We start from the raw sequence: 115,343 nt of genomic DNA on the forward strand, positions 1-115,343 counted from the left end.
TTACCAAGCAAACGTTTTTCAAGCTTTTTTGTATCTTCAGAACCCCAATTAAGAAGCAATTAAACTTTAATACCAAACCTATACATCACCAACAATGAATTTCAAGTTTCACATTATCAAAAACCCTTTGCACCTAGTATTAGCCATTATAATATGTATATTCTTATACCTATTTTTAATCATCCTATTCGGTAATATTCACTACCCTGCTTTACTAACTACCTTATTTATTTTCCTCCTATATTTAGTTCGAAAGCCTCTTTTTTGGAAACTATTGGATATTGAAATAAATACAGAAACCAGCACCATACAAATTAACGAACAGCTATTTAGCTTTAAAGAAATTAAATATTACCAACATTCGATTGGTCAATTCATGAGCAATGGAATAGGAAGACAAGTGATGATTTTATATTTGAATACTGGGAGAAAAATACAAATTACACCATGCAAGTCATCTGAATTTATTGCTGAATACGATAGTTTTTTCGGTGAGATGACTAAATGCCTTAAAGCAGAAAGCATCTCTACTTATACAATAACACTAGCTAAGTTTGGTCGTATGCTTCTGAAAATACTTTTGATAACCACATTAGCTTGCGTGGCAATATGGCTCCTACTCTCCTTAATATAATCGTGCAAAAAGCTATTTAAACAATATCATCTTCTTCATACCATCATATCATATACAGCTTCAATAAGTACATGTATTGCTAAACTGTAAGTGTAGCTATCTAACATTCTTAAATAATCGGCCTCTAAAGCCAACACATCTTCTTCGTAAAACTCAACCAGTATTTCTTTTGCTTTATCGTGCAATTCTTTTTTAAACCGTTGATGTTTTATTTCTTCCTCATAATCTTCCCAATGTATTTCTTCAGCATAAGCTATGTCTGCTTCAAAGTCGCCTTTAATTTCGTTTATTTGAGCTATAAAGGCCTGAAGCTCCTTTTCGCTTTCTGCTCTTGTTTTTACCTTGGGCGCTCTACTACCCTCCTTAAAAGGCGTATTGTCCTTTTGACTAGAAATAACGTTTGAAAGCATATCTAACATGCGAGCAGAGCAATATGCACACTTATCCTTTAACTCAGCCGATACCTTAGTACGATAAACTTCAAATTCTGGATAATACTCAAATACAAACCTAAAGAGCTCCTCCGAAAGCTTTTTCTTAAAAGCCTTTTCTATGGCCATCGCTTCTTTTAATTCGCGATCGGATTTCTTGATGAAATTTAAAAATTCTTCTGGATCCATAAGTTAGTTGTAATGGTTAAATTACTGTATCATTTGATATAGTCGTGCGATAGCTGAGTATTAGCTTTTATTTGCAACTGTAGTTTTTAACTTACCCATTCATTAAATGTCTTTATTAAAATCCATTTTTTATTTTCCTGTCGATAAATACGACATGAACCCACCCCACTAAGAGGTCCTGCTAGCGCATATTCATAAACGAAAGCATATTCAAAATTGTCTGTAAATATTGGAATAGAATATCCTTTCATGCAACCATACTTTTCCGCCAATTCATTCCAGAAAGAAAGGTCTTTGCTTTTCAATTCCTTCTTAAAATTATTGAACTCACTAATTGCTACCTGATTCCTAAAAACTTCAATGTCATTTTCGAACGACTTACTGAGATCACGCTGTACTTTTATTCGTGTCCATACATTATCTCCAAAGTATGGTGCCAAATCTTTTTCTAGTTGTTCTGCAGTCACCATTGGAGTCGAGAATGCACCATATGAGTGTGTCATAAAAGTACACGAACTGTCACTTAATTCGCCAACAACCTGTTTTAAAAATTTCTTAGATTCAAACATGTAGTTCCCATTATTCTTGCAAGAGAATAAACAAGTCAAGGCTATTACTATAATTATTACATTCTTCATTCTATAGTTACTAACGTTTGGCTAGATGAAGCGTTTGGCGATTTAACGAACCAAACATTCCAATCTGCACTGAGCCAAATCTTTTATTTGTTTTTATCTTTTCATTTCTAAAGCCAAATCAAAGATTTGGCGGTGTTCAATTCGAGAACTACACTTCCTAAAAGCTACGAACGCCATATGCTTTATACTAGCGTGTTGGCAACTGCTATTTTCTATTCATTTATTATTAGCTTCCCAGATTTGTTTACCAGCAATGGAAGAGTCTTCTTTAGTTCTCTATATTCTTTAGCGGTCGGACTTATCGAAACTATAATTTTTCCTTCTGTTTGGTCCAGTTCTAAGCATTGTTTTGACAATGTAATTTCATAATCAACGAGTTCACCAGCAAAATTCCCATCGTGAGTTTCATAATAAACATATTCGTTTTCATCTTCATAGTCTGCATATGACCTTTGAATTAACAAATACTTACCTGTTGAATCAATGATTTCTTGAACCGACATATTAGCAGCCTTTTCTCCTAAGCTCCTTTTTTCAGAGAAAGTTACTTGACAGCCTAACTCTTCATTGTTTATTGAGATTTCAATACAGTTTAGTTTCATGCTATGTCATTTTTCAAAATTTATTCTACTGTACTCAGGATTCTTTGATGAGTACTCAACGAAAACACTATCTCCAATATTAATTCTATGCTTTCCTAAAGCTTCATGATTCTGGTATTTAATTCCTTTAATGTTAATTTCATAAACACATGTTTCACCTCGTGAGCTTTGGGAATACACATCAATAACAACTCCTTTCATTGTCTTCAGATTGTTATCAATTTCTTTATTTTCTTTTCTGCTAAGATAAAATCCAGTCCCCATTGCTGAAAATAAACAAATTGCCAAGATTATTGTAAATACCTTCTTGGTTGTGCTAACTTCCTCTTTTTGCATTTTTATATTATCATTTTTTCTTGCGTAATGCATTTATAGTTGTTGCCAACTCCCCAGTAAATACACCTAAGGTGTTGTTATTTCTCTTTTATCGCTCCTAAAAATAATATTTTACACTACTAATCATATAGATTATTTCATATCAATAAATATTCTAAATAAGCCTTTTTTGTTTTTATTTACCCGGGCACAAAACCGGCTAACCTGTCACCTAAACCAGCCAACCCGTCATATTTACCAACTAAAACACCAGTTAAACCGGTTAACCTGTCATGTTTACCATTAAAAACACCTCCAAAACCGCTGTATTACTAGCTTCCAGTTATTTATCCTGCACTTATTATAGATATTAACCCATAATTGATAAAACCCACTAAACAAAACAAGGGTTGAATAGCTTCAACCCTTGTTTTAAATTATATATGTGAGCGACTTTATTATAAGGTCGCTTTTTTGTTCGCAAAAGACGCTATTACTTTTCCGTGGTATGTAGTTTTAAGCTAGCTGCTTTTAGTCCTTTTCCTGAAACTTTAAGCGTTATTTCGCCCGCCTCGTTTAACGATTGCACCAACACCACTAGCTTTCCGCTAAAGGCTTTCATGGTGGGTTGGTGAAACATTTCTAAGGATGATGCATCGCCATTACAAGCTGCTTTATATGTTCCTTGCCCCGATACTTTAAAGTTTAACTGATGGTCTGCATTCGGACATACATTACCGTCTTTATCCACTACCGTAACCGTTACGTAACTTAAATCTTCGCCATCGGCTTGTATGGTTTCTCTATCTGCCGATAACTTTAATTGGTACGGTGCACTGGCTGTATGCACTTCTTTTTCGGCCACTGCTTTTCCTTCTTTATCAAAGGCCACCACTTTAATGCTACCCGGCTCGTATTTTACATCCATCCACATTAAACGATAACGATGCTGATTGCTTTGGTGGCTTTTCTTTTGTACCCCTTGACTTTTTCCATTGACAAAAAGCTCGGCACTATCGTAATTGGTATATACAAAAACTGGTGTTGTTTCCCCTTCGCGGCCTTCCCAATTCCAGTGGGGCAAAATATGTAAAGTTTCATCTTCGGTATTCCAACGACTTCTGTACAGATAGAATCTATCCTTAGGCAAGCCCGCTAAGTCGCAAATACCAAAATACGAGCTACGGCTTGGCCATTGACGATCGTACGGCGTTGGCTCGCCCAGATAATCAAAACCTGTCCAAACAAATTCGCCAATCACCCAATCCTTATCATCTTGCAAAACAAAATCATCGTCTGGCACATTACTCCAATTACAACGGCCAAAATCGTACGAACAACATTGGTTATCCGCATAACGCTTCATATTTGTAAACTCAACAGGGAATTTATATTTACCTCTGGAGGATATGGTTGAAGCCGTTTCGGAACCCAATAAAAACCCTTGCGGAAATTTGTCGTAGGCCTCTTCGTACAGGTGCACTCGGTAATTTAAGCCCGGCACATCGGTGATAGAACCAAATCCGCTTTCCATAACCGCTTTAACCTGATCCATACCCACTGTAACAGGTCGCGTAGGATCTTCTCTATGAAAAATATCCTGCAGCCACTTGGCTCTCTTTACCCCTACACTTCCGTGCTGATCGGGCACTTCATTACCCGAACTCCACATAACAATACTCGGATGATTACGCGTAGCCCTAACCAAACTAACCACATCCTTTTCTGCCCACTCCTCAAAATACAGGTTATAACCATTTTCAACTTTTGGTTTAGCCCATTCATCAAAGCTCTCCGCCAAAAACAAAAAGCCCATTTCATCGGCCAGTTCCAATTGCTCAAACGATGGCATATTATGCGCCGAGCGGATGGCATTACAGCCCATATCTTTCATAATAGTAAGCTGACGACGCAAAGCTGCCACATTAACCGCAGCACCTAATGGACCCAAATCGTGATGCAAACACACACCTTTAAACTTGGTGGTTTTGCCATTTAACTGAAAACCTTTTTCGGCCGAATAAGAGATAGAACGGATTCCAAATCGAATGCTTTGAGCATCCACTAACTTTTTATTCTGATAAAGATTTAATTCAGCCGTATATAACACAGGCGTTTCTGTACTCCACAGCTGCGGGTTTTTAACGGCGATATTTTGCTCTAACGCATCACCAAAACGCTGGCTAGATGAATGCTTTGCCACCACTTTACCCTGCATGTTTTTAATGATGGTTTCTACCTCTACATCCTCACCTGTCACTTCCGTTTTAATATTTACTTGCGCTTGCTCGGCATCTATAAAAGGCGTGGTAATAAAAGTCCCCCACTTGGTAAAGCAAAACTGATTTTTCACCTCCAGTTGCACCTTACGATACAAACCTGCACCAGGATACCAGCGCGATGCTTTAGAAGGATTTTCGAGTCGGACGGCTAAGGTATTTTTCCCCTCAGTATTTAAGTGATCCGTGATATCAAAGTAAAAATAGCTATAACCATATGGGTTGTATCCTACTTTTGTACCATTAACAAACACTTGCGCATTGCTCATGGCGCCATCAAACGACAACAGCACTTTTTTACCTTGCTCATATTCCGAAACCGTAAAATCAGTGCGATACCAGGCCACTCCAACATGCGGTAAAGCTCCTGTTCTACCGTATTTTTCGGTCGCTTTTTTCTCTTGGTTCTGAACTATTCTAACGGTTTGTTTATCTACTTCTTTATCAAAAGGGCCATAAATAGCCCAATCGTGAGGCACAGAAACTGTTGACCATTTTTTATCTTCGAAATCCACTTCCTCTGCTCCTTTTACATCTCCTTTATAAAATTTCCAGTTATCCGATAAAGTGATGACAGAACGCGTTTGTGCACCCACCAAAGTCGTTAATGCAACAAATAACCCTAAGCATACTTTTTTTACCATATCCTTATTTTAAATTAATCCTATAAACAACAGAAGAGTTTCCATCCCGAAAACCCTTTCTGCTTAAAACATATTTATTAGTGCCGCCAAACGGTTTAATACCTCTAGGCTTGCCCTGAGGTGGCTCACTTAGCTATATAGCCCAATTTATTTAATTTTTACTAAAACCACACCATGAGGTGGTACATTGGCAGAAAAGCTATCGGTAAATGTGCCCATATCTTGATGACGCCAGATATCACGTAATTGCTTCTCACCTTCTAATCCCGCTATCTTCCAATCTAAAGTAATCACCTGGTCCTCATCTTTAATATTAAACAAACCAATGGCTTTGCTTCCGTCTGCCAGATCCTTCATAAATATCTCATATAAATCTGAACGTAAGATGGATTTGGCAGGGATTGCTTTTTCGTCTTGTTGAATAGCCAACACCTCGCTATTGGTTAATAATTTAACCGTAAACTCATCCATTAACTCAATGGGAGCTCCTATAAGTAAGGGCGCCGACCATAAACTCCATAAGGAGATATGACTATATTGCTCATCGGCCGTTAAGCGGGATGACTTGGGCTCAATATCTTTACCTACTGGTGCTACGTGGCCCACTACCAACATGTCAGGATCGGGAAAATGACCCGGTCCGCCTCTAAAACCAGACTCCATCCAATTGCGATGCAACACCCATTGCTCACGAATATTTAAATGTGGTCCGTCCTGATTCCAACGATCTTTTAAGTCACCCGCTGTACGAAAACAATTTACATGCTGCCCAAATAACTTGGCATGTGGAAGCGGCGCCGTATTTGAAAGCGAATACACAATATCACGACCGCTTGCCTTAAGTGCATCTGCCATACGTATGGTACTTGCTGGCTCATTGGGGTTCCAGTCGTACTTTAGGTAATCAATACCCCATTCTGCCCATTGCTTGGCATCTTCCGTATCAAAAGTATATTCAGCAATTCGCTGGTTCGCTTGCTTTGTTTTTTTATCAGCTACCATAGCTTTAGTCCAACAGCCATCTTTATAATCGCTCGAACCGCCTATATAACCGCCATAACTCACTACCCAAGGTGTTGAGTAAATACCTACTTTTAATCCCATGGCATGAATCTCATCACACATCTCTTTCATATTCGGAAAGGTTTCTGGATTAGCCTGAATGGCATTATATTCTCCTCCACGCTCTCCTTGCCACACATCATCAATATTCATGTAGGTCCAGCCATAATCTTTTAGGCCTTTATCTACCATGGCTTTCGCCGATGCCAGTACATTTTTTTGACTCACGTTATGCGACCAACAATTCCACGAGTTCCAACCCAATGGAGGTGTTAAACATATTTCATCTCCTACCTTAATTTTAAAGCTTCTCTCTGCTTGCCCTAGGGCATTGCTCACCTTAAAAAGAATGCTATAATCCTTCTTTTCTGCAGCTGTTATCTTTCCCGAAATAACTCCTGTTTTTTCGTTTACCGAGATACCTTCGGGCAAACCTTCCGCCATAAACTTTAAAGGCTTTTCTCCAGTAGCTGGTATGGTATATAAAAACGGAGAATTAGGTCGAACACCAAACACGGAAGCTCCATGAATTTTAGGTTCTTTTTTCTCTTTAGGGGTCAACACATACATCCCTTCTCCTCTGCTTGGGTTGTATATTTTTGTTGTCTTGGTACATCCAGCAAATAGTAGTGTAATAACTATTAGCGATGCGATGGCTCTTAGTTGGTTCATATTATATTTTTTATTATCCTGCAAAATACCATCCAGGCCGTTCCTGTACTTATTCGTCCGTAAATTTTTAATGCCTCTGCGTTATTTCAAACAAAATATTTACTGCTCACAACTTATTAAAGCAAAGCCTAAGCAATTTTCTTATCGCCTTACTTCTTCAGCCGACTTCTTAGCTCCATCACCTCCTGCTCTTTACCAACAATATCTAATCGCAACTGCTTAACTTCCTTTTGAAGTTCCTGCACATCCATCGGCAAATCGCTACGTTCTTTTTGAATAATTACAGAGGTTTCGGCAGATGGCTTCATAGATGTTTCGGCATACCTTTTATCCAACAATACTTTATCCTTACATGCGAATGAACTAAAAATAACTTCTCCAGATTTTAAGCCATTACTATGGGCTGTCACCTTTATTTCACCCGCCTCGCCGGTAGCCCGAATAAGAGCGGTAGCTACACCAAATTCAGTTTTTATTGGATTACCCTGATTGGCATTCCCTCCTATTATTTCTGCCGGCCCCTCCACTTGAAATAATACATACTCCGAGGCCAATACTTTTTTATTTCCTTTTCCATCAACCACCGTTGCTCGTACTGGTATAAAATCAGATCCACCTGCCGTTAAGGACATGCCTTCATCCGAAACGCTCAAAGCTAAACCCACAGATTGCTCAGGATAATCTCTTTCTTCTCTTAAAACAACCTGACCGTCTATTAAACCTTCAACAATCATTTTTACCTCAGGTATTTTATTACGCCATTCCGTTTTAATAACACCAAAATCAAACACATTTTTAAAAATAAATGGAGGATGAGGTAAACTACTATATTTAGAATCGGTACTTGGCTTTTGGGTGCTTAGCACTTCATCTAACCAGGTAATACGTATTTCGTCGCAATTACTAAAAACTACTACATCCGATGGCGAAACTTGTGTTAGTTCGTGGCATACATACATCATAGGCCCCGTTTTAATTCCGGAAACCTTATAATTGATATCGTATTGACTTTTATACAGGTGATACACATACTTTGGAATGCGTAAGCCATTTAAAAAACCACCCCAAAACGGATCGGGATGATAACCACGCTGATGGTCGATACCAGCCCACTTTGCTCCTCCAATACGAAAGGTAGGCGTAGGATAACGGTTATTCAGCACTTCTGCCTGAATCAAAGCTTGCTCAAGCATAGCTTTTTCGCCCCATTCAATTTTAACACGTGTGGTAGCATTTTGCGAGTGCCAGTTATCCACCTCACCTCCATCGCCATATTCCCTATTAAAAGAACACACGGTTGAATCATGACCATGATAGTGCATATCCAAACCACCCTTTACAGCTTCGTGATAATCGGTAACGGTATACATTCCCGGAAAAGGAAACTCTTCGTGTGCGGCTTTGTGCATATTATTCATAGCATGCCCCGGCTGATATGGCGTTTCGTTCAAAGCTGTTTCCCACATTAAAATAGATGCATAATTTCTTCCTGCACGCACAAGGTTGCGCGTATCCTCATATAAACGCTGCTCAAAAATTGGCTGTTCATTATTATAAAAGTGCCAACCAGGATTGGCTGTGGTGGTAAACATACCCAACTCATCGCAAGCATCATAAAAAGCTGGATCCTGCGGATAATGACCTACTCTAATGATTCTACTTCCACCCTCGCGCAAAAGCTTTACATCGCGCCACTGTCCTGAATTGGGCAAAGCATTTCCAACAAAAGTATAATCCTGATGGCGGTTACAGCCAATGATTTTTTCCTTGTAAGGCTCCTTATTGACAAAAAGCCCTTTTGAACCCCTCATCTGAAACAAACGAATACCAACACGAGTACGTAGTTCATCTACCACTTTGCCATTTACGATAATTTCAGTTTTCAGATAATGAAGATAAGGATCATCGGGATGCCATAGGTGAACATTTTTAGCTTCAAACTTTTTCTCTAACTGAAACGAAGCTCCTGCTTTTACTTTTGCTTTTTGAGTGAATGATTGTAATGCTTTTTGCTCAGCGTTTTCTAAGGTGGATTTTACCACGATATTTTGCGTTGTTGAAGCATTGTTTTTTATCTCTGTGCGTGCAATCATCTTTGCGTTTTTACCATCCACATCAAGCGTAGCTACAAAAACACCTCCACCAGCAACCCTTGAACTTAATTCTGGTAGCGTTACACACACATTCGATGTTTGAATTAAAAAAGCATCGCGATAAATACCTCCAAAATAGGTAAAATCCAGACCTCCTTGTATCTTCCCAGGCGGATATAGTTTACTATCGCTATTATCTGCTTTTACCGCCACAAAATTAGCTCCTTCCTTATTTATTAATTCAGTAATATCTGCCGCAAAAGGAAGGTAACCTCCAAAATGCTCTGTTACCTTTTTACCATTTACCCACAGTTCCGCTTTTCCCATTACGCCCTCAAAATACATCAGCGTTCGTTGATCTATATTCGGCACTTCAAACTTTTTTCGATACCAGGCAATCCCCTGATAATTTCTACCCCCACTAGCATTTTCAGGTAATATCTCCAGACCATGAGGTAGGTTTGCAGCCTCCCACTGGCTGTCGTCAAATTCAAACGCCTCAGCCCCTTTTGCGTCTCCTTTATAAAAACGCCATCCCTGATTAAAGTTGTACACTTTTCGAGCACCATCTTTTACTTCGTAAAAACCAGCAGTTGAAAAGTTTTGTGAGTTTAATTTATTTTCCTGTATTGCCCACATTACTAATAGGGCAATAACCATCTTAAATGATAATTGTACGTTGTGTTTCATAGCTTAATTTTTTATTCCAATGGCCATATAGAGCTCTTAAAAAAATCTAATCATCCTAGTTTGTGCAAAAATTGGATGCCGATTTTTCATGCCAGTTTTATCTTATTATTATATCTTTTTTACGGTTTGCTGGAAACTCGTCCATGTCTTCAACTTTTCCTTTTGTTATTTTTCCTTTAACAACTGTACCCTTGGGAGCATGTAGTTTAAAAACACAAGAATATGGACGACTCCTTTTTTACCCTTTTTTTTTATCGATATTTCATTAAAAAATAAATGCACGGGAATGGATATATTCCTCGTGCATCATCAAATAAACCTTATTGTGGTTGACTCCCTCTGGAGCCAAACCAATAATCTTAGTCGTTTATTTAAGCGATGGTATACTTTCTTTAAATGTCATTTTTATAGGATAGGCGTATCCATAGTTTGGTTTCTTAGGCAATTGAAGTTGCAGCCCATTGTCCGTTTTTTTATAACTTACTTTACCCTTTCCTCCTACTAACTTCATCGATTTTAAATCCTTTAGATCGATATCAGATAAGGACTCTATCACTACTTTTCCATCTTGTGGCCATTTTAAAATTGTGGCATATAAAACGGTATTTTCTTTATTTCTGGTAAAACGGACATCTTCACTTGTGGCCGTATACATCTTATGACCTGTTTCATTTTTCTCACCCCACTTATCTCCTACCTGACCAAATATTTCATACGGACGAGTTGCATACACTGCTTCTCCACACACTTTTAACCAAGCACCTAACTCGTACATCATTGTTTTTTGCTCCTCAGGAAAAGTTCCATCTGCCTTAGGCGCAAAAGAGAGCATCAACACCCCTCGTTTACTAATAATATCCATTAGCTGATCCACAATTAAATTAGTTGGTTTAATAGGCGTACCTTCTACAAATCCCCAATTATGATCATCGTAAACACAATCATCGGTTTGCCATACCATCGGAGCAATATCTTTCATTCCGCCACGCTCAAAATCACGCACGGCTGCACCTTCTTTCCATGTAGCCCAACCCTTATAGTTTAAAACCACGTTAGGATTCCCCACCTCTCCTTTTCCTGCTTCGATGGCATTATTATAATAAAACGAACCAAACTCTTGCTTGCGCGACTCCCATATTTTTGGGTTAAAACCCCAATCGAAATAATACAAATCGGGTTTATACATATCGGCCAACTCTTTGGTACGGGCTAACCAACGATCCATATCCCTTTGGGAGGGCTGCACTGCGCCACGTGAGCGAGGAATCCACGTTTTACGTTCTTCTCCCTGATAGATTCTAATGGTATCGGCACTGGGTTGAACGATTGGATTGCCATACAAATCCTGATACTCTGGATTAATCGCATCGTAACGGTTAATATGATTCCACTGAAAAAAGCTGTAATTCCAGGCCGTGTGATTGGAGACTCCAAACTTTAATCCTTTGGTTCGAGCTGCTTTGGCCATTTCTCCAACTAAATCACGCTTGGGCCCCATATTAACCGAATTCCATTTGCTTAATTTGGTATCCCACAAGCAAAAAGCATCGTGATGAGCTCCCATCATGGTAAAAAACTTTGCTCCACCTTTTACGCATAAATCAGCCCACTCGTCGGCATTAAAATTCTCTGCCTTAAACATGGGAATAAAATCTTTATACCCAAATTGATCTGGCGCTCCGTACTTTTTATTGTGGTGCAGATGAGTTGCCAATCCTTGGTTATCTCTGCTACTCTGGCCTTTTTGACAATACATCCAGCGCCCATACCATTCTGCAGCATGACTGCCTTTAAAGGCTGGAACCGAATATACTCCCCAGTGTACCCAAAAGCCAAGCTTGGCATCTTCGTACCATTCTGGTGCTTCGTAATTTTGTAAGGATTCCCAATCGCTTGTGTATTTTTGTTGCGCTTTTAATTGAAGTGTTAGCATTAATATGAATGCTAATAATGTAAATTTTGCCATCATTTATTATAGGTTAAAAATCTATTTATAATTAGGATAATCCTGTCAAAAATTAAATAACCAACACTTTACAACTTCACTATTTTAGTTTTCACCCCTTCGGCAGAAACGATCAACTTACATTCTGATTCAGGCTGATTTATTTTAATAAGTACCGCACATTTTCCTTGATGGGTAATTCTATTTTCATGATTTTTAAAAGGAGTAATACAAGCCATATCTCCATTATGGATACCTATTATTTCGCAAGGCCCTTCTAGCGCAAAACCCAACTCCTTTTCAATATGAATCACACTAGTGCCTTTTTTATCTGAAAGCTGAAGTTCAACTCGCACAATATCATTATTATGGATTACCTTTTCTTTTATTTTTTTAGTTTCTCCAGCTGTTTTTAAACTATGCTCGCAAACTTCTTTACCATCTACAACCCCTTTGGCAGTTAAAGTACCAGCTTTAAAAGCTACTTGCTTCCACTTCATAATCCAATTATTGAACTCAGCTAGTTTTTTATTTCCTAGTAATTTTCCGTTGAGGTAAAGATTAACCGATTCACAATTTGTATAGGTTACCAAATCTAATTGAGTTCCTGCATTATGATTCCAATTGGTGCTCATTGGCGGCCATCCCCATCGTCCAGAAGTTGAAAAGTCATCCGCATCTCCATCATACACCTCCATATGTACCATAGGCTTTTCGCTCCAAAAAGCTTCGTACAAGTACGAACTATTCTTACGAAATCCTCCCATATCAATTAAACCAGCATTGGTTCCTGTTTTAGGAAAAGTGCGTGACTCGCCCAAGTAATCTAAACCAACCCACAAGAACAGTCCCATGTTGCTTTCATTGTCCATTACATCAAGCCAAGGACTGCGCTCAATATTGGCAAAGCGCTTTTCTAGTTCGCTATTAAAATAGGTATAACTCTCGGTACTCACATAAGGCATTCCTGGTTTTTGTTCGCTAATTAATTTACACCATTGCTCGCCATAATTAAGCGCAATTACATCCATGTATTTACACGTTTCTATAATCGCATTTACTTTATCCTGCACTGGCATATCCTTCCCTCTCTCCATACCAGAAATAACTGGACGTGTTGGATCTAAATCACGCACAAAAGATGCATACCTGCGTAATCCATTTTTTTGCTCACCTGTACCTGGAGAAAAGTTCTCGTTACCAACACTCCAGAAAATAACTGATGGATGGTTTCTATCTCTTTTGATAGTAGTTTCGAAATTTCGTTGCCATTCCACATCATAATTTGGATCGGCAAAAGGCTCTTTATAATATGCAAAAGCTTGATCGGTGCTTGATCGATATTGATTCGTCCATTTATCTACAAACTCATTCATCACTAAAAAACCCATCTCATCACATAAGTCTAAAAATTCAGGAGATACTGGATTATGCGCCGTACGAATGGCATTACAGCCCATATCTTTTAACAAGCTCAAACGATTTTCCCAAACTTCAATAGGTACAGCTCCTCCTAAAGGGCCTGCATCATGGTGTAAACAAACACCTTTCATCTTTACACCCTTACCATTTAAGAAAAATCCCTTTTCTGCATCAAACTTTAATGTTCTTATTCCAAATTTTGACTCATACACATCTGTATACTCACCATTACATTTAAGTTTCGTAATAAGTTTATACTGATTAGCTGTTGTTAAATCCCATAACATGGGCGTTTCTATCTCAAATTCTTGAAGCACCTCAACCGAACGATAACGTAGTGCTTTAACCACACTCTTCTCCATGGCTACTATATTATCTGAGGCATCATAAACTGTAGCCTCCACCTCAATCTCTTTGGCCTCATCAAAGTTCTCAATACTGGTAGCTACCTTCACTAAAGCCTTTTCTTTACTTACTTCTGGTGTTGTGATGTACGTACCCCAGTTAGCTACGTGCGTATTTTCGGTAATTGTTAGCCAAACATTTCGGTATATTCCAGAACCAGTATACCATCTACAATTAGGTTGAATGAAATTATCAACTCGAACTGCCAAGGTGTTTTCTCCTACTATTAATAACTCAGAGATATCGTAATAGAAACTGGTAAATCCATCTCTTTGCGTTCCTACATGATGATTATTCAACCAAATGCTTGCATTTTTATATATGCCATCAAACTGGAGTTCAACATGCTTGCTGGAAAGATCTTCTTTTACCTCAAAGGTTTTACGATACCAAGCTATTCCTCCTGGTAAAAAAGCATTTCTACCAGAATGGTCCTTATTGAATTCGGCCTCCACACTCCAGTCGTGAGGCAAAGTAAGCGCTCGCCATTCCTCATCATTAAATGCCTTATCGCAATAATCACGATGATCGTCGAGCTTAAATTTCCATCCTTCGTTAAAATTCTTTTTAATTCTAACTTCTTGTTCTGTATTTTGAGCCTGAAGAGCTAAACTGCTTAAAAGAATTATTACTATAAAACTGACAGATAATTTCATCTTCATCATTTATTTTTTTGTAGATATTTTCCCTATGCAAATAGGGAAATAATTACAATTTATTTTTACCTCTGAGTCATTTAAAGGAACCTGAGCGTACATTAAAAGAATAGGAAAAATTAAAAAGGAGGCGATTTCGCCTCCCTTACAGGTAACTTTGGAAATAGACTATATAAACTATAGTTTGCTATGCATAAAACTTTGATAGAGTTCTCCGGAAAATACTTTCACTAAATAATTCCCTTTCGGAAAGTCTCCCATGTCAACTCGCACTGTATCCACGCTCTTGTATTCTTTGTTTAATACCGTTTGCCCTGACATATTAAAAACGCTTAATTCTATTGCATTCTGAAATTCATAAAACTTAATATTAAACCTTCCGTTAGATGGATTTGGAAATAACGAAGCCATATCAGTCTGAAGACCAGCGGAAGGTCCAAAAATCCCTAAACCTTCTTCATCCTTAATTTCTATAAAATAAACCTCGTTAGGTTTAAGTGTAGGCTGGTTACTCACTTTAACTCCATTGAGTAAATCAAAACAAGCTGTACCAACAAAAGCATCCTTTAATACAATATTTAGTTTAGCATCGGTTTTACCTAGATTAACAATAGACAATACATCATTACCGTCCTGGTTTTTAATACATTTCCATGCGCATCCTTTTTTATAAATGCCATTTGTTTCCGTTACACTTACCGCTGGCATTAATCCTTTAGCCTCTACTAACTCAAAGGCTTTTTTATGCATCTCCTCTAATGTATTGGCATTAATAATTGTTCCTACTCCAGCTGTTAAACTTCCTAAAGATTGACTGTATTCATTCTTTGCCAGACTTGCATTATCAGTTATTACAGTACCTCCTCCATTTAAATACGACTGTAAGGCATCCAGTTCATCCTGGGTAACAAATTGTGTTTTATATACCAAAATAACATCCCAAGTATCATACTGCTGGTTTGTAATAATGTTTTTTGTAGCAAAACCTATAGGCACTCCTTCAAAATTTAAGTGCTCATATAATTCAAACACGTCATCCATGTGCTTAGCCTTATTAATGGCCGATGTTTCTGAATGAAAAATTCTGATAGGTTTTCGCTGACGTTGCATTGCCGTAATCTCTTCGGAATATGAGTTTAAGTCCATATGAACAGAGTGCACCTCATTGATAATACGTGGCTGTTGATTGTTAGATCCAGCATAACCATTTCCAACGTTGTTTTTAATTGAACCATCCTCTAATCTTCCCCAAACCCAAATTTGATTGGCATTTAAGCCATGCGTAGCTGCTGCCCAAAAGGTAGCCCTTGCATATAAAGGGTCTTGAAATAAATCACGTGATCTTCCTGTAGACAAATAATGTGTTTCTGTATTATATGAAATCTTTTCGGGGCTTACCGATTTATAAAAATCAAATCCCATATATAACTCTCTCCAATCAAAGGCATAATGTTCTTGCCACTCATGCGGCTCTCCCCACATAGGTGCATTTTCCGAACCAGAATCATTTCCTATTATCTCGCTCAATTCGGTTAACGCCTCCATATCAATTCCGTGACCTCGTTTATTATCTGTCCAAAGGTTAGGCATTATTTTAAGATGAACTTTAGCATCGGCATCATATTTTTGAATGGTATCTTTTACATCACTATACCATTGTGTTACTCTAACTCTATTAAACTTAACCCAATCGTACCACTTCGGAGATCCTATTAAACCCGTATAAATTGGGATATCAATACTTACGTCATCAAATGAAGCAAAACTGGTTCCCCAATGCGAATTTAATTCGGCTATATCCCCATGCTTATCTTTTAGCCAAATTTTAAACTTATCAATTGTATAATCTGAAACTGGACCGCTTGCCCAATCCCAGTCATCTTCATTATCGGTATCTTTACTTTTAGTGGTGTAAAAATGAGGCTCGTTACATAACATATACCCTAACTCGCTATATTTTTTGCCAGCAGCAACTGGAACTATTTTTCTTAATAGTTTACCTTGAATATCTCTTGCTCCAGGATTATCAATATCATACCCAGTATATGTATTCTCTCTCATTCTAAAACCTGGACCATACTCATCTTCTGCCCATTGCGGTACATTTTTATTTCCGATAAAAATAAAACCAACGGTTCCTGATGGCTTTGCATTTATCGCATTCCAGGTTCCTGCATTAATATCACCATTAACATTACTTACTTTGTTTTGGTCAATATAAAATCCATCCTCATTTCCATGGAATTCGGTTAACTTAGCCGTTGCTGGTTTCCAGGTATAATCAGCCGTAAAACAAGGCCTACCATTAAATGTTAACTGATCACCTTCATGTGAAACCTGCGACCAATCTAAATTCGGAATTACTTTTCTTGTATAAATGCCTTCCTTTAATTTTGTTAGGTAAGCTATTGCATCATCTAACATAACGATGACTTCTCGTCTTTCAAAGTCTGGCAAAAACTCTGCTGCCTTGGCTGCTGTATCTTTATATATTTTAACGAGCTTAAACGCATCAATATTCTCCGTTTGATGAGACTCATCCCAGTCTGCAAAATCTAAAAACACCTCCGCTGTTCTAACGGTCATTTTTTCTTTTAATGCATCAATACCTTGCAACTCACACTCTGTTATTAGGGTTTCAAGAGTATTGATTTTTGCTTGAGCTTTTTCCTTTAGTGTTTGTCCCTGTAATATTAAAGAGCAGGTAACAAAAACTACTAACATTGTTATTCGTAGATTATTCATTCCAGATATATTTAGTTTTAATTATCGAATGGCAATTAATTAAAAAGCCACAATAATGAATTGTATCAGAATAAATAAAAAGTACCGCAGGATAATTTATCCTATTTCAAATGTCCTCAACAGTCTTTTCTTTATTTCAGGAGTCCTATCACATTAATTTCATTACCTAACAATGCTCAAAACAAAAACACACTAACCCTTAACTTACAACACAATAGGAACACCTTAGTAAACGAAAAACAATTATTTTACAAATACCTTTTTAAACCCAGCATGCATGTGTTCGCTATCGTGAAAATGCATTTGCACCGCCTTTATTACAAACCAATAGCTATGCTTTGGATTAAGTGGCTTACCTGCATCATATACCAACTTCTGTTTACCACTTTTCCAATAACGTTTGCGCAAAACTTTATATTTTTCACCGTTTTGTACACATTCTAATTCTACCCACACATCAGCAGTACGAACGGACTCAATTTCCGCTTCAAATTCTATTATCCCTGATGAAGGAATAGTGTCAGGGAAGGTATGCATCACAATGCCATCTTTTGCAGGATGGCCATAATTGTGCGCGTCTGCATTTTTAAATCGGGCTAAACTTTTGTTGGGTGCTCCATTGGAGGTGGAAGCCATTCCAACATAAAATTCATCTCCCAAATCAAGTTCAGTTTCTCCCATAAAATCCCAGTTCATACGATTACTGGTAGACGTATAGCAAGTAATAGTATTGGCTTTTTTATCCAAACGAACCCAATAGGGTGTTTGAAGGTTTGCTGTTTTTAACTTGGAAACCTTTTCTCCAAGATTAGCCCGCTGTTTATAGGTAAACTTTCCATTTTTGGTAAATGATGCCAAAACAAAGGGTGCACCTGCATCTAAACTTTTGCGCATCATCAAACCCGACTGGATATCTCCTCCTGAAATTTCGTCGGAAAGCAAAAACACTTTTGTAGATACATCGCCACTCATCTTTTGGTAAGTAAAATGAAAAGCATCCGTTTTTTCATCCAACCGATTACCTGTGGCTTTAATGCGTATGGTGTTCACTACTTCATCGTATCCAGCATTTCCTTTTGAATGAACCGTTCCGATATCCACCGATTGCCAGGAAGTAGGGGGCGGCGTGGCGTCTGCCGTTTTATGCTCAGTATCTACCAAATTTCGCATATGCCTACCAAAAGCAGCTCCATCAAAAGGCACCACCATTACTTTGCTTCCATTTTCATCGTTTCCTGCATCATCGCCTTTATGCACATCAATAACAGAAAAATTAAAAGCTTTTACTTCATTATTCTCGGTATAAACGGTTGGGCGCTGTACCGTAAACCACTTCTCCTGTGTTCCATCTTTATGACGAAAAACACCATGGTCATTACTATAGGCCAAACCTCTATTTTTCCAATTGTGCATCCCATCTTCCGATGTTAGATGGTAGGTTCTGTCATGTTGGTAATGGTTCACCACAATATGATAAAGGCTGTCGCTATACCATACTGTTGGATCTTCGTTTTTAAATTGTGGCATATCTTTTACACCCAACCAGGCTTTGTCCGACATCATTTTGTATGGCCCTAAAATTCCATCATCGGAAATTATGGCCACACAATGGCGCGCAATCATCATATACCTACCATCAGGACGAAGTATTATCATTACATTAGCTAAATTTCCAACACCGCCACCTCTTAAAGCTCCATCATCCAACTCGTTGTATCGACCCCAACCTGGATAATACCCATTGGGGTCTATTTTAAACTCGCCCAACAATTCGAAGGGGCCATACGGAGAATCGGATACAAAAACCTGACCTGGAACTACCTCACTGGCCACTAAAGCATACCGACCATCGTGCATGCGCAAACCAATTACATTATGACCTTTGCTATTGTTCCATTGCGGCCAAGCTTCGCCTAAATCATTGTATGGTCCATATAGATGATCACTCACGGAATGCATAGCCTTTGAACCTTTGGTCCAGCCTTGCCCATGGTGCCACGATTGCTCCCAACGGCTGGCATACATATGATATTTACCTTCGTCATCTTTAACAATACTTCCATCCCAATAGCACCAGTTTGCAGGGCGGTTTTTTCCCAATTTCTCATCGAAAACAGACTTATCTTCCAATCCATTTGCTGTATCGCGAGGTAACACATCTTCGTGCCCCCAAACTCCAACAGAAACTAAAGGTGCTTGCTGTTCGAAGGGTTGAAAAAAATCTATCAGCGTTTTTGCTTGCTCATCTTGATTGGTTTCTACGTTTATTTGGCATGCCGTAAAAAACATCAATATGGCACAAATGAAAAAAGTCTGTTTCATATTAGTTCTTGTTTTTGAATTGATCCTGATTACTTCTTTGATCTTGCTGCCTTTTCTTGGTCAACAATTTTCTGCATATCTCTATCAAACGCTTCTCCATCAAAAGGAACTACCACAATTTTACTTCCGTGTTTGTCATTACCTTGATCGCCACCTTTACCTACATCAATTACCGAGAAGTTAAAGTGAGTAACATGCCCTGTTTCTGCATCTACATGCGCTGTTGGTCGTTCAACAAACTCCCACATATTTACCGTGCCATCAGTATATTTAAATATTTTAGATTCTCCTTTTTTATAGGCTATACCGCGGTAAGTCCAATCGTTTATGCCATCCTCGGAAGAGAAAAAGTGACAGGTTTTGGAAGGCCAGTGGTTATACATGATATAATATCGTCCACCACTGTACCAAACAGTTGGATCTTCGTTATTGTGTTTATGTAAGTCTGGTCGATTATGGAAAACTGGGCCAGCAACTATTTTATACGGGCCTTGAATGCCATCTTCGCTAATCATTACGGATGTATAGCGAGGAACTAACATAAAAATCAGTAAAGCACACCTTCCGATGCCAGTTTATCTAGAAATGGAGTTTTAATTAATTTTTGACCATAACAACCTAATTCTCCATAGCCCATATCATCGGCCAAAAGAATAATGATGTTTGGTTTTGCCAAATTCTTTTTTGCAGGTTTATTTTCTGATGTGCTTGTGCAAGCATTTAAGCACATGCACAAAACTATTACAACGCTTGTGATTACTTTATTCATGGTTTTTTTCGGTTAATGTGTAAATGCAAAAAAGTCTATCTTTTATTAGATAAGCATATATATGAGTAATATTATTTTGCTTTAGAGTACATTTAGTGATTACTTCTATTCTACATCGGTATTACTTAAGCAGAATGTATAGATTATGAATATTATTGAAGAATGTGGTACCGAATTATTGTTACACCCAAATGGTATTATCAGATACCTTTAAGTAATATATGATTAGAAAACATCAAGGATATAGAAACTTGGTAATCGATATTTATCTAGCGATACAAAAGAAAGCATAAGCAGTAAAATAAAAATATCCCCGAGGTCATAATTAATACGAACTCGGGGATAACAGTTTTGACTTACTTAAGAACAGTCAATTACAAATGTGATTTTTCTGTTTTAATTGTAAGGAGGATACTGTTCTAAATTTGCATTTAAAAGAATTTCTCCTGCCGGAATTGGCATATAATAACGCCCTTTATCTATTGAATTTAGAGGAGGCAAATCAAATAATCTGCGCGCAGGATAAGGTTCATCAGTATTTGTTCCATCATTATTGAAAGTTAAATCAGAACCATCTTCATTATACATAAAATCAGCTTTTCTGGCATTTGCCCATTCTACCTTCTCGGTTCGTTGCAAATCAAACCAACGTTTATTTCCATCACCTCCAATTTCAAAAGATACTTCTTCCAAAACAGCATCTCTAAATGCTTCAGCTGATAATCCGGCCTCTAAGTGAAAACTTATAGGATCTGCACCTGCATCAATTTTAGATTTATTTGCTCTCTCACGTACCGAGTTAATGGCAGCATATGCATCTGCACTAACGTCGTTATCTACCATGGCATCAGCTTCGGCAAACATCAACAATACCTCGGTATAACGGTATACATCAAAATTCCGATAATTATCCCTAAACCACTCAAATGGAATCAACCAGTTATACTGCAACCTCTTAAAAGTTGGATGTCCTGAATTAAATTGTTGCCATGGTACAGTTTCATTTGGATTTGGTTCGTTATCCGTAGGGCGCTGATGACCAAACTCATTAAATGTAAACGCAAAACGATCATCGCGTGGGAAACGTTGAAAATACCCAATCTCAACAACAATATCGTTCCAACCACCAAATCTACTATCTACATATGAAACCCCCATATTGGTCGCATAACCATACCCTTGCACTGTTCTATAAATTCCTATTAGCTGAAAAATAAATTCATTATTATATTCTGCTTCTTTAACGTAGTTCTTTCCTTCATCAAAATGATAGGTATACAAGGTAGCATAATCTGGCTCAAGCGAAGCTCCAGATTTATCTTTTACATCAGTCAGTAAAGTAAGTGCTTTACCATAATATTCCGCACCCATTTTCAAAGGCCATCCTGCCATGGTCATATAAACATCGGCCAATAAGGTTTTTGCAGCCCAAACTGTTGGATATGCTCTATTAGAACCTTGCTGATTAGGTAACCATTTTATAGCCTCTTCCAAGTCATTTGCTACAAGATTAAAAACATCAGCAGCAGGACTTCTTGCTAATTTTGTATCTACAACGGATGAAGTAGGCATAGGAATATCTCCCCAACCTCTTACCAATTCAAAATAATACAAAGCCCTATAAAAACGCGCAATTGAAACCATAGCCTCAACCTCAGTTAAGTTTGATTCTGTTATAGCACTTTCATAATTACCCAACACTGCATTTGCCTGATTGATTACCTCATATGAACCATTCCATGCATCGTTTAACTGACTATTTCCTACCGAAACATTAAATTGGTCTATTTCTCTTTGTTGAGCTTTATTCTCACCATGATTAGTCGTCATGATATCATCGCCATACGCTATGGCAGAAAAACCTCGACTACCCATTGTACCACTACCGCTAAGCGCTCTTTCAACAGTACCATTTACAGCAAGGGTAATATCATTCATATCTTTATAAAAAGATTCGACGGCCAAATTTGCCTTAGGCTCTTCTTCTAAGAAATCTTCACATGAAGAAAACAAGCCCAATAAAACTAATCCAAATAATAAATATATTGCTTTCATATTCAATTCTTTCTTATGATTTAAAAGGATAAATTAACACCAAGACTAAATGTGCGCGGAATTGGGTAGGCTCCCCATGCAACACCTTGCTTTAAATCTTCGGTACCAGTAGATGTTACACTTGGATCAAGACCTGAGAAACCTGTAATAGTAAATAAGTTTTGACCATTAGCATATACTCTACAATTGCTCAATCCAATTTTTTGTATTACACTCTCGGGAAGCGTATAACCTAATGTCAGGTTATTTAATCGAAGGTAATCTCCTTTTTCTAGATAGTCTGTAGACGATGCTGTTACGAAACTGTCATAATGCGACCATATATCAGATTCGTTTTGCGAAGTATATCGGTTATCCATTCTTTTAGATATCATATAATTCTGCGTCATGAATTTATCAATATACAGAATGTCGAAATCCAACGCACCTTGAAATAAAGCTGACAGATCGAAGTTTTTGTAAACCATGTTAACACTAAATCCAACATTATACTTTGGCAATCCATTACCAAGTACCCTCGCATCGTCATTACTATACTTATAATCCACGCTACCATCTTCTCCTGGCACATCTAGATACTTAGGATGCCCAGGTAAAGCATTGTATAATGCTGCTTGAGACGCTTCACTTTGCTTCCAGGTACCTAAATAGTCCAAACCATGAATATCACCTAACGAATGCCCCGGAGTTAGATAAAAAACCTGAATACCATTCATTGAACTACCCGCCTGACTATTAGACAATGCAATTCTTTCTTCATCAGCCAACACGCCACTGAATCCAACAAAAGTATTGTTGTTATACGACATATTTGCACCTAATTCAAGCATAAAATCTTTTGAGCTGAAGATTATTCCTCTTAAATCAACCGTATACCCCTTATTTTCCATTTCTCCAACATTCATCAATTGCTCTGCAGGTTGATTCCAGCTTTTTCGCGGCACTCCGGCAAAACGAGGAAATGGCACTCCATATAATAGGTCTGTTGTGTTTTTATGGTAATAATCAAAATCTAATGTTAATCTACCCTCAAAAAAAGAAGAATTGAACCCAACATTAGTTTGCGTGGTCGTTTCCCACTTTAAATCAGGATTCGCAGGAGCACCTAATTGTGCAGCATTCGAAAGCGTTTTGCTATCCAGAGCTATTGTCTTTGGAATTAAACTTGACATAGTAGCATAACTATCTATAGCCTGACTACCAACCTGACCGTGACTAAACCTCACTTTAAAGGAATTTACTGTCTCTCGCAAGGATTCAAAAAATGGTTCTTTATGCATATGCCAAGCAATTGCACCAGAAGGGTAATAAGCCCATTGGTTGCCTGGAGCAAACTTTGATGAACCATCGGCACGCATTGAAAGACTCAATAAATATTTATTGGCAAATGAGTAATTAGCTCTACCCAAAAAAGAAGCCAATTGACTGTTTACATAACCAGAACCAACACTTGGAGTAGATCCCACTCCAATATTATAATACCCTAATGAATTGGTAAGCAAAGTACTATTTGAAGCATTATCATTCAAGCCTTCACTTTTTGCAGCTTCCTGTACCAGTACTAAATTCAGGTTATGATCTCCTGACTCCACCTGATATGTCAGCTGGTTATTTATCTGCCAAGAATAACTGGTAGTACTATTGTTATTAACAGATGATGAACTAGGAGATTCACCTGCTTTATATCGGCTAAATCCTCTACCATTGCTATTATAAAAAACAGAACCCAAGTAAAAACTATACTTTAGTCCTTTAAGTATTTCGTAATCTAAACCAAAATTTGCCTGAAACTTATTTGAGATAGACACATTATCCTTAATTTCTACTGTCTGCACTGGATTTTCGGCAGTTGAAGAACCATAAGGCCCTGCCAGAGAATAATCTCCAGTTTCTGGATCAATAACCGGAATATTTGGGGAGAAGGTATAAACATCCTGCATCCTGTCTGGATAATAATACCCTTGACTACCTTCTTTTCGCATAAAATTAACATTTAAAGTAGTAGTTACTTTTTCATTAATTTTATGCTCATAATTTGATCGAAATGTGATGCGCTGAAACTCATCATTTAGCATAATTCCGGCCATCTCTGAATAACCAATACTATTAAAGAATTTACTCTTATCATTTCCTCCAGAGAATGAAACCTGATGTTCCTGTTTAAATCCTGTTCTAAAAACAGCATCTTGCCAGTCTGTACCTTGCTTGCTTCCATTGCGGTAAGCATCAATCTCAGCATCAGAGAACCATTTGTTATTAATTCCAGACTCTTCAAAACCAATCTGATTATGTAGCTCCATATAATCAACAGCTCCATAAAGATCCATCTTATTATAAATCTTATCCCATCCTACATTGCCATTATAGGAAACTTTCACTTTTCCGGCTTTACCTTTTTTGGTGGTAACCAGAATAACACCATTAGAACCTCTCGAACCATAAATAGATGTAGCAGAAGCATCACTCAATACCTCCATCGATGCAACATCCTGTGGATTAATCTCGCCGAGGTTGCCACCTAAAAAACCATCAACAACAATTAGTGGTTGGTTGTTTCCTGTTATAGAGTTCGTTCCTCTAATTCGAATTTTCATATCGTCTCGCGCCACATTTCCGCCTGAACGCTGAACTACAACACCGGGAGAACGCCCCTGAAGCGCATGTTCGATACGAGCAGTAGGCTGCTCTTCCAGCACGTCATTCGAAATGGTAGAGACCGCCCCTGTAAGGTCACTTTTCTTAACTGTACCATAACCAATTGCTACAACCTCATCTAACCCAATTGATGAAGTTTCTAAGGCCACATCTACTGTTGTTTTGCCAGTAATATCAACCTCCTTGATTTCAAAACCGATAAAAGAGAATACCAATGTGCTAGCATCAGAAGAAACCGATAAATTAAACTTACCATTAACATCCGTTGCCGTACCTATGCTAGTACCTTTAACAACTGCAGAAACACCTGGTAAGGGCAAACCATCATCTTTGGATATTACCTTTCCGGTAATCTGTTTTTGTTGGCCATATGAAAATACGGACCATGTCATCAGTACAAGAAGTACTAATTTAAATTTGTTTAGTTTTTCCATAAAAAAAAATTTAGATTTTTGATGCTTTCAAAAGTATCCGCACAAGCCCCCTTTATTCATGTCTTAGAGTAAATATTTGCAGTCTATCAGTCTATTTTCCCTAGTGCATTCTAGGCAATACATGGCGGAACAATTTCATATAATAAAGACGCACCAAACAACGCACTAAACACTCACAGAGTGCCACTTACAAAACTCCACCCAACCAATAGTATCAACTCATATTTTGGTCAATGTCAGTCTTATTTCGTTTACCGCTAGCACCCTTTCACCGAGAGTTGGGATTTTATATATAAAAGGGGTATATTTTCGTAGTTTTTGCATCATAAAAACACTTCATGACTCTCTTTTTCTTCATCTAAGCATTATTTTTTCTCCTCACAAACAAGAAAAATACACTGCTACCATGATTTTTATTAATGCAATAATTAATTTAGGAAGTCTTGTGGGATTTATTTATCAAATAGAGTTTCTCATCACTTCTCCTGTTAAGGTAACTCTAATTATATAATAGTAATTGGCAATACTATAAAATGAGTATTTTGACTAAACACATTACTAATCATTCTTCTTTTTCTTAAGTTTTCCTGCAGATGTACACGGACCAGACATTTGGCCTTGCCAAGTTTCATAAATCCGAGTCATTTCTTGTACTTTATTGGGGTATTCATGTGCCAGATTGATAGTTTCTCCAATATCCTCATTAAGATTAAAAAGTTGTTTTCCTCCTGGGTAAGTATAATCCTCGGCTCTTATACACTGTCCATTCTCAATACTAAAACCACTGTGCTGCCAATCTCCATTATTAATGAGTTTCCAGTTACCTTGTCGTACCACCCAAGTATCGTCCTGACCTTTTGCCCAACAAAGGGATGCGTGATGATGAGCCTTTTTTGTACCCAATACATTCAATAGGCTTTTCCCATCAAGATCGACAGGTTTACTTGTTTCGGTTAAATCCAGCAGAGTTGGAAAAATATCCATTGCAGAAACTAAGCAATTATTAGTTTGTCCTTTAGGTAGGCTTTTAGGGTAAGAAACTATCATTGGAATACGAATTCCTCCTTCCCCAAACATATACTTATAGCCTCGTAATGGAGCATTATTTGCAAAAGTATTTATGGTTCCTCCATTATCCGAAAGAAATACAAGAATGGTATTCTCCAGCTTTTTGGCCTTTTTTAAGCTTTTATATAATTCTCCTATATTATCGTCAAGGGCTTTTAGTTGTGCTAAATATGCTTTTCGTCCATAAGGATCTACTTCCCCCATATGCCCCCACTTTTTATGAAATTCAGTGTGCGGCTCGTCGGTCGGTTCCCAGTAAGGATACTCCCATTTCTCTGCATTTCTATCAAAGGGTTTAAATGGAATACCAAATTGATTCGCATATTTTTCAGGAACAACATAGGTAGGCTGATGCACTGCGTTGTATTCTAACTGAATATAAAACGGCGTATCTCCTCTTTCTCTCTGAATGTATTCTATCGCTTCTTGGGTAAATATTTCCGTTGTAAAACCATTTTCATATGATACCTTTTCTTTGTTTGCATTTTTTACCAAAGGTCCTATTACCTGACATCCTAAATCCGTGGCTCCTTTTTTGCGGTAAGCTTCTACATCTTTCTCACTCAAACGAATGTAATCCCAACTATGGTGCAAAAAACCTAAAAATTCATCGAATCCATGGTCGGTAGGATATTCTACAGGTCCGCCATTAAGGTGTGTTTTTCCTATTTTTTTGGTAGCATATCCTGCTGTTTTTAAAACTTGTGGTAAAGTAAATTCATCAGCTGGTAATCCACCTTCGTTATACCAATAATTTCCCCAACGCTGCTGATATTTCCCTGTAATTAAACCTGTACGAGATGGACTGCAAATAGGAGCTGTTGCATAGGCATTGCTAAAGTAAGTTCCACTTTTTGCAATTTTGTCTATCGCAGGTGTTTTTACTTTTTTCACATCAGCAGGAGCCTGAGGTAAAAAGCTTAAATCTGCATAACCAAGGTCATCTACCACAATCACAATAATGTTTGGCCTTTGGGACGCCTCAGCACCTAGCCAACTACACGCAAAAAATGAGACAAAAAATAGGACTTTAGAAATCGGTTTCATATTTTTTCATTTCTGTAACTACAAAACACCTTCACCTCCGAAATAATTCATTAATATAAATGGTTTAATAATTACTTCGGCGATGTAGGTTCTGCATCTATTATTTAAACAATAAGGCTAATTGCTCCAATGGTAGCTCTTGCTTAGGCGCAAAATTCTCACTTCCCATATATGATAGAATTGAATTACGCATTTGAATTGCCTCGGGTCTGTTGCCTAGATTCCTTTCAATATCCATACTGCAAATCATCAAACTTCCTTTCCCAACTTTCACTTCTAGCAAACTTGCCAATTTGTGGTTTCTTCCGTAATTATCAATAACACGAATGATAGGTTCGATATTTGTTTGTAGCGTATCAAGTACAATAGTATTTGAGTTTTTCTTAAGACTCCACCATTGCCAATTACTGTGCTGTTCGGTTGGAAAACTCTTAAATACTGGATGAGCAGGATTACATAAAACACTCATCGTAGTATTGCCTCCTCGCGGTTTTGTAAACCACCAAGTAGGGCTCCAGAATACTGATTTAGGATTACCTTTTAAACTGTTTTTCAGATTTTCTTCAGCGGGCAATAACAATACTTTTTTACCTTGAGCAAGTGCTTTTTTTACACTGTTATCCAATGTTCTTCGCACAACAATATCACTAGGCCACACTTTTGCCTTTTCTGCAGTATAACACCATACATCCCAACTATTTTCACAATCAACTCCTTCCAGGCCAACTGTTATACTAAGTTTTGAAGCAGATTGAACAAAGGATAAGTCCACTTCAATTTCACCCAATGCAACACGTTCTCCTTGAGGAATATCTTTTACGTCAAATTTTCCATTTTTTAATACCTCCCCTGTTTCATTTGTAATCTTCCAAAATGGTTGAGCCTGATTTAGTTTGCCTGGTCCATAATTTAAAATTTCAGCACTTGCCTTAAATGGTTCATTATTAGAATATGTTCTTTTAGGCATGCGTAACAAAGCAACGGTTGGCGCATTAAACTTGCGAAATTCCTCAGGCGTAATGCCGCCTTTGTTATCCCAAAATGCATCGAACAAACCTACATGTGCGGTTCCTTGCCCAGGATAATCGTGCAACGAAAGCAACTGAAAACCCGCATGCCCTTCTGTCCGCATCAAAATCTCAATTTCTTCTTTATACATTATAGCTGCATGCCTTGCTGTAGCATCCAAAAAGGCAGGTGCTAGGTCTAACATTCCTTTCGCTTTTAAATCATTTTTTATAGCCTCAAGATTTACAGGTTTTAAAACTCCAGTATATTTAGAAATCTCATCCATGTTTGGATAAACCCCATGCTGCCCAACTTCATGCGTTAAAGATGCCCATGGACATTTTGTGTAATACTCTCTATGATCACCCGCTGTACCAGGCTTGTAAAAACCTCGTGCTCCACCCACTCGATACTGATCAATATTCGATCTACTTTGTTTATGATCCATCCCTCTTCCTCCTGAAGTGGTAGTGTATAAATGTCGATTATCATCTTTCATTGCTGTAGCAATCATATGTACATTTACAGGATCTTCCTCTTCATCTTCCGACAGCTCATTTCCTCCAGACATAAACATAAAAGAAGGGTTATTACCATAGGCCTTATTGATTAGCAATAATTCATTCTGGATAAATTTGTCGCGTATAGGTTCATTATTCACATTGGCACGAGGTGCTTCTGCCTGAATATACATTCCCACTATATCGGCAGCATCAAAAGCAGCTTTTGGCGGACACCATGAATGAAAGCGAACATGGTTCATACCTATTTCTTTTTGCGTTCTTAGAATCTTCACCCAACTCTTTGTATCCATCGAAGGATATCCCGTTAAGGGAAAAATACAGCATTCCAAATTACCACGCATGTAAGTACGCTTGCCATTTATGGTAAAAATGGTGTTATCTACCCCAACTTCACGCATTCCAAAGTTGGTGGTATATTCATCTATGAAATCATTAGATTTTAAGCTTGCTGTAATGTTATATAAGGTAGGTGTAAATTCGTCCCACAACTCAACATCTTCGCCCATATCAATAAGAGCTCCAACAATTTGCTTTCCTTTTTTTAGAGATACATTAATGGTTTGAGATGCAACTTCTGCAGTCTCTCCTTTTTTACAAACCAACAAATCAATAATAGCATCGCCTGAAACTCCTGACGTATTTTTGATATTAACAACAACTTTTGCTTGCTTCTTGTTAACATCGGGATAAATACGTAAGTCTTCCATCCAAACTTTATCTTTAACCTGCAGCTCTATTCGTCCTACAATACCATTCCAATTACTTTGTGTATGTTCCGATACCGAAGATGCAAATCCTCCTAATGTAAAAGGATATTTATTGTTTACACAAATAGTTAAGGTGTGCTTCCCTGGGTATAGAAAAGAAGACAAATCGTATTCATGAGCAGCACACAGACTATTTTGAGTACCTACATACTGATTGTTCACCCAAACCTTTGTAATCCAATGACAACGTTCAAGCAACAAAATAAAGTTCTTCTCCTCCCAGTTTTGAGGAATTTCTATTTCGCGTTGATACCAGGCTTTTCCCACATAATAATGCGGACGAACAAGTGCATTATATGGGTCTTTAACTATTTCTGGCTGACCAAGCTTAGCCTCATCGGTAGTACCAGGAAGCTGCATAGGGGTTTTAAAAGTTGTATTATACCATTCTTGCTTTTCGCCTTTATTATCTGGATCGAGTTGTACAGACCAAGTGCCAGCTAGGTTTAGCACATTGTTCTGCTGAGTATTTGTACATCCACTGGAAAAGAGAAGTAAACTAAGGCAAGCAAATATTGATACTATATTTTTGCGTTTCATGCGATTTATTTTTTTGAAGATTCTTCCTTATTTACATTGATGACTTTTGTAACTGAAGGGATAGTTAAATATTTGATTTATTATTTTATCAATTTACTATGAACAAGTGCTCCTATGTGGTAATTATCAGCCACCTTTACAACATCAAATGCCTGAATAGCTTTATTCCGGTTCTCTAATCCTAGGTGTCCTAAACCCATTAGGTAATGACAGTAGTTTTCATGTCGTTTCTGCAAGTCCTCTTCAAAAATGAGCAAATCAGGTAAGGATACTGCAAAATAATCCATCTTAAAGGGTATAAACAATTGCTTTTCACCAAACTTTAAGAGCTTATTAAAACGACTACGAGCTTCTTCTTCCCTATTTAACTTTTGCAATGCCAAGCCCTGATAGAATATTTTATCTGGTTGCTGATCATTGTAATACATTGCAGGTGCAGGCTCCGATAAACCTACCGATGCTTTTTGCCAAAAATGAATGGCCTTTTGCTCGTCTTCAATGCCTTTGTATGCACAACCTAACCAATAGTGAATATCATTTTCCTGCGTTCCAAATAATTTACCTTCACCTAAATTATGTGGATATGTTTCACAAGCTTCTAAATGTTGAATTGCCAACTTAAATTCTTTTTTCAAGATGCATTTTTTAGCTATCTCGGTATGACTATACAGAAACTGGCCAATTACTTTTCCTTCGCCACCTTCCCATGGATGAAACTGACGTTGCATTAATAATTCTAAGGCTCGTTCTTCCTCTCCTTGGAGGTTTAAAAGCGTGATTCGTTCTAAATACAAATCATCACGGGCATCTACTTCCCTAGAATGATTATTTAGAAGTGCCAGACGTTCCTGTGCCGAAATATTTAGCTTTTTATAGAGTTGATCCAGTTCCATAAGCACTCTAGCGTCTGATTCATCAAGCGAAAAAGCTTTCTCCAAAGACTGTTTGGCTGCATCAGAATTCTGTTCCTTATTGTAGTACGCAAGTGCTAAATTTCTATGAACCGTTGGTAAGGAATCATCTAATTTACGTGATGTTTCCCAACATTGTACAGCTTCTTTATATTGGCGAGCCCCGTACCAAAAGTTTCCCATGTAATAAAATGCTTTGGCATCTTTAGAGTTAATATTGGTAGCTGTTTGCAAAACCACTAACTCCTCTAAACGGTGAGGAAAGCAATAGTTTGATGACTGTTGCATGGCAATTTCAAAAGATTTTTTTGCTGATTCTGCATCATTATCCATTAGAAGATAATACCCTCTAAAATACCATGCCATTGGATAAGCAGATACTTTTTCTTCAAGATGTAAAGCTAAAAATTCTATAGCCTCCTGATAGAAACCAGCATCGGCATAATCGAGTGAAAAATCGATGTAATTATGTACATTATCTCGCATTAAGTCTTTTAATTGCGTAAGCACAACATCCTCTTTTGCAAGAGCATACTTCTCAAAAAGCACAGCAAAATTAAACTGATCCATTTCAAGACTTTCGTTAATCAGTTGCATGGCTTTTTTATACTGCGCTGTTTTATTGAGCAATACAATTTTTAGATGACGTACCTTTTGATTAAGCCAATTGCGGTGTAATGAACGGTCGCACATTTCTAATGCGCGAACATAATCACCTCGTTTAGCATCTAACTGTGCACACTGAAAAAATCCACTATCCTGCCAAGCTCCATTCCATGTAGACTTAAAGAAATTATCATATGCCTCTTCATCTTTTCCTTGAAATTTTAAACAAAGCCCTAAATTAAACAAAGGCTCTCCATCATAAGGGTTTGGATTGCGTTCTGTTAAGGTTTCAATGGCTTTTGAGAAATAAGTTTCAGCTTTTGAAAATTGTCCACGTTTCATGAGCCATAGCCCCATAGCATTATTGTTACGCACATCGCTAGGTTCACGTTTTAATGCCTCAAAGTAATATTCTGTGGGCTTGTAGGTGGCATGGCGATATTGCTCTAAATGTAAGCCTCGTAAATATAATTGCTCTACTGAGTTAATTTCTTCAGGAGATTTTGCAGCTTTTGCTGGATCAGGGATCGGCTTTATAGTTTCCTTCTCTGATTGCCATTCTACCAATACTTTGGCTGCACTACTTTTTACGCAAATGCTGGTATCTTCAATATCAATACTACCCTCTATAATTTTACTAAAGCTCATTTCTGGCGAAAGATCCGCAGTGCAATCTACCAAGATTTCACCCTTAGAATTAAGGGTAATTTGAGCATTGGTATATTCGGCAGTAGCAAAAACCTTAAGCACCATTTTGCCTTCCTCCTCCTCAATATTTACCATCGCATCTTTCGAAGCATTTTTAACCACGCCTAAATCGCGGTAAGGCATAAAATATTGAGTAAAACTTTTTTCTTCGTATGGCTGTAACCATGTAAAATCAGGTTGATTGTCGGTATACACTCCACACATCAATTCAATATATGGTCCATCCTGATCCGTTAAGTTTCTATCCCAAGCTTGTCCAAAATCACTGTTTCCCCAGGTCCATTGCTTCTTACCTGGACTTTGATGATGATCTGCAACGTGCAATAAACCACCCATACTATCGTTTTCGAATCCCCCAACAAAATTGTATTTAGATTTGATAGCCATATACGATGTAGGAACCGGTATATTTTTATAACGCGAAATATCTACTCCAGAAGAATAATCGACCTTATAATATTCACCCGTTGCAATTGGAAAGCTAGATACATCGCGCTTTCCATGATCGAAAACCGCATTTACATCAGGCGGAAAAACCGACTGGTAATGATCGTTTACAGCCACCGCCGGATTAGCCCACCATAAAAAGCTTTGCGGGTGCGGAGTTCGATTATACAACTTCACTTTAATCTCTAAATAAGCCTTATCGGAGTGAAGGGTGAACCCTGCCATACCTCTAGTACGAAACATGCGTTCAACCTCGCTACACCACACAGTTATACTTCCATCCTCATTCTCTTCTATTAAAGAATCTACAGGATCGTATGTAGATGGACGATGGTGCTGTGGCCAATTGAATTCAATTCCTCCAGAAATCCACGGACCAGTTAAACCCACCAAAGCTGGCTTTATTACTTGGTTGTAATACACAAAATGGCGCTCTTTAATTTTATCATAGGCCATTTGCACCCTACCTCCTAACTCGGGCAACAGCATTATTTTTATGTATTTGTTTTCAATGTAAATTGCATTCCAAGTTTTATCTACTTTTTCGTCGCTGATTTTTTCAATTACAGGAAGCGGGTACACCGAACCACTGCTACCTTGATAAACACGATTTTCTAGGAAAATAGGATTTTTCTCTGGTTCTCCTACCTCATATGTTGGAATTACAACCTGCTCGCGCCAAGCTTTTACCTTATCCATATTTATATGTATTTTTTATTTCTATTTTTTTATTTTTTAGGCATAACTCCCCCATTTCAAATGCTAATACAATTGATTAAGTGGGCATTATGATTTTCTTCTTTTAAATTATCTTACTCTAACGGCAGACCTTGTAGGTTTAATTTTTGAGTTGCTTTTGTTTGATCAAATAAAGCTTCAATAATTTCATCTCCTACACTATGAGTTGGATTAAATTTCGCTGACATTATATATTGATTTAATGACATCCTAAACTGCTTTGCTACTGGGCGTTTATCTAAATTACTTTCAATATCCATGGAACAAACAAGTAGCTTCCCTTTTCTGACTTTAGCTTCTACAACTAAAGCTAATTTGCGGTTTGACTTCCACGAATCAATTGCCTGAATAATTGGGATGTACTCTTTTGGCCAAGGGTGAGATTCTTCAAATTGATCTAAAATCATTGGTTGGCACTGTGTAAGCAAATCCCACCATTGCCAATTGGCGTGAGTCTCAGTAGGAAAGCTTTCGAATAAAGGATGTTTATTATCCATCATTATACCACAAGCCGATGATTGTCCACCTTTTTCCCCAAAGCTAGTCCAGTAAAAAGTTGTAAAACATTGAGGAAGGTTCCCCTTTAAAGATCCAATCTTAGGCAATAAAAGCACGGTTTCGCCATTTTCCAGAGCATCCTTAGCTTTAGAATCCCATTCATGACACACATTTATCTTTGGAGAAAAGGGAGTAAGTTCTTTGTTCGATGGATACAACCAGAAGTCGTAATTATTATGAACTTTACCATTATGAGAACTAATTTTTATATTGTATTTAGCTGGAGCAGAAAACTGCTTGAGTGATATTACTAAATTTCCTATTGCAGTGTTACCATTTACACATGATTTCATGTTAAAGACTTCCTTTTTTAATATCTTCTGCTCGCTATTTGTGATGGTAACGATATACTCTGAAGGACTTAGATTTTTTCTCCCGTGATGAAATACTTCAAAACTCACCTTTAGATTTTCATCGTTTGTAAACACCCGTTTTGGCAAACGAGCCAACAAAACCGTACTATCGCAAAACTGTTTCATATCATTACCCGACACATATGGCTTATCATTATAAAAAGCATCTGTAAAACCAACTGGCGCTGTATTTTGTCCTGTAAAATCATTTAAGGCAAGCCACTGAAATCCTGCATATGAGTTTGTACGCAGCGATGCTTCAATTTCTTCTCGCGTTAGTAACACTTGCCACCTTCCAGAGTTTTCTACAAAATCTTGCAACTGATGCGTCATTCCACGCTCTTCCAATTGATCTGCCGCAATTTCTAGGTAAGTTGGACGAAGGTAACCTGTATATTTTTTCATTTCGTTAAACACATCGGGGTATGCACAAAACTGAGCCGTCTCGTGTGCTAAGAGTGCACGTTGTTTAAACTTTTTGTTGTAAAATTCAATTCCTTCGTTCCAGTCAACAGAAGTTTGTGGCGCTTTAGCGGTGAATTCTGAATGTTTAGGTATTGGAGGCCAAAAAGCTTGATAGCGGGTACGAATACGGTCTCTTTCATCATCCGTTCCCACATTGCTTAGCACCTCAAAATCCATCTCTTCGGGCATACCTGCATTCCACCCTGCACTTGCTTTTATAGTATAAAGTCGTCTATTATCTATACTCTTCCATTGGTTGAGAATATCTGTGCTATATTCAACAGATATACCAGATTCATTACCTAAACCCATTAATACGAACGATGCGTGGTTTCCGAACTCTTCCAATATCTTAGCTGATTCTTTTTTAAGATAAGCCAATTGCTCAGATTTAGCTACAGCGCTCCATTCGTGTACTTCAGGTGCTAAATACATTCCTAGCTCATCAGCCGCTTCAAATGCAGCCTTTGGCGGACACCAACTATGGTATCGCACATGGTTTAATCCGTACTGCTTGTGTATCTTAAATACACGTCGCCAAGCATCTACATCCATTGGTGCATAGCCTGTTTTTGGATATACAGCACAATCTACATTTCCTCTAAAATACCTCTTTACACCGTTTACATAAAAGGAGCCATTCTCTTGTTTGATTTCTCGCAAGCCAAAAGTCGTTTTTGCACTGTGCGAAAATGCACCATTTTTTATTGTAAGCTGCAACTTATAAAGGTTTGGTTCAAACTCATCCCAAAGCTTTGCATCATTTCCCAGCTCATATGTAAATTGTATGGTCTGCAAAGTATCTCCATTGAGCTTTGCATCAAAACTATGAGCGTTTGGAACATGCGTATTGTTATTATTATATCCAGTAGCATTGGCTTCTATTTTTAATATACCAAGATAATTACTCGCATTTGAAAGGTTAACCTTCACTAAAACCGATTTATTGTGTATGTTAGGATATGTAGTGATCTTTTTTATATAAACGTCATCTTTTGCTTCAATAAATATATCACCTACAATGCCATTCCATGATCCAGCCGTTTGATCGGATACACTATGCGGCATATTGCCAAGATTTACAATTTTTCCATTATCAATTCTTATTGACAACAAATGCCTTCCTGGCTTTAACTGGCTTAAATTATATATATGTGCGGCAGCTAAGGACGCATTTTTACCAAGATAAATCCCGTCTACCCATACTTGCGATTCCCAATGGCAACGTTCTAGATTTAAGAACAACTGTTTTCCTTCAAATGATGTTGGTATTTCAATTTCTTTTTGATACCATGCTGCACCGATATAATGATGGCGAGGCATTAAAAACTGAACCAACTTAAAACAAGTATCTGCTTGTGCATATTTTTTAAGTGATGGATGACGCAACTTTAAATCTAACAAACTCCACCATTGCGTTGATGGGCCAGGTTTCTCTCCATAACCATAAGCTTGTAAACATCCAGGTAACTGCAAAGTACTTTCCGCTTTATTTAAAAACCATTTGTTAGCAACTCCAATATTTTCAGCATCAAGACGTACACTCCATTCGCCAGATAAATCAATTTTCGTTGGATGATCTACTGCGCATGAAGCAAGAATAAAGCACACCGACACAATAATGCTCCTCTCCAATAAAGATTTTATTTTTTTATAATTCATTACCTTATTTTGTAAGTTGTTGTTCTAATTCTTCTAATGATTTACCTTTTGTTTCTGGTAGTTTTCGGTACACAAAAAGCCATCCCGCAAAACATATTCCTCCATACATCCAGAAAGTTCCCGAAGTACCAAGCGAACTGTTCAATAACGGGAAAGTATATGTTAGAATAAAACATGCTGTCCATAACGAGAAGGTAGAAATTGCCATAGCTGCACCCCGAATCTTGTTTGGAAATATTTCGGAAATAATTACCCAAGTAACAGGCGCTAAAGACATAGCATATATCGAAATTGCTAATAAAACAAAGAGCATAAGTATCCACCCAGATATTTGAAAATAATAAGCACCTCCAATAAGTATATAAATAAAAGATAGCCCTGCTGATCCAACTAGCATAAGTTTACGTCTTCCGAATTTATCAACAGTGTAAATGGCTATAAAGGTGAACACTAAATTAATTACTCCAGTAATAACAATATTAAAAAGCATATCAGACACAGAAAAACCTGCAGCTGTAAATACCTCTTCGGCATAATTGTAAATTACGTTAATCCCACACCATTGTTGAAAGATGGCCAAAACAACACCAAGCACTAATACTGGGCGAACCTTTCTATTTTTGAGCTGCGAGAAACTGAATTTTTCAGCTTTAGTTTGTAGGTTTTTTTGAATCTGAGCATATTCTTTTTGCGCATACGCTTTCCCTCCAACTTTTTCAAGGGTGAGTAGCACATCTGCCTTACTTCCAGACTGTGCTAACCAACGAGGGCTCTCAGGTACGAAAAACATTAATAAGAAAAATAAACCTGCAGGAATGGTTTCTGCCCAAAACATATAGCGCCACCCCATTTGTCCGTTCCAAGAGTTGAGTATATCTGCGTTGGTAAAACTGTCGGGAATTACTTCCGCTATTTGCCAATTAGCTATTTGAGCTAGTAAAATTCCAACAACAATGGTAAGTTGATTTAACGATACTAAACGCCCTCGTAAATGACTAGGAGCTAACTCGGCAATATACATTGGAGACAAGTTAGATGCTAGGCCGATACCAACCCCACCCAACAAGCGGTAAATTATAAAGGTGGAAAAAACACTAGTTGCACCTGTGCCAACTGCTGACAACGTGAATAGAAATGCCGAAAATATTAAAAGACGTTTTCTCCCATATTTATCACTAAGAAGTCCTGAGAGCATAGCTCCAAACAAACACCCTATTAAGGCACTGCTCATAGCCCAGCCTTGCAGAGCTTCTTGGTTAGCAATTCCGAAGAATTGTTCATAAAAAGGTTTTGCTCCTCCAATCACCACCCAGTCGTAACCAAACAGTAATCCACCAAGCGCACTAACTGCAGAAAGGGCGGTTATATATTTGATGTTAAAATTGTGTTTTTCCATACTAATATTTGTGATATAAAAGTAATGCTACTAAGGTTGAATTCAAATGGAGAATGTTTTTATTAAAATGGATTATTTTCTTATTTTTGAGACATGTCAAAAAGAATAGATTTTGAAGGTCAGAAAATGTTAGTATTTCCTCCAAAAATAAGAGAAATACTACAAACCAACATAATAACTAAAGATTTATATCTTACTGACATTGGATATTACCCTACAGCAAAAAATCACTTTCGCGCACGTAACAAAGGGTGCCAAGAGAATATTCTTATACTTTGCACCAATGGAAGAGGATGGATAGAACTAAATGGTTCTCATTATACACTTAAGGAAAATCAATATTTCATCATTCCCAAAAACACCATACATAAATATGCTTCGGAAAACCAAGAACCATGGACTATCTACTGGATTCACTTTGCAGGCACCGAAGATATTCGATTTAAGGAAATCTATGGGAAGGTACACAACTTAAGTGATTCACAATTTGCAAGACATGAAGATAGAATTCAAATGTTTGATGAACTTCTGATTGTTCTAGAAGAAGACACCTCGGTGGCTAGTGTAGAGTATGCTAGCATATTACTGACTCACCTTCTGGGAACGCTGAAATATGTATCTCAATTCAGAAAAATAAAGGAGGTAAATCAAAAGGATGAGATATATCGCTCTATTGATTTTATGAAAAATAACCTGAATAAAAAAATCGCTTTAAATGAGTTGGCAAAAATAAGCGGTCTTTCAGTATCACACTATTGCCTTCGCTTTAAGAAACAAACTTCGAAAGCCCCAATGGATTATTTGATTATGCTAAAAATTCAGCGAGCATGTCATTTACTCATCTTTAGCACACATAAGATAAAAGGTATAGCTGAAGAATTAGGCTATGATGATCCGTATTATTTCTCCAGACTATTTAGCAATTATATTGGAAAATCACCTCGACAGTACCGTAAGGAAGAAACAGGTGGTTAAGTAATTTTTTAATGGATATGTTCCATAGCTTTGAACTCACATGTGTAAAAGTATCGCCATTGTAGGTAAGCGCATCGTGTTTCGATGGCATACACACCGGCAGCAATCTCCGTTGCCGAGTGGTATTTGTCCGATTTCGTTGATTGATGGAGTATGCCAAATAACATTGTAGATACTAAAATAAGGTTACACCTGTACGGCAATCATTAATATAGCAAAACAGACAACTAATGACAGTTTAACCGATTTCATATTCATTTTATTAATCTTATTAATTAAAATTTATACGTATGTGTAACTCGGCTAATCAATAAAAACCACATATTCGAGTATTAGGCATTCCCTACAATCCTGAAATTATAACATCACTTTCTCGCTCTTTAGGCATTACGTTTAGTTTAGTGATTTCCCCATTTTTTAGCACCACTTCAACAGTTGTATTCTGAGGTGCATGTAACTTAAAATCAACATCCCATTCTTTAGGCCATGCAGGGAATAGCAAAATTTTATCTCCTGCGGTTTGCAAAAGCATCTCCTGAAGCCCAATCATTCCAGAACCGCCCCAATTATGGTCAGGCACCCAATCGTGGCCGGGCCCCCAAAAGGTTGGGAAACGACGTTTGCTACTTTTTAGTTTGGCAGTGTTAAAAGATTTTGCATCTTCGGTCATTCCCATACGGGCATAAAAAATACCATTCTGATGCCAGCTTACCACATTGCCTTTTGAGAAAGTCCCGTGTTTCCAAGTGTTTTTGAAAATTTCAATTGTGTCATTATCGGCTCCAAGTTCAAATAGATTAAAAGGAAACAGCGGATAAAACTGAGGGCATTCGCTGTTGCCATAGTGCGACCATGTTTTTGCGGGGTTAATAATTTTGTCGCCTTTAACTTCATCATAAGTTAATGGAGGAATGCGTGTTTGCAGCTTTTTGAAATACTGTTTTTCAGTTGCACTCACATATTTTTCGGGAAGTTGAAGCAAACTATTTACGCAGCTCATTAAACCAGAGCATGCATCAACGGGGTTGGTTGCACCTTTGTAACTCTCACAAGCGGTTGATGGGTATATGACCAATTTGCCATTTTCATCCAAGGTATTTCCAGAAGTGTTTTTGTAACGCATTTGGTAATGCTCATCATAAAAACGAATGGAGTTTTTGATGAAATCCATGTATTTAGAGATGTCATTTCCAGTAAAACGATGGTATTCTAAAATCATGAAAGAAAACTCTAACTGACTTTCGTAATGAAATTTTATGGAATTATTAACCATTGTACCATGTGGTGTATCTTTTCCCCTTCTTCTCCCTTTTGCGTTGGGTTCTGTCCAACCCCAGCCAGCTGCTATGGGTAAGCCAAAGTTTTCCATTTGCTCGGTAAAACAACATCCACCGTGCCCCCAATATTCTTTTACACGTGTTTTGGCAGATGGCAGGGCACGATGATAAAAATCGAATTGCGGTAGCATTCCTTCAAAATCGCCCGATTTTAACATAGGCCAGTAAACCAAACGTTGATTTTGTGCGGTAAAACTACCACCGCCCCACGAACGCCAATCGGGAGTACCACAAGGAGAAAAGAAATCTCCAGGTTTCCAGTTTTTGAATACGAGAATTGGGTCGAATGTAAAATTTCCGCCGTTAAACTTTGTAGGATAATCGCCGTAGTAATTACACCCTAATTGATATCTGAATAACTGATAATTGCGCGCAATTTCCCAGCCTTTTGGGTCTTTATCTTTATTTGCAGGGTTTATCCTTATCCTACTTTTATCCCAAAACTTTAACCACCATGCTTTGGTTTGTTTTTTAGCTACTTTATTTGAAACCGAATTGTTTACAGATGATAGCAGTTCGTTTTCCCATTGGTCTGCAGTATTTGTTTGGTTTATGTGGGTATATATTTTAATTGTGTGCTTTTTCTTAGGCTTTTTCGATTTAATGTGCCATGCCTTAAAGTCACCATTTGCGTAATTGCCACCAGACATTCCATTTGTAACATAACCGTCGCCGCACATAAATCCACCAAAAGTTCTACCCTTTTGTGTATTTACAATATCCTCTTCCACATTAGTTAAACCCTGCTGTTTTATCATGTAATCAAAAAGCAACTTGTCATCGGGGTTACGGTGGTAAAACATAACTCCATTTTTTTGGAAATCAACAACATCTTTGTGTCTGTAAATTGAATCGGGGTAACACATCCAGCTAAAACAGCCAAATGCAGGACCATAGTTTTGTTCGGTATTTAAGTGCTTGGTTTCCATTCTCCAATTCTCATAAGAAACTTGCGCATCTATTTTCATTGTGCTTTCAATATCGAGATGCACTATTGGGTTGAGTGCATCTACCCAAAGGGTCAGCAATACAGGTTCTTCGTTTACCTTTCCTCTAATTTCTACATGTCCTTCTTTTAGATTGAGTTCTTGCTCAAAAAAATCGGTTTGCTCAAAAGGATTGGGCGTCATTTTTAATCGGAACCTACCGAGTTTAAAATATTCATTATTTTCGCTAAAGCTTCCACTACGTTGTGCATAAAAAAGCACTTCTCCATTTTCAACCCATATATTACAGCCAATGCTATGTCCACCGAACGGCATAGATTCGGAGGAATTTTTGCTCGGCGTTTTCCACAAAATATTATAGTCATCTAACCAATGATTCTCATTAATTTCCAACTGCTTGTTACAAGAAACGAATAGGATTATGCTTATAGTTAGAAGAATTTTACCGGTCATTTTTGTTTGTTTTTATAGTTTAAATGGCATCAAGTATCAATAGTTTACTCTTGTTTAATTATAACTATTAATTGGATGAAGTAGAATAGCTGCAACCCATTATCCTCTTATTAAGTTAATTTTGTATTGGTTTAATCACACATTCTGGCGCCTTATTGCCTGTCCAAAGAATCGCTTCTTCTCCTTTTTTTAGCTTAAGCTCGAATACTCCTATTTCTATCTCCTTTGGTTTTATAGCGCTATTAGAATATACTTTTGTATCACTTTTAAAGCCTGGACGTATTTTGCAGGGAGCACCAGCTAAACTTTTAATTCGTACAAACTCTGTTGTTCCATATTTACGAGTAGCACTTACAAGAAAAGCACCTTCGCCTCTGTAATTATGGAATGTAAAATCTTTCCATTCATCGGGCATGGCAGGAAAAACACGTATTACATCTCCCCAACTTTGTAAGGCCATTTCTTGTACGGTAGTAACTCCACCCAACGATGCCTCAAGACAAATTGTATTCGGATGCCAAAGTCCGCTTGGGTGCAAATCTGGAATTAAATCGTTTATTTCCTTTAAAGCCCAATCTCCTCTTTCAAGAGCAGCTGCCATGGGACCAGCATGCGAAGTAACCATCGCGGGTAGCCTTTCGTCTAGGTTGCGAAAATGGTCAACGGACTTCTCCAGCAACTCACGCTTTTGTTCATCTTCGGTTGTAACTAAGCGTAGGGGATATATCATGAGCAAATGTGATGCATGACGGTGGTTTGAAGGACCAATTACTTTACCATCTTTTTTCCCGTAGGCATATCCATTTTTTTTACTAATTGGGTATTCTTCTAAACGGTTCAGAATATCTTGCCACTTTGGAGCTAAAGGGTCATTTGCTTCAAGTATTTTGTTTATTTCCAACAAGGTATGGCAGCTCCACTTAATTAAAGCCAAATCGAAATTTGAATCTTTATACACCCCTGTTTCTGGCGAATAGCCTTTGGGAAGGTGCAATACGCCCTTTTCATCAACCAGTAATTTGCTATAAAGGTTTAATGACCTACGAAGCAAGGGATATACCGTTTCTCTTAATATACTTTCATCCATTGAGTATCGGTACTGTAGCCAACAATTGCTTAGCACCCAAGGCAGGCATCCGTAAAGTTGAGAATAACGGGCATCCTGGTCCATTTCGCCAATCATATCTAATGCAGTTGTGATATGCAGAAATGCACAATCCTCACGCCATTCGGCCGGTTTTACATTGTTGATAAGTGTTTGTGTATTTTTATGTAAATACTCGACCAGGGGTTTACCTAAATCCAATCGGTTGGCGGTATAAACAGGCCATAATACAGCTTCAGTATTCCAATCGTTAGTTGCATAAGGCCATCCATTATTAAAATACCACAATCCTTGTGTAGAGGTGAAAACACGTCCAGAACGCGAGTTGCATCCCAACGTGTATATCATGTGCCAATAATAGTTTTCGATTGTTCGGTCAGGAATGCTTACAAAGCTTTGTTTGTAATATTTATGCCACCAGTTAGCATGCAACTCGTCTGATTGAGTCTTTTCTCTTTTGGCAAACTGTTGCACATTTTGTATTGCTTTTTCTGTTGCTTCTGCTTCAGGGTATGTATTTTCGATGGATACGATTAACCTTCTGGTATTATTGTATTTAATTTCTTTCCAAGCAGTAGCAAATTGCCCTCCTCCAAAAAGGTTTTGGGTAGCGGTATTAATGCCCTGTGAACGCTTAGTTTTGGGCCTTGGATTTTTAGGGGGAACTTTTACATTGGCAAATACATCCCCATACATTTGTATGAATTTAGCTTTTCGTTCTTCATTAGAGGGAGAGCCACCACGACCACTTTTTGCTTCTGCTGGTGTCCATTTCCATTCACAATTTCCCTCTTCACCTTTTCCTGTTATGTCCGTAACAATAATCATGTCATCGGCATGGACATAATGTCTGATTTCTACAGCACCTTTGTTAGTTGTTATGGTGCCTTTAAGTTCTGCATTCCATAAGTCTTGCGTCCAATCAATAGACTGGATGGTTCCTTTAAGCTCTAAATCAAAATCGCCAATTTCGAAACGGTTCCTGGAGTGCGCCGTCCAACCATACTCGTATGTTGGTAAATGGCCATGCACATCGGCTCTACTCACGTGCAGACGTAAACGTTTACTTTCTTGCGCTTTTGGATTATTAGCACGCTTTTGGGGTTTAACATAGAGCATTGAACCCAACATGGCATTTCCAAAGTACGGGGCATCTTTCCATCCTGATGGGATGTATTTTATTTCTCGCCTGTTCTTTTTCATAAACTCAGGCCAATCAACCTGAACATCTAACTTTGTTGTTTTAGGTAAGTTATTGCATGAGAATAGAAGTACTACAGAAACAATTAAGATGTTTTTAATAGTATGCATTACATGTATTCGTTTAAATAGCATCATTTCTGATTATGTTTTTTATATATTGCTTCATGCAATCCAAAAATAGATTAGCAAAACTGGCATGTTTTTATCGGCTCTTTCAAAATTGATTGTTTCACTACTGTAGTTCAAGTTTTTGTATTGCATACCCTTTATCAGACTTAAACTGCAAAATATATAGCCCTGATTGTAAGTCTGAAACTTGAACTGTATGTTTTTTTGACTTTTGCTCTTTTTGTTTACAAATTCTACCCTGAATATCAAACAGTTTATAAGTGCCAGCCTCTTTTGATTTTATGGTAAATTGATGTTTAGCCGGGTTTGGGAATACCTTTAAAGAATTATCAGCTTCAATTACATTTACATTTGTGTTTGACGCTACACTAATATAAATGCTTGTATCGGCTCTCAATCCGAGAGCGTTTTCAGCAACTGCTTTTAGCGTATAGTTTCCTGTTGGTAAATTTTGCAACAATGGTTCTTTTTCTCCCCATGAGAATGGAGGTAATATTTTTTGCCCAAGCAATGTTTCGTTTACATATAATTTTACGTTTGCAATACCAAAGTTACTAAATGCATCTATTGTTATATTTAAATCAGAACCTTGATAAAATTCTGAATTATGCAATGGTGTTTGGAAAGATACTGTAGGTTTTTGTGCTGCTGCAACAGAGACTTGCAGGCTTGTTTCGTTGGTAATTCCGGCAAAATCTTTAGCTATGGCTTTTAATGTGTAAACTCCTTCTTTCATGTTTTGCATGAGCAAATTGTCTTTTCCCCACTGAAATGGCGCGACTTCTTTTTGCCCTACTAATTCGTTGTTTAAGAATAGTTGTACATGCGCAATCCCTGTTTCGCTTTGTGCGCCAATTTTTACAAACAAATTAGAATCGGCCACTGCATAGCTGTTTTTTATGGGTGACATAAAATAAACCTTGGGTTTTGGCTTGTCCATATTGCTATTAAACAGGCTTATCCCAAAATGATATGTGCGCTTTAAAGTTGTGATGGCAGATTCTCCAGGTGTGGGTTCAGCATTAAGCAATACACTGCCAGAGGTGCTTCCTTCTTTTCCCCCTGTATACCATATTTCATCGGCTTCAGCTTCTTGGTCAAAAGAAATAACAGAACTTGAGCCTCCTCCTGTGCCATCGGCATTTGCATCAAGAAAGCCAATGGCTATGGTATCCCCATCGGCCAAAGCTAATTTTGTTGGAGATGCACTAAATTTGACGGAATTGCTACCAACAACATAGTCCGAGTTTGTGCGAGTAGTACCTATTGCTAGCACAGTAAAATCATTATCTCCATTTACTTTTACCACAAATGGTGTGATTGGATCGCTTTTGCGAAGTGCGTAAAAATTGAAATTATCCAGGGTAAAGTTTTGTTCGGCTCCTGTAGTATTAATGTAAGTATCGGTTTCGTTTATTACCATGTTGGAACTCCAACCATCGACGGTTTCGCCATTCGAAAAATCATTACCAACTTCGAAAGATGTTACCATACACTCTGCTGTTGTAACAGAAACAGATGAAGAAATATCGGATTGGTTTTCATCATTATCAAGTGCAATTACCGAAAAGCTGTAGTTTGTATTACAGGCCAAGTCGCTTATTTGGGCATAAGTACTCGTTACGGTTTGAAGGTAAACGCCGTCTTGTTTCACAATATATCCAGCCACACCATCTTTGTCTTTTGATGCACTCCAACGCAATACACATCCGTTTTTTGAAATATTTGAAACGTTGAGATTTTGTGGAGTTGTAGGGGTTTCTGGCAGCGCTTTGTATGGCGAAATTTTGTAAAACAATACGCCAAATTTTGGAATGGTAACCGTGTCGTTTACTGTGGTTCCATTAAGCATATCAGTAATTACAAAAGGAGCTATGTTTTTAGGTTTAATTACAAGCTCTACTGCCGATTTACCTAAATTTACAATGGATAAAACAGGATTGCCGTTTTCATCTTCAACACATTTCCAGGCACAGGTTTTCTTCCCTATATTACTTTTTTCACTTATTTTAACTGCTGGGCTATGTTCGCTCTGTTCGATTAATGCGAAGGTTTCATTATACATTTGGTCTAGCGAGCTTACTTTAATTAAGTTCCCGTCTCCTTTGGTTAAAGGAGTGATCGGCCTTCCATATTCATCTTTTAATAAACTTACATTATCGATAATAACCGTTCCACCATTATTTAAGTACGACTGAAGTGCATCAAGCTCACTTGGGGTGACAAATTCTGTTTTATGAACAAGTACCACATCCCAGCTGCTGTTGTCTTGCTTTTGTATAATATTTTTGGTCACAAAACCCACAGGAACCCCTTCGAAGTTACAACGTTCGTATACTTCATACACATCTTCCATGTGTTCGGCTTTATTGGTTGCCGATGTCTCGGAGTGAAAAATACGAATGGGTTTACGTTGCCTTTGCATAGCCATGATAACATCGGCATGGGTATTTAAATCCATGTGAACAGATGCAATTTCGTTGACAATACGTGGTTGGTGATTGTTTGAACCTGCGTAACCATTGCCAGGATTCGATTTAACCGAGCCGTCGGCCAAACGTGCCCAAAACCAAATTTGGTTGGCGCTTATACCTTGCGTTGCCGATGCCCAGAAACATGCCCTTGCATATTCTGGTTTTTGATATAAGTCTCTAGACCTTCCGCCTGATAAATAATGTGTTTCGGAATTGAAAGACAATTTTTCAGGACTCACTGATTTTAAGAAATCCATGCTCATAAAAATATCGCGCCATTCGAATCCATAATATTCTTGCCATTCGTGTTCTCCCCACATTGGAGCATCTTGTGCTCCTGCATCATGTCCAATAATGTCGCTCAACTCAGTTAATGCTTCTACATCAATCCCTTGACCACGATAACTACCTGCCCAATGGTTTGGTATAATTTTTAGATGCACTTTTCCATTAGGGTCATATTTCCTTACAATTCCTTTCAGGTTGGTATACCATTGTGTAACCCTAAAGCAATTAAATGTAATCCAATCGTACCATTTTGGAGTTCCAATTAAACTTCTGTCTATAGGAATCTCTATTGTAACATCGTCAAAACTGGCAAAACTGCTTCCCCATAAAGTGTTTAGTGCTTGGATGGAGGCATGTTTATCCTTAAGCCACAATTTAAACTTTTCTTTTGTATGTGAAGTTACTTCGCCACTTGCCCAATCCACTTTATCGCCCGTTTTTGTGGTGTAAAAGTGAGGCTCGTTACATAACATATAGCCTAATTCGCTATTTTTTTTACCAGCAGTAAGGGGCACAGTACTTTTTAGTAATAACTCATTTAGTTCTAAGGCACCGGTATTATCAATATCATAAACCGTATACCGTTCGATAGGAAGCCTAAAATCAGCTCCATATTCTTCCAAAGTCCAATCTAATACACCTTTATTTCCCAAAAAAACATACCCTATCGAATTGCTTTCCCTTTCGTTCAGGTTTTTCATCGTCCAATAGTTAATATCACCATCGGCATTTGTCACTTTACTTTGGTCCAAATACACCCCATCGAAATTACCATAATATTCGCTCAATTCGCTTGTGCTGGGTTTCCAAATATAATCTTCGATAAATACCGGCTTGCCATTATGGGTTAATTGGTCTCCTTCATGCTTTATGTTATTCCAATCCAGTTTTTGAATTGGTTTTCTTAAATAGTCTCCACTTTTTAATTTATGCAAAAAATCAATGGCATCATCGAGCATAATAATTATTTCATCCCTTTCGAATTTTGGCAATATTGTGGCCATCTCTTCTGCATTGTCTTTATAGCGAGAAACCATTTTAAAATGCCCTGTGTTTTCAGCGATATTTTCTTCATCCCATTCTGCATATTTTAAAAAAACTTCTGCTGTTCGGATGGTCATTTTTTCTTTGGTCGCATCTAAGCCCATGCCTTCTACCTCAACAATTAAACTGTTCAGGGTGTCTATCTTTTGTCGTGCTAATGTTTCTTCGGGCGAAACAGAAAAAGCTTGCTGTAAGCCTAGTACTAAACTAATTATAAGTAAATATATTTTTTGATGCATGTTTGTATTGTTTACGGTTCTGTCTACTTAATTATTGAAAATTTCGGATAACCTCCATTTTTCCAATCGCCATCGCACTCTTTCAACAGTATCGATTTTAACGCTTCCATTTTTTCGGGAAATCGCGCATTCAATACTTTCTCTTCCCTGTAATCATCTTTTAGATTATACAATTGAAAAACTTTTTTGCGGGTGTAATATCTTAGCTTCCAACCATCATTGGTAACAATGGCTGGTCCCATTACCGAAGCGAAAACGGTATATTTATGCTCCTCGCTTTTGTTGCCCAATAAGGTTTGGGCATACGATTTACTGTCTTTTCCTTTTACAATTTCACCGCCTGTGAGTTCAGCAATGGTGTTTAGCAAATCATAGTTGGCCACCAGTTGGTCCGACTGAGTTCCAGGTTTTATTTTTCCTTTCCAATACCAAATAAGAGGCACACGCACACCACCTTCCCAGTTGGAACGTTTAAGTCCGGCCATGCCATCGTTTCCATCAAAAACATCTCCGTTTATTTCGCTATAAAACTTCGTATGGATATCATCAAATTTACCTCCATCTAATGTGGCACGCCCATGTTCTGTTTTTCCTGCTTGACGGGTGTACACCTCATGCCCATTATCGCCCGTAAAAATGATAATGGTATTTTCTAAAATGCCCAGTTCTTTGCATTTTGCATAGATTTTACCCACATCTTCATCCAGAATTTTCACCATGGTTCCGTATTCTTTTTCAAATTCTGTAAGTGCTTTATTGTTCTTTAATTCAGGATGCACTTCAGGTACAGATATTGGGCCATGAGGCAACTGTGATGGAAGATGTATGAAAAATGGCTGACCTGTTTTTTGAGGATTGTTGTTTTCCATAAAAGCCAATAGTTTGTCCATAATTATTTTGTCGGAATAAACTGCTTTCCCCGTCATATCCCAGCGCTTTTTATATTCTTCGGGAGATTCGAACGAAGCCGTTTTTCCACAGTCAGCATGGGTGTTCCCTTCAATGGATACAACCTCTCCGTTTTCAAATAAAAAGGGTGGATAAAATCCATGGCAGCGCACATGGTCGTAGAAACCAAAATGGTAATCCCAACCATGACTTTTAACTCTTTCGGCCGTAGTTGCAAACCCCCATTCTAATTTGCCAAATTCGGCCGTTATGTAGCCTTGCCTTTTGGCCACATCGGCTAAAAATACTTCACCTTCGTTTTCGGGTGGAGCCAGTTTATGTATCTTCTCTTCAATTTGGTTATATGTTAAACTTTTTCCCAATTCTTTGTAAATACCAGCATCGGTAAGGCTCCATATTTGTTTGTGGCAATCGTGCATTCCGTTGAGCAAACTAGCACGGGCAGGTGCACAAAACATACATCCATACACATTTGAAAAGCGCATTCCTTCATTGGCCAGTTTATCAATATTTGGTGTTGTTAAATGCTTTTGGCCATAAGAGCTTAACATGCCACGCCCTAAATCATCGGCATAAATGAGGATAATATTGGGGTTTTGTTGTGTTGTTTTGCTTTTGGGATTACATGCGAGCAAAGCTGTAAACATGCAGTAGAGCAGTATTTTTAGTGGTTTCATATTTTTTATTTAGAATCAAAACACAGAAATCAAGGCACAGGGCACCGAAATTAATCATACCCTTGTGCACTAAAATTCCATATTCATTGAAGTTTCAATTTATAATAGTCATAAAATTTAAGGTGTATTTATGGCTTTATAATTTCTACAAAACCTACATCCAATACGCCACCTTTTTCGGGCGTATTGGCAATTATCGAAATGGTATGTTTTCCTGGTTTTAGTTCGCCAAGTCGCTCTTTTACTGGAATGAGACGATAATCTTCAAAACCTTCTTCAAGGGTTAGAATCGCTTTCTCATCTATGGCAATTGAAATTCTTCCGGCATTTTCTTTAGACAATGCGGCTGTTTGTTTTAAGTAGATATGAGGATTAATAATGGAAGAACCTGTAACTTCAAATGTTTTTGTAAGATATACCATTTTACCCGGCCAATTTCCACTCGATGTTTGCGTTTTGGTAGATAATGGCAGCTGTACTTCATCCCAAGTAGAACTTGAACTCCAAACATCTAATGAGGCATTAAAAGTTGCATTTATTTCTTCGCCTGGAATTCCTGAGCCTCGCTTCTTTTTGGTTTCCTCTTGTTCTTCCCTAAACAGCGCATTCCACTTATCGCTGTACTTTACCAGTTCTTTTACCCGTTTGTTAGTATGCATATCTTCTACAAAGGTCCAAGTAGCGCTTTCTTGATACGATTTGCCATCTTGATTTGAACTTACAACAATGTTATTGTTACCTGCTTTTAAGGGAATATTGTTCCACCTAAAAACACCGTTTTCTGCATTTTTAAGTGTTCCATAATCTACCCCGTCTACCGCTAATTTTACCGCATCTAAATTTGAGTATACGGTAACTTCCGCTTCATCATTCAGACGTATATCAAATTGTTTATAGGCTAAATGAAAAACAGGTTCTTTTTTCCAGTTGGCTTTATAAAAGTAATAGGCATCTTTTTTGTCGGTGTGGTTTTCTCCCACCAAAGCTTTGTCATGCAAGTAGGTAGCACTTCCCTGGTCGTAACCTGGAACAAGAAACTCTGTTAAAGTCCATATAAAGGTACCCCACAGCCATGGTCGTTTTTGTATTGCTTTCCAGTGCTCCTCGTGACTATAGTTATAAAAATCGACAGGGTGGAATTGGTCTTGATTATAAGGTGCTGCTTTTCGGTTTTCATCAAAATGATGAACAGTTCCGCCACCGCCATATTCTGTAATGCCGTATTTACGGTTGGGGAATTCTTTGCGCATGTTATCCAACCAGGTAAAGTCACCAGGGCTACCGGGGTATGCATTCCAATACCAACCCTGATAGCGATTCCAACCCGAAAGGTCGGCAACATCATTACGCTCACCGGCTTTCCAGCTTACCCCACAAGTAAGACGTGAAGGATCAATTTCTTTGGCAATGCCATTCAGTTCGTTTACTAAAGGGATACAACTAAAGCCCCTCTTAACGTCACTTGTAATTTCGTTAAACAAGCCCCAAATGGCCACAGAAGGATGATTGATTTGCTGATACACCATTTCATGAATTTGCTGCTTGCAATTATCTGTAAAAGCTTCTGTTTCATTAAACCAACCAATAAATGCTATTTCTGAAAAAGCTATAATACCGTGTTTATCGCATAAATCTAACCTGTATTTACTGTGCGGATAATGAGAGAAACGCATGGCATTCAATCCGATATCAAGCATAAGTTCCAAATCTTCATCAAAGTGCTCGGGGCGCATAGCCGAACCAACTCCCGGGTAATATTGATGCTGGGCAGCTCCATAAAGTGGATAAGCATTCCCATTTAAAAAGAAACCTTTATCCCTGTCTACATGTACATTTTTGAAGCCCGTAGTTTCTGTAATTTCATCGAGCAAATGGTTATTGTTGTACAGCTCTACTTTTACAGTATAAAGGGCCGGATTCTCCAAGCCATTCCATAGTTCAGGGTTTTCAACAGTAATGGGTATGTTTATGTGCCACTGTCCTTGCTCTTTACGTTTAACCTTAAAAGTTTCTTTGGCAACAAGCTTTTTGTTCTCATTATAAATCGCACAAACCACTTTTGATTTTCCACTTAAATTCTGGGAACTATTTAAAACGGTTTCGATTTCTAATTCTGCTTTTTCTTTAGTTATGTTCTTTGGTTTACAGTACACACCTGTTGTCGCATAATGTACAGGGCTGATACAAAATTTTTCTTTAACAATAAGTGAAACGGGGCGCGTGATGCCTCCGAACTTGATATATCCACCACTTAAAGGTGTAATTTCGGGGTTGTATTTATTGGATACACTTACCGAAATAAGATTTTCAGAACCATACTTTACCTTATCGGTAATTTCAAAGGCGAAAGCAGAGTAGCCTCCTTTATGATTCCCAATTCTCTCGCCATTTATATACACATTGGCATCGATGTACACCGCATCAAAATGTAAAAAGAGCCTTTTGCCTTTTAGTTTATTATCCACCATTAGACTTTTTCGGTACCAAGCTTGGCCGGTATAACTCACATCCACTTTTTGCTCGCGATAAACCTCTGCAGACCCAGATGGGTTATAGGTGTGTGGCAATTCAACTTCTTTCCATTCTTTTAAATCGACTGTTTTATCCAAAGCGTTTTCAGCTTCTCCTTTTTTAAAAAACCAATTGCTGTTTATGTTTTGTTGTGCCTTTATAGAAAGCCCCAAAACAAATAGCGCGATAAATATTCGTGTTTTCATGTTGTTTTTATTCCTTTGATTTGTCTGTTACTCGTAATTTTGTTGTTGATATTCGCATCAAACGTTGAAAGAATAACACCGTTCCTACGGAACTTTTTATGAGATTAATAAGAATTTACTACCATAACATCGTGCCTCTAGCACTTTTCAGCACCATGGTGCAGGTAGTTATGGTAATAAAATCATAAATCTTGAATGCTATTCTTTGAGCTATGGTACTTTGCTTTTAAACTCCAGTTTTACAGGATACGCGAACTTATAATCTGGCTCATTGGGCATTGTAATCTCCAGCCCTTTTGGCGTTTGTTTCCATTTTAATTTCTTTTTTGAGCCCATAAGCGAAACTTTTTCAAGTTGGGATAAATCAGCTGTAGCCAAGGTTTTTATGCGCATCGTTTCGCCGGGCCATTCCAAAGCTGTTGCGTATAAAATGGTATTGGCCTTATTGCGTGTAAAACGAATGTCTTCTGCAGTGGTTTCGTATTTTTTATGTCCGTGCTCATCTTTTTCGAGCCAATGTTCGCCTAACTCTCCAAAAACCTCATACGGACGAGTTGCGTACACTGCTTCGCCACACACTTTTAACCAAGCTCCCATTTCGCGGATAAACTGCTTTTGGTCTTCGGGAAATGTACCATCTCCTTTTGGCGCAATGGCAAGCATCAAAACTCCACGTTTGCTTATTATGTCCATAAACTGGTCAATTACCATATTTACGGGTTTTATCTCAATTCCCTCAGCATAGCCCCAATTGTGACCAAAATAAATGCTTTCGTCGGTTTGCCATACCATGTTGTGGATGTGGTCAAATGCACCATGTTCAAAATCGCGCACGGCACTTCCTTCTGCATACATTTTGCTTTTATAATTTATAACCACGTTGGGCTTCCCAAATTCTCCATTATTCCACTTTACAGCTTGGTTGTAATAATGCGCCCCAAATGCCAATCGGTAAGGTTCCCAATGTGTAGTTTTAAAGCCCCAATCAAAATAATGGAGGTCGGGTTGATAGAGGTCGGTGACTTCTTTGGTGCGTTGAAGCCAACGTTCTAAATCTCGTTTACTTGGCTGTATGGTTGTTCCCCAGCGTGTACGCGCTAAAAAATGATTACGCTCTTCTCCTTTAAAAATACGAACCGTATCCATGCTGCGCGGAAAAATTGGATTACCGTATAAATCCTGATTAGCCGTATCTACAGCATCATAACGGTTGACGTGGTTCCACTGAAAAAAACAGTAATTCCATGCCGAGTGATTTGATACACCAAACTTAAGCCCTTGCTTGCGTGCTTCAGTTGCTAGTTCGCCTACTATATCACGCTTTGGCCCCATGTTTACCGAATTCCATTTTGTGGATGGAGAATTCCACATACAAAAGGCATCGTGAAACACGGCAAGTGTTGTAAAATACTTTGCTCCACCATCTTTACATATGGAAATCCATTCTGCAGCATCAAATTTTTTTGCGGTAAATAGGGGTATTAAATCTTTGTATCCGAAATCCTCAGGTGGTCCGTAAGTTTCGTGATGATGAAGGTGTGTTGCCAAACCTTGATTATTTCTTGAACTTTGTCCTTTTTGGCAATACATCCATCGGCCATACCATTCGGCCGCATGGTCACCCTTGAATGCAGGAACTGAGTATACACCCCAAATTGGCCAAAAACCAAGTTTGGCATCTTCATACCATTCGGGGGCTTCATAATTTTGAAGCGATTCCCAATTGGGCGTATAAGTGTTTTGAGCGCTGCAAAAAACAGACAAGAAGAAAAACACTGCAACACTGTATATTATCTTATTCATAAATAGATTTTTTAATATTTTCAATTTAATAAGCCTGTTAAGAGTTTGTACAACTACTTCGTTATTGCTTATTTTCTAATTCCTCAATTTTAATATTCATGATTTTGACCGGAAATAAGTTCGTATAGTCAAATATGCCACATTCCATTTTTAAACACGAAGAAATTGGCTGTTCAACGGTAGGTGAAACGGTTATCACAAACATATTCAACTCATATGCTAACACATACAAAGCTTTTTTGACAAATCGAAACCCTATTAAAATGTGGTGAATTAAACGGTAAATCAACAGTTAAATAGCTTGTTTTTACTTATGAATAATGTTAATTTCGATGAATTAATATTACAGCGTATTCAACGAATTACACATGCTCAATCCTGAAAAGAAAAAAGAACTACTTCAACAAATATTAGACAGCGATATCTTTAAAAAATCACCTTCAAGTTCGGCCTTGTTACGTTATCTGGTTGAAAAGAATATTGAGGGCGCTCATTTAAAAGAAAATGTGATAGAAGTAGAGCTTTATGGAGACAGGCAAGATTCTGACGTCATAAACCCCAGGGTACGCGTAAATATATATCACCTCAGGAAAAAGCTAACAGCTTATTACCAAGGTGAGGGAAAAAATAACGAGTATGAAGCAATAATTAAAAAGGGGCAATATAATTTAAAGTTTAAACAAAGGTTTTCGAAAAAAGAAGAACGAAAGTCGAGGCCAAAATTTGATGCTAAATTCGTACCCTATTTTGTTATTGTTCTCTTGATTGCAATGCTTGTATTCCAAAATTTACCAAAAAAACCTTTGACGTTATGGGGAGGGCTTATTTCAAACAATTACAAAACAACACTTTATGTTTCTGACATTTATGGGTTAATAGGACGGACGGACGAAAATAAGCCATATTTTATAAAATACTTTCACTACAACTCAAAAGAAGAATACCAGGAACATGTACAAAAGCAGGACAGCAGTAAAAACCTTCGACTATCTAATTATTCATACATTACAGGTGATGGGGCACTTGCCTGTAAAAATATTATGCGACTTTTTGGACAGTACAATTCCGACTTTAACATAGAGTTTTCGAGCAGGGCACAATATAGCCGAATAAAGGAAGAGGATTTTATTTACGTAGGTGTCCTTACAAATCCTATGTTTACAGGTTTATTTAATTCATCAAATCCATATTGTAAAATAACAGAAAAGAATAATTTAGAAATAAAATCTCACTCCCTTATAAACGATACAACTATTAATATTTTATCGTCAGGATTAGGCGACTTTGATTATGCGATTGTTTCTCTCGTTCCGGGGCCTCACAATACAACGCAGTTCTACTTTTTTTCACAACATGAGATTGGAAACAGGGCAATGATTGAGCATTTTACCAATTTGAATTCAATTTCTGAGTTTAGTAAACACCACTTAAAAGCGAATAAATACTTTACTGCTGTTTACAAGGTGTATGGCAAAGAACGTATTGACCTTACATTTAAAGAGATTGCAGTACTTCCTTTCTAACAGAGCTTATTAATACTGATTTTAGGAGTGTTTATCCTGAAACTTATATTGGATAAATTTCAATGGCCGTAATTTTTAATTCTCCAGCATCATATTGTAAATAAAGCTTATTGCAATTGTTGCATTTAAACTTAATTTTTGTTGGAGTATTTCCGTTCGATTGCACTGTAGCAATTTCTTTGTTATTGGAAAGAATTCGAATATTACCTTTTGAGGTTCCCTGGGTGCAAAGGCTTAGTTCATATTCTCCCGGAACCAAATTTTGTCCGTGCATGGTACGTAGTTTATAAGTACTTGTATCGCCTAAAAGAAGTGCCTCTTCTTCATTATTCACAAATTTATTGTTCGGAAGCTCGTGTTCCCATTTACATATCCACCATTTTCCGTTATCGTCAATAGTGTAAGTATTATTGCCCTTGCCTTGTGCCAGAGGGTCGTGTTTGGTGTTTGAAAAACGGATACGGACAGGTTCAAGTGCCACGCGTTGTTTTAAATTAAGGTAATCAACCAACCAACGGGTGTTTAAGGATAGCACTAAAGCTTCTTCTCCCGCAGTGAAACCAATGATTTTGGTGGCATCCACAAATTTTTGAATGGTTTCGTATGGATGGGTTCCTTTCATTAATTCAGCAGCTTCTATCATTTTTCCATCTTCGGCCAATTTGTAAGCTTCGGTGAAAGCAGACTGGTTCTTGAAAAATGAAATATAGAACTGCTCCATACCTCTTTGATATTTCCAGTAATCGTTTTGCTGTTGGAGCGGAACAGCATCGAGCATTTTTATTCGGGCTTCGGCCTCAGGAATAAGTTCGGGCCAAGATTTAACTATATACTTCCAATGTAGCTTGCCCAAATCGATAAAATTATCGGATGTTTCACGACCAAAAATGGGGCCTTTGCTTATCCACTCGTAATAGTATTTTGAGAGTTGAGGTGATGATGTTCCAAATCGTGCAAACACATAATTATCCACCGTAGTATGTAAGGGTTCATTGGCCGATGCCTCCCAAAGTTGTTTGGCAATACCCGTAAAATACAAATCGAGCGGATGTGTGGTCCAATGGATGATACCCACACCCTGAATTTTGCGCTCTTGTGCCTTAGTTGTAAAATTCTGATTTGGTGTAAATGGGCGTCCTATATAGGCAAAATCGTCATGATGTGCCCAAATTATAGGATACACCTGTCGTTTTTCATCAACAGAGGTGAAATATTTTATTGATTTTTTCGAATCGAAATCTACATCCAAAGGTCTGAATGGTACTCCCTCAGGCATTAACACATCGGCCATATCGAGCCAGTTGGAACCCCATGAGCCATAGCCCAGTTTTAATTCAGGTTTTACTTCGCCTGCTGCTTTTAATAATGCCTTCACAATTTTCGAAAAGGTAAACATTCCTTGCGAATACAGTTCGTGCTTTAGAGCGTGATTTTCCTTCACAAGCTGGTCGTATTCCTTCTTCCACTGCTCAGGAAATTCCTCATACGGAAACTCCATCCAGATAGACCCTAAAACTGATATTTTTTTGTTTTTTGGAGAGCGCGACCACACCGTTAGTTCATCAATCTGCGGGTATTTTTTCACCAACTCCTGTACCTGATGTTTATAATATTTATATCCTTCCGGATGTTCCGGGTTCGGTGTCAGGTAACCATTTATATTTAATAGGGCTTCCTTTGGTAACTTCTTCACAATGTTTTGGGGATGCGACATCCACGTATCAAAATCTAGCGCAAAAATTACTTTGGTGCCACACGCTTCGGCATATTCAAAAACATCGTGCATCATGCGGGAGGCTACTTCAACCTTTTTACCTTCATCTGCCAACGATGGCTTGGCTCCATAAACCGGAGCATCGAAAATATCGCCTGCTACCATTCGGCGTACATCGTTAATGTGCTGGTTACCCCAGTCGCGACCGTTGATTGAGCTATTAAAAGACCCGGTGGTTTTGGTTTCGCCCAAATACTCATAGCTGAACATTGGGTTATTGCCATAAGCATGCACCATAATGCCATTGTAACGCATTTTATTGGCCTGGTCAATGTATGCCTTCCAATCCTCTAAATCCCATCCGGTACAACCGCTTAAAAAATTGTGCCAGTTAAATAGCGACCTGTCCTGTAAGACAGGGTTATCCTTCATACTCCAATCTGAAAATCCGTCCCAGTCTTTTGGGGCAGGAACTACATCGCCACCAATAAAGAAGCCACAGCCCTGTTTTTCCAAAAGTGCGTAAACGGCGTTTAACAATCCTCTTTCATCGGAGGCAATAATGTATACCTTATCATCTTTACAGGAGATTAAAAAGCTTTCTTTTTTAATAGGTAAGTTTGATATTCCCAAATCTCCTGCCTGAGAAGCTAGCATAAGTTGGATGTCGGCATTTGTTTCCAAAACTTCAAACTCTGTATCTATATAGATTTCATTCAAATATTTATGAAGTTCTTCTGTTGCATGCTGACCCACTTTTGTGTTGGAAAGGTTCGCTATTTGTACGGTTTGTTTCTCGCAAGAAATAAATACAATAGCTATGAAGAGGATATAAATATTTTTCATTTGATTAATTTTTACTTTTCAATAAAGCATTCTTTTTGTGAGAAGAATTTACCATAACATCGTGCCTCTGGCACCTTTAATCACCACGATAACAGGTAGCTATAGTGGTAAAATCATAAATATTGAATACTATTCTTTGGACGATGGCACTTTTCTTTTAAACTCCAATTTTACAGGATACGCGAACTTATAATCTGGCTCATTGGGCATTGTAATCTCCAGCCCTTTAGGGGTTTGTTTCCATTTTAATTTCTTTTTTGAGCCTATAAGCGACACGTTTTCTAGTTGGGACAAATCAGCTGTAGCCAAGGTTTTTATGAGCATAGTTTCGCCGGGCCACTCCAAAGCGGTTGCGTATAAAATGGTATTGGCCTTATTGCGTGTAAAACGAATGTCTTCAGGTGTAGTTTCGTATTTTTTCTGATTGTGGTGATCACGTTCGTTCCAACGATCTCCGAGTTCCCCAAAAACCTCATACGGGCGGGTGGCGTACACGGCTTCGCCGCATATTTTAAGCCAGGCACCCATTTGGCGAATAAACTGTTTTTGGTCTTCAGGAAATGTTCCATCGGCTTTTGGGGCAATGGCCAACATGAGTACACCTCGTTTACTGATAACATCCATAAACTGATCAATAACCATATTGACAGGCTTAATCTCAATGCCTTCTGCATAGCCCCAATTATGGCCAAAATAAATGCTCTCGTCAGTTTGCCACACCATGTTGTGGATGTCGTCAAATGCTCCATGCTCAAAATCGCGAACTGCAGCGCCCTCTTTCCATGTAGACCATCCTTTGTAATTGATTACTACGTTGGGCTTCCCATATTCACCCTTCCCGGCTTCAATGGCATTATTGTAATAAAAGGCACCAAACTGTTGGCGGTAAGGCTCCCAAACTGTTGGATTAAATCCCCAATCAAAATAGTGGAGGTCGGGTTTGTAGAGGTCACTTACTTCTTTGGTACGTTCCAACCAGCGGTCAAAATCGCGTTGGCTAGGCTGTACCAAACCTCGCGAACGTGGAATCCATGTTTTACGCCCCTCTCCTTTGGCTATGCGCACCGTATCAGCACTTTTTGCCACTATCGGGGTGCCGTATAAATCCTGGTTGTCGGCGTTTATAGCATCGTAACGGTTTATATGGTTCCATTGAAAAAAGGCGTAGTTCCATGCCGAGTGGTTAGACACTCCAAACTTTAAACCCTGTTTACGCGTTTCGGATGCCAATTCCGCAACAATATCACGTTTAGGCCCCATTTCTACAGAGTTCCATTTTGAGGTTGGAGAATTCCACATGCAAAACGCATCATGAAAAACGGCAAGCGTCGTAAAATATTTGGCACCACCTTCTTTGCAAAGGGATATCCATTCTTTAGCATTAAATTTTTCGGCTGTAAACATAGGAATAAAATCCTTGTACCCGAATTCTTCTGGTGGGCCGTAGGTTTTGTTATGATACAGATGGGTTGCAAGCGCCTGATTATTGCGAGAGCTTTGGTCTTTCTGGCAATACATCCAACGGCCATACCACTCTGCCGCATGGTCGCCTTTAAATGCGGGAACTGAATATACTCCCCAAATGGGCCAGAAACCAAGTTTGGCATCTTCATACCACTCCGGGGCTTCGTAATTTTGAAGCGATTCCCAACTGTCCGTATAGATGTCTTGTGCATTGCAGCACACAGACATTAGAAAAAACAGTACAATACTGAACATTATCTTACTCATAATTAAAAGTTTAAAAATACTATATTAAATAGGCATAAAACGAAACTCCCCGGATCCTGTTTTAGAATCCACTTTAATTACACATTCCTCTTTATTTTCACCAATTTGAACCAAAAGGGTAGCCACCCCGGCTTCCATTTTTTTATTGTCAACATTTAATATGGAAATATTTTTGGTATCCAGCACATTTATTTCATCCATACAGGATGGAACAATTGTACCGTTTTCATCCGTGGCTGCCACATAAACGAACAATACATCGTTGCACGCATGTTCAGGTTTCTTTCCACTTTCATCCAGCCAAATTTTAAGTTTATGGGCTTTCTTAGGACTTTGAATAATACTTCGAGTTATTTCTTTTCCATCCACAGACCCTATTGCTTCTAGTTTTCCCTCCTCATACCTATCTAATTTAAAGGTAAACGGCGGATGACTGAGCTTAAAGCTATTTTCATCCATATCGGGCTTTTGCTGGCCGAGTGATTTCCCATTTAGTACCATCTCAACTTCCTCACAATTGGAATATACTTTTACATCTAGTGTCGATTCTGGCGTCCAGTAGCTGGCAATATGTAACACAGTATCCTCATCCAAACTCCTTTGACTTTGATAAAACCAGCTGGAGAATTTTCGAAGCCTATTCATATCCATCACACCAGAACAACAATGCTCTGAATGTATGCCACTGTTATAGTCGTACATTACCCAAAAGCCATCACCAAAAGCCAATGTGTTTGCAAGGTTGTCCGTGTATGCTTCCTGAAGATTATAGCACTGCTGTAGCATTCTGCCCTCTCCATATTTTCGCAACTGACGACTACTTTTTTCAATGCGTAAATTTTTAGGTAAATTATGCTGATTCAATCCTGCATTACGTGAATAATACTCCCAATCGCCATACTCCGAAACTATATAGGGTTGGTTTATTGATTCGTTTAGATGTAATAATCGATGCTGGCGGGCTTGCAAATAGATATCGTATGCCCCAGGCTTCCATCCAGCTGAATATGCATTGGGCTGTGGATATTCTTCATGAACAATTTCATGGAGTTTTTGCATAAAAAAACTTGGCATATGGGTTTCGTTTAAAGAAACCTCCCAGGCCAAAACACATGGATGATTACGATCGCGACGAATAAGTTGCCTTGCTGAATTATAACAGTAGTCACGAAAATGTCCATCATTCAAATAATACTGCCATCCTAAAATGGCATCGAGCACTACCAAGCCCAATTCGTCACATGCATCCATAAATGCTTTTGAGTGTGGATAATGCGACAATCTAACGTAATCAAAACCAGATTTTTTAATTTTGTAAGCATCGCGATATTGGGCATTGTCTGACAAAGCATAACCTATGTAAGGATATTCCTGATGTCGATTAGTTCCACGCAGGTATGTTTTTTTGCCATTAATGTAAAGTTGATTATCCACAAACTTAAACTCACGGATTCCCACGTTGGTTGTTGTTACTTCTGTTTCCAAACCATTCACTAAAAGCTTAGTTTCTAGGGTGTACAAATTGGGGTGCTTTGGCGACCAAAGTTGGGTGTTTTGTACGTTTATTTGCTGAATTAACTCTTTATCATTTTTTTTATCTAAATGTATAATTTCAGATGCTATATTTTCAATAACTTGATTCTTGTACTTTAGAGTGTGCACTACTTGTATGTTTGCAGGTTCACTGTGCTCGTTGGAAATATGCGTTTTCACTTCTACAATCGATATTGCTTTCGATACTTTTGGAGTATGCACAAATATGCCACCTCCAGCAATTTTATTAGCAATGACAGGGTGAGAAATATGCACTTTATCCTTCACGATAAGATGTGCATTGCGATATAGTCCCCCGTAAAAACAGAAGTCGAGTTTCTTAAGAGGTTTGGGTCCGGTTAACGGATTGTCGGTATTATTTAGCTTAACGGCAATCGTATTTTCTTTTCCATATGTTACGTAATCAGAGATATCAAAAACAACAGGGAGATATCCACCTTGATGTTTCTTTACTTTTATACCGTTAATCCAAAACTCCGACCTTCCCATAGCTCCTTCAAATTCAAGAATAAGCTTCTTCCCTTTAAATGCCAATGGGATATTAAAGATTTTACGGTACCAACAGGTACCTTGCCACATATCATTGCAAACATATTTTTCGAGCTTGGCAGAATGTGGCAAGCATACGCTTGCCCAGGATTCAGCATTATATGTTACCATTTCATATTGTTGAGATTCATTTTGATTATCCACCAAAAGAAAACTCCAACCATCATTAAAGTTTATTTTCCCATTTCGGATATCTTGCTTGCAGGATATAGAAGTCATGATGAGTACAATGAAAAATATAGTGTTTATTGGATTCTTCATTATTTCCACTCAATTTTAAAAACAGGTATTACTGTACAGGCCGAAAGGTTTGGTAACTTAATGACAAGTGCTTTACTGCTTTGTTTCCATTTTATTTTTTGATTTGAACCTAAGAGCGTGACCGATGATACTTTTCCTGCTTCTTTCGTAACTTCTTTTAGTACTATATCTTCGGTTGGCATGCCCATTGTTGCTGCATATAGAAATGTATTCTCTTTATTTTGGGTATAACGGATATCTTTTGGGGTGTAATCAAAATCTTCTTTCCAATCGGCTGCTCCTTCTCGTTCCTGAGGACCTTCGCCATATACTGTCCAGGGGCGTGATCCGAAAATCGATTCGCCATTTGCATCCATCCATGCTGCAAGCGTTTCTAGCAATTCAACCACTTCTTTATCTACGGTTCCATCGGGGCGTTGCAATACATTTAGTAGCATGTTCCCGTTTTTACTTACTACATCAATTAAGGTGCTTAACACCCAAAATGGAGAGCGGTACATGGTTCCAGTATCATCGTTTTTCCAGTTTACGTTGTAAAACCAATCACCAATAGACGTATCGGTTTGCCATGGTTCAGGGCTAATATCAGCCAAGCCACCACGTTCGCGGTCTTCAACGCAGGTTTCGCCATCAAACACATTCCAGCCTTTATTGTGACGAGCAGGTTTTGCCAGATACACGGCTTCTAACTGACCCTTGTTTTTCTCTATATCCGCATTGTAAAAATTGGCTAACATTTCTTCGCCGTAAGTTCCAAAGGGTAAAGCGCCATCAGAGTACAATAAGTCGGGCTCATAATTCTCGAGCAAATCAGTCATTCGGGCAAACCATAATTGAGCAAACATACCGTTGTTGGTAACCCAGCTTTCGTGTTTTGCGGTAGATTTACTGTAGTATAAGTCCCATAGTTTTGGATCAGCACCATCGTATGGTACTCCTGCTTTAGGGCCATCGATATCGGCTCCTTTATTGGCTTGCCACCAACCGTAACCAGCCGAAAGGTGCTCCGATACACCAAACTTTAAACCATGCTTTTTTGCCGCTTTCGACCATGCTCCTACAATGTCGCGTTTTGGGCCCATATCTACCGCATTCCATCGGTTAAATTTTGAATCCCAAAGGTCAAAATTATCATGATGCACACCCATGCTTACAAAGTATTTGGCCCCAGCCTTTTTGTATAATTTCATCAATTCTTCAGGATTAAACTTTTCGGCTTTCCATAGAGGAATAAGGTCTTTGTATCCAAATTCTGATGGATGTCCATAGGTTTTAACATGATGAGCGTAAGTTGTTTTTCTATTTTTATTCCTTGTGTGCTGCTCGTACATCACACGTGCATACCAATCGCCATGCATGGGTACCGATTGTGGCCCCCAATGCGCCCAAATTCCAAACTTGGCATCGCGAAACCATTCAGGACATTCGTACTGTCTCAATGATTCCATGTTTGCCTCGAATTTCTTATTTGTGGGTGTTTGTGCCCATATGTTTGTTGCAATTAGCAAAGACAAACTGATAGTACTTAATAGAGTATTGTATTTCATCTGTTTAAACTTTCTTTCAATGAATATTTGTATCTCGCAAATAAATCCAATCTCCGAATCAAGTTCAGAGTAGGCTATCCCTTTGTATGATAATTACATGATTTGAAATATATGCGATTTTATGATAGTATTACTTTATTTTAACAAGAACAACCCCATGCGAAGGGACTAAAGCTTTAAACTCATTCTCATATGTCCCTATATCTTTCTGACGCCATACATCACGAATACTTTTAGCCCCAGTTAATCCTGCGATTCTCCAATCCAAAGTAAGAACTGCTTCTTCATCCTTTAAGTTAAAAATACCTACAGCTTTGCTGCCATCAGCCAACTCTTTTACAAAAATCTCGAAATTAGGGGTACACATTGCAGATTGTGCTGGCCTACATAATTCATCTTGCTGTAAGGCCAACACTTCATGATTGGTTAACAGTTTTACGGTAAACTCATCCATCATTTCAATAGGGCAACCTATTAAAAGCGGAGCCGACCATAAACTCCACAACGAAATATGACTGTATTGTTCATCGGCCGTAAGTTTAGATGGTTTTAATTCTACTCCTTTAGTTCCCCAACTTTGATGTCCTACAACTAACATATCGGGATCTGGATAATGCCCTGGTGCTCCATCAAACCCTGCTTCTAGCCATGCTTTGTGCAAAACCCACTCTTCGCGAATATTCAAGTGTGCTCCTCCTTGATCCCAACGATCTTTTAAGTCTCCTCCTGTACGGATTACATTGGCTATTTTCCCGATTTTTTCGGCCAAATGCACAGGACAAGTATTAGAAGTAGAAAATACAATATCACGTCCTGAGTTTATAAGTGCATCTGACATACGTTCTGTACTTTCGTAATCATTAGTATACCAATCGTATTTCAAATAATCAATTCCCCAAGCAGCCCACTGTTTGGCATCATTTTCCTCAAATTTATATCGTCCAACTATCCAATTTTCGTTACCATTATCGGCTAAAGATTTATCCCATTTCCCTTTTTTATTATTACTGGTACTTCCTGCATAACCAGCATAACTGGTTATCCAAGGCGTAGAATAAATCCCAGCTTTAAGCCCCATATTATGAATCTCATCGCACATCCTTTTCATATCAGGAAAGGTTTCTGGATTCGACTGAATACCATTAAATTTACCACCTCTAACACCTTGCCAAACATCATCAATATTGATATAACTCCAACCATAGTCTTTCAGGCCTTTATTTACCATCGCTTTTGCCGAAGCCAGCACGCGCTCCTGCGTTACATTATGCCCCCAACAATTCCAGGAATTCCAGCCAAGTGGTGGAGTTAAACAAATTTCATCACCTACTTTAATTTTTAGTTTCTTTTCATCGCTTCCCAAATTATTTTTAGCAATGAGCATAATAATATATTCTCTTTTCTCTTTAGAAATAATGTTTCCTGAAATAACTCCAGTTTGAGCATTAACAGTAAGTCCTTCTGGCAAATTTTGTGCAACATATTCTAAAGTCCCTTTTCCGGTTGCCGGAATGGTATAAAGGAATGGAGAACCCGGTCTTACACCAAAAACCGATGCTCCATGAATTTGAGGCGTATCGGGAATACTAGGTGTTAGTATGTATTTCCCCTCTCCTCTTTCAGGATTATAAACCTTTACTTTTTCAGATGTAAAACTTAAAACACTTATGCTTAACACCGCTAAAGCAATCAATTTAATTTTTTTAGATATCATGATATTTATTTTTTGAAATCAACTTTAAAAAGCAAAAGCTGCCTGACAAGGATTTTTGCCTTGAACTTGAATACTTATGCCTTCCGTCGTTTGTATCCATTGAATTTTGTTTTTAACGCATATGAATTTTACCGTTGGATCGGCAATATAAATATGTGTGAACAGAGGGTTATTGGCTTTAGCAATAATATTAAAAGCCATTAGAGTCATAAATAGTAAAAAGGTATTCTTCATCAGTTTAAAATTAGCATTAAGATATCAGTACAGAGACAAAAGATTGAACTAAAGCTTTGTAAGGCTTAAATGCGGTTTAAAGGGATGAGTTATAAAAACTAGTTCTAAAGAAGGCTTATGAGGCTCAACTAATTACTTAATTGAGTAATACCTTCTTTGGATGGAGTTACAGTTTGAATGGTTCCATCTTTATTGAAAAACAATTTATCTACACACACCGAACGTTTGTGGTTACTTCCTGAAATATCTTTGGTGTGATAAAAAACATACCATTGCCCTTTGTATTCCACCACCGAACCATGGGTAGTATTAGAACTTACTGTTTCTAACACTTTTCCTTTATAAATAAAAGGGCCAAGTGGGTTATCAGACATGGCATAAACCATAGCCCCATCATTACACCAACCGTTGGCATAAACTAAATAGTATTTGCCCTCTTTTTTAAAAACCCAAGGACCTTCGCCATATGCACCATCCCCTCCGTGATATTTAACTTCATTGGGTTCTCCATCCTTTCTTTCTTTCCATAATTGGCGATTACCAGCATCATCAAATATTTCAATCTCTTTCAACTTCCCTTTGCGCTCAATCATGTTTTTTTTGAGTTTAGTAACTCTGGCATTTCTACAACCAAAATACAAATAGGCCTGACCATCATCGTCAATTAAAATACCTGGATCTATGGGTTCTTTTCCTGCAAATGGCTCTGTGGCATTATCCACTAAGGGTTTGTTTAAAGGATCTTTGAATGGCCCCACTGGCGAATCTGCCACAGCAACGCCAATTTTATTTCTTTCTACAGGATAATAAAAATAATACTTACCATTACGCTCAACACAATCGGGAGCCCAAGCCCATTTACTTGCCCATTTGATATCTTCTAAACTAAATATTTTTCCATGGTCCGTCCAATTAAACATATCAGTTGTTGAAAATAATGCCCAGTCTTCCATATCGTAATACTTAGCATCATTTTTATCGTGCGAAGTATACACATATAAGGTATCATTGAATACTCTGGCAGAAGGATCAGCAGTATACTTGTGTTTGATGATTGGGTTTTGAGCACCTATTGTTGGTGCAATAAGAAAAGTAAGAACTATAAAAGCTAGTTTATTAAGCATGATATTATTTTTCATTAAAAAAAGTAAAGCCGTGAAGCCATTAAAATGCTACACGGCTTTGTATACAATAATTTACTGTCGTTTTAACAATTTAAATACCTGTTGTTGGCTGCCCGAGACTAGCCGAACCACATAGTTACCTTGAGGCAGCTCTGCAATAGAATCCGATATTACCTGAACATTTGAATATGATTTCGTTTTAATTTGCTGACCATTCATGTTATAAATGCTCATAGAAATACTTTCAGTGCTGAAATTCATCTTAATATTAAAATCTCCATTGGTGGGATTAGGATACAAGATTCCCATATCCACTGATTTTAATTTCTTAATACTTGAATCTACATTGGGTGCTTCATCCACAATTTCCACAAAATAAACTTCGAAAGGCTTTAATTTGGTTTTTGCAGATACCTCATTACCCGTTAATAAATCAACACACTTAGTTCCATTTGAGGCGCCCGATAATTCAATAGTAATGGCAGCATCACTATTTCCTAAATTAACGATGGACAAAACATGGTTTCCTTTCTCATTTTTAACACATTTCCAAGTACAAGCCTTTAGTCCAGTACTATTCGTTTCAGACACTAGCACATCCGACTTTAACCCTTTAGAATCCATCAACTTTTGTGCTTCAGCTTGCACTTCTTCAATAGAATTTGCAGAAATAATTGTACCCGCTCCTGCTGTAAGAGCAGCCAAAGCACGTCCATACTCATCTTTCTTTAAACTCTTTGAATCCAGCACTACAGTTCCTCCATTATTAAGATAAGTTTGAATTGCATCCAGTTCAGCTTGTGTTACAAACTCTGTGTTATTGATAATGACAAATTCCCAGTCGACACCTTTTTTAAATATATCTTCCGTCACGAATCCGATGGGCACTCCTTCAAAAAATACGGACTCATAAGTCGCAAAAACCTTATCCATATATACTTCATCATTCAACGAAGATGTTTTTGAATAAAACACTCTCACAGGCTTTTTTAACTCCTGCATTTTCAATAATTCTTCACTATGGGCATTCATATCCATGTAAGTAGAAGTAATATTAAATAATGCTTGTGGCTGATGCGAAATATCCGTCATATTACTTTGCCCAGGAGCTCTTTTCATTGATCCATCGGCATTACGAGTCCATACCCATGTAGAAGCAGAGGTTAAACCATGCATGGTACCCAACCAATATGCCATTCGCACGTAATCCTGATTTAATTCTTGCTCGGTGAAACCGGTATTCATTAAAAAGTGATTCTCCGTATCCGTAATCAAATGCGTAGGCTGAACAGATTTAAAGAAATCAAAGGTCATGATAGCATCGCGCCAGTATAATGAATAGCGCGATTTCCAAGGCGTGGCTTTCCAGCTGTGCAAATACTGCATGCCCGCATCACAGCCACTCATACCACTCAATTCGGTTAAGGCCTCAAAATCTAAACCATGGTCTTTAGCATTTTCTCCAAAACACCATGGCATTAATTTAATATGCACTCTGGCTTCTGGATCATATTTCTGAATTTCGTCGCGCATAAAAGTAAACCAACGCGTAATTCGATAATTATTAAAAGTCATCCAATCATACCAAATAGGTTTACCCTGATTGGCATTGGGCATAGGTAAAGTAATTTTTACATCATCAAAACTGGCAAAGCTGGTTCCCCAAAGTTGATTTAAATCAGAGATTGATTGATGCTTTTTACTTAACCATTCTCTAAAATGTTTTTTAGTAGAATCCGAAACACAGACGCCATCACCATCCGCATTATTCCATGAGTCTGCAGCCGTAAAAAAACTTGGTTCATTCCATAATTGATAACCTAGTTTTGTTACTGGTTTCCCAGCCAATAAGGGCACATAGTTCTCATACAACAAGGCATACATTTTTTGTGAACCAGCATGGTCTACATCAAACTTACCGTAATGACGACCGCCTATTTGAATATCTGGCCATTTTGTTTTAGCCCACTCTGCCACATTATTTTGGTCGGTCCAAATGGTACCAATGCCTTCATTCTGTTTATTAGACCAATCATTGTAAGTCCAGGTTTCATGCGCTCCAAATTCATCCATTGTATAGACAACCCTTAAGCCCTCCGAGTCGGTTGCTCCATAATATTTGCTTAGTTCATCCTCATTTGATTTCCAGGTATAGTCCGCCAAAAACACAGGCTTACCATCCATGGTAATTTTATTGTCTTCAACCACCAATTGTTTCCAATCAATTTCAGGCGCAGATTGACGAACAATTTCACCATCAATGACCAATCGAATGGTGATTATACAAGTTTTTAATAAGTTGATGATTTCTTGTCGTTCAAAATCGGGTAATTCCTCTGCCTTTTGCTGGGCATTGGTTTTAAACTCACTTTTTGCATGCGCTTCAAAATGCAACTTATTGGTGGCTACATTGGCCTCATCCCAATCTGCATAACGCATAAATAAAACTGCTGTATGCAAGCCCATTTCTTCTCTTTCAACATCCAGTCCTTTTCCTCTGGCCTCGGCAATTAACGCTTCTAACAAAGCTATCTTTTCGTTAGCCTGTTCCTTTAATGTTTGCGCTAACACCTGCCCTGATATGGCAAGAAAAATCAACATGAATACTTGTATCTTTTTAAACATAAGCTATAAATTTTACATTGGATAATTAGAGATATAAACAACTACAATCCATCCACTTGCCATCATTCCTTTACCCTCGATTCTTTAACGCTCTTTAAATTAAAACCCAGACAACACAATACATAAATTACACAACTGCCCTTTGTGCTCCTTATTTTCAGATACTCTATTGCCGGGTTTTAATAAAAAAAATATTCACAAAATGATGTTTTTTTAATGTATAACGATTCACAACAATCGTCTTGATTAGACAGCATTAGAAAAAGCAATACTATTCAAAAACCTTATTCAATATTCATTATTATTTAATTGGAAACTATTACTGTTAATAAATTTATTTTATAACACAGTTAATGTATGGATGGATACGAACTACGAACGGACAGGCAAAACACTTTTATCAGTTAAAACACTCAGTATGTTTAATTAAACCTTATATACGATCACTATTTCATATATCTTTTTAGATAGCAATTGACTCACCTATTTGATCGAGTATCGGGATAATTCAGAAATATGAAATGATATATATAAACTAATTATTTCAAAATTATGGATAGTAATTATACTGACCAGCGTATTGTATTCTCTTTTCAGCATTGAAACGCTTTAACTAGAAGATGAATCTACCTACATTAAACTAAGCACTAAATTCAATGTAAAATTAGCGCTTAGTTCTTCTAAAATCTACATGCATTGAATATCCAATTATTGTTGTGCGGTATATTTACTTGGAGAACATCCATATTTCTCTTTAAAAGCTCTACTAAAATGAGAAGTACTCTTAAACCCAATCCTTGCCGTAACTTCTGCCAGTGGCAACTGTTTATGTCTTAGGAATTCTGCAGCTTTTCTTAATCTGTACGACTTAATTAATTCAAATGGTGTTTCGTTTGTAAGAGCCTTAACTTTTTGGTAGAAATGCGTACGATTTAAGCCAAGTTCCTTTGCTATGTTATCTAGTTCTAATTCTGAGTTATCTAAATTTTCAGACAACAGCTTATAAAGCTTCTCAAGAAAAATATTATCACTTGAGTTTCCAGGTTTCTTCTCTAAACCAATAGAGAAATCACCCATATAACGTTCTCTTAACAACTTTCTGTTTTGTAAAACATTTTCTATACAGGTAATTAAATGCTGTAATTCGAACGGCTTTTTAATATAAAGGTCAGCCCCAGTTTTAAGTCCCTTTAATTGATATTCAGCAGATGTACATGCAGTAAGCAATACTACAGGAATATGTCCTGTTTTAATATCGCTTTTTACCTGACTACATAAATCAAATCCATTCATTTCTGGCATTAACACATCGCTAATAATAATATCAGGCCACTCTTCCTCCATCCTATCTATTAACTTCTTGCCATTTTCAAATGCGGTAACTTTAAAGTGCCTTTCCAAGGAACTCTTAATGAACAATCGCATGTCATCATTATCTTCCGCTAAGAATATAGTAGTATCTGCAAAATCACCACTTGACACTATTTTTGCTTCGTCCGATGTTTTGAGTTGTAATTGTTTTTGCAATTCTGCCTCTTCAACTTTTATAATATCACTAATTACAGCGTCATACTCTTGCTTATCAACTACAATTGGCAATTCAATTTTCACAATCGTACCATGCCCCAACTCACTCTCTATTGCAATTGAACCATAATGCATTTCAACCAAACGTTTAGTAAAAGCCAACCCAATACCTGAGCCACCTGTATAAGCTCTGTCATTTAGTTTAGACTGAAAAAAACGCTCAAACACATGAGGCAAATCTACTTTATCGATACCTCTGCCACTATCCATTATCTGAATAAACAGCTTGTTGCCATTAACCGAGACATTCAGTCTAATAAAATCACCCTCCGTTGTAAACTTAAACGCGTTATTAAATACGTTGTTAAATACTTTCTCAAGATTATCCTTGTCTGCCCGAATATATACATTGGGAATACTGCATTTCACACCCACTTCTTTTCCTGTATCATTAGCCATCAACTTAAAATCGACTAATATTTCTTTGAGAAATGCTTGAAAGTTAAAAACTGAGAAATTCAATCGTAACATATTCTTGTCAGACTTTCTAAAATCATGAACCTGATCCACCAGTTGAGACATTTTCTTTGATTGTCTTTTTACTAAGTTTAATTTAGTCCACGATTCTTTATCATTTTTATGCTTGTCCATTAACATCTCTATAGGTCCTGATATTAATGTTAGTGGAGTCTTAAACTCATGAGATATATTGGAGAAAAACTTAAACTTAGCTTCATCCACTTCTTTAATTTTATTTTTCTCCAGTTGCTCTATTTCCCAATTATACTTCAGCTGCAACACTCGTCCTCTTACCTTAATTACAGATATCACTATTAATGCCAAAAATATTATATAAATCGCAATGGCCCAGGGGGTTTTCCAAAATGGAGGGTGAATGATTATAGTAATTTTGTATGGGTCACTCCATTGGTTTAATGAATTCGAAACCATTACCTGTAATTCATATTTTCCAGAAGAAAGCCCGTTAAAATCAATATAACGTTGTGTAGTAGGTATCAGCACCCAGTTCTTATTTAAGGGGGACAGTTTATAAATTATACTATAATTGTCTGGATTCGAATAATGTAAAGAATTTAGCTCCAGTGAAAGTACATTTTCATGATGCTTTAACTCAAGTGTATTTACTTCATTTAATCGTTTATTTAACAATACTCTTCCATTAATGGTATCGCCAATTGAAATTATTTTGTTATGTATTTTTATATTTCCAAACTGAAACGGTGGAAGATCATCTGATGTTTCTATATCTTCTGGTTTAAAGTAGCAAAATCCTCTTTGTCCAGCTAATACCATATATCCATTCTTAAGTTTTTGAGCAGCAAATTCAAACTCTTCAAATGGTAATCCATCTTGTTTTCTAATCCGTTGAAACCACAAATCTTCAGTATTAAATCTGTTTAGACCCATATTGGTAGTAATCCATAGATTTTTATTATCATCACACAATATGTTCTTTACTACGTTATTAGATAGGCCATCTTTTTCAGAAAAACTTACAAAAGTTGGCTGTTGATCACTATTGAGTACTTTATTGATTCCTCCACGTTCGGTTCCTATCCATAAGTCTTTTCCAGGCACTCGAATAATTGAAGTAACAAAATTACTAGAAATGGAGCTTGAATTATTTCCATCTGTTCTATAATTATTGATTTTCATGGTGCACAAATCATCATCTCCTCCATTCAATAGAATACGGTATAATCCATCGTATTCAGTACCAATCCATAAAAAATCATAGTCAGGGTCATCGTATATAAATCGAATATTCTTTATTTTTTTCTTTTTAAACTCTGAACAATCGTTCACACTCTCTAGCTTACCTCTTTTTCCATCCTTTGCAACTTGTAATCTGAATAAGTTTTTGTTTCCTCCAAACCAGATATTACCTTCTTTATCTTCTTGAATAACACGGGTAGCTGACAAATCAAATACATCAGCTTCATTTAAAACGGATTTTAATTGATTTTGATGATACTTATATCGAAACAAATTTTTATTAAAGCCGCCACTTAACCAAATATCTCCTCTAGAATCTTTATAAATTGGCCCTGAACTGAATGGTCGTTGAGTGGAGTAACCAAATGGTAGTTTCTCATATTCATGAGTTATCGTATTAAAAAAAGCCTCTCCTCCTTGATTAGCAGTAACCGAAACGACATCATCACTCATCATATTTAAACTTAAAATACTGTTGGTTGTAACACCATATGGTAGATTCTTTTCTGCAGTGATGTGATTAAATGGGTTTTCTGACAATGGAAACTGGAAAATTCCTTCGTTAAAAGATCCCACCCAACATCCAGAAGATGTATTCGATAACACACAACTAGTTCTAAGAATATTATTTTCTAAATTAAAACCTGATTTCTCTACTTCTAATCCACCTAAAAACTTATCTAAATTATTGACGTGAAGAACACCATCATTCGATGTTCCTAACCATAAATTTTTAAATTTATCAATGGACAAAGAGTTAAAACTCTCTCCTTTCATGAGCCTAGGTCTAGGCTTGAACTCAAAAGACTCATTCCTCTTTTTTACATCTAAAACTAAGAGTCCATATGATTCTACTAGTATAAAGGTACTGTCGTTTGACTTTTTTATTGAGTTACTTACTCTATAGCCTTGATTTAAAATTGATTTAAAATTTTTATTTGTAATGTTAAAATGAAACAAACCTTTATTAGTGGTGAATAGCCAATTACTCTCATCCAGTTCTGCAAGGTCTAGAAACTGTAACTGCTGATTTGAGTATGTTGCAGGGTAATACTTAGATAAAAGGTTGTAATTACGATCAAATATAAAAATACCTTCTCTTTCAGTTAAACAAACTGCTTGACCTGTACTCGTAAAAACTATTTTTCTTATTATAGGATTTTGATTAAAACTACTCTCGTCACTGTTGTAAATGCTTATAAAGCTTTCTGTTGAGTAGTCGTATATGTCAATGCCTTCTTCAGTCCCAATCCATATATTACCATTTTCATCTTCAACCAAGCAACGAATTCTATTACTAGAAATTTGCTTATTTACTAATGTGTTTTTAAATACCTTAAATTCATAACCATTGTAACGATTTAAACCATCAAAAGTAGCCACCCATAAATACCCTTTGGAATCTTCCAGAATATCCGTAACTCCATTGTGTGATAAGCCATCAGACAAGGTAAGGTTCTGAAGGTACTCCAGTTTATTATTCTGTGCATGTAATACAGTGAAACATTGATTAGTTATAAAAATAATCAGTAGCGATAAATATGAAATTTTAGACATAAAATAAACTTTATTTAACGTTTGGGATTTTCGGCTAATAATATTTTCTTTTCAAAATATCAATTACAGATCTAGTTGAGGTCATTTTTCTCGTACAATAATAGTCAATTATTATTATTGTAGTATATTCATTATTGAACGCTAAACCTTTAAAATAATTTTTAGATAACTTCAAGCAAAAATTGGTTTAACTCAAAAAAGAGGATATCCATATTTAGGACATCCTCTTGAATTTTGCAAACCCGTTTTTAAAGGTAACGTTCTTCTTGCATAACAGTAGCGTTACTTTCTATTAGTAATGTTTCTTGATCACCAACAACAGGATCGTTCTCCGTCATCACCCATTCGCCATTCTCTTGTAAAACATACTCTCTTGTTGTATAGGTTTTTTGAGAAGTAGATTCAATTTCTAAAGAACCTTCACCTGTAACAACATCGCCAATTATGGTATATACTTTAATAACATCTGTTACGGTAACATATTCCTTTTTAATCGTTTCTGATATGATCTCCTCTTCTATTGTAGTTGTTTGAACATCCGTAATGAAACCTACACTATAATCAGTCTCATTGCTCGTATCGGAATATTCTCTAGTAACAAAAGAAGTTAACTTAGGTAACTTACTTGAACTGTTTTCTATCATTAAGTTCTGTTGACGATAAACTTCTATTTCAAATGGAGTTTCCCCTTCCATTTCTGACAATAAATAAATGGGTACTTTACTAATACTAGGTTCTTTCCAATCTCCTTCTTCACAACTAATGCAAAACAAAGTTATAATTAGAAAACTTGTAAGTAATATATTTTTTTTCATCTCTTATATTTTTAGTTTAATATGTGCTCATAGAAATAATACACAACGGTAACTCTATTATTCATGGCTTAAATTATGGGCGAACCTGTAAAGGAATAAAAGTTATATCATCTACATAAAATAGCTGATCACCAGTTACCCCTGTATTGTCACCAGGTTTTACCTGTATGTTAAATTTCACGTTTGGCACGGCATTAAAACTTACATCTTGAGTCATAGTTACCCATTTTCCTTTTGGCAAGGATGAGAAATTCCAATATAATATGGTCCATGGACTAGCAACAGTCGTTCTAAAAGTGCTCATAGTAGTGGCTGGATCAACAAATACCTTTAATGAAACACGATATAAACCAGCTTCGGTTAATTGTCCGGCAAAAGCACCTCCTTGAAGCGTTTTATCAACAACGCCTCCTCTTCCAGTATAGCTCATGCTAGCCACACCCGAAAAGAACTTATCCGTAGTACGAGCAAAGATAGGCTCGGATTCACTACCATTGGCACCTACCCAATACTTATTACAGAAACCTGTTTTCCAGTTACCATTATATATTTCGTAGCCAGCCCAATCAGAATCTAAGTGGTTGCCCGGAAAGTAATTAATTACGGTAATAGCATCAAATGACTCTAATTGTCGCTCATCAACAGAAATAATTTCACTACCTGTATTATCGTAAGCCACCGTAACAACATCTGTATTATAAATAGGCTCATCTAATGTAAGATTAATAACATTACTTACTGAACCACGCTTTGCCAGAGAAACATTTATCTTTTTATCTACAACCCCAGCTTCAGTATTATTTACAGTAACGGTAAAAAAGGCTTCCTGATCGGAGAAAGGCTGCACCGCTCCTGAGATAGTTATATCAATAGATTCATCCATTAAAGTTTTTGGGCTATTTACTGCTACCAGCGGTTTAGTTGACTGTATAACCTCGATAATAACAGGCATTTGAACTAAGGTTTCTGCATCAGGATAATCTCCTTTACGTATTCCTCTAATTTGTCCGCTAAATTCACCCATATTATAATATGAAGGTATACGAACTGAATCAGAAGCAGCAGTACCATCGGCAAACGAAGCACCTTCTAATGTCCACCATCTATCCGAAGGTCGTCCAGCAGTCGTTATATCCACAAAAGATAATGCTTCTCCAGATTCAATAATAATTTTATTCCACAGTGCAGTATCCGTAGGAATATCATCTCCTGAATTAAACCTGAACAATTCCTGTTCTAATCCATTTTCATCAATTTTCTTAATGATATAAGAAGGTTCAATATCTGCATACACATCTATCACAAAAGTAGTATCAATAACCCACTTATCTCCTTCTTTTTGTGCCTCCAAAGGAAAGGTTCCTTTATAAGAAACTTTCTCGTTAAAGGTATTATATAACCTTACCTTGTTAAGTCCTGCATTATTAAACAGAACATGAATAGTAGGTTCTGTAACACTCAATCCTACTTCTTTATTTATATAAAGAGGTAATAAGCTATCTTCCTTTTCTGAAACACTAAAACCGGGATTTAGGAAGTTATTTCCTTCTTCAATAGTCCAAGAGTGACTAGTAGCATTAACGGAAGCATCAATAAAAGACATATAATAACCTTGATTAACTGCCTGTATCTCTGACGACTTAATGCTTGAGTACCATGATACATCAGATAAACTATCTGGTGCAGCATACTCATCTTCCTGGCAAGCTGCAAAAAAGAGTAATGCAAATATCGCCATTATATTAAATGTATTTTTCATTTTATTTAAATTTAGCATGTTACTTAGTCAATATCCGAGTTACCTGTTTGCTCTGCTAATGGTAACGGGAAATAATCGTGTAATTCCGAATTGAAATTATCCGCAGTAATGTCATATTCATAGTCAATTACTCTAGCTGCCGAACCAGAATATCCTGGATCAACATCTTTAACAATAGAAGCTGACTTTTTTGTAACTTCCTTATCTGCAGAGTTCTTAAATGTATAATCTATTGCATAATAAGTTTGCTCTGATAGCTCTTTAAAACGATCAGCTGTAATACCCCATCTTCTTAAATCAAACCAACGCGTAGAAAAGCCTTCCATATAGGTTTCTAATGGTTTTTCCACGTACATGATATGATCCATTAGTAAGGAAGGGGCGGCCGCATAGTCAACTCCATCAAAAGTATTACTTGGGTTTGAGCTAATACCTAACTGAACTAACCCCCAACGAGCTCTCACTTTATTTATAAGAGACAATGCATTATCCACATTTCCATTATGTAACTCACATTCTGCTAAATTGATATACACTTCCGACAAACGATTTACCGTTACATTTAATCCTGACATCCAGCCTTCTGATTCTGCTAAATTATGATCGGTATACTTCCTACAGCGCCCAAATCCCCATCCAGTAGGAGTAAAGCCTTCTGATTCAGCCACTGATTTTTCTCCACCATACCAAGGTGTTCTAGTATCTTCTACACAAGTTATCATAGCCGATGAACGCATAGAAACATTCCTAAGAGAGCGGCCAGAAGGTACAGAAGGATCATCATAATAATTTCGGTTATCTAAAGGATCTAGTGCCTCCGACTTAAAAGCATATACCACCCAAGCAGGACAGAGAGGACCTCCACTACCAGCAGTTTTAACAGCCCATCTATTATGCATACTTTCTTCGGCCCATACGCTAAGCTCTGGGTTATGTACTAAATTATAACTGATTTCAAATATAGATTCTGAATCATTTTCTCCATAAATAGAAAACATTTTACAGCTTGCACCAGGTTCTACTGCAGTTTCAAGTTTATATTCATATTTTTTGTTCTCAATCACATCTGCATAATACACAGATGCAGAATCGTAATTAGCTTCATATAAATAATGATTACCTAATATAGTAGCAGCAGCTCCCGCGGTAGCTTTACCAATTTTTGCGGAAGTTTCCCCTTTATAAATAGCGGGTAGATTATCATAGGCGAAATATAAATCCTGAATAAAGAAATTTCTGACCGTTTTTGCGGGAGAAAGACCTTTATTATAAGTTGTTAAATCTATAGGTAATTCATCACGAATAATAACTTCTCCATTATTAAACGACCAATAAAGGTAATAATGAAATAAACCTCTTAAAAATCTAGCTTCAGCCATCTGATCATTCCACAATTCCTCATTATCCTCTGTACTTCCAATCTCCTTTAATGCAGCTATTACTTGGTTGGCTCTAAATATTCCCTGATAACATGCATTCCATTTTCTACCTATATTTAGGTCGCTACTGTTATAGGTTTTATAGTACCAATCTATAACCCCACCGCTATTAGGTGCAGGTCTTCCATATCCTGGCCAGCCCTCATCCGAACGGCAAGCTTCGACGTCAAGATTCATAATAAAATGATTTAACAAGGTAGAGTAAGTAGCTGTTAATCCACTTTCAGTATCTCTTAAATTTCTCCAATAACTATCTGTTGTTAATCTATTAGGGTCTTCTTCAGTCAGATAATCTTTACACGATGTTAATCCTCCTATAAATAGGAAAATTAGAATATATTTAAACATATTTTGCTTCATAATAATCAATATTAAAAGTTAAGATTCACACCTAATGAGTAGGTTGAGGTAACCGGGTAGTTTCCTTTATCTAAGCCTTTTGAGTTAATATTTCCTCCAATTTCGGGATCGTACCCTTCATAATTGGTAAACGTAAATGGATTTTGCGCGTTTATATATATACGAGCTCTACTGATTCCAACTCTAGATAAAATTGATTTTGGGAAACTATATCCTAAGGTAATGTTTCTAAATCGAAGGTATGAACCATCTTCTAACCATAAATCAGTGTAACCTTTATAATTACCACTAGCGCTTTTTACATCGCCAATGTAAGCCGGAATAGAAGTAACTAAATTAGACTCAGAATACTGATAAATAAGATCTTTATGTCGTCCCCATCCAAAAGCTGTGGCTTTAGAACCATTCATAATTTCGTGTCCTATAGCTGCATACATCTGAACGCTTAAGTCAAAACCCTTATAATCAGCCGTTACGTTAAATCCTACTTCGTACTCTGGCAATCCGCTACCTCTGTATGTTCTATCGGCACTTCCAATCTCACCATCATTATTCATGTCTTTATAAATAAGATCTCCCATTTGTGCATTAGGGTTAAGCTTTTGATAATCTGCTAACTTTTTATGAGTGTCAATAATACCATCTGTAGAGTAAATAAAGAAAGCACCAGCTTCGTACCCTTCTGCCAGAGCTGTTATCTGTGAACTCGATTTAGCTCCCGAAATCAAACCTCCATCACTCGTTAATTCATAAGCGTTATTAGTAATCATTTTGGTTATCTTATTTTCATTGGTCGTAAATGTTCCACTAAAACCATAGTTTAACTTACCCACACGATTACGATAACTTGCAGCAAATTCAAACCCACTATTAACCATATTTCCAACATTAAGTACTACACGTGAATCGGATACACCACTTGCAGAACCAGGAACTGTAATTGGAAATAACATATCTTGCTTTTGGGTATCGTAATATTCTGCCGAGAATGTTAATTTATTACTCATGAATGCTAAATCAATACCAGCATTCCACATTACAGATGTTTCCCACTGTACACCTTTATTCGCAAACTCGGTTTGTGTCATTCCTTGAGATAAAGAAGATGTTTCTGGTCCATAAGCATAATTTATAGACGACAATCCTGCGGAATACGAATATCTGGAGAAATTTTGATTTCCTACAGTACCTCTACTGATTCTTATCTTAGCATCATTGGCAAAGCCGCTTATTGGCGACCAAAATGCCTCATCAGAAATATTCCAAGCAGCAGATACTGATGGAAATAGTCCCCAACGATTTTCTTCAGCAAACCTGGATGATGCATCGTATCTAGCACTTACGTTAAGCGAATATTTTTCTCGATAGTTATACAATACACGACCTAGGGTACCAATCATTTTATCTGTCCAATCATTTCCCGAACCTAATTCAGGATTAATTGATGTACCGTTCAATACTCTAATATCGTTATCTAACACACCTTCTCTTCTAGCGTAAAACGATTCATAATTACGTTCCTCAACGGTAAAAATACCTTGCACAGTAAATTTATGCTTTCCAAAAGTGTTGTTATATCTTAACCCTGTTTCGGATACAATAGCCTTGGATTTACTAGCATCATTTTGTACAGAACTATTTTCATTACTTCCAATATTGTTATCCCAAATATCAATCACTTCTTGATATGGAGAAAAACGCTTTCTGTACGAGTTAGTAACATTAAACCCTAAACGAGTCGTTAGATTAAGTCCTTTAATAACTTCGAAGTCTAAACTAAGATTTGCTAAGGCTTTTGTTAGGCTAGACTCATCAGTATTTTGAAAACTTTTTTGTACCCAACCCAAACGATTAGCATCATCTCCTCCTATAGTTACAAGGGGAACATTGGGATCTTGAGTGATGGGGTCTTGCGTTGGCTTATATTTAATGGTTTGAGTTATTATTCCACCAGGTGCACCACTTCTTTCTTCTTGCGTTACCCCAATACTTGCTCTAATTTTCCACTTCCCATTAACATAGGTTGTATTTGCTCGCGTATTAAAACGATCAAAATCTGAATTTACGATAGATCCAACTTTTCCATAATATCCAGCAACAACACTATAGGTAATATCTTTAGTACCTCCAGAAATATTAATGTTATAATCCTGAACTGGTGCATTGTTTACAAATACATCGTTTCTAATATCAGTATCATTCTGAAAGCCTTTAGGCGCTTTAAGCAATCCTAATTCTACTTCATCATCAACCGTACCTGGATTTCTATTCTTAGTGGTAATAATATTAAAATAAGTATCTTCAACTGTATTCATAAGTGGCGTACTAGACCTAATATCTTGTATACCATAGCTACCATTAATCGACACTTTAAGTGACCCCTCTTTACCTTGCTTAGTAGTTATTAGAATTACACCTGCGGCACCACGCGTACCATAAATAGCACAAGAAGCTGCATCCTTTAGAATATCAAGTGACTCGATTTCACTAGGACTAATACCTGGATCTCCATCTTGAGGTACACCATCAACCACAAATAATGGTGTATTACCATTTAATGAGCTAATACCTCTAATCAAAATCTCCGACTGTGCTCCTGGTGCTCCTGAGCTAGCAACAACATTAACCCCAGCAACAAGACCTTGCAGCGCAGAACCTAAATCGGATGTAATGGTTTTTGTTATTTCCTCAGATGATACGTGAGCCACAGCACCCGTTATCTCCTTCTTTTTCTGAGTACCATAACCTATGGCTATCACCTCATCAAGGCTAACCACATCCGGCTCCATAGCCACATTGATGGTTGCAGAGCTAATTTGCACATCTTTATCGGCCATACCAATAAAGCTAAAATGAAGGGTTTGACCTCGCTCGGCCTTAATATTATATTTACCGTCCATATCGGTAATGGTACCAATAGAGGTACCTTTAATCACCACACTTACTCCTGGAATTGGATACCCATCATCAGCTCCGCTAACAACCCCAGATACATTCATTACTTGTGCCTGAGCTATTGCACTCACAAATAATAGGGTAAATAAAGTCATGAACAGATATTTGCTCATCGCTTTACTTTCATTAAAAAAATTGTTCTTATTCTTCATAGACTAAATAGATTAAAAAAACTGTTCCATTATTATTGTGTTTTGGATTATTATTTGAACTCAAGCATAGACATATCGCCTTCGGTTTCTATCATTTCTGTTGCATCACCCTGGTATTTATTATGCTCAAAAACAATATCCTCGGAGCTTTTAATATGAATGGCTGGATGATTTGGATATAACTTAGGAAAGGTGCCAGAACAGGTGATTACATTGTTTTTAAAAACCAAACCTTTGGTGTTAGATATTTCTAAAAACAAGTTGTCGTAATGATTAATTTCGTTGTTGCTAATCTCAACGTTTTTAAAGGCTATGTTTTGGTTGTCGTCATCTGTTTCAAATCGAATCATACCACGATCATATCCGCTGTGGTTGCAATCCTGAAACTTATTATTGGTAATGGTTAAGTCAATGGCACTGCCTGATTCGTACCAATGACCACTTTCTACAGGTATTAGCAGGGCCTCCATTTCGGTACTAAAAAAGTTGTTTTTAATCACGGTTTTCTTAGGTGTAGAAAGCAATAAGCCGCGTGCTCTATTTCGGCTGATATTACAATTCTCCACTAAAAACTCTGGGTAAGCATCCAGGTTCTCAATTAAATCGCCTTGTTGTATCGATGCCGGAATTTTTTCGTTGAAGGTTAATATTTGGTATCTGCTATTGATTTTTTGAACCGACTTTAGGGTGAGCTTTTCGTACGGAAAGAAAGACTTACTTAATCGAACTAAACCAATGGAATCGCCCACACGACCAATAACAAAGCCTTGTTGCTGAAAATGCCCCATGCGAATACCTAAGGTGTTTTCGCCTAAAACATCTACTATTTTCTGATATGTACCATGTACATTTGAAGCATCATCTAACTGATTATTGAAGGTGCAGTTTTTTAATTCCACCTTTCCTCTACAGCCCACAAAGTGAGTAGCATCGGCAGTAGTAGAAACCATACGGCCATGCGATGGTGTTACATTAAAGCTATCCAGTATTAGATCTGAGCTATTTTCGGCAATGATACCCATACCACCAGCATGGTGTACATTTACATTGTTGGCATAAAAACCATCGGTAAAGGTTACTCTAAAAGCGGGTGCTAAACGATTGGCTCCTTGGTCGCCTTTCATCACCAAAACCATTCCTTTGCGCGGAAGTTTTTTACGGTGGTTATAAAAGCGAACCAAACCGGGTTCAATTTCCTCTACTCGTAAACTATTTTCAAGGGTATTAATCGACTCTATCGGATCGCGCGGATCTATTTCGTATTTAGGCTTTATCTCATCGGTAAAAGTTTGAACCTTTACCCCATGGATGCTAGTGAGGGGCGTATGCAACTCTGTACCAAAAGCAATGGCTTTTCGTTCTGGGTTATACATAATGGCCTGACCAGCATTATGCTCGTAATATTCCTTTATAAAAATGATTTGCTCATTACGGATAACGTAAGGGTATTCTTTAGATATCTGTAAATCGAAGGTTTTATTTTTTTCATCCACAGCTACGATTAGTCCTTCGCTATGAAATGGTGTAGCCCAATCTACCGAAAGGTTTTTTACCGATATATTTTTACAGTGATCAATCAAGAAGGGAATCATCCTTCCATGAAAAATAAACTCAGAGCCCTGCCCATCAATCACTAAATTTTCCAAATTGGATAAAGGAAAAGCGGTTCTTATAACTTCATCGTTATGATTGGATATATGTACAAAAAACTCCAAGCCTTTATCTGGATAAAAATGGTAAGTTCCCTTTTCAAATTTTATCTCCGAAATGGAATTTTTGCCAGCTGCCATAATTCGTTTTAATACAGCAGGCGTAGCATCTTCGCTTATTTCGGTATTAAACAACACCGACTCTCCATCATCCACCTTAGCAGCACATCCCCAAAGGGATAGTAAAACAATGGAAGCAGCAATTAGTAATCTTGAAACACTTTTTGACATTATATACAATGTTTAGTTCTTAACCTTCCGATGCCCTTTAAATAGACCACCGAATCAACATTGCAAAAATCCGTTCAAAATGTTAAAGTATGTTTACTCTTAATAAATCAATCCTTACTTAAGGTAAGTAAAATGAAATGTACGCTCCGTAAAACAAATGCAATAAACACCTATACTTGTGCACATTACAAAACACCCAAAGGCATATATAATGCAAATAGGCCATTTTTAACTCCTCGTTATTATTAAAATGAGTGATAAATATTGGGGCAGTAAAAGGACTGAAATAAGATATCGTTTCAGTCTGTTATAATACATTGAATATGGTGCGAGAGAGTGAAACTAAAAGATGTAAATGGTTTAGGAGCTGATGCTTCTTTTAATTCCGATATAAATAGTTTAGAAATTACACTGGGTTTATAAGTAACAAGCTTTAAACTGACAATGCTGCTTTATTTTAGCTTGTTGGATGTTGTTTGTTCAACCGAAACGCACAGCTGGGTTGTGCCGACCACTCATAGTTCTATTTATTGGCAGTTGGCTTTAATCCAAACAAGTACTGATATTCAACAACCTTATCATTTTCATCAACAGTTTTTCCAACCAAATAATTTTCAATCATTGTGAGTTGATAATCAGTGCATATCCAATGAAGAAGATTATCTGAATTGTCAGGAATTAGTTGAATCATGTTATTATTCTGTTTCCACCTTCCGCTTGTCGAATGTCTGTCCATATCAGAGCTAGTACTGAATCTAAATGTTAAATCTGCTCGAAATGTCAGTTTGAAATGAACATGACCATCATTTTGCATATATTCTCTAATAATCATTGAATCCCTTTGCATTGTTCTGGAAGGTATTGCCAAATCACGATATGCTATTGGAAACAACAAGGAATCTTTGATTATAAATCTTGAAAGTCCTTTTTTAACAAACGCCTTATCATTTTCCGATAAATTGTATTCTGTCTCAATAAAGTCGAAGCCTATCAGTTCAAGTGTATCACCATTTATTTTGTAATCACCTTTTACGTATCTATCAAGATACATTCCGACTTTCAACGAATAACGCGAATCAGGCATAATATCAAGATAGTAATAATCTCGAATCAGCTCATAAATATGTCTATTCTGAAAATCAGACTGAGATTTTAAGTCAACCAGAAATCCTTGTATAAAAACTAATATTATTAAGATTCTAATCATTTGCTTATATATGTCATGGTGCTCCTAAGCTTGCTGCCTACGGTGAAAATATGCGTAGTGTCCTGTGTTGCAACTGCGGCAAGATATGACTTATGACCACGTATTGTCAGTTGGGCTTTCTTTGATTATTTTAATTTCTGAACACATTTATCTTTTCTACTATCTCGGCAATTATTTATGAGCCTTTGTGTGTACTCTGTTTATTTTCTAGGACTAAATGCTTCAAATATTACATCGTTTTCATCTGAAACAGATAATTCAAATCCAATTTCTGTATCCCAAGTCCATTATAACCAACCATCAATATGGTAATTCGAAATGGCTTCATTTTTCCAATCAAGTAATATATCGGTTACTTTGTTTATTGAGACATTCTTATTCTCAATATAGCCAAACTCCCCCATAATTATTAGTTTGCTTTTATTAGCCACTAAATCAAAATAATTTGCGTATTCACCCAAAAGAGCATGCTCCGGGTACATATGAATATCAATAAAATCTAATTCAGATTGAGTAATTGCCTTATTTGAAGGCTTACCTAATGGTTCTGGTGCGTAAAATCCAACTGTTACTAATGCTTTCGAATCCTTTTCCCTAATTGCATTTCTAACGGTACTGGTCCAATGTAAAAAACTTACATCCAAAAGTGCATTTCGCTCAGACTCTACACTCATATTATATGAGATTCCATTTGGATGTTCTACAATGCCTGAATCTTGATTGAAAGGCGGATAATCAGGATGAAAAAAGAATTCATTTCTAATTTCATAAGCTAAGATGGCTTCTAACGGAACTGTATTGTTTTTTAATTCGTCAATAAAAGTCTGCCAAAAGTTAATTTCTAAATCAATCTCCGCCTTATATATGAATTGTGTATTCCACCACCAAATATCCTTTTCAGATTTAATTTCCGTATTGTAATAAGCTATTGGAATCATATCTGTTGTAATTATTACTGATATTTCATGTTGATCAGCTTTAGTAATGAAATCTACAATATTTTGAAAATAATCCTGATTTAATTCAGTTTTATTTGTTGCAAGTAAAAGAGGATTAAGAAAAATTCTAATAGTATTATATCCTGCTTCCTGCAATTGCGCTAACAAAGAATTAGTAACTTCAGCATTGTAATATTCATGGTTAAAAGTAGCGTGTCCAGTCAGTGTAGTATCATTGTATGTGAACTCCAATAGGTGAGTGTAATTATAACCCATTGGGGTAAATTTTACATTATTCTTGGTATCGAAAAACTCCATTATTCCATTATTCGAACGAACTCCAACTTGCCCTCTCCGAGAAGGATTTATGTTGGAAGGATTTGCTTCTTCTTTTTTACAAGAACCCAAAAGTGCAATGAATAATATTAAGCTAAATAATTGTAATCCTATCATGTCTTAATTAATTCTAATAATGGTAAACTTATAAAGTTTTAGTTAATATCAGTTAATGCTTTATAATTAGCCATTGGCAAACCAAAGTTAATGTATCCGGCAAAGGGGGAATTGAGTACAACAACGGTGGCACAAGAGTAGTACGGAATTGATTAGGATTTCGTGTCGGTTTACTCATGAGCCAAGCGCTTGTCTTGACACCAACTTTAACAAAATAATTGACTCCGTTAAGACGAACGTCTTGGCGGCGATAACAAGTAGAACAGATGCTTGATTACCCACGGAACCCGTATTACTTTTGTACATTGGCGGTAGTTTTTTATTCAATTTGTCCAATGGATATAAAAATCAAAATACCTATAATAATTCTCATTAGTGATGCTTGTTTAACGTTTCGCGTATAAGTAGTGCGAAGATCCGAAGAACCGTTCTTTCCAAACTTACGCATAGCCAAATTTACGTTTTAAAATTTCACCTTAAACTTAATAAATTTTCGGAACGAAAATTTGGCGCCACCAAACAGCCTGCAAACTCACAAAAACACAGCTGACTCCGCATTACGTATTAGCTTTTGTTGGGTGGTCGTTATTTTTTATAAAGATATTATCCGCCTATGAAATTCAATTCCATTATTAAAGGTATAGTAGCATTGTTCGCCACCTACACTGCCCTTTATGAAATGAAAAACTATTCTTTGTTCAAACCCTTTTGCTTCTTTATTAAAAACTTCAGCTTTACCTTTAAGTAACAATTTTTGTAATATCCATTGGTCTAGATAACCTGCAAAATTATAGTCATATAAACTGAAATTACTAGATTTCGAAAGCCAATGCTTAAAAATTATTTCTTCCTGTACCTCTTTTAAAGAGTCTAAATTCAATCTTAGGTCTTCAATTATTATTTTGTCAAATCTTGGGTCGTATTTGTTACTAGAAAGTATCTTCTCTGTTAACTTCAATGCATCCTTTTTTCCAACATAAATAATTGCGTTTTCCGTTTCATACCCAATTTTCACTTGATTAGTTATTGAAGCTAACTTAATTCTCTTCTTTTGATGTCGGTCACCAATTAATGTTCCAATAGCTGAACAGGAGTTAAAGAATAATATTCCAATAATTATGTATGTTATTTTATATCTCATGTTAAAAAGATGTTCAGTTCGTAGTGGGTTATAATGCCACCCAACGTTTGGCTAGATGAAGCGTATGGCATATTAACGAATCAAACGCCCAAAACTTCACGGAGCCAAATCTTTTATTTGTTTTTATCTTTTCATTCATTTCAAAAGCCAAATTAAAGATTTGGCGGTGGTCAATTATCGCACTCAACATCTTAATATTACGAACGCCATATGCTTTATACTAGCGTGTTATGGGCTGGTTTTATTATAGCACAGATATTTTCAAAATTGGTGGGGAGTGGGGACTCGAACCCCGCCCTCTACATTGAATTCAAGTTAAATCTACTACTGCAGCAATGCCTAATAGTCTAGAGCTTGGAACCATTCTCCCCGCGAGGGCTACTCCCGTTACTGATTGAATGAGTTTTTTCATCATAGTCGAATATATTTGAAATGCTTTTTTAAAAAAAGAAAGAATTTTCCAAGTTCCAACTATGGGCATTGTCGAATCAGCAGTACAAGTAACTTTTAAACTCAATTTTATATATGAACCTTATTATCCTAACCGATATAATTTAGTGCGTTTGTATTAAATAAAACAAATTACTAAATAGTCCTATTGCTAAGAACAGAAACAAAAAGAATTTACCAATAGCAGAGTCTAAATCAACATTCTTTTGGAAATAGATTGCCCAAAAAATTAAAAGAATATAAAACCCTGTGTATATTAAAGACATCCAGTAAATTACACCTTCGAAACTTGCAAAAGCATTATTTTGAAATTCTGTTTTTGGTTTAACAACTTCATTCATTTCTAAGCTTTTAATATGACCACCAACTATTCTAGAGTTTATTGATGGTAATAGTATATTTTGAGAAGAAGAAACATAAAAACTAATTTCAATATTGTCATTAGGATTTAGTAAATCTGGCTGAATCTGCAAAATATTTGGAGATTCGAGTACTCTGGTAATGCTAATGTTATTAGGAATACTTTTAATAGAGTATTTTAAAATTGTGACAGAATCAGGAAATTCAATTTTTAAACCATCAATATATTCTGATTGAGTGATAGGTATATTACCACTATTACTGATTAAACATGAAATAGAATATAAATTAAAAACTTGCTGTTTATCAAAAAAGACTTGAATTGATTCGTCAGAAATATTTTGTTCTGAAACAAGCTCAGTCATTGCAACATTCTTAAATGAAATTTCTTTGACATTTTTAGATAGAATAAAAATGACGATTGGTAGAATTATACCACTTAATGCAATTAAAGTCTTAAAGTCAAATATTTTCTTCATTGTATAGTTTTATCGGTTTCTGAAATTAACTTGCCCATAACGTTTATGTAAGGCTATGTGCGTATTTGAAAGAAAAAAACTCTCGGTTGGCACAGAGCTAATTGATTTTGAACACAATTTAGCAATTTTAGTTCTTCTGTGAAGAATTAATTTGCGGAGCTTATTACTTGCAACCGGATTCGTATAACTAATTGGCAGCATTAGCTTTACATGTTGTTGTAGTGCGTTTTTAATATTGTAATTCAAAGTCGATTATTTTTAAAACTCCGTTTTCTAGGATTATTTATTATCCTATTCAGATTTTGATTTGAAATTCTTGTCTTATGCTCAAGAATGATGTTTCTAATGTTAGGAATATATTTATAAATTAAATCGTCAAATCCATTGTCATTATGGACTTTAATGAATTCTTGACGAGAAAAAGATATTAAATATGCTTTATCCTTTATCCCCAAGGGTAAAAGAAACCAAAGAATCGATTGATTTAATTCATAAAAGTCGAAAAACACAGGTGCTTCACAATTCATCCATTCTTTTAATAGTCGAGATTCCTCTGGAAAATTTATTTTTCGAATATTTACATTTCCAACAGGTGCTTGTGAACTTTCTTGTAATACTTTCTGAAATTGTTTTTTGTCCGTTTTTCTTCTTAAACCATCTATGACCCAAACCAATTTGGAGTAAAATCTATTTCTGGAATTTCGTTCTTCAGGCTTGATAAATGAATGCTGAAATTCTAAAACCCAATCTTTTTTTGTTTTCACATCGGCAATATGTTTTTCTCCAGTGTTGTCATGATGAATAATTTCCTGCCATTCCTTTGGGAAATTATTTTTCCAGTTTCTATGCCATTCTGTTTCGTTTTCCCACCAAATATCGCAATTCCGTGTTCCTTTATGCGCCCAGTGATTAATATTTACATCTCCACATTTTGCGATTAGTTCTGAATTGCAATTAGGACAAATACCTTTTCCACCTTTAAAGGCTTCTGTTTTATTTTCTCCTATAAACGCATATTTCATTTTGTTCCTAAGTTTCTATGTATGGTTAAATGCACTACAACTCCCAAGCATAATCACCTAGGTGCGTTTATTTTTCTTTTATATTAACTAAAGGTGTACAATACATGCCTTATGGGCATAGATAACACACCTAAATATGTTTGATTAATTTATTTAAATCTCTTAGCTCACAAAATTCCCAGAGCAAAATATACCCACTCTGAGGAAATATCTCCACGCAATTTAGCATTATATACTATTAATCATATAGATTATTTCATATCGATAAATATTCTAAATAAGCCTTTGTGTTTTATATTTACCCGAGCACAAAACCAGCCAACCTGTCACCTAAACCAGCCAACCCGTCATATTTACGGGCAAAAACATAAGCTAAACCAGCCAACCCGTCATATTTACCAACTAAAACACCAGTTAAACCGGTCAACCTGTCATATTTACCATTGAAAACACCTCTAAAACCGCTGCATTACTAGCTTCCAGTTGTAAAACCTATTAAACAAAACAAGGGTTGAATAGCTTCAACCCTTGTTTTAAATTCTCTATTATCTCGTAAAACTATTCTCAATTGAAATAACTTCTTTTGTCTCAAGCCGACAGGCTTTTCCTTTCTTCCTTCAGTCGAAGAAAGGAAACAAAGAAGACCGCCACTGCTGATAAAATGGCTAAAAATCAAATCATTTCACTAAAATCAAAGAACTCGCTTCGCTCAAACAGCTTTGATTTTTACGTTACATTTTTCGATTTTCTTAACGCACTTTATCAGAGGTGGAAAAGCAACTTCTCTTTGTGTGAAACAAACTATAGACCTTATAATAAAGCATAAAGATTACTAAAACATTTATTCGCTCAGTAATGAAGTTTTATAGGCCTTGGGCGTTACGCCTTTTATTTCTTTAAACCTGCGATTAAAATAAGCCAGGTTCTCATACCCCACCTCATACGCAATTTCCGAAACGCTTTTTTTAGAAGTCACCAATAACTCACAGGCCTTACTCACGCGCAATTGATTCAGGTAATGCGAAAAAGTAACACCCGTTTGTGCCTTAAAAAAATTACAAAAGCCCGAACGGCTCATTCCAACATGTTCCGATAAAGTAGAAATTCCAATATTATTCAGGTAATGAACGGCCAGATAATCTAACACATGTTTAGTTTTATCATTATACACTTTTTTATTATCGTACTTTACGGTAGACAAGCGTTTATAGGTGCTATCCTCTTGCGCCAGCACTTCTAGTATTTTAAAAAGCGATAAATAATTGCTTAAGCTGGGCGTAATCGTCATACGCTCCAATATTTCACGAACAGCTATATTTGTATCTCCCACTAACTCTATTCCATATTTTATTTGCTCCAATACCAAACCAAGCTGAGCAAATTCAGGAAACTGACTATTACTTTCGAATATGGAGTTTGAAAACAGAACTGCAATGGTTTCAATGGGATATTCCTCATCGGCATCCACCCCGCCTAATTCGTGGTAATGCGGCAATCCAGGGCCTAAAATAACTATTTCACCCGCCTGATAGTTATTAATGTGATTACCAATAACCCGCAAACCAAAACTCTTTTTTATATAAATAATCTCGTAATCGGGATGGTAATGATGCGGCGCATAAAAACTCTTTAGCTTATCGTTTTTCACCAATACACTCTGACCTTCTGATTTTACTACTGGTTTTAATTTTGCTCGCATATCATAATTTCATTTTACAAATACAAATGTAGTCATTTATAAAATATAGTATCAGTCAATATAAATATAGTACTTGAGCCCATCTTAAATAGCCCATACATTTGTAGGGTAATTTTTACGCTTTTAAGGCGAGTTATAAACTATAAACAAACTAAGTAGCAATAAATATGGATAACGCTAGTCAATTACCACAACTAAACAGGACTACCTATAACACATCAAAACAATATCCTGTAAAGGTTTTACAGTTTGGCGAGGGTAACTTTTTACGTGCCTTTGTTGACTGGATGATACACAAAGCCAATAACAGCATTAACTTAAATGCAGGTGTAGTGGTTGTTCAGCCACTCGAAAGAGGTATGGTTGATTTACTTCAAAAACAGGATAACCTATACCATGTTGCTTTAGAAGGAATAAAGGATGGCCAGCCTGTTAAGGAATCTGAATTAATTGACTGTATTATTGACGCCATAAATCCTTATGCTGAGTATGAAAAATACCTCAATTATATCCTTCATCCAGAACTAGAATTAGTTGTATCTAATACTACCGAGGCAGGAATTTCCAGAATAGATAATGAAGATATTAATGCGGCGCCACCAAAGTCGTTTCCGGGTAAGGTTTGTCAGCTTTTGTATAAACGTTTTCAGCATTTTAATGGCGCATCCGATAAAGGATTAACTTTTTTCTGTTGCGAGCTAATTGAACACAATGGCAGTAAATTAAAAGAGATTGTGTTAGAATTAGCGGCTTCTAATCAGCTAGAACCAGCATTTATTACTTGGTTAAACCAAAGCTGTTCGTTTTGCAATACACTGGTGGATAGAATTGTTCCTGGTTTTCCAAAAGACAATATTAAAAGCTTTCAGCAAGCCGTAGGATACGAGGATAACTTGATTGTTGTAGGAGAATATTTTCACCTTTGGGCCATTGAAGCACCCCAAGCGGTTCAGGCTAAATTCCCGTTCGACCAGGCTGGTTTAAATGTTGTTTGGTTAGATGATATGACGGCATTCCGCGATAAAAAAGTGAGGATTTTAAATGGATCGCACACCGCCCTTGTGCCTGTAGGTTTATTAAGCGGCCATCAAACAGTAAAAGAGGCTTTTGATGATAAAGTATTAGCAGACTTTATACAACAGATGGTGAGCCAGGAGGTTATTCCATGCATTAAAGGAGACCAGGATGCTTTAAAAGTATTTGCCGATGAAATATTAGAGCGTTTTTACAATCCTTATGTGAAACACTTTATGAAAGATATTTCGCTGAATTCTATTTCGAAATGGATTACCAGAGACTACCCTTCTGTACAAGATTATCATCAGTTAAACGGGGCCATTCCTAAGCGACTTTCGTTTTCTTTAGCGGCCTTATTGGTTTTATATAGCCCGCATAATAACATTGATTTTACACCCAATGACACTGCTGAGCATCTTGAGTTCATCAAAAGTGTTTGGGATTCCGATGCATCGAATGCCGAAAAAGTAAAGCAAATATTATCGAACGAAGGTGTGTGGAACGAAAACTTGTGCGCGCTTCCTGGTTTATGCGAATCGGTGACATCTTACCTCGAATCCATTTTAAAGCAAGGCATTAAAACCGCCATTCAATCTCTTTAGGCCTACGAGTATAATGCCTATAAAACATACCATATGATAGAATATATAAAAATACATAAAGACGATAATGCTATCGTTGCCCTAAAAGATTTAACCCAAGGAACCGTGCTTGATGTGGAAGGGACTAAAATTACCTTAATACAAGATGTTCCTGCAGCTCATAAAGTAGCCCTCCAGGATATACCAAGCGGAGAAATAGTTCGAAAATACGGTTTTCCTATAGGTCACGCTAAGGCGGATATAAAACAAGGTGAGCATATTCATACCCAAAATTTAAAAACTGGCTTAAGCGATAACCTTGAATATAGTTATTCGCCTACCCAAACTAAATTAGAAAGCGAAAAGAGCCCCAAAACTTTTCTGGGTTACCCCAGAAAAAATGGGGATGTTGGTATTCGTAACGAGCTTTGGATTATCCCCACTGTAGGTTGTGTAAATGGGCAAGCCAAAAGAATTATTGAGCTGCTCAAGGCCGAAACAGATACTTCGCATATCGATGATATAATGGTATTAAGCCATCAGTATGGCTGTTCGCAATTAGGAGATGACCATAGTAATACGCGCAAAGCTTTAGCGGCAGCGGCTAATCATCCCAACGCAGGGGCCGTATTGGTGTTAGGCCTGGGTTGCGAAAACAATCAGATAAAAGAGCTGAAGGAAGAAATAGGTGAGTGCGATCAAGAGCGTGTTCGTTTTTTAGTTTCGCAAGACGTAGAGGATGAAGTAGAAACAGGTTTGCAGATAGTAAAAGAACTGGCCGCCATAATGAAAAACGACGAGCGCAGCCAAGTTCCTGTTGCTAAACTTAAAATAGGTTTAAAATGTGGCGGTAGTGATGCTTTTTCAGGTATTACGGCTAATCCTCTTCTGGGTGCTTTTTCCGATTGGTTAATTGCACAGGGAGGCAGCACCATTTTAACCGAAGTACCCGAAATGTTTGGTGCTGAAACTACCTTAATGGATCGCGCTAAAGACGCCGTTGTTTTCGAGGATATTGTTACGCTCATTAACGACTTTAAGGATTATTTTAGAAGAAACAATCAGGTGATTTACGAAAATCCCTCGCCTGGAAATAAAGCGGGCGGCATAACAACGCTCGAAGAAAAATCATTAGGCTGTGTACAAAAAGGCGGCGGCAGCACAGTTATTGATGTATTAAATTATGGTGATGCCATTAAAAAACCGGGTTTAAGTTTATTATGGTCGCCAGGAAACGATTTAGTAGCTAGCTCTGCTCTTGCTCTATCCGGCTGTCAGATGGTGTTGTTTACCACAGGTAGAGGCACACCTTTCGGAAGTTTTGTTCCTACCATGAAAATATCGTCGAACTCATCCTTATTTAATCGCAAAAAAAATTGGATGGATTTTAATGCAGGAAGTCTACTCGAATCAAAATCGATGAAAGAATTGTGCGTTGAGCTTACCGACTTTATTATTGACATAGCCAGCGGACAAGAATTAAAGCACGAAATTTCAAATTTTAAAGAGTTAGCCATCTTTAAAAGTGGCGTAACATTATAAAATGTTCGTTTGTAGTTGTTGGTTATTGGTATAATATCCTTTAACCAATGACTATTAACTTATGACTTGATTTAAAACGGCACTACCATTATGGTTTCTAACTTAAGGTTGGTTCGTTCTTTTCCTTTGGCTTTAAATAAAGCGGTAAAGCTCGTTTTATCTTTTAAATACATTTGCGTAAAAGCCTTCAAGGAATCTGTGTTGGTAAAGAACTCCACCGTTGCCATCACACCAATATCATGATCGGAGAAAAATAAGAATTGCTCCGTATTATTGGCTCCCGTAAATCTAGAAACAATCGTAAAATCAGAACTTTTATAATCACTTTTAACCACAATATTAGTGTCTTTAATGGATGGGTGATGACTAAACTCAACCATCATATCTTCAATTTTAAAATACGGATTCGCTTCATTAAACAAATACACAAAATTGGTTTGGTCTTTTAGTCGCCCAACGTATATGGTATTCCCGTCTTTAATATCTAAAAAGGAAGTTTGCGTGGCATATTTTATTTCAAAATCCTTACCCCACTGCGTTAAAAAACGAGATAAGTGATGCGTGGCATTCTCTGCCATTCGGGTGGAGTAGTTGAAATCCGCTAAAGTGGTCATATCTTTTAAGGCAGGATTTTCTTCAATCATTTTATAGTACTCCTCCGGACTGTTCACACTAAAATCCCGAGTCCATCCTTTAAGGCCAGAAATGGTTTGTCCTCCATAACCAAAAGCATCACCAATAAACAAGTTTGTGTTATGCTCATTTTTTATAAACCCCTTCCAAATGCGAGGTGCAGAATCAGGAAGTTTTGAAAAAACAAAAGCCGCCAAGGTTACCACAAGTAAAAAATACGGTAGCACTTGCTTATATCTACTGGTTGAAATCTGTTTACGATTAATCTGCTGTTTCTCAAATTCTAAACTATACTGCCCTTTTTCTATTTTAAGATGCCACAATTCGCCAGCACCCTCAGCACCATAATATTTCGTCAGCTTATTTCGTAAATTATAAATATTTACCCTCACCCTAGGGTTGCTTTTATCCGAATCGGCTTTAGCGCCAAAAAACTCAATATCTATTATACCTTCTTTTAATTCGCGCTCTTCAATATTAGCTTGTACCAGATACCTTAAAATAGCTATACTCGTAGGCGCATTTTTAAACGTATCGCTCTTTACAATTCGCTCTGTTATTTCCAGTTTCTTTTCCTCGGAAAGCATATTACTTAATCACTAAAGTGCCAATTAATTGTTAATTTATGTATCTTATGCTATAACTCTGATATACTATTAAATACAACAGCGTTAACAACCGTTATAGCTACCGTTAAAGCGACGTTAAAGGTAGTCAAATAATTGATTTTAGAGTAGATTTGGTAGAGGAAATAAAAAATCCAGATGCATTCACAATCTGACAAATTAAAATCTATGTATATGCTTAAAATTTCTATGGCAGTTATTGTACCATTCATGTTGATACAACTGTTTATTCCAGTACAACTAAAGGCTCAAAACCTTACAGAAATTAAATACTTAACAGGAACCGATAAAGACCACCAAGTAGAATGGGATTTTTATTGTTCCGAAGGCCGTAAAAGCGGTGAATGGACTAAAATTGCCGTACCATCCTGTTGGGAGCAACAAGGCTTTGGCGATTATAACTATGGTAGCGACGACGAAGATAATAGAGCCAAAGAGTATGGCTTATACAAACATCGTTTTATGGTTCCTGCCGATTGGAAAAACAAAGACGTTAAAATCATCTTTGAAGGTGTAATGACTGATGCTGAAGTAAAGATTAATGGCAAGTTGGCGGGCGAAATTCACCAAGGTGCTTTTTACGAGTTTAACTATACCATTACAGATTTACTAAAATATGGAGTAGAAAATTTACTTGAAGTAAAAGTGAATAAAATATCGGCCAATGAATCAATTAACCATGCCGAGCGTGTGGCGGACTTCTGGATTTTTGGAGGAATATACCGTCCTGTATATTTATCTATCTCGCCTAAGGATAACATAGACCGATTAGCCATTGATGCCAAAGCAGATGGGAAAATATCGGCTGATGTATTTATTGAATCAAAAAAAGGAGACCATATAAGTCTGGCTCTTTATGATTTACAAGGAAATAAAGTACAAGATTTAAAGGTAGATCAACTGATCAAGGGAAATAATAAGTGGAATATATCGGCCCAAGCAAGCAACATTCAAACCTGGAATCCAGAAAAACCTCACTTATACAGTTTACAGGTAAACCTTTTAAATAAAAAAGGGAATACACTTCATCAAGTTAATCAGCGTATAGGCTTCAGAACTGTTGAGGTATTAGAGGGAGACGGAATTTACGTAAACGGAGAACGCATTAAGTTTAAAGGAGTAAATCGTCATTCTTTTCACCCTTCATCTGGCCGTACTACTTCAAAAGCCATTAGCATAGAACATGTTGAAATGATGAAAGACATGAATATGAATGCGGTTCGTATGGCACATTATCCTCCTGACATTCACTTTTTAGATGTTTGCGACTCCTTGGGTTTATTTGTGATAGACGAAATTTGCACCTGGCATAATCCTATGTTAGATACTGAAGTCGCTCGTAAAATTGTGAAAGAAACGGTGGTTAGAGATGTGAATCATCCTTCCATTTTACTTTGGGCTAACGGGAACGAACAAGGTTGGAATCCTGAAGTGGATGATGACTACGCTAAATGGGATATTCAAAACCGTGAGGTGATACACCCGTGGAGCATCTATAAAAAAACAAATACGATCCATTACAGCCATTATCATTCATTAATAAATGATTCTTATTCAAAGGATAAAATACTTTTTCCTACAGAATTTTTACACGGATTATATGACGGCGGACATGGTGCCGGTTTGCAGGATTACTGGCAACAAATGTGGAATTTACCTTTAAGTGCAGGAGGCTTTTTGTGGGATTTTGCAGATGAAGGCATAGAGCGCACAGACAGAAACGGAGAAATTGATTTGCAAGGTAACAAAGCACCAGATGGTATTGTAGGCCCATACCTAGAAAAAGAAGCCAGTTACTTTACCATCAAAGAAATTTGGTCTCCTATTTATATAGAGGATAGATTTATCAGAAATGATTTTAATGGCATTTTTAGAATAGAAAACCGCTACCATTACACCAATCTTTCAAGCTGTAAAATGACCGCTCAATGGCTTAAGTTTGATGGCCCCAAAGGAGACAAGAAGTCCCAGGTACTATCTGAAAGCATAGTGGAACTACCATCATTATCCCCTTTAAGCAAAGGCGTTTTTAAGGTTGATAAACCCCAGCATTGGGAATCAGCAGACGCTTTACACCTAACAGCTACCGACCAACACGGCAAAGAAATATTCACCTGGAGTTATCCCGTATCAACACCCAAAAATGCCAATAACAAACTGATTGACTATGCCAGTACAGGAGTTGTTAAAACCGAAACCGTAGATAAAACTATTCGAGTTGAGGCCAATGGAATAACTTATCTTTTCTCTAAAGAAACAGGTTTATTAAGTGAGGTGAAGAAAGACCAAAAAATTATTCCCCTAAATAATGGCCCAATTATTTTAAATCAGAAGGATGAAATCATTGATATAAAAGTAAATGCCGCTGACGACAAAACAGAGATAGAGGTTGTATTTGAAGAAACTAAATGGATGCCGGCATGGTCAACCATTAAAGAAAAACGCTCCGACATTATAAAATGGACGGTACATGCCAATGGACTATTGGATTTAAAAGTTGAGTTTAAAGGTTTTAGAAACCTAAAAGGATTTAGAGGTATTACATTCTCCTTTCCTGAAGAAGAAGTGGCTGGCATGAAATGGTTAGGTGATGGTCCGTATCGTGTGTGGCGAAACCGTATGAAAGGAACCCGTTTCCAAGTGTGGGAAAATGATTATAACAATACCATTACCGGAGAATCTGGATTTGTATATCCTGAGTTTAAAGGCTTTTTCTCTAGCTTATATTGGTCGGAGCTTAAAGGAAATAACAACAACGGATTTACGGTTTATTGTCGTACGCCTCATACTTATTTGCGCATGCTAACACCCGATTCTCCCGCAGATAATAAGAGGGATAAAGTGATTCCAAAATTCCCGCAAGGAGACATTTCATTTGTGATGAATATACCTGGAATTGGAACAAAATTTCAGTATTCAGACAGTACAGGCCCTCACGGGAGCCAAGAGCATTATTTTGGAAACGATGATGAGCCAATTGTATTGGACTTAACCTTTGAGTTTTAATAATAAATATTCCTCGCAAAGGCCGCAAACATAATAAACGCAGAGAACGCAAAGAGTTTAGATAAGTATTTATTCTTTGCGCCCTTTGCGCTAACCTTCGCGTCCTTTGCATGAAACACCTTAATGTACAGCTTTTAAAAATAACTCTCATGAAGCAAATATTATCTACAATTATCCTTTTTGCGACTATACTATTCAGTAATCCTGAGGTATTACAAGCGCAAACCAAAACACAAATTCAATACCTCTCAGGAACGGATAAAGACAATACCGTTGATTGGGACTTCTTTGTTTCCGACGGAATGCAAAGTGGAGAGTGGAAAAAAATTGGCGTTCCATCGTGCTGGGAATTACAAGGCTTTGGAAACTACAATTATGGTAGAGATTACAAAGCGAAGAAAGAATACCACAAGGAACATGGTTTGTACAAACATCAATTCAACGTACCTGCCGATTGGAAAAGTAAGGGAGTAAAAATAGTGTTTGAAGGTGTAATGACCGATTGCGAAGTAAAAATCAACGGCAAGTTGGCTGGAGAAATTCACCAAGGTGCTTTCTACGAGTTCAAGTATAACATCAGTAAATTACTAAAATATGGTAAAGAAAATGTATTGGAAGTAAAGGTTGATAAATGGTCGTCGAATGAATCCATCAACTTTGCCGAACGCAATACCGACTTCTGGATTTTTGGAGGAATTTATCGTCCTGTTTACCTAGAGGTATTACCTAAGGAAAACATTACGCGTGTAGCCATTGATGCACAAGCCAATGGGGAAATAACAGCAGATGTTTTCACTCAATCAAAAAAAGCAGAAAGTGCTTCAGCCAAACTGCTTGACTTAGATGGTAGAGTTGTTCAGGAATTCAATAACCTTAAAACAAAGAAATCCCAGGGTAAAATTACTGTTTCTGCCAAAGCAACTGATATCCTTACCTGGAATCCAGAATCTCCAAACCTTTATCAACTTGAAATTAGTTTAAACGATAAAAATGGGAATGAGCTTCATACCATCTCACAACGTATCGGTTTCCGAACCGTGGAAATTAGAGAGAGTGACGGTATTTATGTAAACGGTGTACAAATCAAGTTTAAAGGAGTAAATCGTCATAGTTTTCATCCCGAATCAGGTCGTACTACATCAAAAGCGCTAAGCATTGAGCATGTTAAAATGATGAAGGATATGAATATGAACGCCGTTCGTATGTCACATTATCCACCAGATGTTCACTTTTTAGATGTGTGTGATTCGCTAGGTCTGTTTGTGTTGGATGAAGTTTGTACCTGGCACGTTCCTTACCTGGATACCGAAGTAGGTAAAAAGATTGTAAAAGAAACCGTCATTCGCGATGTGAACCACCCCAGTATTGTAATTTGGGACAATGGTAACGAAACAGGATGGAACCCTGAATTAGATGGCGAATATGCCAAATGGGATATTCAAAAACGTGAAGTGATTCATCCCTGGGGTATTTTCGGAAAAACCAATACTTTCCATTATTTACCTCATCATGGTTTAGCTTATGATGGATATGCAAAAGATAAGATATCCTTCCCTACTGAGTTTATGCACGGTCTTTACGATGGCGGACATGGTGCCGGACTGGATGAGTACTGGAAAGTAATGTGGAATATGCCCTTATCGGCAGGTGGTTTTTTATGGGACTTTGCTGATGAAGGCGTAGTTAGAACAGATAAAAACGGAGAAATTGATGTAGATGGGAATCATGCTCCGGATGGCATTGTAGGTCCTTATGGAGAAAAAGAAGGAAGCTACTTCACCATTAAAGAAGTATGGTCACCTATTTTTATTTACGACAGATATATCAGAGAAAGCTTTAACGGAGTTTTTAAAGTGGAGAACCGTTACCACTATACCAAGCTAAATGCTTGTTCGATGAAAGCTACATGGGTAAAATTCGATGGTCCTTCTGGTTCTGCTACGGAAAAAGTAATTAATGAAAGTACGGTTAAGTTGCCTGCAATAGAGCCCAGTCAAAAAGGTTCTTTCAAGGTTGATTTACCACAAAACTGGCAAAATGCCGATGCACTTTATTTAACGGCAACAGATGCGCACGGAATGGAAATTTTCACTTGGTCGTATCCTGTAAAACTTCCAGCTAACTACAATAAAAACAAAGTAAACTATACCAACAACGGTGAAGTAACAGCTCAAGCCTTCAATGCAGGTATTAAAGTATCCAGCAAAGGATTAGATTTTACTTTTTCATCTGCAACTGGTATGCTTAAAAAAGTGGTTAAAAATGGTACTACTATTCCTTTAGCAAATGGGCCAATCATGTTAGGCAATAAGTCAAAACTGGATACGGTGTATTATTCGGTTTCAAAAGATAAAGTAGAAGTATTTGCACTGTATGAGAAAAAGAGGCTGCATTGGGACTGGCATGAAAGCCCTGAGATGACGCAGGATTTTATTAAATGGACCATTCATGCAAATGGACTAGTAGACCTGAAAGTAAGCATTAAAGGAACCCGTAAAACAAAAGATTTTTATGGAATCACTTTCTCCTTTCCTGAAGAAGAGGTGGCTGGTATGAAATGGTTAGGCGATGGACCTTATAGAGTGTGGCGTAATCGCATGAAAGGAACTCAATTGAAGGTGTGGGAAAACGATTACAACAATACGGTAACCGGAAAATCAGGTTGGGTATACCCAGAGTTTAAAGGTTACTTCTCCAGCTTATATTGGGCGCAGGTACGAGGTAATAACAACAACGGATTTAATGTGTATTGTCATAGCAAGTATACTTTTTTAAGAATGCTAACACCCGAACAGCCTGAAGATGCGCTAAAAGGTTCTGCAGTTCACAAATGGCCAGTAGGCGACATTTCGTTTGTTACAAACGTTCCTCCAATAGGATCTAAGTTTAAGGAAATTGGAGAACAAGGACCTACAAGTAATGAAGAAATGATTTTTGGTAATGATGATAAACCTATTGTTATTGATTTAACGTTTGAGTTTTAATGCTTGATTGTTTTGAATATCACCTTCTGCGTTATGCTTGTTCTCAAGCCTTGAATATGAACATTCAAACTCATCAATAAAACTAAGAATGGAATTTTTAAAATTACCCCAATGGGGTACTACATAAATAGCCCGGGGTTTTAACCCAGGGGAAACAATTAAGTAAAACCGATGAATCACAAACTAGATCATATATCGATAGCAAATTTGCGTCGGAACATCTCAATCCATTATTTGAAATAAATTAAGACGAAAAAACATATAGTTATGAAAAGAATATTTTTCCTTTTAACAGCAAGTTTATTTCTTTTTTCTTGCCAGCAAAATAAAACAACAGAAGCTGTTGAAGCCACAGAAACAACTACGAATGAAGAATTCCCGTTCTTTATTCCTTCAGAGAAACCAAACAGGCCTTTGAGTGCCGCGGTGGAACGAAACTATGATGCATATGAGAATATTCGTCCGGAGCAGAGTGAATTATACACACAGTTTAAATACACCAAACTAAAAGGTTTCGATTACAACGGTGGAGATGGAACGATAACTCGTCGTGATCCTTCAAAAGTGATCTACGAAAACGGTAAGTACTATGTGTATTATACAGGACGTAAATCACCTGTAAGACCCGTAGGCATGTCAAGAGCTAAAGAAGCAACTGATGTCATCCCTTCAGCAGACTGGGATTTATCAGACATTTGGTACGCCACTTCCGAAGACGGATTTACATGGAAAGAGGAAGGTATTGCCGTTCCTCGTCCTCCAAAACCTGAACCAGGTTGGCGTTCAGTAACAACTACCGACATTCTAAAATTCAATGGTAAATATTATTTGTATTTCCAGGCATTTATGGAAGCAAGTGGTTTACGTGGTGACTTCTGTCCTGTTTCTGTTGCATGGGCTGATTCTCCTGATGGACCGTGGCATCATACGGGTAAAATTGTTATTCCAAACGGACCGGATGGTTCTTGGGATCAATTCTCCATCCACGATCCATATCCATTAGTTCATGATGGCAAGATCTATTTATACTATAAAGGTGACTTTGATAAACGCCCTGAATTAAAACCATCAAAAATTCGTATGCAAGGCTTAGCTATTGCTGAAGATCCACTTGGGCCATTTGTAAAGCATCCTTTAAACCCTGTTATCAATTCAGGTCACGAAACTACTTTATTTCCATTTAAAGAAGGTGTTGCAGCCATTGTTCAACGAGATGGACAAGAGCATAATACTATTCAGTATGCAAAGGACTGGGTAAACTTTGAAATTGCATCCATTACCGAATTATTACCTGTGGCAGGTGGTCCTTTTGTACCTGATGCCTTTACCGACACCAAAGATGGTCGTGGTATTACTTGGGGAATTTCTCATATTATAAATGCCGATGGCAACTGGAACCATACGATGCTGGTACGCTTCGATTGTGACTTAAGCCAAGATATTCATGACGATGATATGAAACATCACCATTACAACTACAGTCCTGAATTTCATTTTTCGCACCGTTTAAACGGGAAGCAAAAGGATAGAATTAAAAAACAAACAGAAGCGCTTAAGCATCAAGAATAATCATCTACAATTTTATTATATCACCTCTGTTCCCCGGATAGTTTAAACAGAACCAGAGGTGTAACGCTTACAGATGAAAAAAGCTCATTATAAAAAATTTGTTAACGATTAAATCACAAGGTATGAAATCTAAAATATCGTATTTATTAACTGTTGCTGTTGTGTTTATGGTTTCTTGCAATTCTTCTGAGAAGAAAACCACCAACATAAAAAATTTTGAACCAACCTGGGAATCGTTAAAGCAATACGAATGCCCTACCTGGTTTCAAGATGCCAAGTTTGGAATTTACACGCATTGGGGCGTTTATTCCGTACCACAAAGTCCTGGCCATACCGATTGGTACGGAACCAATATGTACAAAAGCTGGAGTGGTAGTCATAAGTTCCATGTAAAAAAATATGGAGCATTAGATGAATTTGGTTACAAGGACTTCATCCCCATGTTTACCGCTGAGAAGTTTAATGCCGATGAATGGGCTGATTTATTTGTTGAAGCAGGTGCTCAGTTTGCAGGGCCCGCAGGTGAACATGCTGATGGATTTTCTTTGTGGGATTCTAAAGTAAACCCTTGGAATTCGGTAGATATGGGGCCTAAACTAGATGTGGTTGCAGAAATGGAGAGAGCGATCCGTAAACGTGGAATGAAATACGTTGTTAGCTTGCATCATTCTTGGTTGTGGGGATGGTTTCCAACATGGATGGAAGGAACAGATTGCTACAACGATCCTGAAGAAGGTTCGCTTTATGGCGAAAAACTACCCGAATCGGCCTGGAGAGTAAAAGCTGCTAAAGGATACTATAATGTAGACCCCATGCCAAGCAAACAATTCGAACACGTTTGGTTAGAAAAAGTAAAAGAAATTGTTGATAACTACAAGCCTGATTTGCTTTGGTTTGATAATCGTATTCAAATTCTTTCAGAAGATGTGCGTCGTCAAATGATGGCTTATGCATATAACAATGCAGCCAAAAACAAACAGGATTTTGTACTTACCTTCAAACGTCCTGATTTTCCATTGGGTACAGGAACCGTTGATCTTGAACGATCAAGAATGCCCGAAATATATCCGGAACCATGGTTAACCGATAATTCTATTTCGCAAAAAACCTGGAGTTGGGCTACTGACATTAAGCTATACTCCACCAATCGCTTAATTGATGATTTGGTTGACATTGTAAGTAAAAATGGCTGTTTACTGTTAAATGTTGCGCCTCATCCTGATGGCAGTATTCCTGAAGATCAAAAACAAAGCTTACGCGAAATGGGCAAATGGTTAAAGCTAAACGGAGAAGCCATTTACAAAAGTCGACCATGGATAAAATATGGTGAAGGTCCAACTGAAACATTAACAGGTCATTTAGCCGACCAAAAATTTGATGGTTTTAGCGATAAGGATATTCGTTTTACAACGCGAGATGGTCAGTTATATGCTATCGCTTTAGGTTGGCCCGCAAATGGAATCATCTCTATCAAGTCATTGAGTTCAACTCTTTATAATCAAAAGATAAAAAGCGTTGAGTTACTTGGAAGCAACGAAGATATTGCCTGGGAAAGATCCAAAGAAAGCTTTAACATTTTTCTTCCAGACGATAAACCCTGCGAAAATGCTTTTGTGTTTAAAATCAATCGATAATATAAAGAACTAAAAAATGCGCATATTTTCATTCATCTTATTAATCCTATTTACATCGCTCAACGCGCTAACGGCACAAGAGCAACCCAATATTGTTTGGATAACCACCGAAGATAATTCGGCCAGGTGGTTACGTTTGTACGATGCCGAAAACGGAGTGCCTATGCCCAACGTTGAAAAACTGGCAAACCACGGATTGGTATTTAACCATGCTTTTTCAAATGGTGCGGTTTGTTCAGTAGCCCGAAGCACACTCCTAAGTGGTTGCTATGCCACTCGCACCGGAAGTCAGTTTCATAGGCATGCATTTGCGGTTCCTTTTCCAGAGGGCTTAAAAAGTTATCCTGAGTATTTTAAGGAAGCGGGATATTACACGGCCAACTGTGCTAAAACCGACTACAATTACAATGTTGACATTCATGAAATATGGGATGCCTGCTCTAAAAAAGCATCTTATCGAGATAGAAAACCAGGTCAGCCATTCTTTCAAGTGTATAGTTTACAAGATACGCACGAAAGTCGCATGCATAAACTCTGCGATGAACGAGATGAAGCTACCTTAATCACAAAACCAAATACCGTAAAACTTTATCCTTATCATCCTAATACATCCACTTTTAAAACGTCGTACGCCCATTATTACGACAAACATAGAGACGATGACAAGCGCATTGGAGCTATCCTTAAAAAGCTGGAAGATGATAACTTAATGGACAACACCATTATATTCTATTATGGCGATCATGGTGGAACATTACCTCGATCAAAAGGATACATTTATGAAAGTGGATTACAAGTTCCGTTTGTGGTTTATATTCCCGAGAAATGGAAACATCTTTTTCCTGCAGAACCAGGATCTAGGGTGGATGGTTTTGTTAGTTTTATAGACTTTGCTCCTACCGTTTTGCATTTAGCAGGTATTGATATCCCTAAACAAATGGATGGCAAAGCATTTTTAGGAAAAGGAATTTCTCTGAATAAACTCAACAAAAGAAACGAGACTTTTGGACATGCTGATCGTTTTGACGAGAAATACGATTTAGTGCGTAGCTACCGCAAAGGAAAGTTTAAATACATGCGAAGCTATCAACCATTTAATATAGATGGTTTGTATAACAATTACAGGTACAAGCAGACTGCTTACCGCGAATGGAAAGAACTATACGATGCAGAGAAACTGAATGATATTCAATCGGCATTTTTTGAAAAAAGAGCACCCGAGGCTTTGTATGATATCGAAAACGATCCGCACGAAACGGTTAATTTGGCAGGTCATCCTGAATATGCCAAAGCATTAAAAAATATGCGAGGCGAGCTTAATAAAATAGTGAGTTCTAATAATGACTTAAGTTTTTATCCCGAAGCATATTTAGAAAAAGAGGCTGGTAAAAATCCCGTTAGTTTCGGTGTTAATCATCAAGCAGAAATTAAAACGCTTATTGCAATTGCTGACCTACAACTAAAACCATATGGAGAAGTTAAAGGCAAAATCCAACAGGCCTTAGAATCTACAAATCCTTGGAAACGTTACTGGGCTTTAATAGTGTGTAGCACTTTTGATAAAGAAGCTGCTGAATTTATTCCTCTAATTAAAAAGATAGAGAAAGAAGATACTGAAGTTTTAGTTAGGATGCGGGCATTAGAGTTTTTGGCTCTAACTAAAAATATTGATCCGCAGCTTCCGCTACAAAAGCTGGTAAGCTCAACGCAAAATCCTTTAGAAATACTATTAATTCTAAACTCAGCTACACTTTTAAAGACATTGGAGCCTGATTTAGAATTTACATTGAATAGAGAAGCCATCATAGAAACTGCAAATGAGGATCGTTATAAAAAGGATTGGTTAACCAGAAGAGTCGATTTTCTTCAAAAACAGTAAATCTCAAAAATCTAATATTAAGAAGAATAAAAATGAAGACAAATATAATTTTCGGTTTGATAGCAGCTGCACTTACTTTCTGCTCTTGCAGCAATAATTCAAGTAAAATTGTTGATTCAATCAAAACAAAAGAATATCAGCCTAATTTCGAATCATTAAGTCAACACGAGGCTGCTCCAGAGTGGTTTCAAGATGCTAAATTAGGCATGTACTTTCACTGGGGACCGTATAGTGTTCCGGCCTATGGTTCGGCATGGTACCCTGCCAACATGTATTTAAAAGGCAATAGAGTAAACGAATTTCATGAAAAGAATTTTGGCCCCATTGATGAGTTCGGTTATGAAGACTTTATTCCAATGTTTACTGCGGAGCATTTTGATGCTGAAGATTGGGCAGACCTTTTTCAGATGACAGGAGCTAAATTTGCTGGTCCAGTAGCCCAACATCATGATGGTTTTGCCATGTGGGATAGTGAAATTAATCCATGGAATTCGGTTGACATGGGTCCTAAACGAGATATCACAGGCGAAATGTTTCAAGCACTACGTAAAAGAGATATTAAAACCATAGCTACACTACACCATGCTCGTAACGGTCAGCGTAATGCAAATACACCTGAGTATTGGGGCAAAAACGGCTTTAACAGTCATTACCCATATCATCCCGATCTACCCACAGCAACAACAGATCCTAAACTTCGTAAGCTATTCGGAAACTGGGAAAATATCGACGATTTTAACCAATATTGGTTAGATCAGGTGATTGAGGTGGTAGACAAATATCAACCAGATATTCTTTGGTACGACTCATGGCTAAACATGATTCCTGAACAGAAGATAAATGAGATGGTGGCTTATCATTTTAATAGCGGACTAAAAAACAAGCAAGAAGTGGTGGTTTGTAGCAAACATCAGGATATCCCTTGGGAATATGGCATTGATGATATGGAACAAGGTGGTCGCAGAGATATCTATCCATTGCCTTGGATGACTGATATAACGCTAGGTAACAGCCGTTGGATGTACGTTGAAGGAGAAAAATATAAAGACGCTGCTTTGGTGGTGCGCAATATGATTGATGTATGGAGTAAAAATGGTACAGTTTTATTGAATGTTTCACCTCGTGCTGATGGTGTGATTAATCAGCAACAGCGTGATATACTAAAAGACATTGGAGCATGGATGAAAGTACACGGCGAAGCGGTTTATGGTACTCGTCCGTTTCATATTTTTGGGTACGGTACAGCCAATGCTTCAGATGCATCTCACGATGGTCAGTCGGCTAAAATAAAATACTCAGCTAAAGATGTTCGTTACACTATAGCCAAGGATAAAAAGTCGATGTACGTATTCTTTTTAGGCGTACCTGAAAGCGGAAAACCAATTAAAATGAGAGCTATTGGTGGATTCCATCGCAATCAACCACCTTCTCCAATTAAGAATATAAAATTAATGGGTTCTGACGCAAAAGTAGAATGGAAACTCACTCCACAAACTTTGTTGATTAATATGCCAGAGGTAGAATACAACCCTATCGCTACAGTTCTAAAATTAGAACTAGAGTAGATTGCGATTAGCAGTTAAGGCTTTATTTGTAGTTGGAGTGTGGCATTTGTTTGGTGCATATAGCCACACTCTAACATTGTAAAACATAAAAAACACCCTACCACCAATACTCCTTGTGCAATATTTACTACCTCTTGTGCAACTTTAATTAATTCTTGTGCTATTTAAAGTAGTCCTTGTGCAGTTTTTTACACTCCTTGTGTCGTTAATAGTCGTCCTTGTGCAATTTTTATTAGTCCTTGTGCAGTTTTCTCACCCGTTTTTAACTTTTATCCTCTTTTAAGAGTTTAACAGAAAACCATCCTAACAAGGCAATTACAACTAACATAATAGCCCAAAGCCAATATTTAGAAATTATATTTTTAGCTGGCTCTACTTCAACTGATTTTGTTAAGGTGTGCTTACCCAGCGTAACAAAGTAACTATCCTGAGGAATTCGATTTATAAAGCGCTGAATATCATAAACAGGTTTACGCGCTGTTTCATTGCCATAGCAAAGTATGTATTTTCCTGGTTTTGCAAAACGAATAGTCATTACATTGGTATAACCCGTTACTTCAATTAAGCCAATATTTAAAGGCTCATTTTCTTTGTTTTCGATGCGCAATCTTAGGTTATTGATTGTTCTACTTTTTATGGCAAACTCATTCTTACCTAAAGAATTTAGAGTACCAAAAGCTAAATTCTCGTAGTTATAAATCCATCCTGTTTCAGTTTTCACACTATCTTTTAAATAAGATAAAGTTACAGGGCGATAATAATCGAACTCATCTTTTACCTTTATTTTAATTTTAGATATGCGTACACTTTTATCCAATTGAGCAAATACTTCTGTAGTGTGGTTTTTATCATTTTCAACAAGGCGAGTATTTTTAATGGTAAACTTTCTCTCTTCACCTTCCTTAACCACTGCATGAACCAGTTTAGCATTCTTTAGTCGTGGATTTTTATTGCTTGGTATTTTCAAACGAAAAAACTCAAAATTAGCATTTGGAAAACTCAACTTTGAAAAGTGATAATCGGTCATTTCATTTTTAATAGAAACAATGCGATAATCGCTTAAAACCGTAAACCACTCTTTCTGGTTATGACTTCCTTCTAACTGCACATTCCAATCATAGTTGTCCTTCTTAAAATCGAGTTTAATTTCATTAATCGCCATCTCTTTACTTAGCTGAAAAGTATAATAGTAGGCCGATTTATTGCGTGTTTTATTTATAATAGCAAATTCCACTTCTTCATAATCATAAGCCGTTGCCTTTTCTGATAAAACATATGGCGCTTCAATGGTATCTTCCCTGCCGGTAACCCCAATTACTCTCAGGTCACTTAAGTCTTGATTTATGAATGGGTATATATCATCCGGCAATGTCAATTGATGCCAAAGACTATCCACTCCAACAATCTCTCGTTGGTATTTATAATCTGACTGTTGAGCAAAAATATGGCTCGTAATAAAACTCAGAATAAATATATAAATGACTCTTTTATTCATTGGATACAGGTTTGTACTTGTTATACAAAAACGATATAATAAGCAATAGAAGACCTAAGGCTACAAAAACAATAATTTTTTCAATGGTGCGTAAATTCACTAAATCGTAGAAAAATAATTTTAATAAAGTCAAGCCTAGCAAAGCAATAGCCGATATCCTTAAATGTGCTTTATTCTGACGAATACCTACAACAATTAAAAACAATGCATAAACACCCAATAAAATACTCAAGGCTGTTTTGTAGGCCGATTCCACTTCATAAATAGACAACCAAGTTATTAGTTCATTAGCCAACAAAACTAAGATAGTAGCATGAATAAACAGTTCGAATCCAATTTTTATGTGCTTTGCAACCTGTACATTTTTAAAGTTTAAATATCCAGTGTAAATAGTTAGTCCAACCAATAAAATACTCACATAACGTACTGCCACATGAAAGAAACTTATTTTATAGTATTGTGCGTTTTCTTGACTTACAAAGCTATCTCTTAACTCACCTAAAGTATAAATACCGTTAGTTATAAACAGAAACATAGTAAGGCTGGCTATAATAACCATAGCATAGGTAAATGTTGTATTCTTTATTTTTTTAACATTGACAATAAAGCCCAACGCAGCAAATAAAAAGGTGTAGTTAAAAAGCCACATCGTTTTAAATTTATTGATGTCGAAGTTTTTAACAAAACCATCATAAGTAGATTCATCTTTCTTTATATCAATCCAGGATTCTACAAACTTTGTATCCCAATACAAACTAATTTCAAGATGTAAAGCATAGTAAATTACAAATACCAGAACGGCTGGAAGCGCATAATATATAAATGAAGATGACTTTGGGTAATCCTTTAGCGAAGCAGCATATTTGCCCGATAAATATTGCATATAACCATAAGCAGCTATTGCTACAATGGAGGTTAAAAAGTAAATATTTATCACATTCGATTCAATAGTTTCTTTAGCGTAATAACTCACTTGATAACCTTCAGCCCAATCGTGCAATAAACTTCCGAAAGCAATTAACATCAAAGGATAAGCCATTACCTCGTACAAAGAAACTTGTTTTGTTTTCCCTATCCAATACAACAAAACTGCCTGACATAACCAAAGTAAAGTAACCCAGTTTCCATCCAATTGTACAGGAATGGCTATAGTAACAAATACCAGCACCAAGCCAACTACAAAATAAAATAAGTTTCTATCTGCCAATTTCTTCTTATGAATAAATAATCCGACCATTAAATGAATCATTCCATTGACCAAAGTATATAGCCCAAGAAACTGATCATAAACTTCGTTGGTACTTAAAAGAGCATAGCCAATTCCATAAAAAATAAATGAATTGGAAAGCAACGGTATTAAATCAAATTTTTTGAACGTTTCGTTTTGGTTTATTTTATAGGCTAAAAAAGTAATGTAGAACGAAATAAAGAATATGCTAGCAAAAACTAAGGCAAGCGAAAACTGCATATCAAAATCAAAACTAGAGAAGTACCAGGAAAAATATATTAACCAGGTTAAACCAAAGGATACATAGTACAAGGGTTTCCAATATTGTTTAAAGGAAACAACTAAAATACCAATGTTAATAATGGCCATATACGTAAACAAAACTAAGGCATTACCACTTTCGTTACTCAATAAAAACGGCACTGCATACGCTCCAACCATACCTATGTGAGCAATAACCTGCCGTTTATACGACAAGGCAGCAATTACCGTAAAGATGGTAAATACCACCATCAAAGCAAAGGTTAAAAACTGAGGTATTAATCCAAAGAAGCTATAAGCTGCATAGGTGATAAAATACATGGTAGTCATCGCTCCACTCACCAAAACAGCACTATAATTTTCGTACTTAGCGCGTAATTTCATACCCACTAATAACAAACCAATACCACTTAGGTAACCTAGTATAATTCTTCCTAAAGGACTGATTAGATTGTTATCGATAGAATATTTAGTACCGATAGCAATACCAATAACCAATATGGCAATACCAACTTTATTCAATAAATTTTCGCCAATAAATTTCTCTAAGCTAATTGAGTTTCTGCTCTTTTTATAATCAGCCAAAAGTTTTTCACTATCTATGGCTTGAGTGGGTTTCGAAACAGGAATCTCCTGAACTGAAATATTGTCATCAGGCAATTCCAATTTACTAACCTTAGGAGTTTCTGTATCATCAATCATTTCTTTTACAGATGAAACCTCCTCTTCTTTTTTGAGTTCTCTAAGCTGCTTTCTAAGTTCAGCTACATCCCTCGAAAACTCAATTTGCTGGTTCACTAGTAAGTCTAGTTTATGCTCCAACTGGTTAATCTTTTCACTTGAGTTATTCATATATAGATTATCTGGTTCTTGGTTTTCTTAGCGCAAAGTACAAATTTTGGATAACATCGTTTTTTAACACAAAATAATCTTAAACGATTAGCGTTTTTATAGCAAACTATTTTACACTATTTTTACGGCTCATTCTATAATCTGACATGAAGAAGTTTAAACTACATATATTACTTATTGAAATCATCATTTCCATTTTAATTCTAAGCTGTTCGGGAGGCAAGAAAGTTTCTCAGGCGCAAAAGGCATTTGAAATTGGAGAATACAATAAAGCAGCAGCTTTGTATAAAAAAGCTTACTCAGGAGAAAAAAATAAATATAACAAAGGTGAGTATGCTTATTTTATGGGCGAATGTTATCGCATCACCAACCTGCCAACAAAAGCATCGTCCGCTTATTCAAAAGCAGTTCGTTATAACTACCCCATACGAGAAGCCCGTTTATATATGGCAGAAAGCTACCGTAAAGCAGGAAAGTTAGAAAAAGCTATACCTGAATATGAAGCCTATCTGGAAGAAGTTCCTGCTGACATACGAGCGCAAAAAGGTTTAGCCTCATGTATGATGTTGCAAAAAGGCCCTAAAGAAAATAGGTACATCGTTGAAAAAATCAAGAAGTTAAGTAGCAAACACAGCGACTATTCACCTGCTTATGCAGGTAAAGAATATGATTATGTCGTATTCTCATCCATGCGAACGGAAGCCAAACAAAGAAGGAAAAACCGAATTACGGGTCAAGGTGTTTCAACTATTTATTATTCTAAAATTGATAGTAAAGGTGAATGGACCGATCCGGAAGCTTTTGATGAGCCTATCAATAACAAAGCTTTTGATGATGGTGCACCCAATGTAAGTGCCGATAACAAAACTTTATATTATACCCGTTGCAGGTTTGATAACGAAAAACCTATGGGTTCTGAAATTGTTTTTTGTAGTAGAAGTGGTGGTAAATGGTCTGAACCAACGGCTATATCTATTGGTGACGACAGCTTAGTTGTCGCACACCCTGCCATCCATCCAGACGGTGAAATACTTTATTTTGTGAGCGATAGAGAAGGTGGTTTTGGAGGAAAAGACATCTGGAAAACCAAAAAAATGGGTGATGGTAAATGGGGTGAACCTAGTAATATGGGTTCTGCTATCAATACCAAAGGGGATGAAATGTTTCCATACGTAAGAGAAAATGGCATATTCTATTTTAGTTCAGATACACACGTTGGATATGGAGGCTTGGATATTTTTAAAGCAGTGCCAGATGAAGAAAAAGAGTGGATTGTTTCTAACATGGGCGCTCCATTAAATTCCAATGGCGACGATTTTGGAATGACCTTTAAGGGAAAACAAGAGGAAGGTTTATTCTCCAGTTCTAGAGGTAGTTCTAAAGGAATAGACAACATTTATAGTTTTCTACTTCCCAAATTGCACTTTACCCTTAACGGCTCCATTAAAAATGTAAATGATGAGTTTGTTGAAGGTGCTTACCTAAGGCTAATTGGTAGCGATGGAACTACCATGAAGATTAACGCCCCAACAGATGGTTCGTTTAAAGTAAAACTAAAACCAGAAACCGATTACGTTTTTTTAGTAGCCGCTCAAGGTTACCTCAACGAAAAAGTAAAGTTTAGCACTTCAGGCGAAGTAGATGATAAGGATTATGGCTTTGATGTGATTTTAAAGAAACCCAAAGTTAAAATTGAAAATTAGGATGAGTGTGTTATATTTTTGTAATTGAGAATGGACTCAATCACTTTTACGGGCTTTGCTAAATTATTATAATAATCTTGCGCAAGATGTTCTAAACCATGTCTATATTCATCATCTTTCAATATAAAACTTAGCTCTTTTTCTAGTACTTCCTCATCTTTTACCACATGTAAGGGAAATTTAACCATATCAGTAGTTGGTAAAAAATTGCTCAAGGGTGTAGAAACGATTGCCTTACCCATTGCCAAATACTCACCTAGTTTCCAACCATGACAATCGTGAACAGCAGGCGTATTAAAAGCAATAGCCGACTTTTTAGTTTTTTGCAAATAAGTATTTACATCCATCTTTTTAGTAAAAACGAAGCTTTTATAAGTTTCAAAATCAGGATGAGATGTTTTAGCAAAAAAACCACCTTCAAAATTTACATTTAACTTTTTACAAGCTTGGACAAATTTTAATCGCATGGGGTTTGTAGTTTTTAGGCAATTTTTATGTGGCCATAAGCGACCAATCATAAACACATACGACTCTTCATCTTTATCCAACTGATCCTTTTTATACTCGTAGGATGCGATTAAAGGACGTTCAAATTGATCCA

62 protein-coding genes (1 of these 62 running past the window's edge) are annotated in these 115,343 nt (G+C 37.1%); 11 read left to right on the plus strand and 51 right to left on the minus strand.

The annotated features are described in order from the left end of the window. Positions 1-669: 669 nt before the first annotated feature. From A8L32_RS14500 to A8L32_RS14595, 20 genes are all read right to left on the minus strand, one after another. Positions 670-1,254 (minus strand): hypothetical protein, encoded by a 585-nt coding sequence (locus A8L32_RS14500; RefSeq protein ID WP_075590813.1) that lies wholly within the window; start codon positions 1,252-1,254, stop codon positions 670-672. An 86-nt stretch (positions 1,255-1,340) separates the two neighbouring features. Continuing rightward, entirely contained in the window at positions 1,341-1,892 is a 552-nt protein-coding gene (locus A8L32_RS14505; RefSeq protein WP_143525116.1) for a hypothetical protein, read from the minus strand. Positions 1,893-2,104: 212 nt separating this feature from the next. Beyond that, on the minus strand, positions 2,105-2,494 hold the full coding sequence (locus A8L32_RS14510; protein ID WP_075590815.1) for a hypothetical protein: 390 nt from the start codon (positions 2,492-2,494) through the stop codon (positions 2,105-2,107). 6 nt (positions 2,495-2,500) lie between these two features. Further along, positions 2,501-2,863 (minus strand): hypothetical protein, encoded by a 363-nt coding sequence (locus tag A8L32_RS14515; protein WP_143525117.1) that lies wholly within the window; start codon positions 2,861-2,863, stop codon positions 2,501-2,503. Between the two features lie 439 nt (positions 2,864-3,302). Further along, a complete protein-coding gene (locus A8L32_RS14520) occupies positions 3,303-5,732 on the minus strand; it encodes a DUF4982 domain-containing protein (RefSeq protein ID WP_075590817.1) in 2,430 nt (809 codons plus the stop codon). A 147-nt stretch (positions 5,733-5,879) separates the two neighbouring features. Next, positions 5,880-7,466, minus strand: a complete 1,587-nt coding sequence (locus tag A8L32_RS14525) for a putative Ig domain-containing protein (RefSeq protein ID WP_075590818.1) — start codon at positions 7,464-7,466, stop codon at positions 5,880-5,882. Positions 7,467-7,615: 149 nt separating this feature from the next. After that, a complete protein-coding gene (locus A8L32_RS14530) occupies positions 7,616-10,249 on the minus strand; it encodes a glycoside hydrolase family 2 protein (protein WP_075590819.1) in 2,634 nt (877 codons plus the stop codon). Positions 10,250-10,616: 367 nt separating this feature from the next. Next, positions 10,617-12,218 carry an alpha-L-fucosidase gene (locus tag A8L32_RS14535; RefSeq protein WP_075590820.1) on the minus strand — a complete coding sequence of 534 codons (1,602 nt, stop codon included), beginning with the start codon at positions 12,216-12,218 and terminating at the stop codon, positions 10,617-10,619. A gap of 65 nt (positions 12,219-12,283) precedes the next feature. Next, positions 12,284-14,683 (minus strand): glycoside hydrolase family 2 TIM barrel-domain containing protein, encoded by a 2,400-nt coding sequence (locus tag A8L32_RS14540; protein WP_158027250.1) that lies wholly within the window; start codon positions 14,681-14,683, stop codon positions 12,284-12,286. A 171-nt stretch (positions 14,684-14,854) separates the two neighbouring features. Continuing rightward, the gene (locus A8L32_RS14545; RefSeq protein ID WP_083631351.1) at positions 14,855-17,422 is read right to left on the minus strand and encodes a T9SS type A sorting domain-containing protein; all 2,568 of its coding nucleotides are present in this window, start codon (positions 17,420-17,422) and stop codon (positions 14,855-14,857) included. A gap of 243 nt (positions 17,423-17,665) precedes the next feature. Next, positions 17,666-19,744: a glycoside hydrolase family protein gene (locus tag A8L32_RS14550; RefSeq protein WP_143525119.1), complete on the minus strand. Its 2,079-nt coding sequence runs from the start codon at positions 19,742-19,744 to the stop codon at positions 17,666-17,668. A gap of 29 nt (positions 19,745-19,773) precedes the next feature. Further along, positions 19,774-20,286, minus strand: a complete 513-nt coding sequence (locus A8L32_RS14555) for a glycoside hydrolase family protein (protein ID WP_075590823.1) — start codon at positions 20,284-20,286, stop codon at positions 19,774-19,776. A 5-nt stretch (positions 20,287-20,291) separates the two neighbouring features. After that, a complete protein-coding gene (locus A8L32_RS14560; RefSeq protein ID WP_198931789.1) occupies positions 20,292-20,513 on the minus strand; it encodes a sulfatase-like hydrolase/transferase in 222 nt (73 codons plus the stop codon). Between the two features lie 396 nt (positions 20,514-20,909). Then, positions 20,910-22,568, minus strand: coding sequence for a RagB/SusD family nutrient uptake outer membrane protein (locus tag A8L32_RS14565; RefSeq protein ID WP_075590824.1), 1,659 nt, complete (start codon positions 22,566-22,568; stop codon positions 20,910-20,912). Positions 22,569-22,588: 20 nt separating this feature from the next. Further along, on the minus strand, positions 22,589-25,657 hold the full coding sequence (locus A8L32_RS14570; protein ID WP_075590825.1) for a SusC/RagA family TonB-linked outer membrane protein: 3,069 nt from the start codon (positions 25,655-25,657) through the stop codon (positions 22,589-22,591). Between the two features lie 558 nt (positions 25,658-26,215). After that, complete coding sequence (locus tag A8L32_RS14575) at positions 26,216-27,772, minus strand: sulfatase family protein (protein ID WP_075590826.1); 1,557 nt, start codon at positions 27,770-27,772, stop codon at positions 26,216-26,218. 100 nt (positions 27,773-27,872) lie between these two features. Further along, complete coding sequence (locus A8L32_RS14580) at positions 27,873-30,611, minus strand: sugar-binding domain-containing protein (protein ID WP_075590827.1); 2,739 nt, start codon at positions 30,609-30,611, stop codon at positions 27,873-27,875. 80 nt (positions 30,612-30,691) lie between these two features. Beyond that, positions 30,692-33,982 carry a DUF5107 domain-containing protein gene (locus A8L32_RS14585; RefSeq protein ID WP_075590828.1) on the minus strand — a complete coding sequence of 1,097 codons (3,291 nt, stop codon included), beginning with the start codon at positions 33,980-33,982 and terminating at the stop codon, positions 30,692-30,694. Between the two features lie 113 nt (positions 33,983-34,095). After that, complete coding sequence (locus tag A8L32_RS14590) at positions 34,096-37,059, minus strand: glycoside hydrolase family 2 (RefSeq protein WP_075590829.1); 2,964 nt, start codon at positions 37,057-37,059, stop codon at positions 34,096-34,098. A gap of 4 nt (positions 37,060-37,063) precedes the next feature. Beyond that, positions 37,064-38,455 carry a sugar porter family MFS transporter gene (locus tag A8L32_RS14595; protein WP_075590830.1) on the minus strand — a complete coding sequence of 464 codons (1,392 nt, stop codon included), beginning with the start codon at positions 38,453-38,455 and terminating at the stop codon, positions 37,064-37,066. A gap of 93 nt (positions 38,456-38,548) precedes the next feature. Between A8L32_RS14595 and A8L32_RS14600 the strand changes: the two genes are divergently transcribed. Then, positions 38,549-39,430: an AraC family transcriptional regulator gene (locus tag A8L32_RS14600; RefSeq protein WP_075590831.1), complete on the plus strand. Its 882-nt coding sequence runs from the start codon at positions 38,549-38,551 to the stop codon at positions 39,428-39,430. 343 nt (positions 39,431-39,773) lie between these two features. Here the strand turns inward: A8L32_RS14600 and A8L32_RS14605 are convergent, their stop codons facing one another. The 6 genes from A8L32_RS14605 to A8L32_RS14630 form a co-directional block, all read right to left on the minus strand. Then, positions 39,774-42,167 carry a DUF5703 domain-containing protein gene (locus A8L32_RS14605; protein WP_075590832.1) on the minus strand — a complete coding sequence of 798 codons (2,394 nt, stop codon included), beginning with the start codon at positions 42,165-42,167 and terminating at the stop codon, positions 39,774-39,776. 115 nt (positions 42,168-42,282) lie between these two features. Next, positions 42,283-44,583: a glycosyl hydrolase family 95 catalytic domain-containing protein gene (locus tag A8L32_RS14610; protein ID WP_075590833.1), complete on the minus strand. Its 2,301-nt coding sequence runs from the start codon at positions 44,581-44,583 to the stop codon at positions 42,283-42,285. A gap of 124 nt (positions 44,584-44,707) precedes the next feature. Next, a complete protein-coding gene (locus tag A8L32_RS14615; protein ID WP_075590834.1) occupies positions 44,708-48,649 on the minus strand; it encodes an Ig-like domain-containing protein in 3,942 nt (1,313 codons plus the stop codon). Positions 48,650-48,672: 23 nt separating this feature from the next. Then, a complete protein-coding gene (locus tag A8L32_RS14620) occupies positions 48,673-50,235 on the minus strand; it encodes a sulfatase-like hydrolase/transferase (protein WP_143525121.1) in 1,563 nt (520 codons plus the stop codon). 128 nt (positions 50,236-50,363) lie between these two features. Beyond that, entirely contained in the window at positions 50,364-52,952 is a 2,589-nt protein-coding gene (locus tag A8L32_RS14625; protein WP_075590836.1) for a glycoside hydrolase family 2 protein, read from the minus strand. Positions 52,953-53,162: 210 nt separating this feature from the next. Then, positions 53,163-54,755, minus strand: a complete 1,593-nt coding sequence (locus A8L32_RS14630; RefSeq protein WP_075590837.1) for an alpha-L-fucosidase — start codon at positions 54,753-54,755, stop codon at positions 53,163-53,165. A gap of 368 nt (positions 54,756-55,123) precedes the next feature. Between A8L32_RS14630 and A8L32_RS14635 the strand changes: the two genes are divergently transcribed. Further along, positions 55,124-56,278 (plus strand): hypothetical protein, encoded by a 1,155-nt coding sequence (locus tag A8L32_RS14635; protein WP_075590838.1) that lies wholly within the window; start codon positions 55,124-55,126, stop codon positions 56,276-56,278. A 43-nt stretch (positions 56,279-56,321) separates the two neighbouring features. Here A8L32_RS14635 and A8L32_RS14640 read toward each other — a convergent pair whose 3' ends face one another. From A8L32_RS14640 to A8L32_RS14735, 21 genes are all read right to left on the minus strand, one after another. After that, positions 56,322-58,838, minus strand: coding sequence for a hypothetical protein (locus A8L32_RS14640; protein ID WP_075590839.1), 2,517 nt, complete (start codon positions 58,836-58,838; stop codon positions 56,322-56,324). 129 nt (positions 58,839-58,967) lie between these two features. Further along, the gene (locus A8L32_RS14645) at positions 58,968-60,569 is read right to left on the minus strand and encodes an alpha-L-fucosidase (protein ID WP_075590840.1); all 1,602 of its coding nucleotides are present in this window, start codon (positions 60,567-60,569) and stop codon (positions 58,968-58,970) included. Positions 60,570-60,593: 24 nt separating this feature from the next. Further along, complete coding sequence (locus A8L32_RS14650; protein ID WP_075590841.1) at positions 60,594-62,933, minus strand: glycoside hydrolase family 2 protein; 2,340 nt, start codon at positions 62,931-62,933, stop codon at positions 60,594-60,596. Then, entirely contained in the window at positions 62,933-64,480 is a 1,548-nt protein-coding gene (locus tag A8L32_RS14655) for an alpha-L-fucosidase (RefSeq protein ID WP_075590842.1), read from the minus strand. Before A8L32_RS14655 ends, A8L32_RS14650 begins: the two co-directional genes overlap by 1 nt. A gap of 130 nt (positions 64,481-64,610) precedes the next feature. Next, a complete protein-coding gene (locus tag A8L32_RS14660) occupies positions 64,611-66,194 on the minus strand; it encodes a putative Ig domain-containing protein (RefSeq protein ID WP_083631353.1) in 1,584 nt (527 codons plus the stop codon). 24 nt (positions 66,195-66,218) lie between these two features. Next, entirely contained in the window at positions 66,219-66,428 is a 210-nt protein-coding gene (locus A8L32_RS14665) for a hypothetical protein (RefSeq protein WP_075590843.1), read from the minus strand. Positions 66,429-66,556: 128 nt separating this feature from the next. Further along, positions 66,557-67,552 carry a family 43 glycosylhydrolase gene (locus A8L32_RS14670; protein ID WP_198931790.1) on the minus strand — a complete coding sequence of 332 codons (996 nt, stop codon included), beginning with the start codon at positions 67,550-67,552 and terminating at the stop codon, positions 66,557-66,559. Positions 67,553-67,624: 72 nt separating this feature from the next. Next, positions 67,625-70,177 carry a T9SS type A sorting domain-containing protein gene (locus A8L32_RS14675; RefSeq protein ID WP_083631354.1) on the minus strand — a complete coding sequence of 851 codons (2,553 nt, stop codon included), beginning with the start codon at positions 70,175-70,177 and terminating at the stop codon, positions 67,625-67,627. A 708-nt stretch (positions 70,178-70,885) separates the two neighbouring features. Continuing rightward, positions 70,886-74,998 (minus strand): hybrid sensor histidine kinase/response regulator transcription factor, encoded by a 4,113-nt coding sequence (locus tag A8L32_RS14680; protein ID WP_075590846.1) that lies wholly within the window; start codon positions 74,996-74,998, stop codon positions 70,886-70,888. 248 nt (positions 74,999-75,246) lie between these two features. Continuing rightward, positions 75,247-75,813, minus strand: a complete 567-nt coding sequence (locus A8L32_RS14685) for a hypothetical protein (protein ID WP_075590847.1) — start codon at positions 75,811-75,813, stop codon at positions 75,247-75,249. Positions 75,814-75,886: 73 nt separating this feature from the next. Next, positions 75,887-77,572 carry a hypothetical protein gene (locus A8L32_RS14690; RefSeq protein ID WP_075590848.1) on the minus strand — a complete coding sequence of 562 codons (1,686 nt, stop codon included), beginning with the start codon at positions 77,570-77,572 and terminating at the stop codon, positions 75,887-75,889. 23 nt (positions 77,573-77,595) lie between these two features. Further along, positions 77,596-79,371, minus strand: coding sequence for a RagB/SusD family nutrient uptake outer membrane protein (locus A8L32_RS14695; protein ID WP_075590849.1), 1,776 nt, complete (start codon positions 79,369-79,371; stop codon positions 77,596-77,598). An 11-nt stretch (positions 79,372-79,382) separates the two neighbouring features. Continuing rightward, positions 79,383-82,478 (minus strand): SusC/RagA family TonB-linked outer membrane protein, encoded by a 3,096-nt coding sequence (locus A8L32_RS14700; protein WP_198931791.1) that lies wholly within the window; start codon positions 82,476-82,478, stop codon positions 79,383-79,385. Positions 82,479-82,528: 50 nt separating this feature from the next. Beyond that, complete coding sequence (locus A8L32_RS14705) at positions 82,529-84,418, minus strand: alpha-1,3-galactosidase-related protein (protein ID WP_075590850.1); 1,890 nt, start codon at positions 84,416-84,418, stop codon at positions 82,529-82,531. A gap of 523 nt (positions 84,419-84,941) precedes the next feature. Continuing rightward, complete coding sequence (locus A8L32_RS14710) at positions 84,942-85,625, minus strand: hypothetical protein (RefSeq protein WP_075590851.1); 684 nt, start codon at positions 85,623-85,625, stop codon at positions 84,942-84,944. 287 nt (positions 85,626-85,912) lie between these two features. Then, on the minus strand, positions 85,913-87,016 hold the full coding sequence (locus A8L32_RS14715) for a cellulase family glycosylhydrolase (protein ID WP_075590852.1): 1,104 nt from the start codon (positions 87,014-87,016) through the stop codon (positions 85,913-85,915). Between the two features lie 592 nt (positions 87,017-87,608). Further along, positions 87,609-88,157 (minus strand): hypothetical protein, encoded by a 549-nt coding sequence (locus A8L32_RS14720; RefSeq protein ID WP_075590853.1) that lies wholly within the window; start codon positions 88,155-88,157, stop codon positions 87,609-87,611. Positions 88,158-88,711: 554 nt separating this feature from the next. Then, on the minus strand, positions 88,712-89,446 hold the full coding sequence (locus A8L32_RS14725) for a hypothetical protein (RefSeq protein WP_075590854.1): 735 nt from the start codon (positions 89,444-89,446) through the stop codon (positions 88,712-88,714). A gap of 242 nt (positions 89,447-89,688) precedes the next feature. Continuing rightward, entirely contained in the window at positions 89,689-90,468 is a 780-nt protein-coding gene (locus A8L32_RS14730) for a competence protein CoiA (RefSeq protein WP_075590855.1), read from the minus strand. Between the two features lie 298 nt (positions 90,469-90,766). Next, a complete protein-coding gene (locus A8L32_RS23790; protein WP_262495120.1) occupies positions 90,767-90,895 on the minus strand; it encodes a hypothetical protein in 129 nt (42 codons plus the stop codon). A 414-nt stretch (positions 90,896-91,309) separates the two neighbouring features. Then, complete coding sequence (locus tag A8L32_RS14735; RefSeq protein WP_075590856.1) at positions 91,310-92,167, minus strand: helix-turn-helix domain-containing protein; 858 nt, start codon at positions 92,165-92,167, stop codon at positions 91,310-91,312. Between the two features lie 167 nt (positions 92,168-92,334). Between A8L32_RS14735 and A8L32_RS14740 the strand changes: the two genes are divergently transcribed. Then, the gene (locus A8L32_RS14740) at positions 92,335-93,786 is read left to right on the plus strand and encodes a tagaturonate reductase (protein ID WP_075590857.1); all 1,452 of its coding nucleotides are present in this window, start codon (positions 92,335-92,337) and stop codon (positions 93,784-93,786) included. A 33-nt stretch (positions 93,787-93,819) separates the two neighbouring features. Further along, positions 93,820-95,307, plus strand: coding sequence for a UxaA family hydrolase (locus A8L32_RS14745; protein ID WP_075590858.1), 1,488 nt, complete (start codon positions 93,820-93,822; stop codon positions 95,305-95,307). 71 nt (positions 95,308-95,378) lie between these two features. Here A8L32_RS14745 and A8L32_RS14750 read toward each other — a convergent pair whose 3' ends face one another. Continuing rightward, positions 95,379-96,527: a hypothetical protein gene (locus tag A8L32_RS14750; RefSeq protein ID WP_075590859.1), complete on the minus strand. Its 1,149-nt coding sequence runs from the start codon at positions 96,525-96,527 to the stop codon at positions 95,379-95,381. A gap of 213 nt (positions 96,528-96,740) precedes the next feature. On the opposite strand from A8L32_RS14750, the gene A8L32_RS14755 reads away from it, so the two are divergent. The 6 genes from A8L32_RS14755 to A8L32_RS14780 all read left to right on the plus strand — a co-directional run bounded on the left by A8L32_RS14755 (position 96,741) and on the right by A8L32_RS14780 (position 109,203). Further along, positions 96,741-99,572: a glycoside hydrolase family 2 TIM barrel-domain containing protein gene (locus tag A8L32_RS14755; protein ID WP_075590860.1), complete on the plus strand. Its 2,832-nt coding sequence runs from the start codon at positions 96,741-96,743 to the stop codon at positions 99,570-99,572. A 149-nt stretch (positions 99,573-99,721) separates the two neighbouring features. After that, positions 99,722-102,556, plus strand: a complete 2,835-nt coding sequence (locus A8L32_RS14760; protein WP_075590861.1) for a glycoside hydrolase family 2 protein — start codon at positions 99,722-99,724, stop codon at positions 102,554-102,556. A gap of 267 nt (positions 102,557-102,823) precedes the next feature. Further along, on the plus strand, positions 102,824-104,125 hold the full coding sequence (locus A8L32_RS14765) for a glycoside hydrolase family 117 protein (RefSeq protein ID WP_075590862.1): 1,302 nt from the start codon (positions 102,824-102,826) through the stop codon (positions 104,123-104,125). A 122-nt stretch (positions 104,126-104,247) separates the two neighbouring features. Further along, the gene (locus A8L32_RS14770) at positions 104,248-105,759 is read left to right on the plus strand and encodes an alpha-L-fucosidase (RefSeq protein WP_075590863.1); all 1,512 of its coding nucleotides are present in this window, start codon (positions 104,248-104,250) and stop codon (positions 105,757-105,759) included. Between the two features lie 16 nt (positions 105,760-105,775). Further along, complete coding sequence (locus tag A8L32_RS14775) at positions 105,776-107,638, plus strand: sulfatase family protein (protein ID WP_075590864.1); 1,863 nt, start codon at positions 105,776-105,778, stop codon at positions 107,636-107,638. Between the two features lie 32 nt (positions 107,639-107,670). Beyond that, the gene (locus A8L32_RS14780; protein WP_083631355.1) at positions 107,671-109,203 is read left to right on the plus strand and encodes an alpha-L-fucosidase; all 1,533 of its coding nucleotides are present in this window, start codon (positions 107,671-107,673) and stop codon (positions 109,201-109,203) included. Between the two features lie 262 nt (positions 109,204-109,465). On the opposite strand, the gene A8L32_RS14785 is transcribed toward A8L32_RS14780, so the two are convergent. After that, entirely contained in the window at positions 109,466-110,698 is a 1,233-nt protein-coding gene (locus A8L32_RS14785) for a DUF3999 family protein (protein ID WP_075590865.1), read from the minus strand. After that, the gene (locus A8L32_RS14790) at positions 110,691-113,039 is read right to left on the minus strand and encodes a DUF2339 domain-containing protein (protein WP_075590866.1); all 2,349 of its coding nucleotides are present in this window, start codon (positions 113,037-113,039) and stop codon (positions 110,691-110,693) included. The genes A8L32_RS14785 and A8L32_RS14790 overlap by 8 nt, the downstream gene beginning before the upstream one ends. Positions 113,040-113,185: 146 nt before the next feature. On the opposite strand from A8L32_RS14790, the gene A8L32_RS14795 reads away from it, so the two are divergent. Beyond that, positions 113,186-114,742: a PD40 domain-containing protein gene (locus A8L32_RS14795; RefSeq protein ID WP_075590867.1), complete on the plus strand. Its 1,557-nt coding sequence runs from the start codon at positions 113,186-113,188 to the stop codon at positions 114,740-114,742. On the opposite strand, the gene A8L32_RS14800 is transcribed toward A8L32_RS14795, so the two are convergent. Further along, positions 114,739-115,343, minus strand: the 3' portion of a protein-coding gene (locus A8L32_RS14800; protein WP_075590868.1) for a hypothetical protein. Its footprint extends 451 nt past the window's final position; 605 of the gene's 1,056 nt are visible here — the last part of the coding sequence; its start codon lies beyond the right edge, outside the window; the stop codon is at positions 114,739-114,741. The genes A8L32_RS14795 and A8L32_RS14800 overlap by 4 nt on opposite strands.

The sequence above is a fragment of the Labilibacter marinus genome (genome assembly GCF_001659685.2).
GTDB classification, from domain to species: Bacteria; Bacteroidota; Bacteroidia; order Bacteroidales; family Marinilabiliaceae; genus Saccharicrinis; species Saccharicrinis marinus.

What these genes read in the sequence shown, in the direction of transcription:
- A8L32_RS14500 (WP_075590813.1), bottom strand. Translation starts at nt 1,254, where the DNA reads ATGGATCCAGAAGAATTTTTAAATTTCATCAAGAAATCCGATCGCGAA.
- A8L32_RS14505 (WP_143525116.1), bottom strand. Translation starts at nt 1,892, where the DNA reads ATGAAGAATGTAATAATTATAGTAATAGCCTTGACTTGTTTATTCTCT.
- A8L32_RS14510 (WP_075590815.1), bottom strand. Translation starts at nt 2,494, where the DNA reads ATGAAACTAAACTGTATTGAAATCTCAATAAACAATGAAGAGTTAGGC.
- A8L32_RS14515 (WP_143525117.1), bottom strand. Translation starts at nt 2,863, where the DNA reads ATGCATTACGCAAGAAAAAATGATAATATAAAAATGCAAAAAGAGGAA.
- A8L32_RS14520 (WP_075590817.1), bottom strand. Translation starts at nt 5,732, where the DNA reads ATGGTAAAAAAAGTATGCTTAGGGTTATTTGTTGCATTAACGACTTTG.
- A8L32_RS14525 (WP_075590818.1), bottom strand. Translation starts at nt 7,466, where the DNA reads ATGAACCAACTAAGAGCCATCGCATCGCTAATAGTTATTACACTACTA.
- A8L32_RS14530 (WP_075590819.1), bottom strand. Translation starts at nt 10,249, where the DNA reads ATGAAACACAACGTACAATTATCATTTAAGATGGTTATTGCCCTATTA.
- A8L32_RS14535 (WP_075590820.1), bottom strand. Translation starts at nt 12,218, where the DNA reads ATGATGGCAAAATTTACATTATTAGCATTCATATTAATGCTAACACTT.
- A8L32_RS14540 (WP_158027250.1), bottom strand. Translation starts at nt 14,683, where the DNA reads ATGAAGATGAAATTATCTGTCAGTTTTATAGTAATAATTCTTTTAAGC.
- A8L32_RS14545 (WP_083631351.1), bottom strand. Translation starts at nt 17,422, where the DNA reads ATGAATAATCTACGAATAACAATGTTAGTAGTTTTTGTTACCTGCTCT.
- A8L32_RS14550 (WP_143525119.1), bottom strand. Translation starts at nt 19,744, where the DNA reads ATGAAACAGACTTTTTTCATTTGTGCCATATTGATGTTTTTTACGGCA.
- A8L32_RS14555 (WP_075590823.1), bottom strand. Translation starts at nt 20,286, where the DNA reads ATGTTAGTTCCTCGCTATACATCCGTAATGATTAGCGAAGATGGCATT.
- A8L32_RS14560 (WP_198931789.1), bottom strand. Translation starts at nt 20,513, where the DNA reads ATGAATAAAGTAATCACAAGCGTTGTAATAGTTTTGTGCATGTGCTTA.
- A8L32_RS14565 (WP_075590824.1), bottom strand. Translation starts at nt 22,568, where the DNA reads ATGAAAGCAATATATTTATTATTTGGATTAGTTTTATTGGGCTTGTTT.
- A8L32_RS14570 (WP_075590825.1), bottom strand. Translation starts at nt 25,657, where the DNA reads ATGGAAAAACTAAACAAATTTAAATTAGTACTTCTTGTACTGATGACA.
- A8L32_RS14575 (WP_075590826.1), bottom strand. Translation starts at nt 27,772, where the DNA reads ATGAAACCGATTTCTAAAGTCCTATTTTTTGTCTCATTTTTTGCGTGT.
- A8L32_RS14580 (WP_075590827.1), bottom strand. Translation starts at nt 30,611, where the DNA reads ATGAAACGCAAAAATATAGTATCAATATTTGCTTGCCTTAGTTTACTT.
- A8L32_RS14585 (WP_075590828.1), bottom strand. Translation starts at nt 33,982, where the DNA reads ATGGATAAGGTAAAAGCTTGGCGCGAGCAGGTTGTAATTCCAACATAT.
- A8L32_RS14590 (WP_075590829.1), bottom strand. Translation starts at nt 37,059, where the DNA reads ATGAATTATAAAAAAATAAAATCTTTATTGGAGAGGAGCATTATTGTG.
- A8L32_RS14595 (WP_075590830.1), bottom strand. Translation starts at nt 38,455, where the DNA reads ATGGAAAAACACAATTTTAACATCAAATATATAACCGCCCTTTCTGCA.
- A8L32_RS14600 (WP_075590831.1), top strand. Translation starts at nt 38,549, where the DNA reads ATGTCAAAAAGAATAGATTTTGAAGGTCAGAAAATGTTAGTATTTCCT.
- A8L32_RS14605 (WP_075590832.1), bottom strand. Translation starts at nt 42,167, where the DNA reads ATGACCGGTAAAATTCTTCTAACTATAAGCATAATCCTATTCGTTTCT.
- A8L32_RS14610 (WP_075590833.1), bottom strand. Translation starts at nt 44,583, where the DNA reads ATGCATACTATTAAAAACATCTTAATTGTTTCTGTAGTACTTCTATTC.
- A8L32_RS14615 (WP_075590834.1), bottom strand. Translation starts at nt 48,649, where the DNA reads ATGCATCAAAAAATATATTTACTTATAATTAGTTTAGTACTAGGCTTA.
- A8L32_RS14620 (WP_143525121.1), bottom strand. Translation starts at nt 50,235, where the DNA reads ATGAAACCACTAAAAATACTGCTCTACTGCATGTTTACAGCTTTGCTC.
- A8L32_RS14625 (WP_075590836.1), bottom strand. Translation starts at nt 52,952, where the DNA reads ATGAAAACACGAATATTTATCGCGCTATTTGTTTTGGGGCTTTCTATA.
- A8L32_RS14630 (WP_075590837.1), bottom strand. Translation starts at nt 54,755, where the DNA reads ATGAATAAGATAATATACAGTGTTGCAGTGTTTTTCTTCTTGTCTGTT.
- A8L32_RS14635 (WP_075590838.1), top strand. Translation starts at nt 55,124, where the DNA reads ATGCTCAATCCTGAAAAGAAAAAAGAACTACTTCAACAAATATTAGAC.
- A8L32_RS14640 (WP_075590839.1), bottom strand. Translation starts at nt 58,838, where the DNA reads ATGAAAAATATTTATATCCTCTTCATAGCTATTGTATTTATTTCTTGC.
- A8L32_RS14645 (WP_075590840.1), bottom strand. Translation starts at nt 60,569, where the DNA reads ATGAGTAAGATAATGTTCAGTATTGTACTGTTTTTTCTAATGTCTGTG.
- A8L32_RS14650 (WP_075590841.1), bottom strand. Translation starts at nt 62,933, where the DNA reads ATGAAGAATCCAATAAACACTATATTTTTCATTGTACTCATCATGACT.
- A8L32_RS14655 (WP_075590842.1), bottom strand. Translation starts at nt 64,480, where the DNA reads ATGAAATACAATACTCTATTAAGTACTATCAGTTTGTCTTTGCTAATT.
- A8L32_RS14660 (WP_083631353.1), bottom strand. Translation starts at nt 66,194, where the DNA reads ATGATATCTAAAAAAATTAAATTGATTGCTTTAGCGGTGTTAAGCATA.
- A8L32_RS14665 (WP_075590843.1), bottom strand. Translation starts at nt 66,428, where the DNA reads ATGAAGAATACCTTTTTACTATTTATGACTCTAATGGCTTTTAATATT.
- A8L32_RS14670 (WP_198931790.1), bottom strand. Translation starts at nt 67,552, where the DNA reads ATGCTTAATAAACTAGCTTTTATAGTTCTTACTTTTCTTATTGCACCA.
- A8L32_RS14675 (WP_083631354.1), bottom strand. Translation starts at nt 70,177, where the DNA reads ATGTTTAAAAAGATACAAGTATTCATGTTGATTTTTCTTGCCATATCA.
- A8L32_RS14680 (WP_075590846.1), bottom strand. Translation starts at nt 74,998, where the DNA reads ATGTCTAAAATTTCATATTTATCGCTACTGATTATTTTTATAACTAAT.
- A8L32_RS14685 (WP_075590847.1), bottom strand. Translation starts at nt 75,813, where the DNA reads ATGAAAAAAAATATATTACTTACAAGTTTTCTAATTATAACTTTGTTT.
- A8L32_RS14690 (WP_075590848.1), bottom strand. Translation starts at nt 77,572, where the DNA reads ATGAAAAATACATTTAATATAATGGCGATATTTGCATTACTCTTTTTT.
- A8L32_RS14695 (WP_075590849.1), bottom strand. Translation starts at nt 79,371, where the DNA reads ATGAAGCAAAATATGTTTAAATATATTCTAATTTTCCTATTTATAGGA.
- A8L32_RS14700 (WP_198931791.1), bottom strand. Translation starts at nt 82,478, where the DNA reads ATGAAGAATAAGAACAATTTTTTTAATGAAAGTAAAGCGATGAGCAAA.
- A8L32_RS14705 (WP_075590850.1), bottom strand. Translation starts at nt 84,418, where the DNA reads ATGTCAAAAAGTGTTTCAAGATTACTAATTGCTGCTTCCATTGTTTTA.
- A8L32_RS14710 (WP_075590851.1), bottom strand. Translation starts at nt 85,625, where the DNA reads ATGATTAGAATCTTAATAATATTAGTTTTTATACAAGGATTTCTGGTT.
- A8L32_RS14715 (WP_075590852.1), bottom strand. Translation starts at nt 87,016, where the DNA reads ATGATAGGATTACAATTATTTAGCTTAATATTATTCATTGCACTTTTG.
- A8L32_RS14720 (WP_075590853.1), bottom strand. Translation starts at nt 88,157, where the DNA reads ATGAGATATAAAATAACATACATAATTATTGGAATATTATTCTTTAAC.
- A8L32_RS14725 (WP_075590854.1), bottom strand. Translation starts at nt 89,446, where the DNA reads ATGAAGAAAATATTTGACTTTAAGACTTTAATTGCATTAAGTGGTATA.
- A8L32_RS14730 (WP_075590855.1), bottom strand. Translation starts at nt 90,468, where the DNA reads ATGAAATATGCGTTTATAGGAGAAAATAAAACAGAAGCCTTTAAAGGT.
- A8L32_RS14735 (WP_075590856.1), bottom strand. Translation starts at nt 92,167, where the DNA reads ATGCGAGCAAAATTAAAACCAGTAGTAAAATCAGAAGGTCAGAGTGTA.
- A8L32_RS14740 (WP_075590857.1), top strand. Translation starts at nt 92,335, where the DNA reads ATGGATAACGCTAGTCAATTACCACAACTAAACAGGACTACCTATAAC.
- A8L32_RS14745 (WP_075590858.1), top strand. Translation starts at nt 93,820, where the DNA reads ATGATAGAATATATAAAAATACATAAAGACGATAATGCTATCGTTGCC.
- A8L32_RS14750 (WP_075590859.1), bottom strand. Translation starts at nt 96,527, where the DNA reads ATGCTTTCCGAGGAAAAGAAACTGGAAATAACAGAGCGAATTGTAAAG.
- A8L32_RS14755 (WP_075590860.1), top strand. Translation starts at nt 96,741, where the DNA reads ATGCTTAAAATTTCTATGGCAGTTATTGTACCATTCATGTTGATACAA.
- A8L32_RS14760 (WP_075590861.1), top strand. Translation starts at nt 99,722, where the DNA reads ATGAAGCAAATATTATCTACAATTATCCTTTTTGCGACTATACTATTC.
- A8L32_RS14765 (WP_075590862.1), top strand. Translation starts at nt 102,824, where the DNA reads ATGAAAAGAATATTTTTCCTTTTAACAGCAAGTTTATTTCTTTTTTCT.
- A8L32_RS14770 (WP_075590863.1), top strand. Translation starts at nt 104,248, where the DNA reads ATGAAATCTAAAATATCGTATTTATTAACTGTTGCTGTTGTGTTTATG.
- A8L32_RS14775 (WP_075590864.1), top strand. Translation starts at nt 105,776, where the DNA reads ATGCGCATATTTTCATTCATCTTATTAATCCTATTTACATCGCTCAAC.
- A8L32_RS14780 (WP_083631355.1), top strand. Translation starts at nt 107,671, where the DNA reads ATGAAGACAAATATAATTTTCGGTTTGATAGCAGCTGCACTTACTTTC.
- A8L32_RS14785 (WP_075590865.1), bottom strand. Translation starts at nt 110,698, where the DNA reads ATGAATAAAAGAGTCATTTATATATTTATTCTGAGTTTTATTACGAGC.
- A8L32_RS14790 (WP_075590866.1), bottom strand. Translation starts at nt 113,039, where the DNA reads ATGAATAACTCAAGTGAAAAGATTAACCAGTTGGAGCATAAACTAGAC.
- A8L32_RS14795 (WP_075590867.1), top strand. Translation starts at nt 113,186, where the DNA reads ATGAAGAAGTTTAAACTACATATATTACTTATTGAAATCATCATTTCC.